This is a genomic window from Peribacillus loiseleuriae, from assembly GCF_001183985.1.
Taxonomy (GTDB): domain Bacteria; phylum Bacillota; class Bacilli; order Bacillales; family DSM-1321; genus Peribacillus; species Peribacillus loiseleuriae.
The window spans coordinates 683620-798962 of the sequence record NZ_LFZW01000001.1 but is presented as its reverse complement, the minus strand read 5'-3'; the positions used below and the strand labels follow the sequence as shown (position 1 = coordinate 798962).

Below are 115343 nucleotides of genomic sequence, written 5' to 3'. Positions count from 1 at the left end.
TTTTGATTTGCCACGACATTTGTTTTGCCCCTTTCTAATCTATCATGCAAGAACCGTGCCAAAAAAATAAAAACTCTGAAATCAGAGGCAATAAGGATAGTTAAATTCAAGTTTTTTAATTATGAGAATAATTCCGATAATTAAAAGTGTAAAAACCACTAAAAAACAATACTTTCCATTCATTTTCTCAATTTTTCTCAAAATTTCTCTACTTTTCTCATTTTCCAAATATTCCTTACTTGATTTTGAACTTACTAATTCTCCGATATAAGGTGGGCAAGCTAATATTCAAATGGCTTGCTACTCTCTTTTTCCCAATCGTATCTCTGCCATATTGATCTAATAGATCAATAATTATCTCTTTCTCATTTATTCGATTGCTCGACTTCATTGAATATTTTTCATTTATGGCAGCTTCCTTTTCTACTCTTCGTTCCGTTTCATTCACATGTTTTAAATAATTGGGCAAGCTTTCAATTGTCACTAAATCACCAATTTCTAATTGAACAAAATGATTGACAACATTCTGCAGCTCTCTTATATTTCCAGGCCAAAGATTGCTGAGCAACAATTCAAAAGCATCTTCTGATATTCTTTTAGGTGAGCGGAAAAACTCCTCCGAAAATTTTTTCATATAGTAATCAATGAGTATAGGGATATCTTCTCTTCTTTCTCTTAAAGGCGGAATCGTAATCGGAATTACATTAAGTCGATAGTATAAATCTTCTCTAAACTGGCCATTTGCTACAAGTTTTTCCAGATTACGGTGAGTAGCTGTAATAATACGAACATTTACAGGGGTACTTTTGGTATCCCCTACTCGTTCAATTTTTCTTTCTTGAACAACTCTTAATAGTTTAGACTGCAATGGAAGTGGGAGATCACCAATTTCGTCCAAGAAAATCGTTCCCTCATTGGCTAATTCAAATCTTCCAGGTTTATCTGCTGATGAACCGGTAAAGGCCCCTTTTACATGTCCAAAAAGTTCACTTTCTAGTAAAGATTCAGGAATAGCCGCACAATTCAATGCAATAAACGGACCGTCTTTCCGATGGCTTTCCCGATGAATAGCTTGTGCAAATATTTCTTTACCCGTCCCACTCTCACCTCTTAGTAAGACAGTGGTATTACTTGGCGCAATCCTCTTGGCAATATCTACAACATTTTGAATCGAATCACTTATCCCTTTTACATCATTAAAGGTATAAAGGACTCTTTGTTCGTGCACTTTCTTTTTTGAATCCATAATAGGCGTTACATTGATTAAAAAAGATGCTATTTCTCCGTTTGAAACGAGTGGTTTCACCATGGCTAGATATTCCTTTTGATCCCCAGTTTCTAATTTAACCGAGACTTTCAAATCCTGCTGTTTCTTCATATTTTTCACTCTTACCCAATCAGAGTCTGATATGATTTCGGTAATAGGTCCACCTATTAAGACATTCCTAATTTTATTAAAAAACCGACTAACACGATGGCTCATATTATGGATCTTTCCATCTACGTCAACGAGTAAAACAGGGTCTTGGATAAAAGAAAAGATACTATTTACCTCTTCTATTATCGAGCTATTTTCGGTTCGAAGATCTTCATTCTCTAGTTTATTGCTTATCCATTCTGTGCAGAAATCAAGCTGAACTTCCATTACATTGTAATTCTCAAATAACCAGTCCGTTTTGCCCTCTAGAGCAGTAACCAATAGAACACCCACTACCTTTTTGGCTTTGGTAATAGCTTTTAAAATGAACGGTTCTGAAGGACAGCAATCTTTCACTGCACATGTTTCATATGCATTCTTATTTCTGACGAAGACATCCATGCCTGTCTTTTGGACTTTGTTTAGAACCGGACAATTCTGCTGTAATTCTTTATAATCACTATCTTCTAAACACACTTCAACCTTAATCGGAAATAAACGAAACAACTTAGATATCATTGCACTTACTTCTTTTTTCATTTCTAATTCAGTTGACATAAGGACCACCCAATATATAAAAATTTCATTATAAATGATTAAGTGTTATTTTTTATCTTATAGGTTAATCCCTTCATTCTAAACAATTTGTCGGTATATTTCAAAATCTAATGAAACAGGGAATAAGTGTAAGGAACCTTAATCGAAGAGTAGTAGTTGCTACATGAAGCTGAATTTAGTTAAAGAAGAACTAAAAGAACCTTATTTAATTCAGGTAGGGTTCACTTTTCCATCTCATAACCTATCCTTTTAAAGAAAAATAATGCTACCTTAGAAGTAGGCAGCATTATTTTGTACTTATAGTAAACGATACAAAGCGTAAAACTAGAACATATATCAAGTACCACAAAAGGTTTGATAGGGAGATTTTGACACGGGCAGCGTAGAGTAATCAGCCAGTTCAGCGGAGTGTTCATAAGGGTTTGAAAGAACATCCAAAAGTCGTTCCATCACGCTGTAGTCACCTTGTTCCACTGCAGCTTCTAATGCTTCTTCTACCCGATGATTCCGTGGGATAATAGCAGGATTGCTGTTTTGCATCAACTGACTTACGGAGTCTTTCGATTCCTGTTGTCTACTTAATCTTGCCTGCCAGATTTCATGCCATTGAGCGAATTCCGAAGTGCCAAATAGGACTGTATCTTTCTGTTTATCAAATGTTAATGCCAAAAAGGTATTCGTATAATCTGCATGATACTTCTGCATCAAAATGAAGAGGCTATCGATCAAGGCTTCATCTTCTGTCTCCTCGTTAATAATCCCTAATTTCGCTCTCATTCCCGCAAGCCATTTTTCCCGATAAAACTCCATAAACCTAGAAATCTCATCCTGGGCTAGTTTGACAGCCTGTTCCTGATCATCATGCAATAGTGGCAATAAAGTTTCAGCAAATCGGGCAAGATTCCACCCGGCCATATACGGCTGATTGCCATAGGCATAGCGGCCTTGAATGTCAATCGAACTGAATACCGTTTCTGGGTCATAGCTATCCATGAAGGCACAAGGTCCATAATCGATAGTTTCTCCGCTAATGGTCATATTGTCTGTGTTCATCACGCCATGAATAAAGCCAACCAGTTGCCATTTGGCAATAAGCTCAGCCTGCCGCTTGATCACTTCTTGAAGTAACGACAAATAGCGGTTCTCATCAACTTCAACGTCTGGATAATGACGCTTTAGTGTATAGTCAGCCAGGTCTCGGAGTTCCTCAACCGTGCCCCATTGTGCAACGTATTGAAAGGTACCAACACGCAGATGACTGGCAGCCACACGGGTCATAATTGCACCAGGTAGCTCGGTCTCGCGGATTATTGACTCACCAGTTGTCACCACTGCTAGACTACGAGTGGTAGGAATACCAAGCGCATGCATTGCTTCGCTGATGATATATTCACGTAACATCGGTCCAAGTGCCGCGCGACCATCCCCCCCGCGAGAGTATGGCGTTCTCCCTGCACCCTTAAGCTGAATATCCATCCTTTCACCTTGAGGCAGAATCTGCTCGCCTAGCAGTACCGCTCGACCGTCCCCCAACATGTTAAAATGCCCGAATTGATGCCCCGCGTAAGCTTGAGCGAGAGGCATGGCACCTTCAGGAATCTGATTCCCAGCAAGCACCGCTACACCGTCTTCGCTTTTTAGCGCTTGAATGTCCAACCCCAAAGATGTTGCCACTTGATTATTAAGAATAATCAACTTTGGTAAACGCACAGGAGTTGGGTTGATGCTGGAAACAAATGATTTCGGCAAACGGGCATAACTGTTATCTAAGTTCCATCCTGTTTCATTACTGTTTGTCATAGTTTCTCCTTTTCTTCTTTTGACTTTGTATATGTAAATCAAACATCATAAGCAGTCCCTTTTTAATGTCTACTTCTACCAGTTTATTATACCGTTTCCAGACTAAGATAGCGCCCTTTACGTCATGTTGTCACTGTTCTAGATTTGACTAAACGCGCAAACTCCCCAATGGTGTCAGTCATCTATATTCTTACGAAATTTCCCTTCTTGTTTTTAGTATCATAATTTCGCAAGGTAGATAAGGTGTAAATCAACAGTGTTGAAATATATATAGATTGTAAAGAAATGTACTTAAAGTAAGGCAAACAAGAAAGTGGAATTAAGAGATAGCGAAACATGCAGGTTAAAAAAAGAGATTTCTGGTAGAGGGTTGAATTTCCATAAGAAACATCCATGAGCACCTGCCTCCAACTAAAACGATGGAGAAGTTCAGATTCTCAAATTACATCACCTAATGAAGATGGTGGTGCGGAGCTGATTTTACGAAGCCCTGCCCATCCCCCAAAAAAAGGAGACATTTAAAAATGACAACATCAGAAAAAAATGTAAGGACTTGTGACAAAGGACATACATATTATACAAGTAGCGATTGTCCCGCCTGTCCGACTTGTGAGCAAGAACGCAAACCTGTTAATGGATTTCTATCATTGCTCTCGGCACCAGCAAGACGAGCTTTAGAAAACAATGGGATAATTTCTTTGCAGGATCTATCAAAATATAGTGAAAAAGAGATTTTACAATTTCACGGTGTGGGACCAGCTTCTTTACCTAAACTTAGATCTGCTTTGAAGGAAAATGGGTTATCATTCAGAAACTAATCACCAAGAAATATTAGGCTTTCAGCAATGTACTTTATGACTACTGGAGTATGATTCGATTTGATTTTTTCTTCAAACACGAATGAGCTTTAACTTAATAAATGCAACAAAAATTCAAACGCTCAGATCGATCATTCTCTGAGCGTTTGAATTTTTGTTAATCGATAGGCGACTTTCACTGTGAATGAACGTGTTATTCGAAATGTTTTTTTAGTTTTTCTCCATATTATCGGAACGACTCACCCTAGTGGTTTAAGTACCTTTGTTTTTTTGTAAAAGAAAGAAACCCCAAACGATTCCTTCATCATAAAAGCTGGTTTAAAAACCTTTGTGTTCGCTCATGTTTAGGTTTTGTAAAAATTTCATCAGGTTGTCCTTCTTCTATAATAATTCCGTCTGCAAACATAACAACACGATCAGCAACTTCTCTTGCAAATCCCATCTCATGTGTCACAATGACCATGGTCATTCCCTCACGAGCTAACGCCTTCATCACTTGAAGAACTTCTCCAACAAGTTCAGGATCCAATGCTGAGGTTGGCTCATCAAAAAGCATTACTTTAGGTTCCATTGCTAATTGCCCTCGCTATTGCCACACGCTGCTTTTGCCCTCCAGATAATTGATCAGGATAAAAATGGGCTTTATCTTGCAATCCCACTATTTCCAGGAGACTCGTCGCTTTTGCCTTCGCCTCATCCTTACTCTCCCTTCTTACAAAGATAGGGGCTTCGATAATATTTTCTAAAACAGTTTTATGAGGAAATAAATTGAAATGTTGACACACCATTCCGACTTTTTCTCTTACTTGATTCAAGAAGACTTTTAATTCCCCCATATAATATCCAACCAAATCTTCACTGCAGTTACCAATATCAAGATAGCCAAAATAATTTGCAGGAATTTAGTATTTGCCTTTTTCCCAGCAACAGCTCCAAGAGGCGAAGCTATTAAACTGGCAATAACCGTAATAAGCGATGGTAAGAATTCCACTTGGCCTGTTGATATTTTCCCGCTAATAGCACCAATGGTTGATATAAGTGTAATTGCAAGGGAAGAAGCGATCGTCATTCTTGTTGGTATCTTTAAAACGACTAGCATGATGGGCACTAGCAAAAACGCCCCTCCCGCACCTACAATACCGGCCCCGATTCCAACGATAAATGCGAGTAACGCAGCAAGCCACTTATTGAATTTCACCTCATGTAAGAGAATATCATCAATGCCTTTTTTAGGTACAAACATCATGACAACAGCAATGAATGCTAGAATCCCATAAACTACATTTATTCTACTTTCTGGCATATGAGTTGAGCCGAAACTACCAATAAAACTTCCGATCAAAATACTAATTCCCATGTATGCAATTAATGATTTATTTAAATAGCCACCTTTACGGTATGCCCAAACACCACCAATAGTCGCAAAGAAAACTTGTATTGCTGTAATTCCTGAAACTTCATGTGCTGTAAAATGTGCAACTCCAAGAACAGCAGGAATATACAAGAGCATCGGGAAATTTACAATTGATCCACCTATTCCTAACATCCCTGAAATAAATGAACCTATAAAACCAATTAAGAAAATGATAATAATAAAATTGATATCCAATTTTTCCTCCCTTCCAAAAGGAATTGGGTTCCCTTTTTTACGCATGAACGGTCAGTATAATCGAGAAATATAAATGTCAGTTAACTGCCTATAAAGCCCTGTAAGTTCAACTAACTACCAGTCTGGGAAAACACTCCACTGGTAGACGTTTCATTTTATCTGACCGCACAACGATTTGGTCCAATTTCCATTTCGCGCTGTTTCTCTTCATCAGGGCTGAATTTCCCCATATTTGTTTGACGAATCTCTTGATATGAATTTGGCTGTGGTGGTAAGTTTTCAGTCACTAGTTTTCTAAATTCATTTTCATCTTCAAAGTTTAACCCGTGATTTTTTTCATATAATTTACCCAATTTTTCAGATACACTACCATCCGCATTTAATTCATCGATAATCATAAAGTGTGCGGGGAGGACGATTAGTTCCTCAGATAATTTTCTGTAACGTGTATAAAGACTTTCTCTTAGATCTCCTACCCAATCTTCTGCCATTCCAGCTAGGTCTGGTCTTCCAATGGAATCAATAAATAAGATATCCCCCGATAGTAAGAACTTTTCGTCAACAACAATGGATGTTGATCCAATTGTGTGACCTGGAGAATATACTGCATGAATATTAATAGCAGTTTTACCAATTGTCACTTCATTTCCATCTTCTAACGGTTGGTAATCAAACGTTACTTCCGTTGCATCTTTTGGCGGTAACCAATATGTTGCATTTGTTTTTTCAGCAATCCTTCGTCCACCAGAAATATGATCGGCATGTAGATGTGTATCAAATACATGGGTAATTTTAGCTCCAATACTTTCGGAAAAATCTAGATAGATGTCAATCATTCTTGATGAGTCTATAATGGCGGCCTCACCGTTTGAAACAACTAAGTAAGATAAGCATCCCTTGCCAATCCGTACAAACTGATAGATTTCTCCTCCATCTTTTAAATCCCCAATTTTAATGGGTTCTAAATGTTCACTCCAAACTTTCATTCCACCTTCTAAGTAAGAAACCTTAACGCCTGCCTCAGAAAGCATCTCTGCAACCATGATAGATGAGCCCTCTTTTGCACAAACAACTAATACCTCTTTATCAGAAGGAATCCTTTCCATAATTCCTTTCACACCATCAAGCAATTCAAAATAAGGAACATTTAAATATTCAAAGTTTTCTCCTTCGATTTTCCAATCATAAAAATCACTTTCATTACGAACGTCTAAAATAAATAATTCTTCTTTATTAAAAACTTTTTTCGTTACCTCTTTTGAAGTTACTGCATGTACAGTCATCAACTTACCCCCTATGGTATATTTTATTTTAAAAAAATATATATTTAATTGATGTACAAACAGCATCTTTAGCTATTAATACTAGTAGTTTCCCCAGACCACTGACTCATGCCTGGTACGACATTGATAACATTCGTAAATCCGTTTTCTGATAACTTTTGTGCAGCAAGATCACTACGGTTACCTGTTCGGCATATAACAAAAATTTCATCCTCTTTTTTTAATTCATTTAAACGATTTTCTAATTCCCCCAATGGAATAGAGATTGCATTCGGGATATGGTTAAAAGCAAATTCTGCAGCTTCCCTTACATCAAGAACAACAATGTTATCAGCTTCTTTTAATTTCTTTTTTAGTTCTTCATTTTTTGCTACATTTGGATGCTTTTCTTCAATCGTTTCATCACTAGATGACTTTCTTAAATAATGCTTTAATACATCTCCTTCCTCAAGCGTACCTAAATATTGATGTCCTGTACTTTCAGCCCATGCTTTCAAGTCAGCTTTTGAACCAATATCTGTTGCTTGAACTTCTAAAACCAAACCAGCCGCTAATTCATTCATAGCCTTCTTCGTTTTTACAATTGGCATGGGACACGCTAATCCTTTTGCATCTAACATTGCATTTGCTTTAATGTTCTCCATCTTGAAACCTCCATCTTTTATACCTATAAGGGTATTTAAATCAGTAAAAAAATTTATCGTAATTTAACCGGTAGTAAAAGTGCCACGTTTGTGGAAACGTCTTCCTGTAAGCCGCAACTAACCCTCTGAGAGAGTTGAACAAAGCCCCCCTTTTCACTTTATTTGACTTTCCCTTCCCAAGAAAGCATACCGCCTGCCATATTAATGACGTCAAAGCCCTGTCCTTCGAGGAATTGTGCGGCACGGCCACTTCTACCACCTGAACGACAAACCATGATGTACTCTTTTGACTTATCTAACTCATGCATACGAAATTCAACTAACCCTAATGGGATGTTTACAGCTGCCGGAATTTTTCCAGCTGCAACTTCATCCACTTCGCGCACATCGATGATATCTAATACCTTTCCTTCATTTACCAGTAACTCAACTTCTTTTGCAGTCATTTCTTTCATTATAAAGTCCTCCTTATATTTTTCATTAGCACCAAGCACTCATGCCACCTTTTACGTTTGTTACTTGCTTAAAGCCTTGTTTCTTTAATATTTTACTAGCCTTATTACTTCTCATTCCACTTTGGCAAATGACGACTATCTCCTTTTCTTTTGATAGCTCACTCACCGCCTGTTGTGCTAATTGATGAAGCGGAATATTTTTAAACCCTCGAATGTTTCTTGCTTTGAACTCTCCAGATGTTCGAACATCGATATATTGTTTATTTTTATCATTTAATTCATTTTTTAAATCAGTAGTAGTAATTTGTCTTACACCTCTTGTTGGCAAAACACGCTGTATTATAAAGACTAAGAACAGTGCAATAACAATATAATTCACGTATTCCATATCTTGTACCTCCTTTAAGTAGGTGGAAACTCCCCTATTAGTAATTAGATAAACAGATTGACATTCCCATCTTCAGCGTCTGCTAAATAGGCTGCAACACCAGCATATTCAATATTATCCAACAATTCTTCTTGTTGTAGACCTAACAGATCCATTGTCATCGTACATGCTACTAATTTAACATCTTGTTCGTTTGCCATTTCGATTAATTGAGGTAGAGGCATCGCATTATGCTTTTTCATGACATCTTTGATCATCTTAGGACCAAAACCAGCAAAGTTCATTTTAGAAAGCCCCATTTTATCTGCCCCTCTTGGCATCATTTTATCGAACATTCTTTCCATAGTTCCCTTTTTAACCGAAATAATTTCTTCTTTACGTAATGCATTTAATCCCCAAAAAGTGTGGAAAATGGTTACTTCATGATCATAGGCAGCTGCTCCATTTGCAATAATATAGGCTGCCATTGCTTTATCATAATCTCCACTAAATAATACAATCGTTGTCTTTTTCTTATCTGTCATGCTTTTCCCTCCTGTATGCCACTTCATTTACCATTACCCCTATGGGTATTTAATAAATTAAAAAAATTATCCTTTTTTAATCCAAAACTTTAATACATCATTTTCTACCTCATGTTTCAAAAGCTCATGTCCACCTGATTTAGCCCATGCAGAAAGATCGTTTTTAGCACCTTTATCTGTTGTATGAATCTCTAATACTTGACCTGATTCAAGTGCATTTATGGCTTTCTTTGTTTTTACGATTGGCATTGGACATGCTAACCCTTTTGCATCTAATACTTGATCTATATTTATTTTCATTCCTCCATCAAAATATTTTTACCATTACCCCTACGGGTATATTACAAAACAAAAAAAAGAATGTCAACAGATAAATTTTTATCTGCTTTTTACAAGCAAGTTGACAGCTTCTTTAATTAATTCATCCGTATTTTCTCCTCTTTCTTCAGCCTCTAGAACACATTCAACTAAGTTTGAACTTACAATCACGCCTACTGTTCGATCTACTGCTGAGCGAACAGCTGATAACTGCGTAATGACCTCTTTACAATCTTTATTTTCTTCCATCATTTTCAAAATTCCTCTAAGCTGACCTTCCATGCGCTTCACTCTGTTTTTAATTTGATCATTATATTCCATAGGAATGCTCCTTTCCATTATGATGTTTTTGTGTTTATCTTGTTTATATTTACATTCAGTTAAAGTATACACCATTACCCCGAGACCCTTTTTCTGAGGTAATGGAATGTTGACAACCTTCGAAATCAGATCTTCATATCCAATTATAATCTCTTACATCTACAATTCTTATTGAATCAACATCAAAAACAAAACCGCATATAATCATCTAAATATTATGTACTACCTCGTTTTAATAACAAATAAGTAAATCACTGACAATGATTATAATATACCCTTGCAGGTATGTCGTCAACAGCCACTATATTTATTCTCTACTAATAAATGTAATAATATTCGGAATTACGTTGATTTAGATTGTTTCATTAAAAGTGAGTCATGCAATAAGTCGTATACTGACAATGCGCAATAGAAAGACAAAAATTAAAAGACATGAACTCAAGCATCATACCGAGCTCATGTCTTGCAAACTACCTATCAATAAAGTATTTAATCATTATTTTATCGTTTACGAGTCTATCAGACTTGGAGGTAGCTTTTTAAATCCTTTTGTTGTAATAAGCGCATAGACAACCCCGATTGCCAGCCATATAAAACCTACTTTTAACGTCAATGGTGATAAATTAATAAATAGGTAGAAACAGATTAAGAAACCTAGGCCCGGAATTACTAAATAACGGACAAACTTCTTCTCTTTTTTACGGAAATAATAATACACGATGACAGATAAGTTAACAAACATAAAGCCAGTTAAGCCGCCAAAGCTCATTAATTCTGCAACAAAATCAATTGATAAGAAAAGTGCTCCAGCAATACTAATGCTACCCATTAATAAAATGTTGTAGATGGGTGTTTTATATTTAGGATGTAGATGTGTAAAGAATTTTTTCGGAAGAACTTCATCACGTCCCATGCTAAACATTAAACGTGAAGCACTTGCCTGACCTGTTAAACCAGCTGTAAAAGTTGAAACGATAATCGCCACTGTGTAAAGTGTTACAAGCACTGCACCACCTGCTACATTTGCAATATCAAATAAAGCCGTATCTGCAGAACTAAAGTTATTCACATCTGGCCATACTAGCTGAGCAACATAAGCTTGCACGATAAAAATAATCCCGCCGATTAAACAAGATAGAATAGCTGCCTTCCAAATATCATTTTGGGGATTCACCGATTCTTCCGATAAGGTTGTAATCGAGTCAAATCCTAAAAATGAGAAACATGCCATTGCTGCACCTGAAATGATGGCCGTCATCACAAACTTTTCGCTATTAAAAAACGGGGTAATCGATACTACAGCCGATGCACCCCCCTCTCCCATAATCGCCTTCATACAAAAAATAACGAAGATGACAACAACAATTCCCATAAATAACACTAAAATTTGGTTCGTTTTTGCTGCCACTGCAATTCCAAGAATATTTACAACAGTAATAACCCCAGCAATAATGAATACCCATACCCAATATGGAATGGATGGAATTAATGCATTGGCATAGGAAGCACCAACCATAAAGACGATTAAAGGCACTAATACATAGTCCATAAACATGGCCCAGCCGGCAAAAAATCCTAAATGCGGATGAATCGCCCGTTGTGTATACGTATACGTTGAACCGGAAACTGGAAATGCTGCAGCCATCCTACCATAGCTATATGCCGAAAACATCATCGCAACCATCGCGATTAAATATGCTAACGGCAACATACCGCCTGTCGACTGTGCTGCAAAACCATATATATAAGCAGGCGCAATGGGCGTCATAAAGGCGATGCCATAAATCACCAAGTCCTTCAGTGTTAGGACACGCTTAAAATGAGGAGCTGCACTGTCTTGATTTGCATTACTTTGTCCATGACTCATTTAAAAAGCTTCCTCTCTATTTTTGAACGACAGAACGTTGTTCAATTTCCTCTGAAATGAATTGAATGGTTTCATCTGTGCTCATGACTTGGCAATAAATTTGATTCATGATCATGATTTCTGCATCATGTAACTCCTTCGTTGCCGCTGCGCAAGCATCTTCTACTAAAATTACTTCAAAACCAGCGTCTGCTAAGCTACGTACAGTTGAGGCAACACATTGGTCTGTTACAACACCTGTACATACAACTGTTTCAATGCCCATATTACGAAGTAAAAATTCATAGTTTGTCCCACTTAAAACACTGTCTGTCGTTTTATTTACCACGATTTCATCTTCTAATGGTTTTAATTCATCTACCATTTCTGCACCTGGATCACCGATTGGTAATAAGATATTATTCCAACCTGGACGACGTTGTACAGGGGAACGGTCACGTCCATCCTTATGATGGCAAGCAATCCGTCCGAAAGTGACTTCTAATTGATTGGCACGGAAAAAGTCTAGTAGTTTTTTATTGTTTGGAATCGCTACGTTATCAATACGATCATAGAAAGATTCCCACTTATCGAACATGCCTTTTTCTCGTGCAACTTGAGCATCCAACCCATCACGGCTAATAAATTGATTTTGCATATCAACGACTAAAAGTGCTGTTTTTGCTGGGTCTATTTTCATTTTAGCTTCGCCAGTCGGAATAAATTCGTAATAAAGTGTTTGTAGTTTGTCCATCATCATTTCCTCCATAGTAGCCTATACAAGCTATATTCATTTTTTTCAATGCAAAACATTCGTGAGCACCTGATCCTAACTTAAACGATGAAAAAGGTTCTAAAAATTGTATTACCTTATGAAGGTGGTGGTGCGGAGCTGATTTTTTAAAGCCCCGCCCCTTTTCCACAAAAAAAAGAGATCCCCCTATATGCTAAAGGAATCTCTTAAAGGCAATAAAAAAAGACTATATACCTTCTCCGAGAAAGAACCCGGAAATCGATGTAGCCATTCCAAATTCCTCACCCTTTTATCTCTTCTGAGAGATAGCACATCTTAATAAATCGGGAAACTTATTAAGACAGTCCTGTAATTATTCATTACAGACCCAGCACATAATGACGAGAACTCATTACATACTTCGGCGACATTTCCTTCTGCATAGCTTCTTCGTCTTCTCGGACTCCACTAAGCACTAATAAATATCGCGCCTCTACCTCACAATTATAAAAAGCGAGGTGTATTTATTCATTACAATTATTATATAATTATAAATATTGCGATGTCAATTTAAAATTTATCCATTACTAACCCTAGAAATCAGCAAATTCAAGAAAAACGCTTACGAATAGAATGATATATAAATATAACGTTAAAAACACCCGTACAAGATATTCTTTTACACCAACAAGATCCGCCTCAGAATAGCATAAAAACTCATTTGCAATTTATTATTGCAAATGAGTAATAATCACTAGCTGACATCTAGCTTTGTTTTAAAATATGGCTGGTATGAATCTTTCTACTTTAATTGTTTTGCTCAACGCATTGATAAATCGCCATCATATCCCGTTTATTCAACTCACGAATACGCTTGAAAATTGGAATATCTACAACAGTCTCAAGATTAAAGCTCTCAGCAACAACATCACGTACTTTGCCAGTTAGCCATGTTTGCACATCTATACCATCGATGATTTCCTTACGCCCTTCATCATTGATGCCACTTGCATCACAACTCACACATGGTACCGATAATTTATACACGCCGTCATGGAGACCATCTTCTGAAATGACTTTCTTCCCTTTACAGAATGGGCATGGATGACTTTTTTTAATCTTATTTATTTGGGTGACAATTTTTTTGTAACCAAGCGCTTCATAAACATACGTTAGTTTTTTGTATTTTCCATTGGTGAAATACTTATCAATGATGGTTTCTCTTGTTTCGGTGATATTGGCAAAATCACAGATAGTGATCCGATTATTCATGCTGATCGCTTCGATATTGCCGCTAATACTGCCCCAGAATGGTAGGACATTTTGTAAAACCATTTCATAGTGGGCAAAGCTTGCCTGTTCCAGTTCAAGCATTTTCAGAGCGACTTGTGTTTCTCTAGGCAACAGGGAGACATCTTCCGCCAAAGCCATATCGCCGCCGACAACGGCTTTCAATTTTTCCAATTCCGGTAACTTCCCAACTGTTTTCATCACTTGATCAAGTGGCTGATGAATAATCTCTCGAATATCCGTATCACCAAATTTTAATCTTTTATGATGGTTTAGCACGGATCCTTGACAAATCGGACAGGTAATCATCTCTTTTGATGCTTTCATATGCTCTTTAATCATTGATTTCGAAATGGACATATAACGCCCAAGGATGAGAATAAAGCCCTCCCATGTCCTCCGTGTCTTGGCCTCCTTATCATAGAATGACTTTTCCCAATACCCGTATAAAAAGGTATGCTTCTCTGCTTCTGTCATCTCATGATAGCTTTTACCAATATCTTGACCGAGTTCATTCTTTATCTCATCAAAAAGGAATTGCAATCTCTGATATTGATAATGTTTTAATACCTCCATCACGTCTGGATGTAATAGGCCATTCCAGAATGGTACGGTTTTGTCCTGAATCACAACATCTATATCAAATTTTTCAATCACCCGGCGACCCGAACAGTATGGACAATGATTTTCTTGATTATAGAAATCGAAGCTTCTTGTATCTTTATTGGTTGGATGAGCCGCAACAATATGGTTGATCAATCCACCTATTTCATAGAGAAAACTATATTGACTATACAAATGTCTTTCTAAATCAATGGCGATGATGGGAGCAATTGTGTCAGATTCGTATTCACCATAAATCAAACGGGCCATGGATGATAAGCTTTTTAAGATACCGCCCTTATAGACGTTTTCTGCATTTTTAAAATAGGCAATCTGATTTTCTTTTAAATAGTTAATTCCATTTTGTTGATTGATCGTCGAAGAAATTTGCAATGGAGCAACTCTATCCGTACTGTTCTGTTGACGATAAAAATCATCATGACTGACCACATCAAGATGTTCTACAGGCGCAAGCTGTCTTTTGCCAAAATCAACAATAAAATCAGAGCTTTCTAGCATATAAGCATTATGTTCAATCATTATCATTGAGACAGATTCATCTTGCAAAACGTCCCTAATACTATCAATGAATTGGTTTAAAATATTTTGTGATAAACCTTTTGATGGCTCGTCAAAAATAAAAAGCGTATGCGGGTTTCTTGAGTTAACAAACAGCTCCGAAACCAAATGGACACATTGAAATTCACCCGTTGATAAGGACTGTGTTTTTCTTTCCAGCGTCAAATAACCCAGTCCAAGTTTGATCAATAAGCTCAAGCGTTTATGGGTGATGTCTTGATTTGGTAGTTCTTCAATAATATCTTCAATTGAGCGCTGAAAAATATCATCAATCTCTTCACTATATTTTGTGAGTTTCTTTTTAATATCAAGAAAAGTCGCAACGGTTGACCGACTGGTAATCGATTGGTTTCGATCTTGACCTACCATAACTAGTTTATCTTTTGAATATCGCTTCAGAAAATCTTTGGCTATACATTCATTGACAAGTGTAGATTTACCACATCCAGACTCACCCGTAACGGTCACAAGTCTATTTTGGGGAATCTGAATTTCAGCCATTTGAATATTACGGCAATATAGATCATGAAATTGATAGTATTCTGTTGGCATTGCCTGATTTCGTTCCCAAGTGATTGGTTTTGGACGTGGTGATTCTTCAACAATTTTTCCGCCATATTTTCCACTGCCAGGTCCAAAGAACAATTGCTCATCCGTTGTATCGAGCACTGTGTCTGAATGATCAATGAGCCAAATTTGATTCTTATACCCCAATTGTTTAATCTGTTCTAAAATTTGCAATAGTGTTTGGTGATCAAGACCCACGGAGATTTCATCAATAATAATAACGGTATTTTCACTTGCTGCCATGAATTCTGCCAAGTAAAGTCGTGTTAATTCTCCACCTGACAATGTACCCATAATGCGATTTAATGTTAAGTAACCAATATTCATATTGATTATATTTTTAAGTATATGTTGTTTCGCTTCACTAATATGTAATTCTTCTGCAAGGGAAAGAATCGATTCAATGTTTAAGTTGTTGATATCGGAAATACTATGTGGTTGATCCAATAATTCTATCTGATATTGCTCAACTTCTGGATTATAGCGCTTGCCCTCACACTTTTTACATTCGACATTTTGGGTAGTACCGCGTCCTTTACACTTAGGACACCAGCCTAATTCATTATTAAATGAAAACACTTCTGGAGAAAGATTAAATGTTTCAGCAAGCCGCACGCGGAGCTCTTTAAAAACGCCCGTATGGGTGCCAATCGTTGAACGTGGATTGGAAGAAATGGCTAATTTTCCGAGAAACAGGACTAAAGGCATTCCTTCCATCTTGATGGCACTGAAATTGGTTTCCATAATATTAGGAAATAAATACTGATATTCAGCCTTTGGCAATAAGGAAACGAGACGCTTCTTGGATTCTTCACCAATGGTTTGACAAAAAGTTGTTTTACCAGATCCAGACAAACCAGCAATTCCTAACGATTTATCTACTGGTAGTACTGCATCTAATTTGTTAATATTGTTCGCAATTAATTGATTTACTTTCATCGTGATATCCTCTCCATTCTCTAAATTTAGTCTTTCTATGTTAGCACAACCAAGGGGACATAAGGACAGGTAACTTGTCCCACCATCACCATAAAAAAATAGGAGTTGTATGACAACTCCCCTGTTCAATCAGTTTTTCTAATTGTTCAAAGTCTTCTTTAGTTCTCTAGATAAATAAACCGCACCAACTTGTTGTAAAATCCCTCCATTACATAACAAAAAACTTGAATTAACAAACTCCCTCAGTCTTCCACTATCCATCCATTGATGGCATCTTTGTTCCAACATACAACTCCTTAAAAATACGCCGATTTTTTACCTAATTTTACCAAAATCGATATTAAACTTAATATAAATATCAATATTAGTTGGGATCATAGGTGTTCGATGTCCATGAAGAAAGGACTGATTTATGTTGCAATTGGAATTTCAAAATATAACCATACAATTTCCACCTTTGATTATCTCGGGCATTTCTTTAGTAATCATTTTTTTGCTATATAGATGGAGCAAAGAATTAGAAGTTCGACGTTTTACTGTTTTTCTTTATTTTTTAATTAGCACATACATTACACCCCTTTATACACATTTCAAAGAAAATGACAGCTTATTCCAATTGTTGTTCCCTTTAGGGTTTGTCATTGTATTGATTTACCTGTTTGCAAATAAGAAAAACCACCCGGCCAAATTGAAAGCAAGTTTATTAGGTTTTGCTGTAGCAGTGTATCAGTTAATTCAGCAATATTCTGGATTTACACCTTGATTTTATTTATATATTGTAAGAATGAAGCGAAGGATATAGCACATCAGATACTAACCTGGGTACTCTTAGATGATTGTTGAAGTATAAATAATAGTTGAAGAAGTACCTTCTCTACTAAACCAGATCATCTTCGTACGGTGTTAAAATACAGTGTTTACTATCTCTTCCCACTTACTCAATAAGTTGATGATCACCCGAAAGTGTAATGATCAATCACATCAAAGCTAACTATATTGCCAAAATAAGCATCATTCAACAATTGGTCTGGAGGGATTTGAAACTTCTCTATTTAAATGAACGATCATTCCACTGAAAAATTTCAAGTTGGTTTCCTGCTGAAGCACCAATTGTCCAACCGAATAAATATTCATTTATTCCATCACCAGTAATATCTGCGAAACCTGAAAAGTGCAACCCTACTGCTTCTCTTTTTGTCTCCCAAACTTTTATCCAACTTTTCTTCTCCTTTTTTAATAAAATGACCCCGTACTGAGAAGGAGAAGACTGTTCTTTTGCTTTTATTTCATAAGTAATGATGATTTCTGGCCATCTTGGTTAAAGTCATATTGTTGAATTGGTTGTGTTGACAAAGGGATTTCAGGACTTACTAGTAATGAATTTGACGGTATAAACTCCTTAACAATTTGTATGAACTCTTTATTTTGTTCACCGTCAGCGTATACAAATATCTGGGAAAGATTTAAAATCCTGAATACCGGTAAAATCAATAGTATTATTTTCTTCATCAACTTGTCCCCTTTAAGCCGGCATTACTGATTATATTTCCCTGATATTACTTTTTATATTATGGACTATTTAGAAACCTACTATTAATCTAAACTGATTAGATTGTTAGAAATACATGAATTGATGGACAAAAAGAATGATTTAAACGCATTGAATTTTTACTTAAAAGGGACATAGGGACAGAACAAAAAATTTCACTCTTATACAAATTATGACAATCTTCACCCCATACAATCTAGTAGAATGGTAGTAATAATTTAAGAGTAAGGTAAACTAATCAAAAGCCTTTAATAAAAATCCACAAGTTTAAAGTTAGAGGACGTTGATAGCTGGGTAACCAATTAGCGGAGGGAATGTCTATGAGTACGGTAAACGCAACTGTTGAAGAAATTGATAAAGAACGGGGTAACCGATTCAACCGGCTTGCAAGCCGGAATTTTATTGTAATTGGAATTATCAGTATTATTGCACTCCTATTTGCGGGAATTAGCTATTATCAGACAATCCGGTTCAATTCGCAAATTACAATTAATAACACAAAAGTCGGTGGACTGTCTGCTGATCAGGCAATAAAGAAATTAAAAACATCTACATTAAAAAACAGAGTCTATGTCGGAAAACAACAAATTTTGGATGAAAAAGATACACAGACGGGATTTACGGATAAAGATCTGCCTGAAGTTAAGAAATTATTAAAAAGCCAGTGGACATTTTTTCCTTCCTCAAAGGTAAAAAATTATTCATTATTACCCAAAAAGACGGATCAATTTCGAAGCTATACGATGAAAAAACAAGTAGATGAGAGGCTCCTATTAATGAATAAGAGCTTAAATGCACCCCAAGATGCAGAGGCGTATTTGGAACAGGGTAAAATTGTCATCTCCAAAAGTATGAATGGAAAACAATATGATATCGCCAGTCTATTAAAGGATTATGACAAACAGGGATATACTAGTGATATCCATCTGAAACCCATGTATATAAAACCAATCAAAGCGGACAGTCCCATTATAAAAGACAAGGAGAAAATGCTGCAGGATCTCCTTCAACGAACAGTTGATTATAAGGTACAGGACAAAGTGTATACTTTAAAAGCCAGTGAATTAATTAAAAATGCCTCTGTGTCAAAAGATATGAAGGTTACAATCACAGTAAGTGACATTAAGAACAAGATTGATGAAATGAATAGTTCTCAATCAACATTAAATAAAGATTTCACATTTAAGACCCATTCAGGCTCGGTCATTTCGGTACAAGGGCAAGGCTATGGCTGGGCATTAAATGTTGAAAAAGAAACAGCACGGATTCAGAAAGCTTTTGAAAATGGAGAGAAGTCGATTCCTGCTTCTAATATTTACGGAAAAGGCTGGAGCAATGAAGGCATCGGCTATGAAACTACAACGAATAATGGCATTGGCGACACGTATGCTGAAGTGTCAATTGCGGAACAGCGTATTTGGATTTATAAAAATGGACAATTAGTAGTCACAACCAATGTGGTTACAGGTAAACACAGCACCAATGAAGATACATCACCTGGAGTGTGGTATATCCTCTATAAACGATCACCGTACACACTCACGGGCAGTGCAGTAGGTAAACCCGATTATTCAGTTAAGGTAAATTACTGGGCTCCGTTTACAAACAGCGGACAAGGGTTCCACGATGCCAGCTGGCGGAATAACTGGGCAAGTAATGCCTATCTTACGGCAGGTTCGGGCGGATGTGTCAACACACCCCCTAGTATTATGAAAACCGTGTACGATAATCTCAGTACATACGACCCAGTTGTTATTTATTGAGAAGAACGGTTCTTATTTGGACCTAAAAAAGGCGCCATCGCTGATGCCGTTGGGATGGGGGTATTTGACTTAATCTCTGGTTGGACATTTTGGGCACCGTTCACTATTTTAACTCGCGGCTTGCAAGGATATATAGTTGGGACAATCGCCTGGTCGAAAGACAGAAACGGAAGAAGTATTGGTTTCATATTCGCTACTATCATTTCGGTTCCTTTTATGTCAGCTGGTTATTACATTTGTGAGGGTGTTCTATTTAGTAGTTGGATTGTACCAGTGGCCTCTTTCCCTACAACATCCTTCAAAAGGTTGTAGGGAAAGAGGCCATTCCAGTTTGTGCTGTACTGAAAAAGACTCCGGTTTTTAAATAGTTATAAGAGACACAGGGACAGGCCCCATGTCCCTGCTTAACATTTCCTAGATGAACAAGTTTAAGGATAACAAAAGGTGCATCAACCCCATACTATCCCACAAGTCAAAAGGTCGTAGTCAAATCGTTTGTTAGAGAGTTCTATAACAAGAAAAAATTAGCCATATCTGTTCTAGAAAATACAGGAGGGACAAGATACCTGTCTTCTTGTCCCCTCCCTATCATGCATTTGGCTCCCTTGCTTTGTATCGCTTGTACACCATACTCTTCAAATTGAAAAGACCTGATAGGGCCTCCCGAGTTCCCGCAATATATCAATGTCTAACGTGCCATGGTCACCGACTTTGGAAAGGTTTCTAGTATCTCGCCAAAATGATACAGAAATGTCGCTTTCTGCATTGTCCAAAACATTAACCCCCTCATCCGAGTCTTTCGAAGTTCAATCCCTTCAACCTAAGCTTCTGGCCCATTATCTCACTGTCTACGCTTAAAGGTATCTGTCCCCTTCTCCCTTTTTAATTGAGAAAGGTTAACGATAATTGAAAATTTAAATTATTCTACCAAATCATTTTATATCCCTTTAGGACTAGGCTAATCATTCCATATGTACTACCAGTATCGATTCGCAATGGCTATAATAATAAAGGCATGATAAAGTTGAGTCTTATTGTTGACAACAAGTAAATATTATATAATAATTAATATGTAATTAGAATTATTATATTTAAATAATAATACTCAACATGAATTAGATTTATTATTGGTTATTAAAGTTTGACTAATTGTCTAAACTAACTACTAATACATTCTAAAGAACATACTAGGAGGAAGTTTCATTATGTCTTTAATTGGAAAAGAAATACTACCATTCAGCGCATCAGCTTACAATAGCGGTAACGGCGAGTTTATTGATGTTACAGAGCAAAACTTAAAAGGACAATGGAGTATTGTTTGCTTCTACCCAGCAGACTTTACATTTGTATGCCCTACTGAGCTTGAGGACCTTCAAAACCAATATGCTACTCTAAAAGATCTTGGTGTTGAAGTGTACTCTGTTTCAACAGATACTCATTTTACACATAAAGCATGGCACGACTCATCAGAAACAATTAACAAAATCGAATACATTATGATCGGCGACCCTTCACACCAAATTTCTCGCAACTTCGATGTATTAATTGAAGAAGACGGTCTTGCAGATCGCGGTACTTTCATCATCGATCCAGACGGTGTGGTTCAAGCACTTGAAATCAATGCAGGTGGTATCGGCCGTGATGCAAGCACACTTGTTAACAAGATTAAGGCGGCTCAATATGTTCGCAACAACCCAGGTGAAGTTTGTCCTGCAAAATGGCAAGAGGGTTCTGAAACACTAAAACCAAGCCTTGATCTTGTAGGAAAGATTTAAGGAGTATTATCCATGATACTTGATGCAGAAATCAAAGCACAATTAGCCCAATATCTTCAAATGATGGAGGGCGAGGTGCTACTCAAAGTAAGTGCGGGTTCCGATAAAATCTCCCAAGACATGCTCGCTTTAGTTGATGAATTAGCTACCATGTCTTCCAACATTAAAGTTGAGAACACACAGTTAGAGAGAACACCAAGTTTTAGCGTAAATCGTAGCAGTGAAGATACGGGCGTAACTTTTGCTGGTATCCCCCTAGGACACGAATTTACTTCATTAGTGTTGGCTTTATTACAAGTAAGTGGTAGAGCACCAAAAGTTGATCAGAAAGTAATTGATCAAGTAAAAAGCATTAAAGGCGAACATCACTTTGATTCTTACATTAGCCTGACTTGCCAAAACTGCCCAGATGTTGTCCAAGCATTGAACTTGATGAGCATTATTAATCCTAATATTACTCATACAATGATCGATGGTGCAGCATTCAAAGAGGAAGTAGAAAGCAAAAACATCATGGCCGTACCAACCGTGTTCCTAAATGGGGAATCATTCGGAAGCGGTCGAATGGCCATAGAAGAAATTCTAGCCAAGATGGGGAACGCCCCAGATGCATCAGAGTTTGCTGATAAAGATCCTTATGATGTACTCGTTGTCGGGGGCGGACCTGCGGGTGCAAGTGCGGCAATCTATGCTGCACGTAAAGGCATTCGTACAGGGATTGTTGCTGAACGTTTCGGTGGTCAGATTTTGGACACTGCTTCTATTGAGAACTTTATTAGTGTTAAACACACTGAGGGTCCGAAGCTCGCTGCAAGTCTTGAGGAGCATGTGAAAGAATACAACGTTGATGTAATGAATTTACAGCGTGCCAAACGTTTAGAAAAGAAAGACTTCATCGAAATTGAACTGGAAAACGGAGCTGTTCTAAAAAGCAAAACCGTCATCCTTTCAACAGGTGCTCGTTGGCGCAATGTTGGTGTTCCTGGCGAGAATGAATTTAAGAATAAAGGTGTAGCTTACTGTCCGCATTGCGATGGTCCATTGTTTGCTGGAAAACACGTAGCCGTTATTGGTGGCGGTAATTCCGGTATTGAGGCAGCGATTGATCTCGCTGGGATTGTAAAACATGTAACAGTTCTTGAATTTAATCCTGAGCTAAAAGCTGATTCTGTACTGCAAGATCGACTTAACAGTCTGCCAAATGTAACGGTCCTAAAGAACGTTCAAACAACAGAAATTACTGGAACCGATAAGGTAAACGGTATTTCCTACGTTGAGCGCGATACTGGAGCAGCACAGCATATTGAATTGGCGGGAGTATTTGTTCAGATCGGCCTTGTGCCAAATACAGACTGGTTAGCTGAAACGGTTGAACGTAATAGAATCGGCGAAATCATCGTAGATAATCATGGCTCAACAAACATACCTGGAGTGTTCGCTGCAGGAGACTGCACAAATAATCCATATAAACAGATTATTATTTCGATGGGATCAGGTGCGAATGCAGCCTTAGGTTCATTCGATTACCTAATCCGAAATTAAACCACCATTTTATTATAATTGGCCTGTTGAAAAGTATGAAAATTACTTTTCAACAGGCCTTTTTCTTTATAATTTTTGCACCCTATAAGCTACAAATAAAAAATCTCATTTACCTATGATACGGTTCTCCGTGACACATCTAAATAAGGTTTTTATGTCCAGATTGTGGTCCGTTTACTGCAATTTGAAATTAAAGGCTTACGTAAGCATCCTAATCGCTAGTCATTTAGTTTCAAAAGAGATGCATCGCCAACTAAGGTGGATGTGTTAAATAAAAACAAAACGTCTTTTATTTCATTCTTGGACAGATATTCAGCAATGCTGCCATTATAATACCGAATGTCAATGACGTGAATTTCCGGGACATGTCTTGTAAGAAAAGGGATTACACTATGTGCATAGGAATCTTTAATGACTAGTAGCTTATCTTGTTCAATCTGTTGCGAGCCAAGCTCGGTTGTAAGCTTCATTAATGCATGAACACCACCTAGGAAATAGGAATATTGATCCTTCTTAGCAAGAAAGCTCGGATCATACATACTCGTCATCGTTTGATTCGTATCCACGATATACATCTCTGTAGGTATGGGATCTCGAGGGGAATAGACTTGGATGGTATCTGGCAATAAACCATTAAACTGACTCCTTGTATGATAGCTTCCTAGAAACGAATGGCTCACTGTTTGTATCAGGAAATCTTTTTGTGAAAGAGAATGCCACCCCTTCTGCTCCGCATAAGCAACATAGGCCAAATAAGCTCCGTATGTCGTCCAATGATGATCGGTCCGATAATAAATCGGATCAGAAGCATGCGAGTCAAGAAAATCAAAACCGTCAATAAAGGTTAACTCGTTCCGCATATGATCTTCGATAAATCGATTTACCTTCTTTTGAGAATACGACGGCGCTAACCATGGTAACCGTTCAGGATAAAGGCCAATCGATGTGGGCGCAAGCATGAATGTCATGTTCACTTCCGGATGGTTGCTGGCAAATTGGTTTACCGACTCTGTATATTGCTGAATCTTCGTATAATCAGGCTCTAAGAACGTTTCAAATAAATAGCCGTCTTTCCCTTTATAGATTCCGTTATTCTCTTTCTGCAGCCGATATTGTTCCGCAGCTGATTTTATCCACACCCACTTGTCCCGAAAAGGAAAATGGTCCGTTACAAAACTCTCAGCCTCTTCGGCATATTTCTTGGACAATAAGTTATCCCAAGCTAGATGTGGAGCACCTTGTAAATACCTGTTTTCCAGATCGGAGAAACGTTGATGAGGCAAAATGAAGAAGAACAGAGCGTTTAGAAACAACGTTCCGACAAACCCCAAGACCAATAATCGCTCTGCTTTCTGCTTCATGATTTTCTCCTCTCTAAAACCGGAAATATAAGAATGGATTAAAAGTTTCATCTACCAAATAGGCTACGGAAAGAAAGAAGAGAAAGCCATACCAAACAAGATGAAAAAGCGACAATTCATTGATTCTTAACCATTGCTTCTTAGGTAAAGAGGCAATAATCAATACTAAGAACAAAATCGCGTTCGTATAAACAAAGTACACTGTACCGCTATCCCAAAGCGATTGGTGATTGAATCCCGCCATGGCACGCAAATAGCTAACAATCAAGGAAGGCTGATCAAAGGCGAACAATACCCAACCGATTAGAATGAGCATGAGTGCGTAGAGGTGCCTTACCCAACGTGGTAGGCAAAGCAACAGCTTTAACCCCCACCATTTTTCAATAATGAGAATGACACCGAAGTACAACCCCCACAATATGAAATTCCAGCTTGCTCCATGCCAGAATCCCGTAAGCAGCCAAACGATGAGTATATTACGCATTTGAATGGTTAACCCCAGACGGTTACCACCAAGCGGGATGTAGACGTATTCTCGAAACCAACTGCTAAGCGATATATGCCATCTTCTCCAGAAGTCGGTAATGCTTTGAGCGATATACGGCTTGTTGAAATTCTCGTTAAATCGAAAGCCAAACATGAGGCCGAGACCAATGGCCATGTCGGAATAACCGCTAAAATCAAAATAGATTTGGAAGGCAAATGCAATAATGCCAAGCCAAGCCGTTAATGCAGGCATCGAATCTGGATTTGAGACCGAGATAGCCTGCCAAAGCAAACCGATATTATTGGCAAGTAGTACCTTCTTAGCCAAGCCGATAACGAACCGTCGAACACCTTCTGCGAACATCTTGATATTTTCCGATCGCTTGTGGAGCTGTTCTGCAAGCGTGTTATATTTCACGATTGGACCTGCTACTAATTGAGGGAACAAGGCAACGAAAGTTCCGAAATCAATCCAATTCCGTTGTGCTTTAGCTGTTCCTCTATACACGTCTATGATATAAGACATGGATTGAAACGTGTAAAATGATATTCCGATGGGCAGTGAAAGTTCAGTTAAAGGGATTTCCGTACCGAGCAATGAATTTACATTCTGAATGAAAAAATCAGCGTATTTAAAATAAGATAACAGCGCCAGATTAACGATAATAGAAAATACGACAATCCACTTACGTTTCATGGGAGTCATCTTTGGTCTATCAAGTAGCAAACCGAAGCTGTAATCCGTAAGCGTGGACACCAACATAATTATGATATAAACAGGTTCGCCCCAGGCATAGAAGATAAGACTAGTTAAAAATAAAATTAGATTCCTAATCCGCCTTGGTGAACAATAGTAAAAAGCTAGAGCGGCCGGCAGGAACAAGAATAGGAAAAGTAGGCTGCTGAATACCATGGCCGCTTATTTTTGGTCAAAAAAGCTATCGTATACTTTTACAAGTTCGTCTGCTTTTTCAGAGATGACCAATAACACATAGTTGCCTTTCGTAACTAGTTTATAGTTTTTCGCATTCTCATATTGATCCGGAAGATAATGTTCGAATTGCTTTTTCACATTTTCCACTCTTTGTTTTACTGCTGATTCGACGTCAGGGACATCTTTGGCATCTTTCACTTTCAAAATTGCGATTTCATTTGTCTTCACGCTCATCAACGGTATTCTAATCGAATATTCATCAAGCTTCTCAGGGTCCAGATTGTATATTTCCTTCACTTCATCTGGTTGTAATTCAATTAGAGCAGGTTCTTCCACTTCCTTCACCATTTTCTCTGCCATTTCTTTCGCAGGCATCTTCGCCTCGATTGCATCCGACTTATCTTTAGAACAACCTGTAATCACCATACCTAATACTAGGGTAAACATAAAAACCATCATTCTTTTTTTCATTGTTCTGTACTCTCCTTTTTCTAGATGTTAGACTTCAAAATAGTTAGACGTAAGTATTTCATTAATGTTACATCAAATATTCCCCCAAAATAAAGGTTTACCCATAATTGAAATAAAATCTTTTTTCCCTTTCAACACTTAGTTATATTTACAAATACTATATTAGATTTTCTAACACATCTGATGATAGGAATTTCAAAATGTCGTAAGCTGAAGTAACAAATACAGGAAAAGGGCAAAAAAGTGAAACGATGTTGGGTTCTTCAGCTTTTAATCAGAGACACAGGCAAAGGCACAGGAACGGGTCCCTGCTTAACATTTCCTAGATGAACAAGTTTAAGATAACAAAAGGTGCATCAACCCCCATACCATCCCACAAGTCAAAAGGTCGTAGTCAAATCGTTTGATAGAGGGTTCTATGAAAAGAAAAAATTAGTCGCCATATCTGTTCTAGAAAATACAAGAGGGACAAGGTACCTATCCCCTTGTCCCTCTGCACAAAAAATCACCTCATAAATGGGGACTTCTCAGCAGACGCCAAATCCCCCTAAATTAAGGGTAGAAAAACCACACCTCAATTTTGAAGTGTGGTTAAGGAGAGCAAATAGATTCGTAATCTTGAATACTAACAAAATCTTAAACAAATAAATTTAGAAGTAATACAAAGACGAGGCCACAGACAGAAATAAGAGTTTCAAGCACTGTCCATGTTGCGAATGTCTCTTTCAGAGTTAATCCAAAAGATTCTTTCACAATCCAGAAACCGGTATCATTTACGTGTGAAGCAATAATACTACCTGCACCTGTGGCTAACACGATTAATTCCAAGTTAACATCCGTGCCTGACAACATCGGAATTACCAATCCAGCTGTTGTTAACGCTGCCACTGTTGCAGACCCTTGTGCAAGTCTAATGACAGCAGCGATAAGCCAAGCTAATATTAGCGGTGAGATTGTACTACCTTCAAAAATGGTAGCAACATACCCACCAACACCACCATCAATTAATACTTGCTTAAGGGAACCACCAGCTCCTAGAATGAGTAACATCATACCGATGGATGCTATAGAAGTTTCGGCAGATTGCATCAGTTGTTTCATTGGTATTTTTCGTGCGATACCCATTGTATAGATTGCAAGTAATACAGAAAGCAACATAACTGTAGTTGGTGCACCAACCATTTTGACGATGTCAATCAATAAGACTGGTAAGTTCAGCGCATCTTGAAATACAGTAACAATCGTTGATAATGCCATTAAAATAACGGGGAATAATGCTGTGAATGCGCTAACACCAAATCCCGGAGTATCTTCTAATTTATATTGTTTTGCGTTACCTATGGAAGCCATACTACCTGAAACTTCTCGTTCAAAAGCCGATGGAGCAAATTTTCTTGCGAATTTTGTAAATAACGGACCTGCTATAATCACTGTCGGAATAGCAATAATTAAGCCATAAACTAATACCAGACCTACGTTTGCTCCAAATTCTTGAGCAATAACTGTTGGACCTGGATGTGGCGGTAAGAATGCGTGCGTAACTGATAGTGCAGTCGCCATTGGCAAACCTAACCACAAAAATGATATTTTCAAATGTTTGGAAATTTGATAAACAATTGGAATTAATAATACGAGACCTACTTCAAAGAACAATGCAATACCAAGTATGAATCCAGCCGTTACAACAGCCCATTGAATTCTTTTCTCACCAAACTTATCAATTAATGTCATTGCAATACGTTGGGCTCCCCCAGCATCTGCAATCAATTTACCAAGGATAGCTCCTAGTCCAAATACTAAAGCAATCCCACCTAAAGTATTTCCCATCCCATGTTGAACGGACGCAACAACTTCACTTATCGGCATTCCTAAAGCTAAAGCAATTAAGAACGAAACAACAACTAACGAAATAAATGTATTCATATTAAATTTCATGATTAATACGAGTAAAGCAACAATTCCTAAAGCGACAATAACTAATGGCATAACATTTCTCCTTACTAATAATCTATTATTTTTTGATACTTTTCAAGTTGCTCATACTCTTTTTCAAAAGCACGAGCAACACTGATCATACAAGGGATTAGCAGTTGCTAATGTTCCACTTTCTATCACTATTTATTATTTAAAAGTTTCTTCATTACTCAAAAACGATAACAGCTTTTCGAACTAATTGAGGGTTTTTTTCTACAAACGCAAAAGCTTCTTTTACCTGACTTAATGGAAATTTGTGCGTAATTAAACCATTATGCGTTAATTTCTTTTCATTTATTAGCTCTACAACTTTACCAAATTGATTGGTTTGCAACCTTGATCCTGTAATTGTTAATTCTTTTTTCGTAATTAACATTTGAGCGATTGATGATGGTGTTGCATTGAAACCTAGTAAAACAACATTCCCTGCAGCAGAAGCTACTTTTACACTTAATTCAAATGTTTGCGGCATACCTACCGCATCAATTACAACATTTGCGCCTTCATCTTTTGTGATTTCATTTATTTTACTTTCGACATCCACTTCAGTTGGATTAATCGTGTAGTCCGCCCCATTTTCTTTTGCAAACGCCAATCTTTCGTTTGTAAAATCAGAGATAATAACGGTTGCCCCGCGTAGCTTAGCCATTTTCAAAACAGTAATACCGATTGGTCCAGCTCCTTGGATAAAGACAGTTTGTCCCTCTTGCACGTTCCCTCTCCATGTAGCTTGTGCTCCGATTGTATACGGTTCAGCCATGACTGCTTCGTCCCATTCAATCTCAGAATCTACTTTATGCACTTGTCTTTCTGACAGAATGGCAAATTCTTTCATTCCACCATCTTCATGTACACCAAATACAGATACTTCTTTACAAACATTTGGTCTTCCTTTTTTACATGCATAACATTCGCCACAATAGCTAATTGGTTCAATCACCACATGGTCACCCACAGCTACCTTAGTTACATTTGAGCCAATCTCTATGATTTCCCCCGCTACTTCATGTCCAACTATTCTTGGATAGGTCGCAAGTGGATTCGTTCCGTGATAAATATGCATATCTGAACCACAGATACCTACTCGTTTTATTTTTACTTTGACTTCATTGGCTTGTTCGATGTTTGGTTCTTGTATATCCACAATTTCTATTTTATTTGCTTCAGGAATTCTTACTGCTTTCATCATCTTCACTCCTCATAAAATTATTAATTGTAGCCGTTTTCTTTTTACAATCCACTTAACAACTGACAGTAACGAAGGATCAGCGTTAATTGTAATTCTTTTCAAATAGTCGCGCTTTAATTGGATGGCCAAACAATATTTAATAGTTAACGCTTACTCTTTGACCAGTATTGATATTTCGAAAGACAACTAGAAAGACCATCGGTTTTCTAACAGCAGATTCCACCAAATTCTCCCCATAGTTACGCTTTCATTTTGTGATATGTGAAATGTTACATATCAACAGGATACATGCTTTTGTTTTAATCGTCAATACCTTTTTGTATAAAGGACATGGGGACGGGTCTTCGCTACTTATTCATATAGCCCATTTACTCAGCAGGTATACTCATATTATTGAGAAAGCATCCGAAATTCTGGCTCCGCACCGCCATCAGTGTGATTAGGCGAGTGTAGTGTGCCAAATGATACATCCTTTATAGTAACTGGTGGCGTTTTAACGCCATTTTAGGTTTTGTATATTTCCAATTTTGTTTACGACTCAAGACAATAGTTTTCTTTTTAACAAAAAAATATATAATTGAAATAAATACTGACAAACCCATCTGTAACATGTTAAATGTTACAGATATTTAGGACTCTATCGGATCTGATTTGATGAGTAAAGATATCTTTGTGTAGGACATGAGAACGGGTCTTCGCAACTTACTCATATAGCCAATCTACTTAGCTGATATACTTATATAATCGAGAAAGCATCCGAAATTCCGGCTTCGCACCGCCACCAGTGTGATTAGGCGAGTGTAGTGTGCCAAACGATACATCCTTTATAGTAGCTGGTGGCGTTTTAATGCCATTCAGGTTTTGTAAGAAAAAATCAAAGGAGATATACCAACATGCCTAAAATTGAAACTTCACTTTTAACTCAGCAGGTGTACGATATTCTGCGTGAGAAAATTATCGGTCGAAAATATACACCTGGCAATAAATTAGATATTCATAAATTAGCGGATGAATTCGGAGTAAGTCGTTCTCCGGTAAAAGATGCTATTAATCAACTTGTACATGAAGGGCTAATCGAAATCATTCCTCGCAAAGGAACATATGTAACCCAATTAAATTTTACTGAGTTTATAGAAGTACTCGATGCGCGATTAATGATAGAAATGTGGGCTGCTCAGCAAGCCATACAATCGATATCCGATGATAAAATAGAGGAATGGGGCCAAATTGTTCACGAAATGGATTCAATGCTTGAAGTTACTCCATTTCCTTTTGAATTGTATAGTAAGTTAGATATGACATTCCATAAAACGTTAATTGATTGGACAACAAATTCAAAAATAAAAGACATATATTCTTCGTTAAATACACACGTATCCTTGTCCCGGATTGTCCACTCCACTTCACTAGGGAGCACAATAAAAAGACATAAGCATCACTGGATTTTATTCACAGCAATGAAGGAGCGAGATTTGCCTACTTTTTTAGGTACATTAACACTGCATATTGAAAGTTTAAAAAAAGAAGCGGAATTGCGATGGGATGAAGTGATGAAGTAATTGAAAATAACAGATAAAGCGGAAATATAGGATAAAGTCAAGGCTGTCGAAAAACTGCGACAGCCTACATTAAGTTGGGTGCCTATCACTCCCCGAAGGTTTGTAGATTTTGTCGACAGATTCTAGATAGCAGAATCCTTGATGACTTTATGGTTTCTTTTAAACTAACAAAAAGGCCAGTAATTAAACTGAGTCTCATAAAATAATTGTTTACTTTCATATAAGTTGTGATCCCCCTCGAAATCAACAAAAGTCGAGGTCGCACCAGAATAGATTTTTTGCGATATTTTAGAGACATAGAGAAATATTCGCAGCGCAAAATTAATAACCAAATTACTTAGTTTCTTATTCTACTTACGGTGCGGTTTGAACAAAGGCTTAAATGTTAAATAAAACATGTTATACTATATTATAGGAGATTTCGAACAGAAGTGCCTAAAATAATGTTGGATATGTTTACTATTTTAAAAAGGAGTTGTTAAATAATGAAAAAAATTCTCTCAGGAATTTTCCTTGCATTAATCCTAATACTTACTTCGTTTCCTGTTTATGCAGCAAACATTCAAATCAAGATGGACGGTGTTGTTATTGCATCCGATGTGAATCCCGAGATTAGGATCAATCGAACAATGGTGCCTTTGCGTGTTATCAGTGAAAATTTGGGGGCAAAGGTCAATTGGTCGGATTCCGAAGTCACTCTCACTAAAAACGATATGCAGGTAATATTAAAAATAAATAGCCATTCAGTAGTAAAAAACGGTAAAACGGTGCTGCTTGATGTAAAACCATATATAAAGAATAATCGTACATTCGTTCCGATGCGTTTTCTTGCAGAAACATTTGGCTGTAATGTCAATTACAAAAACTCCACAGTAACAGTTGATACGCAGCCTTTAGTCATAGATAACGTGAAAATAAAGGCACTCCAAGAGGAATACCATATGACCATGGGTGGTGTAGTACAGCAAATCAAAGGGAATGCATACAATAAAGCAATTTATAATATTTTTATAGAAAATAAAGGCAGTAAGGTAGAGGCTCCTGCTAATTATTCGTGGCGTTATAATATTGACACTCCTGGAGCCTATTATAAAAATGCACAATATGATTTTCTAGATCTAGAAGGTAATAGCATTAAACGGTTTGATATTTATACATTAATTAAATCTTTTCCAGCTGAAACTTTGGCGGGATATCCAGAGGTTTTAATTTACGACGCTACTGAAAACCAATGGTATTTATTTACCGATACCGCATTTCAATCTATTAATCAGTTAATAGATACCGCCTATAAGAACGGTTTCCTAAAAATTATTAGTAATACAGTCGCATAGAGTGTAGAAAAGATATTCTAAAAAATATACAAGGCTTTATTTACCAATCCCACAGCTAAAGCAGTAGGATTCTTTTTCGCAAACATTTCACTTACAAACTCCCAAAGGAAGTCGCAGAGGCAAATCTTGGGCGAACAACTCTCGATAGAAAAACAGTCCATCGAAAGGGCAAGGTCTGTGCCTACTTACACCGTCCGTTCGGCGATACTTTTCTCTTTTTTCAGTTGATCTTTTGGATGTTTTTCTTTTTGTCTTTCTTCCATGGACAAAAAACGCTTATACCAAACCAGTTGCTTATATAAAACCGAAAGAAGTGGTTTCATTTCCATGGGATATTTCTTGCGCACAATATTTTGCGCTCCATTCACATCACGATAGATTTCTGTTTGGTGAACAGAACATATGGAGTGTCTTCCGTTTGCTTGGTGTCGACCCCCACAAAACGGACAATCTTGGGAGGTATAGCTTTCTTCTGTTTCTTCCATGCGGATGAGCTTTGTATTTTAGCTTTTGTTTGATTTCCCCCTGATTCCATAGCGATAATTGTTGTCGTCTTTTTTTATCGTTTTTCCGTTTCTTCTTCCTATTTTTCTTTGTATATTTTTCCATACCAGATACGTTTCCGATGACAAAGGTCGTTACTTTTTCTTCTTCTAAAAAAGAAACGACTTCTTTTGTTGTCTTATGTCCCAACTCTTCAAGCTGATTTTTTGTCTTTTGTCGAATTCATACTCTTGCCTGTCTATATTTTTTCCATTGACGAGAGCCCTTTTTACAACGCGACATTTTCTTACTCAAATCGGCTAATACCTTGGCACGGAAGTGAGAAATACTACGCATCGCTCGACCCGAAATTAATAATGCTTGATCCTCGGTCGCTACAGTTGCGGAGTGAATTTCATCCAACTCTCCACCCGCCGCTTTAAAAGCATACGATGAAGTGTCTTTTTCTGGTACAGATACGGAATAACAAAACCAGTAGACCCCGTTTCTCCAAACGATCTCTGCGTAGTTACAGTTTTTCCAATCTTCTTTTGAAAGATTAGGAATGGTGGCAAATTTGTTTTTCTTAGGAACTTTTTCATTCCAATTTTTCTTTTTAGTTAAAAGGGTAGAGAGTCTTAATTCGTATTCTACTTTTTTAATTTTGATCGCTTCGTTTGAAATCTCCATGGACGCTTGTTTTAACGGAATACAATACTAGGATTTTTTCGCCACGGATATTTTGCTTTTTTGTCCGTTACTCGTAGCTGACAAATGGTTTCACGATTGGCAACATATTTATCTGCAATAGCTTGAACTGTTTGAGAATGAAGATGATACGTTTGTTTCCGAATCGCTTGGATTTCCGTTTTACTTAACCACTTTTTTAAAGGAAGAATAATAAGAAGCTGCTTCTCCCTGCATGAGCCTTAACTCCGAATACAATTTTTTTCATAACGTATTTTAAATGAATGAGTCACAAACACGGTGTTTTCCTCCTTTCTTATTATTTAAATGACTCCACACTCCAATTGAAAGATCATTCGTTCTATTTATAAATAATACGTTCACTTAACGCACAAAAAAGTCGAACCATTTACGTGTCTTGAGACACGCCTGGTTCGACTTCACTATCATCCCATCTCTGAAGAATCGGGCTTTCTCGTTCGGAAAGGTCTGTAACAGAATGAGATTCAGGTACATTCATTGGAATATCTTCTAATCTACCTAAAACTATACAAGCACCAATCGTCACATCATGGAATGCATCCATCAGATTGAAATTGGCTGCCTTCACTGCTTTTAATATATCGATATACAGGGCAGGCGCACTTTTGTTTCATCAAAGAAATCACGAACCATACCACTTACTGTCAAATAAACTGGACCATGACTGGTAATATAAATGTGTCTTCTAAAGCCTTGTTCTAGTAATAACTTTACAATCTTATCTAAATAAGCTATTCCGTCTTTTACGCTAGAAAAAGTGCAGGCACCGCGCGAATTTTGTCGGAATTTATTGAGTACTTAACTCGAAAATTAAGAGACTACTCAGCTTTCCCACCTATTCTTAGATGATTGTAGTTTTGTATTGTAAAGAATCTTCTAAGTCAAAACACTATTTATGGGTTTGGTTCTATTCACACCGTCTTTATTATATCGGTTTACTGTTCATCATCATTCTTTTTCATCATTGAGTCGGGAGTTAAGACTTATGTTGGTTTTATAGATAAAATAATTTTAGTCTAAACATAAATGACAATGATTGTAAATGGGATACTTTTGTTCACAAATTCAGTGAAAGTAATTCTCAATTAAACATTGACTTATTACTATTTAATATTTTACAATAACAATTCAGTTGATAATAATTATCATTATTAATTAAATTTTAGTAGATTACAAACAAAGGAAAATCTTAATTTCTAAAATCCACGAATAGATGGTGGAGTTTTAATCTAATTTGATTTAATTCTATATACTTAAATTGAAGGATGAGATTTATGTTAAACTGCTTTTCTTCTAGAATCCTGAAAATGAATGCTCGAAATTATCTAATGATCGCTCTTTTTAGCTCGATAATTTTAGGAGTATTGTTATGTATGGTTTTAGCTGTAACTTTTGGAGCAAAGCAATTGACTTTCCATACTGTTTGGTCTGCTATATTTGATTATAATCCAACGGTTACACAACAACAGATTATTCATGAGTTGCGTTTTCCACGTGTGATTGGAGCTGCTGTTATTGGAGCTGCTTTTGCAGTATCAGGAGCGTTGATGCAAGGAATAACCCGAAATCCATTAGCTGATGCCGGAATTCTTGGAATTAACGGAGGTGCAATGTTGGTGGTTGCACTTTGTTTCGCCTTTTTTCCAAGTATCCCCTACTCTCTTCTGATGGTTTTTTCATTTGTTGGTGCACTAATAAGCACATTGTTGATTTTCCTGATTAGCTCTGCTGCTCCCGGAGGGTTAACACCAATTAAACTTACCATTTCTGGTGCAGTAGTTGCAGCATTTTTGCATTCACTAAGTACCGGAGTAGCCATTTACTTCAATCTAAGTCAAGATTTAGCTTTTTGGTATGCAGGAGGAGTAGCGGGAATTAAATGGGCGCATTTAAAAGTATTACTTCCTATTATTCTCGCTACTATTATTTTGGGGATATTTTTAGGTCGATCCGTCTCGCTTCTTTCTCTCGGAGAGGACACCGCAGCGAATTTGGGAGTAAAAACGAATCGTGTCAGGTTAGTTGGAATAATAGCCGCTGTCATTTTAGCAGGGGTTTCTGTTTCTGCTGTTGGTTCAATAGGATTTGTCGGTCTTGTTATTCCTCATATTTCAAGAAAGTTAGTTGGCGGGAATTATCAGCTAATTATTCCGATGTCAGCATTGTTAGGCGCTATATTATTAATTTTAGCTGACTTGGGGGCTCGGATAGTAGACCCACCTCGTGAGCTAGCTATTGGGATTATGACAGCTCTTGTTGGCGTTCCTTTCTTCTTATATATTGCTCGTAAGGTTGGGAGGGGCCTATAAGTGAACTACCTACTGAACAAAGATAACAAGAGGGCTTTTATTGTCACCACTGTATTTATTTTTATTAGTGTAATAGTCGTTCTACTTAGTTTAAATACAGGAACACTCAAGATTTCACCACTAAAGATCATTCAAACTTTTTTAGGACAAGGGGATTTTGAAAGTTCTACAGTATTATTTGATTATCGTATGCCTCGAATATTAATTACAATGTTAGCTGGAATAGGTTTAGGGATTTCCGGTGCAATATTACAAGGATTATCTCGTAATCACTTAGCAGATCCAGGCATACTAGGATTACATGCAGGGGCAGCTTTTGGTCTTATTATCTTTGTTACATACTTTCATTCAATGGATAAAAATATAGCTCTTTTCATTCCATTATTTACATTTGGAGGAGGAGCTTTAACAGCATTATTAATTGTCTTATTGGCCTATGACCGATATAAAGGATTATTACCAATCCGACTTATTCTCGTAGGAATTGCCATTTCTGCTGGATTTAGTGCCATTACACTTTTTTTCTCTCTTCGTCTTAATGAAGAAACATATTCATTTGCATCTAGATGGTTAGTTGGCAACATTTGGGGAAGAGATTGGATAAATGTAATGGCTCTTCTTCCTTGGATTTTAATTTTAGCGCCTTTCACTTGGATTAAATCCAAAACGCTTAATGCATTATCTTTGGGTGATGATATTGCATCCGGTTTAGGTGTTTCCGTTGAAAAAAATCGAATACTTCTATTGGCAGCTGCTGTTGGTTTATCTTGTGCTAGTGTAGCAATGGCAGGTGGGATCGGCTTTATTGGTCTTGTTGCACCTCATCTTGCTCGTCGATTAGTGGGGACTATGTACCAACATTTTCTTCCTCTGTCAGGATTGATTGGGTTAATAATACTAGTGCTTTCTGACACCATTGGACGTTCTATCTTTCAGCCAAATGCAATTCCGGCAGGTATAGTCGTTGCGGCAATAGGTACACCCTATTTTCTTTATTTACTTGCTAAAACAAAATAATTATTGAACAGGAGTGGAAATTATGAAAAAGAAATTTATCATTTTTATCAGTTTTATTCTAATGCTTATGTTATCGGCGTGTGGACAAAATAATTCAAACACTAAAACAGCAACAGGTACGGAAAAAGAAAATAGTGAAGAACCAAGAATTGCTTCACTTTCTATACATTTAACGAATGATTTGCTTGCTTTAGGTATTACGCCGGTAGGTTCAGTTATCGGAGGAGATTTAAAAGATTTTCTACCACATGTAAAAGAACAGTTAAAAAATACAAAAAAACTTGGAATTGTTAAAGATCCAGATATGGAAGCAATATTAGAATTAAAACCATCTGTTATTTATCTTGATAAAGAATTTTCTGGACAAGATATCTCAAAATATGAAAAAATTGCACCTACCCATGTATTTGATCTAGACGAAGGAACTTGGAGAGATCATTTATTATCAATAGGGAAACTGGTTAATCAAGAAAAACAAGCACAACAATTTATTGCAGATTATGAAAAGGAAAGTAAAGAAGTTCAAGCTTTAATTAAGAAAAAGTTTGGAGAAGATAATAAGGTAATGGCAATTCGTATTACAGCCAAAGAACTACGAGTGTTTGGCACAAAAAGGCCTATGGGACCCATTCTATTTCAAGATTTAGGATTGAAACCTGCGAATGGTATTGAAAATATCGACAAAAACCAACCTTTTGAAGTGATCTCTCAAGAAGTCCTTCCAGATTTTGATGCAGATGCAATTTTTGTCATCGTCAACAGAGATGATGAAGCGAAAACAGCTTTTAATGAATTAGAAAAAACAGCAATCTGGAAAGGTTTGAAAGCTGTTAAAGAAAACCAAGTTTATCTAATTCCTGATCAGCCATGGCTTGATTATTCTGCATTAGGAAATAAAATGGCAATGGATCATGCAAAAGAAATATTTTCTAAATAGAATCTGAATATATTTTCAGTTTAAACTTTCTGATGAATATTTCCATAAAAAATAATAGCAACAAAAAGGCAACAGGTTACAAGAACTTGTTGCCTTTTTGCTTCTAAGAACAAGCAATTTAATAGAATTTTAGATAACGAATACATTCGATATTTATGTTTATGTACAAACTATCAATGAAATGAACTGAGCCATTTGTTATTTTTATTTTCAAGAACTTATTCAAAACGGACTTGTTAGTGATACATGAAGCGCAAAAACTAGGGCTTCACAATATAGTTTTTAGTTTTGCGACAGGGAGTTAATCCGTTATTTACCAAATTATTTTTAGATTTTTTTAAAGGATTATCGTTTCAGTATCCCAAAACTACAAAAACCTCATTTACTTATGGTGCGGTTCTCCATAGTTTGTCTTACATGACAGAAAGTATCTTGAAATAAGTACGTTTTGCTATTTAGTTAATGCCTTTTAAAGTAATGAACCAGGTTTGAGTTTTATTTAATGATGTTTCTATAAAACGGACTTCTTATCGTTAATCAATTTTTATAGAAATAATCAGCGATAACTAAGCAAGGGTTTTCCTCGTAAAAATGTTTTATGGTATGATAATTAGATTGTTTATCTACCCTGTGACACATTTACATTCATCTAAGAAAAGAGGTATTTATGCACGACACAAAATTATCCAAGCGACATTGGTTACTCATCTTAACACTTACTTTATTAACATTTGTTCTCGGGACAAGCGAATTTGTTATCATCGGGATCTTAACCGATATTTCCTCGAGTCTCCATATAACAAATGCAAAAGCAGGGACACTCGTTTCTGCGTTTGCAATTACGTTTGCCATTGCCACACCACTCGTGATGTCGGCAACAAGCCATTTTCCAAAGCGTAAATGGATGTTGTTTTTGATAGGTTCGTTCATCATCCTGAATGCTTTGTGCGTGATTTCGACGAGCTACATCATACTCCTTGCACTTCGGATGATGACTGCGATTGTAACAGGAGTCTTAATTTCACTTGCCATGATTGTTGCAAGTGAAACCATGCCAATCGCAAAACGTGGACTTGCTATATCATTCGTTTTCGGTGGTTTTACTCTTGCAAACGTGATTGGAGTACCAATAGGCACTGTCATCGCTGAATGGTACAACTGGAATGCAACCTTCCTGTTAACAACTTTTCTCGGCGGAATTGCGTTTTTGGCATCTTTCTTCATTTTGCCTACTATGCACAGTCCAATTCGCAGTTCGATGCGTGATCAATTTTCTTTGTTAACACACCCACGAATCTTAATGGCTTTTTTCATTCCATCTCTTGGATTTGGAGCGACGTATGCTGTTTATACGTATCTTGTTCCGATCCTGAAAGGAATGGAAGCACCAAGTAGTTCAATCAGTCTGATCTTGTTTGGCTACGGATTTATTTCTATTTTCAGCAACATACTCGCTGGTAAAATTGCTAGCTACAATGCTATCGGACGCCTTCGGTTTGTTTTCCTGATTCAAGCCATTGTTCTGATCAGTTTATATTGGACGACAAATAATTTTATCTTTGGATTGGTTAACATTAGCTTGATGTCATTAATGGCCATCCTTTTAACAACATCTACCCAGCTTTATTTGATAGATCTTGCCGATATTTATCAACCAAAAGCTACAGGATTAGCAGCTTCACTGATGCCAGTAGCAAGCAATGTCGGTATCGCCTTTGGTTCCGCATTAGGCGGAATGGTTTACCATCAGGGAAATTTGATGAATGTGACTTTGGTCGGTGGGCTACTTGCTATCTTTGCAAGTCTTCTAACTTTCTTAAGTCATCGCTTAGACCAAAAACAAAAAAAAGCAGCATAAGAGAGAAGCTACAAACGCCTTGGTATGCTTCCTATGGTACCTCCAATAGAACAAAAATCATGGCATAATAAAATTGAAGAAAGAAGTATCAAGAACATTGAGTTGTTCTTTGATACTTCTTTTAAAAATAGGACTAGGTGCTTCCCTCTAAAAATCAAGCGGACAATTGCGAAAGAATTGGTTAATGAAGAATATCCTGCACCTGGTCAGAAAAATGCTACGGATAAGTGGCATGGTTCAACAGTAAGACTAACATCTTGGAAACTGCTTAGATAACGCACCAATGGAATCGTTTTTTGGTCATTTAAAGGATGAAGTTGAATATAAACAAGCACTTAATAATCTGGAAGAGTTAAAACGAATGATTGAGACGTATATCAACTATGACAATACAACACGAAAGCAGTGGAATTTACAAAAGATGACTCCGGCACAATACGAGGTCATCTCATCACAGCATAGAATGCAAAATCTCTTTTTATTAAACTGTTTACTTTATAGGGTTCAATTCATTTTTCGAGTTTTATATTCTTTTACTTTAAATAATTAATAGCGAGGGAAATATAAAACCGAATGGAGTCTAGATATTTTTGTATGTCAACCCATTCATCGGGCTGATGAGCCACCGTAGGCTCTCCTGGTCCACAGATTAATATCGGAACATTTTGAAGATGATTCCTATAGATAGACCCATCTGTATAATAATTAACTCCCCCTAGATAAGGATCTTTTTGCAAATATGCTTGTGCATTATCCAAAGCTGTCTGAATAAATGGTTGATCGGGCGAAGTATATACAGATCCTAAGTTGTTTATGACATCAATTTTATAAGAAACGTTCATTTCCTCAGATACTTTTTGTAAGAGTTCATTTATTTTTTCGATAATCTCCTGATGGTTTTGCCCTGGCACAGTTCGAATATCAATTGTAATTTTGCACTGATCAGGCACTATATTTGGACCTACTCCGCCTTTAATCATTCCTATATTTAATGTAGAATCTCCTAAAATATCATGTCGTTCATAACGAATATTATAATTGTTTAGTTCATTAATAAATTGATTTATAGCCAATATTGCATTAATCCCATGAGATGGCATTGAACCGTGAGCTGTTTTACCATACATAGAGATCTCAAGCCAAAGTGCCCCTTTGTGTGCAACAACCACCTGGTTTGAGGTAGGTTCACTAATTACAATAGCTGTAGCTCGGTCGATTTGACCTTTTTTAAGTACTTCTTTAGCACCAATACAATTTACTTCTTCCCCAACTGTTCCAATGAATTGTAGATTTCCATTCAATTTTACTCCTGCTTTTTGTATACACTCAATTGCTAAAACCATTGCAGCTACTCCACTTTTCATATCAGAGGAGCCCCGTCCATATATTCGATTTCCTACTTGTTTGCCCTCAAAGACCGGAAGAATCCATTCTACATTTCCAACGGGAACAGTGTCAAAATGACCGCTGTAAACCAATGTTTTTGAGTTTTTAGTTAATGGCTCTTCACTTGAATATGAAACAATTAAATTTTCTCTATTTTCTTCAACAACATCAGAATGGATCAATAGGCCAGATTCACGTAAACGAAGGCTTATTAAATCAGCTAGTGCTTTTTCCATCCCGGGTGGATTTATTGTATTCACTTGAATTAATGATTGTAAAAATAATATTGCATTATCATCATCAATATGTTTAAATACATTTTCTATTTCCAATCTAACTCCCCTCCTATTCAAGCGTCAAAGGCAGCCCTTTTCTAGAACCAATCTGAGATACTACCCTGCCTCCTAAATTAATTCCTGTCTGTAAAATCAACTCCTGTGGCCATTCTCGTATGATTCCATATAGTGCACCTACTGCAAAAGCATCTCCTGAACCAGTTGAATCTATTGCTTCTACCTGTAGAGCGGGTAGCTGTATTCGTTTGTAAGTTCCTCCTGAGAAAACGCTTGAAAGAGCTCCCTCTTTTCCTAATTTAATAAAAACTTGCTTGATACCTAATTCATGTAGCTTCCTAATGGAAGAATCAATATTTTGTTCTGGGAACAAATCATTTAGTTCAGAACGATTGACAAACAGAATATCTGTTTTCAACAGTATGGGCAATAAATAAGACAAGCCCTTCTTCGTTAATAAAGTACTAGGATCTAAAGAAATCTTGAGATTTATATTCTCTTCTTTCCATTGAAAGAATGATTCAGCGACTTCTGAATCTGGACTACTTAAATGTAAAAGTGTAATTTCCTCATAAAATTCCTGTGGTACAATTTCAAGATTATAGTTTTCATTTGCGCCTGGATAGGTATACATTGTTCTTAAACCAGAACCATCTACTAATGCCATTGCCGTTCCTGAAGGCTTCCCCTTAATTATTTGGACATAATCTAGTTTAGTATTCTCCAAATTTCCCAAAAGATAGGACGTATAGATATCATCACCAATCGCACCTAAAAAATAAACCTCCTCCCCCAAACGGGAGAGACCAACAGCGACATTCGCTGCTGACCCGCCCGGGGTTATTTGAAGGTTCTTAAGTTTGGTCTCCTGATCGATTTCTGTAAATTTATCTACAAGGCCAATTATATCTATATTAATAAAACCATGTATAGCAACCTTTACCATGTTAAGACCTCTAATCTATCGGAGTGAATGAACTTCGTCCATGAACTTCTTAACTCTTTCTACCTCTACTCTCTCCCACCAATTTCCGTTTTCTTTTAATGAACTCCCGACAATTGCTCCATCAGCTATGGAGAGGATTTTCTTTGCATTTTGATCAGTCATTCCACTGCCAATTATTACAGGTAAACTAGCATTCTCTTTTATTCCCACAAGTTCATCTAACGACGTTTCGTCACCTGTTCTATTTCCTGTCGCAATTAATATATCTGCATCAAAAAACTCATTATCCCTTGTTTGTTCTGCTAGGCTGCGGTCTGCCACGATGGAATGACTTCCATGTTTCACATGAACATCAGCCATGATTTTAATATCGTCACCGTAAAGATTTGCTTTATATCTCATTGCGCTTGCTGAGGCACCTTCTACAATTCCCTCATTAGCAACGTACGCATTTACCCATTGATTCGATCTTACCCACTTGGCTTTACACGCTTTTGCAATTGCAATGGCTGGAATGACCGCATTTGCTAAACAATTGACTCCAAGAGGTAGCTTTGTAGCTTTTGCAATCTCTACTCCGACAGCAGTCATAGCTGCAACTGTTTCAAAGCTAAAATCTCCTGGCTTCGGGAAAGGGATATCCCATGCATTTTCTATTTGCAATCCATCTATCCCTCCTTCTTCCAAGCGACGAACATCCTCCAAGGCAAATTCAATCATCTCATCAACGCTTTCACCTTTATAATGAGGTGCGCCGGGGAGTGGTTTTAAATGAACCATTCCAATAATCGGCTTACTCACATGAAAAATATTTTCTAATACAAATTTCTTTTCAGGAAATATACCACCACTCATCATTATCACCTATACGCTAGCCTTTCTTCTTGCTTTAATTGAATTTAACCAAACCGCTAAAAGTATAACTACACCTTTAATCATTAGCTGATTATAAGAGGACACATTTAATAAATTTAATCCATTGTTCAGAATGGAAATAATCGCCACACCCATTAAGGTTCCAGAAATTTTTCCTTCTCCTCCAAATAGATTTGTCCCACCTAAAACAACAGCAGCTATTGCATCTAATTCTGAACCTGTACCTGCATTTGGAGAACCTGATGACAAACGGGAAGCAAGTACAATACCCGCAATCGCCATAATAGCCCCACCAAAAGCATAAACACCAGTTTTGACTAGTTTTACATTTATTCCACATAATCTAGCAGCTTCTTCATTGTCTCCAATTGTATAAACATATCTTCCAAAGCGTGTATGCGATAATAATAAATGGCCAATAATCGCAACAATAATCATAATCACAATAGCAGTTGGAATAGGCCCAATAAATCCTCTTCCTATCTCACGAAATAAAGCATTAGAAACAACGATTGGCGTTCCTTCGGTGTACACAAATGCGATTCCACTAAGAATAGTCAACATGGCTAAAGTCACAATAAATGGCGGAATATTCTGTGTTGAAATAACAGTGCCCATGAATAACCCAATTAGCCCACCAATGATAATCGTTATGAGAATTGCCAATGGTATTGGTACTCCTGCAGCAATCAATCCACTTACAGCTACTCCACTTACAGCCAGCTGTGATCCTGCACTTAAATCAATTCCACCTGTAATAATAATGAAGGTCATGGCTACAGCCATAATACACAGAACTGCCGATTGGCGCATTACATTGACTAAGTTGTCAACTGATAAAAAATCAGTTGTTATAATGGACATTATTATAAAGAGAAGAGCCAGTCCTATTGTCGTACTACCTTTGTCAAAAATGACGAAAAGAGTATTTTTCCAATATATATTTTTATTATTCCGACTAATTTCGATGCTAGTTGAATTATTCTTAAGCACTTATTCCACCCCCAAAAGCTAATTTCAAAATATTATCAGAGGTAATCATATCTTTTTCCAGTTCACCAGCAATAGTACCTTCCCTCATTACGATTGTCCGGTCACTCATTCCAACGATCTCAGCTAATTCTGAAGATATCATGATAATCCCAACTCCTTGCTCAGCAAGTTTACTAATTTGGGCAAAAATTTCTGCTTTTGCTCCAACATCTACCCCTCGACATGGCTCATCTAAAATTAGAATACGTGGTTCTTGGATCATCCACCTTGATATGATTGCTTTTTGTTGATTTCCTCCGCTTAAAGTAGATATCGTCTGTTCTATCGATCTAGCTTTAATATTTAGTTTCTTCTTATAGTCTTCCGATTCTTTCTTTTCTACCGTCTTATTAATAAATAGTTTATTGGTATATTTTCTCAGATTCGGAAGGGAAATGTTATCTCTAACAGTTTGTTTGAGAACTAGCCCTGTTTCTTTACGGTTTTCTGTCACAAAACCGAGACCTAGCTTTATTGCATCACTTGGCCCTTTAATTTCTACCTTTTTATCATCAATAAGAATTTCTCCCGTGTCCTTTTTAAGCATGCCGAATAATGCCTGGGCAATTTCTGTTCGTCCTGAACCTACAAGTCCGGCAATACCGAGAATTTCGCCAGTACGCAGATCAAAGTTAATATCATTAAGAACTCCTGTTTTTGAAAGGTTTTGTACTTTTAGAATTGGTTCACCGATTGGAACATCTACTTTATTGAAGTAACTCTCCATTTTACGATTAACCATTAATTCTACTAAGGTATCAACATTCTTGACTTCACTCATAGGTAAAGATTTTATATACTTACCGTCTCTTAAAATGGTTACAGTATCACATACTTTAAATATCTCATCCATCCTGTGAGAAATATACAAGATACTAACACCTTTATTTTTTAATTCTGTAACTAACGAAAGTAATATCTCTGTTTCTCTTTCTGATAAAGAAGATGTTGGTTCATCCATGATTAGTATTTTTGCATCTTGTGAAATGGCACGTGCAATCTCGATCATTTGCTTTTGAGCAATACTAACATCTTTAGCCATTTGTTTTGGATCTAAATTTATTTGAAGCGATGCAAAAATTTCTTTTGCGGCTTGATTCATTTGTTTCCAATCAATGAATCCCATCTTGTTTACAGGTTGACTACCTAGAAACACATTTTCTGCTACAGTTAGGTGGTTCGCCACATTTAATTCTTGATAAATACAATGAATCCCTAATTTCTTTGAATTTTTAGGATCCATATTCTCAACTTTTTCACCTTTATAATAAATTTCACCACTAGATTTTGAATAAGCACCCGTTAAAATTTTCATTAAAGTGGACTTCCCTGCACCATTTTCACCTACAAGAGCATGAACACTACCTGGATGAACAGTTAGTGAAACATCAGTTAAGGCTTTTACACCAGAAAATGATTTTGTAATATGCTTCAACTCAATTATTGGTGAGTTCATTTAATAACTCCCCCTCTCTTTTGGAGTTAACATCAAGGAGATAAATCTCCCTGATTATTTTTGAAAATGTTCATCGACATTTTCTTTATCAATAAGAATGACAGGAACACTAATATTTTTATCTAGTTTCTTGCCATTGATTGCTTCAAGAGCCGCTTTAATAGCTTCTTCACCAATTTTAGAAGGCTGCTGCTGAATCATTGCTAGTATATAATCTTCACGGACTCCTTCTGCTGCCTCATCCGTCACATCAAAACCAATAATTTTTGTATGCTTGTTGTTAGCTGATTCAAGAGCTGCTAATGCACCTAAAACGCTGTTCTCTGCAGTAGCATAAATATAGTCGACATGCGGATTCGCTTGAAGGATATTTTCAACTGTAGCCATTGATTTTTGACGATCGTACCCAGGTTGACTGTTTAGAATTTTAACCTTATCAAACCCTTTTAGTGCTGCTTTTAATCCCTCTAATCTTTGTTTTTGTACGAAAGATTGTTCCTGAGTGACAACTGCGACTTCTACTTCTTTCCCACCTGTCTCAACTTTCTTTTTGAAATACTCACCTAATTGTTTACCCGCTTCATAATTTTCAGTTCCGATAAAAGTATCTACACTTTCACTTTCCACAACAGCATCAGCAGTAATAATAGGAATTCCTTTATCTTTCGCTTCTTCAATTACAGGAATAACTCCAGCATTATCAACCGCTAAAACGACTAATGCATCTACATCTTTTTGCATATAATCTTCAATTGAGGATACTTGCTTCGCTAAATCCAAGTTAGGGTCATTTACTAATAATTCTACTCCAGCTTCTTTAGCCGCTTTTTTCATCCCATTGTCAATATCAATAAAAAACTGATGACGTAGTGTAGCTGTCGTAACTCCAATTGTTAATTTTCCGTCTTTCTTTTTGTCGGATCCTGCCTTTTCTACATTAGACGAACTACAAGCTGCCAAAATCATGACCATAGCTGCAACGATAAGTAAAAATCCTTTTTTCATAAATGTCCCTCCATATTTTTAATTATTTAAAATCATTGACTAAAATATCACACCAAGAAATAATGAAATTCACATAGATCTCGATTAATGATAAAAACTGGGATACAGACACTGATTCATCGACACAGTGGCATTGCCTTGGATCTCCACACCCTACAATAACCGTAGGAATGTTACCGAATCCAGAAAGTATACGAGCATCGCATCCCGCAGGCATCCCCTCAATTACAGCTTCTTTGTGCAACACACCCTCTATTACACTCTTCATTTCTTGTACGAGTGAATGAGTTATTGGCGTTTCAAAGGGATATCCTTCCTGATAGACATGTACTTGAGGAGGATGTGCCTTCAACCACTTATCACCATTGATAACGCTCTCAATCACTCCTAACACTTGGCTGTTCACACGCTCTCTTGTTTGTTCATAAGCTTCATTTTGTTTTGGCTGATAATGAAGACAAGTTTTTAACGTACAAGATCCTGGAACTACTGAACCAGCTATACCTCCTTCTATCTCCCCTAGATTAATAGTAGGGCCTGGTAAAAGGGGATGTTTCTCTGTCATAAGCCATCGATGCTCCAAATCTTTCAGAGATTGATAGATTTTTATCGCCTTGTCAATAGCATTGACTCCCTCCCAAAGCTGGCTGGAATGAAGACTATGCCCTTCAACAACAATTTCATGAAATAAAAAACCCATATGCGCTGGCTGGATGTGTAATTGAGTGGGTTCCCCCACAATCGCTGCATCAGCTGTATAACCTCTTTCTACACAAGCAAGAGTTCCATTCCCGCCACCTTCCTCATCAACTACGGATTGGATAATTAAATCACCTTTTAATCGTATTCCTGACGTCTTAATGACTTGTGCTGCTAGAATCATGGCAGCTAAAGATGCCTTCATATCGGTAGACCCAAGTCCATATAGAACATCTCCTTGAACTTGTCCTAGGAAAGGATCATTAGACCACTTATCTCGGTCCCCGAATGGCATAGTATCTATATGCCCGTTTAGTATTAAAGATTTTCCTCCACCCGTTCCTTTTAGAATTCCTACAATATTGGGACGATCGCGATTATCATGACCTAAATTAGCACCTGGAAACTTTTTAATCTTTTCATCTTCCACCAAAAACTCGTCAATCTCAAAGCCAAGATCCATAAGTTTCTGTTTAATGATTTCTTGCCCTGCTTTTTCTTTTCCACCAAGAACTCCATGCCCAATCACTTGAGTATCAGTTTGTACTAATTGTGACAAGAAATTTATATACTCTTCCTTATTTGAATATACGATTTCATTTACAGTCATTCTTATCACCAGCCTACGATTATTATTTCTTAATGTGTTCTAAAATTCGTTGCCACAATGGTTGATAATATTCCCAGTCCATGAATTCTAATGGTCCCCAATGTGGTGCACAATCGCTAGCAAAAGCAGCTGTTTTCCCTTTTCCATATCCTCCAATAACTAATAATGGATCTCCTTCGATTTGTACCAAAGTTGTTGCATCTTCCTTTGCAGAAAAACGATTATAGCCTAAAAACGGAGGCCATTTTTCGAGATCTTTTGTAATCGAGTGCTCAGAAATTGTTTCAGGATAAACCCCTTCTGGTTTTTCCACCCTATCATCTCTGTCTAACATTTCTACTGGAAGAACGTCAGCAAGAATCGTATTTTTATAGTTAGCCTTTCCTTCTATCCCCATAAAAGATAGATAGCCTCCTATCATCAATAGCCCTCCGCCATTTTCTACATATTGACGTATAAGCTCTAAGGAATTCGGAATTCTCTCCATATAATAAAAGGTTTTATTTTGAAGTAAGAAAGTATTACTTCCTATATCACTAATCACAATCGAATCATACTGCTCCAAGGCTTCAAGATTATCTGGAAATCTCACTTGAACTTCATGTGAAGGCATATAATCAATTTCTATACCTCTATTTCTTAAACTATCAATTAAAAAAGTTGCGCCTTCTTCATATTTAGTTGATTCAAACGTGTCATACCCTTTTGCATGAATCATATGAACAGTCCATGATTCCCCTATAAATAATATTTTCATTTCATTTCCCCCTCATTATATGTAAGCGATTACAAAGCTAACAAAAATCAACTTAATTTCTGATAAGATAGTCAATCTTAGCTATTTCACTAGATTTCCTCTGACCTATTGCAACTATCTTCATTCAAAAATCATTTACCATATCAACTTTTTCCATCACCCCTTTCAAATAATATTTTGATCCTTTTTACTCCCACTGTCGCTATTGCTAGTTTAAGTCTGATACCTTGATAAAACACTGTTCGCTATTAAACTATTAAATTAATAGCTACTAACCTTAGAATAACTTTTCAGTGTTTCATACTAAATGTTCTATCAAGAAGACATTCAGATTGTAGTAAATTCACTGTACTTCTTTTTCTCAATGAAAGTATTTACTTGATTTGAATACGGTATTGAATTTTGAGCACCTTCTAGTGTAACTGCTATTGCGGCTGCGGCTGCAGCATATCTTAAACTGGTCACGACATCATCATTAGATAAATAACTAGTCACAAATGCTCCTATAAAGGTGTCCCCTGCAGCTGTAGTATCAACTGCTTGTACATCAAAGGCACTAGATTTATAGTATGTGCCAGTTTTATTCATATAAATTGCACCTTTTTTACCTAATGTTATGATGACCTCTGATACTCCTCTCTTGATAAGGATTTGAGCAGCTCTGAGGGCGTCTTCTTCTGCTTCCACCGCCATTTCAGTAATTTCTGCTACTTCAAGTTCATTAAGGATTAGTAAATCTATCATTTGAAGATATTGATTGTTAATAGGTAGTGCTGGTGCTGGATTAAAGATAGTCTTTATTTTGAATTCATTCATCTTTTCTAAAATATAGGCATTTGTTTCCCAAGGAATCTCGTTCTGCATAAGAATTGCATCATACTGCAACCAGTCAATTTCAGCTAGGTCTTCCTCTGTTAACAATCCATTAGTACCTTTATTTAAAATAATGTTGTTTTCTCCTAATACATCAATTGTAATTAACGCCATTCCTGTCGTCTGATTTTTATTTTTTACATACTTTAGATCAATACTGTCTTTTAATAGTATCTCCCGAATTTCTTTTCCAAAGAAATCCTCTCCTAAAGCACCAGCCATGGTCACTGTTGCCCCTGATCTTGCAGCTGCGACAGCTTGGTTTGCACCCTTTCCTCCTGAGAAAAAGGAAGTTTCTAGCCCGTGTATCGTCTCACCTGGCAATGGGTGTCTGTTAACTCGAGTAACAATATCCATATTCATACTACCAATCACTAGAATTTTAGACATTCCTCCACCTCCTTAACCCAAATATTTCACCGACCCAAATTTCAAAAGTTCAACACCTAAGGTAACTTTCTTAGGGAATGAGTCGTGTTTATCAACTTGCTTTAACTTTTCAATGAGCATTTCTGCTGCATGAGTCCCCATTTCATATGTTGGACGTTTTACAACACTCACTCTTGGCTTAACAAATTCGGCAAGATCATTTGCATCAAAGCCTACGAGGGATACATCCAATCCTATTGTTAGCTCCAAATCTCTTAATGCCTTTATAGTTCCTTGACATATCAGATTGTTTGCAGCAAATATTGCTGTTGGGGGTTTGGTTAATTTCATCAGTTCTTTGGTTGATTGGTAACCGTTGTTTTCGAACCAATCTCCATGCTTTTGGTAATCATTTACTAATTCAATGCCATTATCTTTTAGTGCTTGTTGATATCCCCAGTGCCTTTCGGTTCCATCATTAAATGTTTGAGGTCCAGTAATAATAGCAATATCTCGATGTCCATATTCAATTAAATATTTAGTGGCTTCATATGCTCCTCCAAAATTGTCAATGATCACTCCGTCAAGACCGCAACCATCAATATAACGATCCACGAGGATGACTGGTTTATTCATTTTCTGATAAAATTCCGGATCCTTGTGTGCGCCAATTAGTACAATTCCATCAACATTTCTCCGAAGGGAACTTTCAAAGAATGCATCTTCTTCACTCTCACTATCATTTGTTGAAAATACAAAGGTATGGTAACCCTTTTCTTTTGCCACATTAACTGTTCCTTTGATAACTGATGTATAAAACGGATTTTCTATTTCAGGAACCACCACTGCCAACATCTGCGTTTGTTTAGTAATCATGGATGCTGCCATCGTATTTGGTACATAATTTAGTTCCTTAACTACTTTTAATACCTTTTTACGTGTTTGGTCACTAACCCTGTCCAGTCCATTTAGGACTCTTGAAACTGTCGCTACTGAAACATTTGCTTCTTTAGCGACATCTTTAATTGTTATGTCACAGGTCATTACGATCCTCCATACAACTTAGTAAATATGTAAACGTTTTTACAAGATAGATATTGTATTTACAACTATTTGATTATGGAAATTAAACAGTTTGTAAAAACGTTTACATCTGGATTATAAATTAAATTTTTAGATTTTTCAATATTTATTTTAAGAGTTATTAATTTTTTTTATGTTGGGATTCGTCATCACCGATATAATCGGAAATCTTAGCAAAATTATTGATGCTTAAGTCAATTTCATAATTCATTATTTTAAAGAAATACAGACCTTAAAATTTAGTTCTATTAAAAATTTTAACTTTAAGCAGCCTGCTTTTGAATGTTTAAAGCTACATTCATACGGTCGGCAGCTAATTTTGAAGCATTATAAACCAAGGTTACTAGATCAAAATAAACTTTGTCACGGGTCCAGCACGATAACGAACATTGTTGAGCTTAAAGTATAGTTTGAGATAAGTATTAACAAATTCCACAGCCGTATGGCATTTACAAATCAGTTTCCAAGCTTTTGAGCCGCGGACTGGTGCAGCATTTTTTCTAAGGCCAGAGGTATTTCTCGCCTTATATACATTTTTGCAAGGACCTTCATTGGCTAAAGGACAGTCATGACATTCTTTGGGCCGCATGTACTCGAGTGTTTCGTATTTCAGATCAAAACTATCATAGCGATACGAGTGTTCACGAAAACAAATTGGTGCGAAATGCATATCAAAACCTTCTGGCTCAGGCTTATTCTAAGCAATCACTGATTGTTGACCCATTCGGTGAGTCTGTATATAAATCAGCTCGAAATCATATCTTGCACCCAGCGTTTTGTGACGTATTGCCTAAAGTTGAACACACTCATGGACCTCTTTTAATAAAGTGAAACTTCTATAACGCCCTTGACCCAAGTCACGATTGGCCTCAATCGCTTGCCATCGCCTTCCAAACTGTAATTTGCAGCATCAATGATTGGCTCTTCCATCAAAGAAACATGATCGGTTTTAGAAATATGTAAGATGTTGTTGATCTGATTGCGTACGCTTTGTATCGTATCTAAAAATTCTTCCTGCTCTTTCCGCTCATTTTTCAGGATGGTAATCATATGGTCCCGAAGCAATTTATCAAAGAGATCCACATCATCTGCTTTTTGAACCGTTTTTTTGATTACACGATTGAAGTTTGGATTTTTAGGAGCAAATAACGCCATAACCTCGTTGTATTTCTTTATGCCCATTCGTTCTTTAAATCGTTTCAGGCCATTTATCGCACGATCCAAAATCACTTCACAGGTCTTAGTATCTGAATGATACATATTATGGATCAAATGGGAGATGACCGTCCAGTATAATTCAAAGAGATTGATAAGATCAGGACGTTTATCATGATATTTCATCTAATAAGTATAGGGCGTTACCACACTGTCCTTCATATCATCAAACATATCTGCAAAATCATCAGCCAGCTGGTTGTAAATTCCATAAAAGAATGTTCGGTTGTCAAAACCCTCGTCCAAAGAGGCACTGATTACTGAACGGACAATCAAACGTGAAGAAGAGGATTTTAAAATAATCGGGATATAAAGCTCTTCATTGGTGTAATTTGCATTGGATAGATCTTTTACACGGTCCACTTCTTGGGAATGAAAAAACACATAGGACTGCTCGAAGAAATTTTTTCTTGTCTCTGGTCGCTGATAGGCCTTCATATACTCAAAGGCATCTCGGAGTCCCGTATAAATATAGCGGATTAGTTCTGAATTTTTTCCAATCCACTCTCCCAATTCCGGAACAGATCCTGTGATAAGTGTAGTACGTATTAAATCGGAATATTGCCTTTTCTCTTTTTCAGATAAGACTTTGGCATCGAGAAGATCGTCAATGAATGGTCAACGGAAATAAGCCCAGCACTTGGTCCTACATCAGCCGAATGGCGCAAACTTTTCCATTCATTCGCTGCAGCTGTGACAAGTTACAAAAGGAGTGTAGAAACGGTGCATTTGCGCGCTGTATCTGCATAGTCTAACTCCTTTAAAATCGCTTGTAGCTCGTTTTTTGAAAGAAAATTTTGAATCATATTTTGGAACGTGGTATGCTTGTTCATGAGAGATTCCTCGTTTCGTAAATGTTTGTTCGCACTTACATTTTACTAGAGGAGTCTCTCTTTTTGTTTATATTTTATTGGAATAAACTAGATAATCAACACGCGTGATCAAATGGTTAAGTAGTTTAACTTATCTCTAATCCACCTACTAAAAAAAGCATACCTATTGTTTTTTACTGATTTTTATATTTTTATATTTTTTCACTAATCTGTTTATTACTAATGTAAAATAAAAAACATGAGATATGACCTAAACTTAGTATGAAGAATTTAATAGATCGTTCATTCGACGCTAATGAAGCAAATATTTAACAAGGGTTCATACAACACGATAATAAAATCGATAATGATAAAAGATTGGGGTTCGTTTAAATGTTTAGGGAACAAACGAGGTATTCTCGGCTTGCCAATATAACGAAAATGATAAATATGAAGCTAGATTTACGTGAAGTGTTGGAGCAGGTAACATTAGCAATATCTGAAGAAATCGTCCAATGTGATTCTGTGGGCATTTATTTGCCGCAAAAGGATGGAACATTCAGAGGTTATGTAGGAAAACCAGAAGTTATTAATGGCTGGACGTTGGATATGCATGTAATTGAAACTGAAATAGATTTACTGGCAAAAGAAGTGATTGAAACAAAGAAAACCATCTATATTCCTGATACCTCAAAGGATAATCGACCTGATCCCAGAGCTGTTGAGGGGTTTCATATTAAATCTTTATTAGCTCTTCCTATCTCTTTTGAACAAGAGTTATTTGGTCTTGTCTTTTTATTTGATTATGGAATTCCAATGAACTTAACAGACGAGGAAATTCAAACGGTTGAGGCCTATGTAAATATGGCTGCTGTTGCTCTTCAAAACGCAAACAACTTAGCTCATAAAGAACACCTCATTAAAGAAAAGCAGTTGTTGCTTGATGTTACACGTGACTTATCAATGTGCTCCTCACTACAAGAGAGCCTTGATACATGCTTTTTCTCCTTAGCAAAGGTTTTAGATAATTACAATATAGGTGTTCACTTATTAGACCCTTTAGCCGAAAAAAGAATTAAGCCGGCTAAGTTGAGTAAAGATAGTGATTGGACAGAAGAAAATTGGATAAAAACACATAACAAAATAAAAATTGACCAAAGCAATGATGCTCTGATGCAGGAGGTTTTCGAAACAAAAAAAGCCATTCTTATTCCAGATGTATTTGAGGATGAAAGACCTAATCATGATGTTTGTCGCAATTTTGGCATAAAGGGTCTAGTTATGTTTCCTTTGATTTCAATGGGTGAAATTTTAGGGCAAATCTCTATTGTTAATCTTGAAGAAAAAGCACTTTTCTATTCAGAACCTCAATTACAGCTAGCCCAATCAATTATTGACACCACAGCCTCTACATTATCAAACCTGTTATATATGGAAAAGCAAGAGATTATTATCGAGGAGAGAACCTCGGAAATTATCGTAAAAAATAAAGAACTTGAAAGAGTTGTAGCAGAGTTACAGCAGCTTAGCCGTGAAAAAGAGTTAATTCTCAATTCTGCAGGTGAAGGAATCTTTGGATTAGATCTTGATCGAAACATTACATTCTGCAATCCAGCAGGTGCACACATGTTGGGTTATGAAACAGAAGGAGAATTAATTGAAAAATCAGTCGATATTATTATGAATGGAAGTGATACAGGGGAAGAAAAGATTATTTCATCTTTTTTAAATACAAATTATGATAGCTTCTTTAAAAGTAGGTTATTTTTTAGAAAGGACAACTCCAACTTTCCAGTCGAATATGTCATCTCCTTAATAAAAGAAGGCGACGAGGTTATAGGAGAAGTTGTCACATTTAAAGATATAACTCAAAGAAAGCAACTGGAAGAAAAGATTAAATACCATGCTTATTTTGATAGTTTAACAGGTTTACCTAACAGGATTCTTTTACTAGACAGGCTAACTCAAGGACTGAATTATGCAAGAGCGAATGGAGAAAAATTAGCAGTTCTATATTTGGATTTAGACCGTTTTAAGTTAGTAAACGATTCTCTAGGTCATAGCTTTGGGGATCTATTGCTCCAAGATGTTGCCAAACGTTTAAGTGCTTGCGTTCCGAAATGTGCAACCTTATCACGGCAAGGAGGGGATGAATTTACTATCTACCTACCTAATATTAAAAGTAAAAATGAAATTTTAAAGGTTATTAATTGTATAAATGCTTCTTTTTCTAAACCCTTTAACCTAATAGACAATGAAATATATATTAAAACAAGTATTGGTATAAGCCTGTTTCCTGATAACGGCGATACTACAGAAACATTAATCAAAAATGCAGATACAGCTATGTACAAATCGAAAGAAACACCGGGTAATATATACCATTTTTTTAGCGAAGGGATGGATACAAGAACTTTTGAAAGTATCAAGCTTGAAAATGCTTTATATAAGGCTTTAGAGGAAGATGAACTTATTATCTTCTATCAGCCACAAATAAACTATAAAACAAATAGGATTAAGGGCGTAGAAGCTTTACTGAGATGGAATCATCGAAAACAAGGCATGATATCCCCAGAGAAGTTTATTCCAATTGCTGAAGAAACAGGTTTGATCGTCCCTATAGGTGAGTGGGTTCTTAAAGAAGCTTGCAAACAATTAAAGGAATGGCATAATCAAGGATACCCTTTAATTAATATGTCCGTAAATTTATCCGTCCATCAGTTCGAACAGAATAACTTATTTTCCATTGTAAAAAATATCCTAAAAGAAACAGATCTGTCACCTGAGTATTTACAACTAGAACTTACAGAAAATTTGATTGTTAAAAATACAGAGTTAACTTTAAAAACGATGACGCAATTAAATGGACTGGGGATAAACTTAGCTATTGATGATTTTGGTACCGGATATTCATCTTTAGGTTATTTGAAAAATTTGCCGATTTCCACATTAAAAATTGATAAATCCTTTGTACAAGAAATGCTCAGTGATGATGCAGCAGCCATTACAAAAACCATCATCACTCTCGCTCAAAATTTAAACCTTGAAGTAATTGCTGAAGGGGTTGAAACAAAAGAACAGGCAGAATTTTTATCGGCACAAAATTGCCATTTCATGCAAGGGTATTTTTTTAGTAAGCCAATGAAGGCTGAAGATATTATGAAGGAATATTTCCAATAGAGTTCTATTTTATTAGAAAAGCGTAAGCGCCTTGTTCAACCTAAGGCAGGCATAAGAACGCAGATGAATAGAAGGAGTTCTTTGCCTTCAATTCATGTGTGGCTTATGATCCCGAGGGGCTAAGCTGCTTACGCCAGACATCAAAACTAAGTACAAAAACTTATACTTTCTTATCTTATAAATAAGGCTGTGTTAAATAACATTGTTATTAAAAAGAGTTTTGGCTCATTCGTGTGAAACGAGAGAGAAAGCTCGCTTTCTCCCATCGTTTCATGGAGGTAGAGCTAAAATGAGCCAAAAATCAACAGCATCATATAACACAGCCATAAATAAAAGGAGAATCATTATGAAAGCAGCTCGTATGGTCTTAGAATATTTAAAAGGTAACGGCGTTCAACATATTTTTGGTATTCCAGCAGGTTCTGTCAATGCATTTTTTGATGAGCTTAATGATATGAGTGAATTAACACCGATTGTAACAAAACATGAAGGAGCAGCATCATACATGGCTGCAGCTTACGCAAAATACACAGACCAGATGAGTGTATGTATTGGCTGTAGTGGACCTGGTGGAACAAACCTAGTAACAGGTGCTGCAAATGCCATGCGGGAGCATTTACCGGTTTTATTTTTAACCGGTGCTGTTCCGGTTAATACAATCGGTTTAAATGCTTCTCAAGAATTGGATGCCGAACCGATCTTTCGACCAGTTACCAAATATAGTGTAACGGTTAAAGAATCTAAGGATTTACTCAAAGAAGTAGTAAAAGCCGCAGAAATCGCTATATCTGGAGTACCTGGTCCAGTGCATATTGCTATACCAATTGATGTTCAACATGAAATGGTTCAAAACATTGAAATACCAGCTCCATCTAAAAGAAAAAAAATGGTTCCTAATCTCGACACCATAAAAAATGTAGCCAATGAGCTAGTAAAAAGAGAAAAGGGATACATCTTTGTAGGACAAGGAGTAAGGAATTCAGTTGAACAATTAATAGAGTTAGCAGAAATGCTGAATTGGCCGATTATCACAACACCGCAAGCAAAGGGGTACATCCCAGAGGATCATCCGCTTCTAGTAGGCGTTTTCGGTTTTGCTGGCCACGAGGCTGCCTCAGCATTGATAGCTGAAGGAGATGGACAAGTATTATTAATCGTGGGTTCAAGCTTGGGAGAAACAGCAACAAATAACTACAACTTAAGTCTTACGAAAAATCGTTTTTCTATACAAATGGACTTTGATCAATCGGTGTTCAACCGGAAATATGAGGTTGATGTGCCTGTGCTAGGTGATATAAATTTAAGTTTATTATTTCTTATAGAAGAATTAAGAACTAAAGGGATAACAAGAAAAAGGGATAAACTTGAGGTTAAAGTAAAGAAAGAGTTTATTGAGGATATAGGGGAGTATAACACGAAAAACGTCCTATTAAATATTCAAAGGTATTTACCTTCCTCCACTAGGTATGCCATTGATATTGGTGAATTTATGGCCTATGTCATTCATCACATGAAGGTTTTAGATTATGATACCTATAATATTAATGTCCATTTCGGCGCAATGGGAAGTGGGATTGGGTCTGCCATAGGCTCAAAGTTAGCTGAACCTGAACGCCCTGTTGTCTGTATCACAGGTGATGGTTGCTTCTTCATGCATGGAATGGAAATATTAACAGCAAAGGAATATAATTTACCAATTTTGTTTATTGTTATGAATAATGCTCGTTTAGGTATGGTATACCATGGGCATGCATTACAATTCCACCGTACTCACCCATCTTTTGAGCAAAATTCAATTAATATTAGTGCGTTGGCTGCAGCTATGGATATACCAAGTTTTCGAGTAACTGAACTGCTAGATATTAACCAAGACATGATTAATAACTTACTGAATTTAAATGGGCCAGCAGTCCTAGAAGTAGCTTTAACTGATCATAATACTCCTCCTATGGGAGACCGGGTTAAATTCTTATCTTCTTTTGGAAAATAAGAACCTTGAGTTTTCATAAGTAAAGATGATAAGTCATATAAAGCGGGAATCATCCTCGCCTTATATGACTCTTTTATCTAATATGGAAATGGAAATTTCCTTTGACACTGTAAACTTCCCTGTTCATTACAGCTCGATCCCCAACTACTAACGTACCTATCTACCAGCCTCTTTATTAATTTGAGAATGAATATTGAATGACTTTAAGGATTGCTCCTATTGTTTTTCCTTTGAAGGCATCTGGGACAGCTTCACCCGTGGGGTTTGAGAAATAGTAACTACCAATTTTCTCATCATAGGAATACCCTATGCTCGTTAGTGAATGTTGTAAGTCAGTTGGTAATTTTACTAACCCAGTTTGTTCAGTGAAATAGTTTGTAGGATAGACCTTCACATCGACGTCTCCAGCTCCAGTATCTACCACAAATAAGTCCTTTTCATGTTGAACAACCCACTGACCTTTTGAATATAAAGAAATTCTGGCTCCTTCTAATGAAGATATCGCATCTAAATTAACACCAAGAATTTCATTTATCACCTTGCGAATTTCTGCTCCTGTTATTTCCTTGTCATATTGATTTAAACGTACATCCATTGCCTCTCTAGATGCAAGTACATTTCCTGTTGAGAAAGAAACCCCAACTGCCCCCTCCATCTCTTTAGATAAAATAGGTATCTCGTCTAAATTAATTTTGAAGATTGAATCTACAGCTTTACAAATCTCAGCACTACTAATTCTTTTTCCATAAGAATCAAAATATTTATCCATCATTTCTGCCTTTGTCATCATTTAACCCTCCCATAAAAAATATAGTCCCGCAAACTATCACCGATCATTTTACTCCAATTGCCTTTGATAATTTAGATTTGAGCCATTTTTCAATGATTTAATCACATAAAAAATGAGCCACACGATTTCCAATTTCATATCCCTCTCTTATGATAGATAGTGACAAAACAATCTACATGAGAAGAGGACAAAAGGAGGATCAAAATGGCTCAATATCATAATACCAAATTTTTAAAAGTGGTAGAAGGATTATCACAGAGGCAAATTACAAAAAAAACTTGGGATTTCAAGAAATACTGTAAGTAACTGATTGACCTGTGAACAAGATCTGTCTTCAACATTTCCTCATTTCGATCAATTAAAGACGACAAATACCTGTCACTAGCCAACTAAGATGAGTCCACTGTCACTCCCCGAAGTTTAGTAGATTTTGTCGACAGATTCAGATAGTAGAATCCTAGATGATTGTAAATTTATGGTTTTATTTAAACGCACAAAAAGGCTCAGTAGTTAAACGGAACCTTATAAAATAATTGTTTATTTTTGTTTGTTGAGTAAAAATATAGTAATAGAACAAAAAATGATCAAACCCGCATTCTCGAGTTAACCAATTTACTCCATTTAAAATATTATTCTGTAAGCCCGAACTATAAAAAGTGGGAAAAATAGGTATGGTTATTTAAGTATTGCTACTGCTTTATTTGGTTTCTTTGTCGCGTTTCAAGGACTTTTTTTGGATTAGTTGCTTGCTTCTTTTATAAGAAAATTTTATCGGATGACAAAATAAGAGCGGACCTGCCCAATGGAGACAGATCCGCTTTTGGGTCCTTGTTTTTTTAATACTGTATTTGTATCCCTTTTTTATACACTTCATGTGCTAAGCGGACAGCCGAGATGGATAAATCTGCATATGCCACTTCTTGTTTAGGGTTAAATTTATTATTACTCGTCGTTAATAAACCTAATGAGTGTGCCAGTGCGACATAACCAATATTTTCAGCCTTTACATCTTTGGCATCTGCAAATTTAAGCTGATAAATTCCTTGACTTTTTGCTGCTTGCTCGAGTCCTAATGTACGTACATACCAAACCGCTAGTTCTTCTCTTGTTAGGCGCTCATCCAAATTTAAGGTAGCTGCTTCTTTTCCTAGAACACCTTGTGAAACCGCTCGTTCAACCACTTGATATAATGGGTGATCAGGTTTAATATTTTCAAACGATTGACTTTTATTTCTTTGATCATAGTAGTAATCGGCATCGATATATGAGATTGACTTCATGATCACTTCAAGGGCTGCACTTTTTGTCACCTTTGCATTCGCATCAAATGTCTTTACATCCTTTACATTTAAAATTCCAGCTTGGATAAGATAATTAAGCTCCTTCTCTGCCCAAGGGTGTGAAATCACTTTACGATTATTCTCAATCCTACTAGTCCATTCACCTGTGTTCGCATCTAGGTAGTTAAACGGATTCTCGTTGAATATTGGTGTATACACAAGATGGTACTGATCACTCTTTTTGCCGAACCCTTCTTTTACATATTGAAGATCTAAGTTTAGTTGATTCAAATATATAGCTTTCGCTTTTTCCTTTGAAATCACCTTTTCAATTGACGGCCAGTTTTCAATATCTATATTATTCACATTCAGACCAAGTAAAGAGCCATCAGCCGATACACTAACAGAAATTTGGTCTCCACTTACGAGAATATTATTTACGACTCTTGGAAAGCTGAAAAGATAGACACCTCTTTCTTCATCATAATATGTTTCTCCAGTTGGCATCACATAGTTGTGAAGATAAGAAGGGGAATACTGTTTCAAATACTTCACCGCTTGATTAAGAGCTTCTTCACTAGAAATCGTATGAGCCGTTTTTTTACTTTCACCGATATCGATTCGTAAATCATTTTTAATATCGTTATACTGAATGATTTCCCCGGTATGTTTGTCTAGCTCCAAGTTTGTCCCAGTTCCGCCATTGCGGTATTCATACATGTATTGAATACTTATCACATCTTGTCCGTTGTAATTTTTCCGCTCATCAACGGATTCAATTCTTAGCTTTATGTCTTTTGAATCAATCGCGAGTAATTTTTCGGCAAAAGTCTTCGCATCTGCTAAAGAAAAATTGGTTTGCTTCGGCTCGATTGGCTGAGCTGAAACTTTCACCATTTCATTTTGTTCTGGATACTTAGCAGTAAACCCATTCATCGTTTGCCACTCACCAGAAAGGGCATGTACACCATTTACATTGCTAGTTGGTTGATAAACGAGCTTCACATTTTTATCACCAGTGCGATAATCAAAGTCTATTATGTAATGTAAATCAACTGATAGATTCTCTTTAACCTTTGAAATCATCTCGTTTTTAGGTAAAACCTTCGTCACATCATCATATGATAGAGACCCGCTGCCGCTTAAATCACGATTAAAATCACTTACTTCTCCATTTCCAAGCACAGTGATTTGAATCCGTTGGTCTTGAATAGGGATGCTATTTTTTGTACGAATAAAAGAAAATGGATAGCGGATAGGTTCTGTAAGCAATTGATTACTTGAATAGTAGTCGTAGAAATCCGTATCTAACTTGTATTCGCTGCTTTCCGGAAATTTTTTCAGAAATGCAAGAGCTGCCTCCTTCGCTTTTTCTTTCGTTAATTTTGCTGGAAATAATGCATCCACTGCGTTAGCTGGTTGATAATAAAAATTCCCAATTTCTAATTTATCCCCTACAAAGCTAACACTCCCATAGACTTGCTTACCATTTACGTTTTTATGAAAGCTTAGGTCAAAACGAATCGTATCATCATCTGGAAAGTGATGTCCGCTGCCCATATTGAAATCACTGTCATTTAAGAAATTAAACTGATTTGGGAAAAATTCCTTAAATTTCTTAATAAGCTGGCTTTTTGTTACAACACTATCAACCTGAGAGATTTGAATTTTTACGTTATTCTGCTGTTCATTTCCTAATGATGCTGCACTAACATTTGGTGCCAGTACTCCAATTGCTAGACCAGTAGACAAGGTTAAGATTCCTAGTTTCCTTAAGTTCTTCAAAATACCCCTCCTAATATTTACAATCATGCTAATTATATACCATTTATGTATAATTGTAGTATAAAAATTAGAATTTCCTACCATAATTACTAATAATATAGAAATTAATGTAATAGAACTATATCAATTATGTTTTTAAATGGATAAATAGAAGTATGTATTGAAATTATTCTCCATACTTGTTTAAAGGAGAATAAAATGATGATTAGATTAGCTGAATCAAAAGATATTGCTCAATTAGTCAGAATGAGATGGGATTTTACAATAAAACATCATACTTCCAAAAGGTTTAACGAAAGCGATCGCAAAAAACTTTCGATTGAAGTTCCAAAGCTTTTTAGAAAATGCAATCAAAAGTGAGCATTGGTTTATTTGGGTTGTAGAGGAAGAACGAAGAATTGTTTCTCACATCTATATTGAAATAATACAAAAAGTGCCCCGTCCTGGAAGAATGACAAGTCCGTTTGCATTTATAACTAATGTTTATACTGTTAGAGGTTTTAGAAACAAGGAGATTGGCATTCAGTTACTAACTACTATAAATGAATGGACCAAAAAAGAGCAGTATGAATTTATCATTGTGTGACCGAGTGATGAAAGTGTTAATTAATATAAGAAAAATGGATATAGCCATTGCACAGAGCCTATGGAGTACTTTCCGTCTTAAAGTTAAAACTTTTTATAAAAATCAGGAGGATGAGGCGGAACAAATGTTAAATAAAGAACTTTTATCGCAAATCTTTACGAGATTTGCTGCGGATAAGAGTATAAATTCTAGTAAATGATATGAATATTTCTCACTGAAAATTAAAATAAGTGCCTGTCACTCCCCGAAGTTTAGTAGATTTCTTCGATAGATCCAGATAGTAGAATCCTTTGTAGTTGTAAATTTATGGTTTTATTTAAACGACCAAAAAGGCCAGTAGTTAAACTGGGCCTTATAAAATAATTATTTACTTCAATCGTTGTGATACACACTCCACATGTGTGGAGTGCGGGAAGCTACCGTTTTGCCGCGGCATCTGTTACAGTCGCTTAATATCGCATCGAATCAACGTTCTTACAGCCAATTATCTTTGTAATCTGTTTCTTTGGCATACTTTATCTCGAGCGCGAACTTAAAGTTTTCTTTAAGTTTCATTAATGGGCTAATCTACCATGATAATATACAAGGAGGAAGAACGCTATGAAAAGGTGAAGGGTTAGCTTGTTATTAGCGTTGCTACTGAGCTGGACCCTCTCTGCGGAGAAACAGCTGTTGGATGGATCTGCAAAGGGTTCAATTCTCGTAAAAGATGTTCAAATCACATAAAGATCCTTCACAGTAAAGGAGTGAGTCTGATGCTAGTCGTTGGAAGAAAACCCGGACAATACATAGTGATCAACGATAAAATTATCATAAAGGTAATTAAAAGTGAAGAGGGGCACTTACGTTTGGCTATTGAAGCGCCAAAAGATATCTCTATCGTTCGCGGAGAATTGCTTAATCAAGAATAAGCACATGTATCTCGGTTTTTAATGCAAGCTTTCGTTTCGGAACACCTTGGATTCCTGTATTTTTTGAATGAGCCGAGTATAAGATGCTCCACTTGGAATTCGATTAGAACCAGTAAAGCCACAATCCAAGCTGGATTCTACACTTCTCTTCAATCGATTCCAGAGACCCTTAATCGTTGAAATGCGCTCCACAATTCGAATGAATAGCGATTGTAGCATAACTGCGTAATTGAGTTGTATCGGTGCCCTAGAAATGCCTTCCTCGATACAATTCGTAAGAATGGAGTACTCCCTAATATTTCGAACAGGTAACCTTGGGCCTCCCTAAGCGGCATCTCTAATAAATTTTCCAAGGAAAACAGGCTTTCCTGTTGAATACTACTATATCTGGAGTCCTTCCTATCTTTTCTCAGGTGTGTATTAGGTGTACTTAACACTTCGAGATTTGGAGAAGTACTCCTTTTTTCATGCGTAAAAAACTCAAACCTAGTAAGGCTCTCGAATTATGAAACTCCCTCAACTTCAAAAAAAAGATTTCTCCAAAAGGCTAAACACTTCAAGTAAATTGTCGATACATAAATTAATCACATATCTGATTACTCATGGACGAGTAAATACGCATGTAGTTTCAAGGAGGAATACTTGAAACTGATGTCTATTTATTCGTCTTTTTTACTGTTTAATTGTATTTTTTTAACAATTGGATAATTTATAAAATAATTATGAGACTTAGGATGAGCAAATAAGTCGCCGTCATTCTTCAGGAGGAAGAAGGGCAGCGACCTGTTTGCTCATTTTTTTATGTACATTTAATAAACCGGATAAGGGGATGAGCCAATGCTCGTGTTAGGGAGAAGACCTGGGGAATATATAATGATTGACAACAACATTATCGTAAAGGTCATTAGAAGCGATGAAGGCCATTTACGCTTAGCGATTGAAGCACCGAAGCATATTTCTATTGTTCGTGGAGAGTTATGGGAAGAAAACAATATGGCCTTAGAAATGACAAAAAAGGTCTAGGTCCAGGTCTAGGCCCCCGCCACTTAAGGACGAGTGGTGAAGTCAAGGAAGATAACAATTTGACTTACAAATCCTTGTTTTGGATTAGCGCGCAATCCATCAATGATTTGTGAGTACAGGGTATGCGCTACAAAGGATGCAAACGGATAGGCATCCTAAAACACACCACATGGAGGTAATGAGAAATGAGAATTAACCACAACATTGCAGCACTTAACACACACCGTCAGTTGAACAGTGCAACTACGAATCAATCAAAATCAATGGAGAAATTGGCTTCAGGTCTTCGTATTAACAAAGCTGGGGACGATGCAGCTGGTCTTGCAATTTCTGAGAAAATGCGTGGACAGATTCGCGGGTTGGGTCAAGCTAGTAAAAATGCTCAAGATGGTATCTCTCTGATTCAAACAGCAGAAGGAGCATTAAGTGAAACACACAGCATCCTTCAACGTATGCGTGAATTAGCTACTCAATCAGCGAACGATACGAATACAACGGGTGACCGTGATGAAATTCAAAAAGAAATGAACCAGTTAACTTCTGAAATTAACCGTATTGGTAATACAACGGAGTTTAACACGCAAAAACTACTTGATGGTGGATCAAAAACAACAAGTACTGGTAACTTAGCAGTTACTACAACTCCTTTTGCATCAACAGGTAAAACTGGAACAGATACGTTGGATATTAGTGCTGGAGCTGGAACAGGTGCACTCAGTAATGTATCAGAAACTAAAACAAGCGTAAAAGCAGGTTCATTGAGCTTAGGAACGGTAAATACAACAACTGATAGTAAATTAGCAGCAACTGCTGGAGCAATCGGATCAGATTTAACTGAAGTGAAAGTAAGTAATGCAGGTGGTACAGGGGCTATTAATGCTGCTCATGAAGCAACTGCAGGTACTGGTACAGAAAAAGCAGTATACACTTTTGAAGTGAAAAGTCAGTTTACTGATGGAGATACAATTACAATAGGTGGTCAGACGTTTACAGCAAAAACTTCAGGTGCTGCTAGTGGTACTGAGTTTAATATCGGTGCAGATATCGAAGGAACTGTAAATAACTTAATGTCAGCACTTAACGCTAATGCAACTGTAAGTGCTGATTATACTGCAACTGTAGGTAGTCCAGCATGGGGGGCAGATACAAATAGTATCACAATTACACAAAATGTAGCTTCAATTGATGTTAATAAAGCTGATTACACTACAGGTGTCGTTGTAGATAAAGCTCTACCTCAGGTAGGTCAATATAAATTTGAGATTGCAAATAATTTTGAAGTAGGGCAAAAGATAACAATTGCAGGACAAGATTTTGAAGTAAGAGCTGCAGGTGGAACGACTGATGGTACTGGATTTGTAGTGGGTGCAGATATCAATGAGACAGCTGACAACTTATTAGCAGCTATTAATGCTAATACTGATTTGAGTGGTAAATTTGATGCAGTAAACCAAAATGTTGGTGGAGCCGGTATTGCAGGAACTGGTTTAGCAACAGATTTAGATACGATTGTACTTCAAGAAAAAACAGCTAGTGGAGATACAATGGCAGATGTAGTTGGTATTGATGTAGCTAATCAAGCTGCAGTTAAGGGTGAATATAACTTTGATGTCAATAAAAACTTCTCTGTAGGCGACTCTGTAGATATTGGTGGAACAAAGTACACAGCAATCGAAACAGGTAAAGGTTCTGGTGCTCTCGGCGCAGCAGGGGCTAATGAATTTGTAATTGGTGCGGATACATCCGCTTCAATCGACGCTTTAAATGCTGCAATTAATGCAGATGTGAATAGTAAATATACTGCAACTAAAGCAGATTCACAATTCTTTAGTGACAATCGTGTTGTATTGACAGAAAAAGCGGCTAGTGGATCAACTACTGCTCCAACAGTTACTGCTGCTAATGTTGGTGATGTTAAAGGCGTAAGTGAATTTAAAATTACAGATAACCTTGCTAATGGTGATGTGTTAAAAATTGGTGACACGTTATTGTTGGCAGGCGGTGCAAATGCATCAGCTGGATTAACTGGTGATTTTGTAGTAGGAGCAACGGAAAGTGCTACTGCTCAAAATATCGCAGATGCCATCACTAATGCAACTAGTACTAGCTCACAAAATTTACGGGACTTACAAGCAAAATACGCTGTTGAAGTAACTGGCGACACGCTGCAATTTACAGAAAGAACAGCAAGTGGAACGAACCTTACAACTGCTGATATTAAAATTGGTAAAAATGCAGATAATCGATTAAATGGTGCTGCAGTCCCACAATCTTATGAAATTAAAGCAGAAGCACTTGATGTAGGGTCAAAAGTGAAAATTGGTAATGCTGAAATTACATTAGCTGGTCAAAATGGTACAGCAAAACAGGTTGCTGAAGAATTGAAAAATCAAATTATAAATGCAGATTCTAACAGTTCAGCAGCATTACAAGCTTTAAAAGCAAATTATAATGTAACAGTTACTGGTGATACATTAAAATTAGAACAAAAAGTAGCTGCAAATGGTGAAGCACCTCTTACTGCAGATTTTAGTACTATTGAGTCAACAGGCTTTACTGCTAATTTACAAATTGGAGCCAACACAAATCAAAAAATGAGTTTAGGTATCAACGATATGCGCTCATCGGCATTAGATATTGTTGGTGGTGTTAATGGTTCAATTACGGTAAACGATAATGGGACTGATTATACAGCGAAATTTACGTCTACAAGTGATGTAACAGATGGAACAGTCGGAGAAGCTGCATTAGATATAAGTACAAATGAAAATGCTACTGCAGCAATCAAGGTAATTAATAATGCAATTGAAAAAGTATCTACTGAGCGTTCTAAATTAGGTGCATTCCAAAACCGTTTAGATCATACGATCAACAATCTAAATGCATCTTCTGAAAACCTAACTGCTGCGGAATCTCGTATCCGTGACGTAGATTATGCTGAAGCTGCTTAATTGCAGGAATAAGCACAGTCGTCCTGGCTGGTAACGGCTTGGATTATAATCGGGTGAATTGCTGGAAACCTCTAAAACTCACTTCCCTACAACGTAGCTGGAAACGGCAAGCGTGAATGGTTGAAAAGAAGCGAGATTGGGCAATCAGCAGCCAAGCTCCTGTCTCGAAAGAGTGGAGAAGGTTCAACGACTAGGATAGACCATCTAAGGCGAATGCTATGGTGATGAAATCCGTAGGTGAAGCAATGTACATCAGCATTGTGAATCCGAAGTTCCCGACCCCTACTAAGAAATTAGAGGGTGAAGATATAGTCTAGTCATTTATGAAAGTAAATGTTTCGCACGATGGCGAAAGAAATGATGGAACAAACTAAGAACTCAATCCTTTCACAAGCAGCACAAGCAATGTTGGCTCAAGCAAACCAGCAGCCTCAGGGAGTTCTACAACTTCTTCGTTAATATTAGATTATTTGGAAGAGACCCTAGTTTTGAACTGACCCGCAAATGTTAGACACCAACTAACATTTGCGGGGTGTTTTTATGTCTAAATATACAGTAGAAGTTAAATTACAAGCGGTGGAACGCTATTTATCTGGAAAAGAAAGCTATAAAACCATTGCAGAAAGTATTGGCGCAGCTAAATCTCTGGTCATTACTTGGGTGAAATTATTTGAAGCACAAGGAGAAAAAGGTTTTAAGAAAGGCTATACAAGCTACTCATCTGAGTTTAAACTAGACGTACTCAATTTTATGAACGAAACAGGTGCGTCTCCTCGAGAAACGGCAAGCACATTTAATATTACTTCCCCTAGTACCGTTTATCAGTGGGAGCAGTTGCTTAAGACAGGAGGATTGGACGCACTAGAACCGAAGAAAAAGGGGCGTCCATCCATGAAAAAAGAAACGAAGAACATTGAATCACAAAAACCAATCCAAGCTGAAGTCTCGGTAGAAGCCTTACAAGCGAAAATCAAGCATCTGGAAATGGAAAATGCTTATTTAAAAAAGTTAAACACTTTAGTTCAGTTACAAGAAAAATTACAAATAAAATCAAAGCGCAAGTAATTTTTGAACTAAAGGAACAATACGAGATCGTGGATTTAGTTAAAGTCGCGGGCATTCCACGCAGCACATATTACTACTGGGAAAACCGATTGGATCCAATCGATAAATATGAATCGGTTAAAGAAGCGATCAAGCAGATTTTTCACGAACATAAGGGTCGATATGGTTACCGTCGCATCACAAAAGAACTAAAGAAATGCGGTTTTACGCATGATCCAAAGACCATTAATCGCTTGATGAATGAAATCGGCTTAAAATGTATGGTCCGTATGAAGAAGTATCGTTCTTATAAAGGAAACATCGGAAATATCGCTCCTAATGTATTACAACGTGATTTTAAGGCAGATAAAATGAATCAAAAATGGGTAACAGACGTAACTGAATTCCATCTCTTTGGAGAAAAACGTTATTTGTCACCTGTTCTTGATTTGTGTAATAGTGAAATCCTCGCATATAAAGTCATGAATCGCCCGGTCTATCAACTTGTAGGTGATATGTTAGACGAAGCTGTGCAGCGCCTTCAACCAGGAGATGAAGTCATTCTTCATTCTGATCAAGGCTGGCATTATCAGATGAGAAAATATCAAAAAACATTACAAGAGCACCAGATAACGCAAAGTATGTCCCGTAAGGGCAACTGCTTGGATAATGCAGTCATCGAAAATTTCTTTGGCTTATTAAAGTCTGAACTGCTTTATTTACAAGAGTTTGAAAGCATGGCGCACTTTGAAAAGGAATTAGAAGAATATATCGAGTATTACCACCATAAGCGCATGAAGGCAAAACTAGAAGACCTGAGCCCGGTAGAATACCGAACTCAGATCTTAGAGGCTGCTTAAAATATTTGTCTAACTTTATTGGGTCAGTTCATGCGATACGCTCGATAAACCTGTTCAAATAGTATCGTTGCTTTTAGACCAAAGTCCATTTCCATTTGACTTAAGGTCAGAGTCTCATCATATCGTAGATTAAATGAACCCACAATAATGGTGTAGTGTGTTAGCGGCAGTCGTTGTCACATTACCAACCTTAACGCTATGTTCGCGCTTTAAACGAACTTCTGGCAACCAGCATATATCCGGCCCCCCGAATCGTAATGATTCTCTCAGGATTGGCAGGGTCAGCCTCGATTTTTTTGCGTAAATTACTGATGTGTACAGCAACCGTTCTCGTATCCTCCAGACTCTCCATTCCCCAGATGAGCTGAAACAACGTATCGACACTTACGACACGATTAACGTTTTGTGCCATATAGGACAGTAGACTGAACTCTTTTTTCGATAAAAAGATGGTTTCACTACCCATGTTGACGGACTGTGCGTAGAAATCTAGCGTCAAACCCGGTAACTCCAGCAGTTGTTCCCTTCTGCCCGTCGACACTCTGCGAAGGTGAGCCTTGATCTTGGCCATGAGTACTCCAGGACTGAACGGCTTGGTCACATAATCGTCGCCGCCATAGGATAATGCGCTGATTTTCACCTCGTCTTCCTCACAGCTGCTCAGAAACACAATCGGCGCATTCGTGTAGCTACGTGCGTTCATGCACCAATCAATGCCATTTTCATTAGCCAGCAGTACATCCAGTACAATCAAATCCGGCTCGAAAGACGCAAGCAGCTCCATGGCTTCTGTCCCGCTATGACTGTAGGAGGATATGAAACCCTCCCTCTCGCAATACACCTGAACAATTTCGCATATATGGGGATCATCATCGACAATCATAATTTTGTGCGTTTCCATTACACCTTCACCTTCCTTCTACAATACAAGGAAGCGATACATGGAATATCGACCCCGTCTTGCCGTCGCTCTCCGCTCGAACCGTCCCTCCATGCGCTTGTACGATTTCCCTGCAAATCGCCAGCCCGAGCCCGCTGCCCTCTACTCCCTTCTCCACGCCCGGTCGATCATACTTGTAATTGCGATCGAAGATTTGCTTGAGCTGATCTGGAGGAATACCCGTGCCAGAATCTTGTACGCTAATGATTGCATAGCGGGTATGATTCACCTCGTCCACAGCTAGCGCAATACGCACCAGCCCACCCCTAGAGGTGAACTTCATCGCGTTCGACACTAAATTAAACAAAGCCTGCTCTAATCTTTGCGCATCCATCTCGACAACAGGCAAGTTAGGTCGTTGATCTTCCGCATCTCCGATATCCAGCATGAAATCTAACCCTGCGTCACGCACAACCAGCTCATATTGTTCAAAAAAACCACGCAAGAAGTGAATCACATGAACCGGCTCCATTCGGTACGAGACTTGTCCTGTCTCCAAATGCGACAAGAAGGACAACTCCTCGATCATGCGGTTAATCCTTATCGTGTTATCCCGGATATACTTCAGATACTGTTCATTACGTTCCGGCTTGACCCTGTCCTGCACAGCTTCTACATAACCAAGCATGCTGGACAGCGGCATACGCAGATCATGCGTAATATAGGCAAGAAGCTTTTTTCTCCCTTGCTCGGAGTGAAGCAATCGGTCATACGAAGTGCGGAGATCATCATGAGCTGCGGATAAGGCCTGTGTGCGTTCCTGCACGGTCCGTTCCAAACTCATATTCATTTCAGTCAGCTTGTTGTTAGCGTCCTGCAGCTCAAGTGCAATTCTCTCTTCGTTCGATGCCGCCCTCGTAAATCTTGAAGAAAGCAGAATCATCTGTGCGATCGTAAACACCAACAGACCAAGCGGAGATGTATTTTCGATTCGTGACCATCCATTGTAATATAAAAAATCGTTGACGACAGTAACTAAACCAACCACCGACACCAACAGGAAGATTAGCGCTCCCTCCATACGCCACAGAGCCGCTTTGACCAGCCCAACCATCAGATAAACCATATGCAGAACAACCATCACACCGATCATCAGTAACATTTTGGTATATAGAAGTGCAGGGGTCACCACAACAACGATACAGAATGCGCCGGTAACGATCCGCGTGCCAAGATGAAACCAACGCGACACATAATTCGGAAAAATGCTATCAAAGTACATCGTGATGATATAACCAATGCTGCAAAGAATCAGGTACTCGATCTTGAACTGCAATCCCCATGGAAATGCTGGCCACAATTGTGTGAGCAAGAGCTCGCCGACCAGCAAGGATCGGATACCGGACAACGCGGTGAACAGACCAAAATACAATGGAGCCCTGTCTTTGCGTCGCAGCACAAACAACAGCAGGTGATACATACCAATCACCAGCAGGCTTGCGGTGATGAACATTTCAGCAGCGATTTTCAAATTTGTCCTGACCGTTAACACATCACTGCCGCCCAGCTCTATATACTTGGTGATGCCACCTCGCTTATGATGGAAGTTAGCTACTTGCATAACCAGCTCCACCCTGTCATTCTCGGGCTGGAAGAACACCAGCTTCGTTGCCAGATGCGGGGTCACGCTGCCCTTGTCCTGACCAACCACACCGACTTCTGCTAGCAGCTCGCCATTAACCCATAATTTATACGCATGAAAAATGGTAGGCAGCCGCAGAGCAAGCCGCTCATTCCTATCCTTCTCGCTAAGTTGGATGACCACCCGAAAGGTTGCAAAGCCTGTACCGTTCAGCTGCTGACCATCTAACCGATAGCCTAGCCAGGAGCCCGGGATGCTGATCCAACGGTCATTATTTCCGTCCCTTGTAGAACGAATCTGTATGTCCTCAGGCGACAGCAGCTCTTGCCAGTAGAACGCCCACTCCCCTTTTAACTTTATCGGATTCTCACTGACATGAACCTGCGTTAAATCCAGAATGCCTTCTTCACTTTGGAACTCAGAGGGTGCCGGTGCAGAGATGACGGCATAGCTTGCAACCAAACCAATAACAACGGCAGCAGCTATTTGAAGCAAGATCGTACGCGAACCGATTCGGTGAATACCCCTCATTATGAACCCAACCCCAATCTACAAGAGCGCAATAAGTACGCTAATTATCTAAATAATATCATTATTAAAGGAATATGTACCCTGCAAATATCTGCGAGGCGTTGAACAACACATGCATCACGATGAGGTCCTTTTTTGAACGTAAGAAAAACCGTCCACCCCCGGACGGTTCATTAACGTGCAAACCCAAGTTCTAAACAAGAAGAAGGGAACGGGTAATGAAGCAGATTCGCCGTTGCAGATTCAGCGGTAGATTCAGACGCCGTTTTCTTACACCACAATGTGGCGTCTTGCTTCGAAGATATTTCCCAAGATTTTGCGGGGGGCCCCCTAGCCTCCACTTCTTTCGTTCTACCCGTTTGGCCACCACAAACACAGAAGCCCGAATACTAAATATATTCGGGCTTCAATCTACAGGTAAATGTGGATCTTAACTACTAATCCCTTACGAGCGACACACAGCACTCCACATGTGTAGTGTGCTGACAATAGTCATTATAGATAAATGAGTGAGATGTAGTGGTGTATGTTATTTAAATTTTATATGTTACGGTTCACCGTAACTACTTGAACTAATAGGAAGTGGCAATCAAGATAGCCTGAATCACGAAGACAAGATACGAAAGATCTATTTAAAGGGGATTATTTTATCGTATTAAAACTGATTCCAAATTATAAAATGAACCAAATCATTTATAAATTACTTTTGCAATACTCCATACACGTAACATATGCTTTCAAACTACACAATAACATAAGATCTAATAACCTTAATTGTTTTGAATAGTTGACTGAAGTAGGGAAACTATTAAATCCATTACCCCTTTACCATTGTCGAATGCTCGTTTAAACCCATATGTTTGAAATCAAACTTCTGATACTGCTCTAAGATCTTAAAGAAAAATTCTATTTATCCTATCTCTTTTTCCTAATTCCGGGGTGTTGTCCCTAACGTTTCTTTATCAGGTACTTTCGTCAATTTTTTTGACTCTTTTACGTTCCCTGAAACAAGGATAGAACCTAAAAGTACGATTACCGCTCCTATAACAAATTGTAAGCTAATAGGGGTACCTATAAATATTATTTCAGTTACTATTGCCCAAAAAACATAAGTATTATTAAGTGATTGACCCCTAGCAGCACCGATTAAATTCATTGACATGTAGTATAAAGAATAGTTGGCAAATCCTAATAAACCTGCTATGATAATCAGCCATACTATATTAGATGACACCGCTTGGAATGCTAAAGGAAATCCATGCATAAATGGTACAATTAATATTCCATAACAAAGTGCAGAGGTCAACTGTCTTATATTAATTGCATATAAAGGAACGACTTCTTTTCCTCTCATTCCCCAAGCACCAATCACACCTTCAAGTCCCCAAAATATGGCTGCACCTAATGAGAACAATATTCCGATGAAAAAATGACTATTGACGTCAAAATTGGATGGCATATAGGCTAATATAGTCACTCCTGTGATACTTAAAACAACGCCGAACCAAGTTTTTCCGTTCATTTTTTCCTTCAAAAAAGTGAAAGCAAGCACAGCACCGATCCCAGGGAATATGGAAGCAATACTTGCAGCATAAGTTGCTCCTACATATTGAATACCAAGAAAATAAAAGGTCATGGCCAATGGTCCACCCGACACTGCTCCTAAAACTAAAATCACACCGCTCTTAGTTTTCAACAGCTTTAATACATTTATAAATTCACCTTTTACAATCATAAATAAAGATACCCATAGGGCAGAGAAAAAGTCATGCAAGAAAGCGGCTATAATTGGAGCAAGCACAACAGCCTCTTTAAAAGGTGTACTTGCTATTATAATGCCAATGATTACTGTATCTACTCCCCAAGCAATAGCTGAAGTAGCCCCTAGGCCTATACCCATTCTAGCTTTATTAATATTTTTTATATTCATTAACCCAACCTCTTTTCCAAAAATCATTTCACCATACTATTCATTGAATGGTGAAGCTAGGAAAAGCAATGAGAATGTCCCTTTGCCACGCACCTGCTAGAAAAAATAAAATGGCGCGTTCACACGTTCCATTGCTTATTCCTTTTCCATGCCGGCTGGCAATATATTTAATTGGTCTATCAAGAATAGAGTTTATTCTGCTCAAATTCTTTTTTCCTGACATTGAATCGTCGCGTCTTACCAACATTAATCTAAGACGGAGAAAAAGATTTTTTAAATAATCCAAATGAAGAAAGGGTAGAAAATTGAAGGTCAAACACCTTAAATTAACGATTACGGATATCCCTAGCTTCTCAAATTTTTAGAAACTTATATTGGTAGGATGTATAAAAACAACCGAGGAAATGTTTTTGCGGTAATGCTTACCGACGATGGTTTTGTGTAACTTAAATGGATGGTAAAGGAGTCCATTATCTAAAAATTATCCATATTGGATTCATCTAGGAAATAAAGAATAAGTGAATAAGAGCAATCAACGATTGAAAGAGGATGGATTTAAAGTAGAATCCCAAAAGCAACTACAATACTTTACATGTTTCGACTTTTTTTGTCAAGTTCTGTGAAGGTGAGATCCAACAATAGCTTCCACATAAACTACTGAGCGGGCATCCTCATAACGGAACAATTATATGATATTTACAAGAAATTGAAAGTGGTACGAAGAATATTAGAAAAGGGCTTAATCAGTTAATTCAAGATGCCAAAGATCAAAAATTTGATTTAATCTTAGCAAAAGAACTTTCTCGGTTAGCAAGGAATGTACCATTCGCTTATAAACTAAAAGAGATTTTAACTAAGTGCAGAATCCACCTGAAAACTTTAGATGGTGTGGTGGATACCCTTAATAACGACCAAGATAAGTTCGGTCTATATGCTTGGCTTTATGAACAGGAATCTAATAAAACTAGTAAACGGATCCCGGCGTTTGTTAAGCCTACGACCGTTTGATTAATGTCATATTGATAATAGCCACACACTTTTTTTCTCGTAAAGAACGTCGGTTGAAACCATACATCATGAGTTGCATCATACTGAAAAGGGTAACTGTCATATTGAGCCCGTGTAAATAAACATGTTCACTTTCTTGTAGAGGTGAATCAAAGCGAATTGCAATCTGACGCATACTATCATTTTTTGATTCTCAGTAATGAGTTTGTACAATCCATTCTTTTTTCCTATCTTTGATTTATTTCTTGTCCAACATTTATAGAGTTAATAGGTAAATTCCCATGTGATGTCGGTAGTTGACTATGGTCATATTTGACAGATATTATATATAATTTCGCATGCATTTTTCATCATTGATGACCGCATCCTTAGCCAATTCTTGAAAACCTCTTCTTATTTTGATTCATTAACCAGGGACAATTGTCCCCTTGACTCATTTTCACTCGAAGCCCACCGCTTCCTTCTTTAGTGATACAGGTGGAGTTTAAATCTTTGTTTTACTTCCAGAACAGCATTGATAAATCAAGTTAATACTGAAGATGCAGGAAAAAAGATATATGAAAATTGTCTATTTTTGTTGAATACATTGTTATTTTGTCGAAACTTGTTATAATATCCCTATTACAATAGTTTCTCGATAAAGGCAAACAAAATTGGTGAAAAATTAGGTCGCTAAGCTACGAATCTAACGCATTTCTGCTATGATAGCTAGCCCACGAATAACTCTAGCCAAAAGTGAACCTAGTTTCTTTAGGTTCCCTTTTTTTATGTAAAAAATTATTAAATACTGAAGATGGAGGTTAGAAATTTTTGTCCATAAAATGTTTAATTAGAGTAGAAAGCATTTCCATTTTTTCAGCTGATTTATTGTATAAAAGGTAAGGTAAAACTTTAAAGGGAGAAATAAATTAAAACTGGTAAATCAGTCAATTTTGAGCAACTTTAGAATGTAAATTATAAGAAATTGGGTGTAAGAAGTGAAGAAACAATTTAATTTTAGAAGTATAAAAACGAAAATGTTATTTGGGTTTTCATTAGTAATTTTTCTTATCGTTTTATTTGGGATTTATAATTATTCGGTAATCAATAAGAGTAATGAGGAAGCTAAAAATATTGTAGAGAAAGAGCTTCCACTTTTAATTGCTAATGAGCAAATGGCTAAAACAATGGCTAATCGAATCTCAACAGCCCGTGGTTATGTGTTATATGGCGGCGACTATAAAGACCTATTTAACGAGTATACTGAAGAGGGTAAACGTAATGAAGCCATTGTTAGAGAGATAGGAGCTTCCGAGGAATTTGACAATCTTATCAACAAAACTGTAGAGTGGCGAACGTTTGTTGCAAAAGAAGTATTCGAAGAGTATGACAAAGGAAATAAAGAATTGGCCCGACACAATCTAGCTGAAAAAGACCAGGTTGTACGTGAATTAATGGCCGGATATGAAGAGCTGGCTAGTAAAAGTCAAGATTCGATTAATGAAACAGAAAGAAAAATTATTGAAAATGGAAAAAAAACACTATTTATAGCCACGATAGTAACTATTTTGGCTATTGTAGTTAGTATAGCTGCCGCACTGATTACTTCCAATATTATTGCAAAACCAATAATAAAAGTGATGGAGCGCATGAAGTTAATTGCAAATGGTGATCTAAGCAATAAACCATTAGCAACAAAATCACAAGACGAGGTAGGTCAGCTTGTTGTTGCAACAAACGAAATGAATCATACTATTCGTGAATTACTAAGTGAAATAAACGTCGTCTCTGGATCCATTGCAGGCCAAAGTGAAGAGTTAACTCAATCAACAAATGAAGTGAACGCTGGTTCTCAACAAATTGCAACTACTATGCAAGATTTGGTCGCTGGTACAGAATCAGAAGCCAGAACTGCCAGTGAACTGGCCTCCCTTATGGGATTATTTTCAACTTCCGTTCAAGAAGCTAATGCAATTGGAGAGAGCATCCAAAAGGCCTCAAATGAAGTTTTCCAAATGACTAGTGAAGGCAGTCGTTTAATGGAATCATCTAATAAGCAAATGGTGAAGATTGACCAAATCGTGCAAGAGTCCGTTCAAAAAGTGCAAGGTTTAGACGTTAAGTCACATGAAATATCGAAATTGGTCTCTGTTATTCAGGAAATCGCTGACCAGACGAATCTCCTAGCTCTAAATGCTGCAATTGAAGCTGCAAGAGCAGGCGAACATGGCAGAGGTTTTGCCGTAGTTGCAGATGAAGTCAGAAAGCTCGCTGAACAAGTGTCTACATCTGTAACAGATATTACTGACATTGTCGCTAGTATACAAGATGAATCCAGTTTAGTAACAGAATCATTACAAGATGGATATAAGGAAGTTAAACAAGGAACAATCCAAATAGAGACAACTCGAGAAACCTTTGCTGGAATAAACTCAGCAGTAACAGAAATGGCGAACAGTATTAAAACAGTATCTGAGAACCTATCAAGCATTGCATCAAACAGTGAAAAAATGAATGGATCTATCTCAGAAATTGCAGCTATTTCTGAAGAGTCAGCTGCAGGCGTAGAACAAACCTCTGCCTCGTCTCAACAAATAAGCAGCTCAATGGAAGAAGTAGCCAATAGTTCTAATGACCTTGCGAAATTAGCTGAAAAACTTAATGGATTAGTTCATCAATTTAAGCTTTAAATGCATGATAAAGACATTGATAGAGAGTAGTTCGCCAAAAAGCGAGAATAAAAATCTAAGATAGTCAATGTATGGGGGAAATTCTACCTTTTTTATGAAAACAGAACTAGACCATTTGCGTATAAATCCGCAAATGGTTTTTTATTAGAATCGCTTCAAAACTTTTTATCATGATTTTGATCAGGCTTATAGAATTTTCATCCAATATTTAATTTATGATTCCTTCAAAGGCCGTTTTAAATACTGCTGTCGTATTTATCATATTATTCTTGATTACATCCATTCACGGTTACAGGCTTATCTATCGATTTAAGCTTATCGAGCTTTTTAAAGCAGAAAGACAAGGTGAACGAGCACCCAAAGACTTCCGTAATTCTTTCAATCGTCTCTGTTTTATTGATTGGCGGAGGCTACTGGATCTATCCAAAGAGTATATCAAGCTTTACCTTCTTTGCCGTAATTATAACGTTGGCTCTCACGGTAATCGGAACCTTTATGCTTTTTTCTTCATTAATCCTTTTAATCATTAAACTTTCGAGGAAAAATAAGAGAAGATATTATAAAGGCATAAATATGATAGGAACTTCCCAGTTGTTATACAGAATAAAAGCAAGTGCCTATACCTTGGCAACCATTTCCATACTAAGTGGCTGCCACTTGTTTTTGAGATCATGCACAGCCTGATGCTTCAACGCTTCTATCAAGACTCCTTAGAGCTAACTTAACATTACCTATTATCCTAACCGTAGGCGCATATACCGTTATATATGATTTATTATTTTATAACAGTAAGCTCTTACTACAAGATTATTAATTCAAATAGTAAATAAAACATTCTTTCAGAATCTGAGCCCTGGAATGACCCGAAGATTGATAGATTGCGTTGAAAAAAATCAATTCATGAAATATTGGATGTTTTATTGCAGTTTGTTTATTTATAACACAGAATGGGGTTGTCCCAAAAGGGTCTGACCTCGCACTCTATGCACAGTATATAGTAGTAAAATACTAACTATAATCTGTATACAGTCGTTGCGGGGCCTGACCCTTCCGTTATGGGACATCCCCTTTATACTATCTGTCATTATTAAAACTCTTCATATACAGCAGGATCCTGATTTTTAATTCTGCCATCAAGCCGAGTTAATTTGGAAATCATGCTCATTTCTGTATCATCTAATGAAAAATCAAAAATTGATATATTTTCAAGCTGACGCACAGGAGATGCTGACTTCGGAATAGAAATGGCTCCTAGCTGATAATGCCAACGCAAAACAATTTGTGGGATCGTTTTGTTATGACTTTCGGCAATCGTTAGAAGCGTATCAATTTGCAGGTCTTTAAATCCTCGAGTAAATGGACTCCATGACTCTGTCGCAATATTATTCTCTTCATGATATTTTCTTTGATCTGCTTGATTGAAGAAAGGATGTAATTCAATTTGGTTAATGCTTGGCTTTACACCCGTTTCTTTTTCTAAACGTTCAAGATGTTTAGGCAAAAAATTACAAACCCCAATAGAACGGATAAGGCCCCATTTTTTAGCGTCAATTAATGCCTGCCAAGCTTCCACATATTTATCCTGACTAGGATTAGGCCAGTGAATTAGGTATAAATCATAATAGTCTAAATTGGCGCGATATAAAGATTCTTGAATGGTTGCTACCGCTTTATTATACTCTTGATAACGGCCTGGTAATTTAGAAGTAATTCTTAATTCGGATCTTGGAACAGAGCTGCGTCTAACGGCTTCACCTACAGTTCCTTCGTTTTCATAATTATAAGCAGAATCAATTAGTCGATAACCTACATCAATTGCACTTTGTATAGCATTAACACCATCATTCCCCTTAAGTGGATATGTACCGAAACCTATGACTGGTAAAGTAACCCCATCATTAAGTGTGATCTCTGGAATTGATTTATTCATAACTAACCACTCCCTTCCTAAATATTTTAAGATTATCACATATATGAATTAATTTCATAATTGCGATTTAAAAAACTTACAGAATTTTAAAATTACATTTTTAAAATCAATGTTATCTAGCTGTTCAGTTTTATAACATGAATCTCCAATTATCTTTAAAGTTGATATTCCATAAAATGATCCTTAAATAGAGTAATTAAATAACGCTAACGGTTCGTTAATTTACCCTATTTTGATATGATTCTACTTCATTTTGCTTAGCATATGCCCCCTCCTATTTCCATGTGTATTAAAATTCACTTGCCTCAGTCTTTGCCGTTGACCTGCCAAGATGGCTAACAAACTACCTGTGATCCATTCTCATCGTCCAAACCAAAAGTATATAAACATCCTGTAACCGTGGATATTCTTCACATTTTTTCCAACATGTTGATAATGAAAATGCCAGCTACTACATATAGCTGGCCCATTTCTCTCATTATTGATACATGATTTTAAGCTCTTTGTTTACGAGTGAACACGTCAAAAATAACTGCTAGAGCCAACACACCACCACGGATGATATATTGAGGTGCAATTCCTACTCCCATCAAGTTCATCCCATTTGTTAACGTTGCCATAACGAGTGCACCAATCACAGCTCCTGTTACTTTACCAACTCCACCTGCAGCGGAAACACCACCAACGAATGCTGCTGCAATGGCATCAAGTTCAAATAAAGTACCTGCAGTGGTTGTTGCAGATTGTAAACGGGAGGTAAACAAAATACCAGATAATGCGGATAGCATCCCCATAGAGCCAAATACGAGAAAAGTAATTTTACTCACATTAATCCCACTAAGATGTGCTGCCTCCGGGTTACTACCTACCGCATAAATATGTCGTCCTACCACTGTCTTCGTTGTAATAAAATGATAAACCATTACAACAAAAAGCATAATGATAACTGTCCAAGATAATCCGTTGTAACTAGCTAAAATCCATGAAATATACCCAATAATGGCCGATACAAAAATTAACTGCAGAATAAAAATTTCTTTAGATACAACTTCAAAATTGTATTTCACTTTATTTCTTGTGTAGAGTGTATTTGACAATACATGAGGTGCTGGTGAACATTATCGCCCGTTACATTAAAGTCGTGGGGGGCTTTCTACAATGTTCGTTTAGATGTGATATTGTCTTTTAAATTCAAAAATCTCATCAACAGCCTGCCGATATCCAGCTGATTTTTGCAAGGATTCTTTCATTTATAGTCCCCCTAGTTTACATTCTTTTTTTGTGAATATATTCTATTTTATCATTTGTTTTATGCTTATCATAAAAAAAGAGATACCAACGTATCTCCCTAATTCGATATCTTATAAATTTCACCTTATCACACACTATTCGTTACTTTATAAACATCGGATGAAATCGAAGGATTTGGGCTGATAGGCAAGTTACCAAAACCAGCTTCAGGTAATAAGTTATCTGTATAAGCCAAAGGAGTGAGAAAATGGGTAGACGAATAAAACATACTTCACGTGACGTAGAGGAGTTAGCGAGGCTCATGCTGGCGGAAGCGAGTGGTGAAGGCGTTCAAGGGATGAACATGGTGGGAACGGTTGTGGCCAATCGAGTCGAAGCTGACTGTTCTCCTGACTTCAAAGGGTTGCGCAATATCAAAGATGCGATCTACCAAACCATACCTGGAACTGGCATTCCTCACTTCGAGCCTGTCTTAAATGGATCATTATATACACAACGTCCCAATGAAGCTGACCTCCAAAGGGCTAGGAATCTGTTACAGGGTGATAGGGAGCCTCGTTCAAGAACGAATTTGTGGTTTTTTAACCCCAGTCCGGGGAAAAAGTACCGAGCTCCTTGTACCGAAACGATGCCAAGATCCCCCATGACGAAGTTCGATTTTTCGCACAAGAATCATTGCTTCTATGTTGCGGTACCGGGCTATTGCCCAGAGTTTTATAGATAAATTAAAAAGGAGCTGATCTTCTCATGACTTGTGGAGACTCTAGTTATAATCCAATGAATTATTATTCTGGTTTTGATCCAGCTTCCATGATGCGAGTTAATGGCGCACAACAACCTGCCGGATTCCCAGCGAATATGCCATCTGGACCCTCGTACGGTGTCCCAGTGGTTCCTATCGGGACTGGGAAGCAATTTGCGGGAGGCACGATGGAAGAATCATTTATCGAAAATATCCTACGCTTCAACAAAGGTAAAATAGGTACATTCTACTTTACTTATCAAGGTAACAATAAATGGAATGCAATGGTTTACCACGGGCGCATAGAAACGGCTGGTCGTGACCACCTCATCATCAGCGACCCTTCCACCGGTAAACGCTATCTGTTGATGATGGCAAATCTCGACTGGGTAGAATTCGGAGAACAAATTAACTATCCTCAATCGGCAATTAGTCCGGATGTCCAGGCGTCCCTGACAACAACGGAGTGAGTTTGTAGAACGCTTAAAACCCGCTTACTTCTTTTTTGGAAAAAGAGCGGGTTTTTCTTATTCACTATTTCCCCATTGAAAATTTTCTAATAGTTCATTCGCTTCTAATGATATAGAAATAGCTAAATCCTTTTCATTGTGATAAGGGACCCATCTCTGAACTCAATAATTTTTTGCATAATATCTTTCATTTATAGCCCACCTAGTTTGAGTTCTTTTTTGTTGTAAGTATATTCCGTTTTATTCTTCTGCTTATCATAAAAAAAAGAGATACCAAAGTATCTTCCTAATTCTGTATCTAATAAATTTCACCTTATCACACACTATTAGTCACTTTTATTTAGACCTTTCCCCATGAAACCTTTAAAATACTCAGCTTTAAATTATTTATCATTATTGTATGCTCTACTTCCTTGTTTACCATTACTTATAGTACCGTTCACCGCGTTATATCTAAATGAGGGAATGAGTTGGATTGACTCTACCTAACTTGCTAAATCTTAGCCATTTACCTATCTATTTTCCAAACCTTTTACGATATCCGCATTTTCTACATAGTTCCTCCACTGCCACTCTTCGTGAAAAACCATCTACCAGGTCTTTTGCTCGATCCATCTCGATAATATCAGAAAATGAATGATCATTAATATTTCCAAGGTTGATAACTCCCTCACCATCTAGGCAGCAAGGAATAACAGTTCCGTTTGCTAAAATACCTGCTTGATTTCGCATGCCATAGCAGAAGCCCTTCCCATCATCTTCTTCTTCATGTAACGCAGGCCACTGAAACTCGTAATCTTGATTAATGAAGATGCGGTCCGCAATTTTCACGCCGCTTCCTGGTACGACCTTCTCTTCAATTTTGTAGTCTAAATCAAATTCTTTCTCAATCATTTCTAGTAATTCTCTGTTTCGTTCTCTTTCAATATTCGTCGTATTGTCTTGTGTAAGGTTCCATAATCTCAGGGAAACAATCATTTCTGATTGACTCGTTGCTTCTTTAATAAAAGAAAGGATACTTCTCACATACCCTTCCTTATCTTTAGAACCAACATGGCCATCAAAGCTATGGAGTGAGAAATTCATTTGTCTTAGCGCAGGCTTATTTAATAATTTTTCCCTCTTTTTATTAATTAATGTTCCATTGGTTGTGATATTAACTTTAAACCCTTTTTCATGACTTACGTCTAACAATTGGCCTATTTTAGGATGGAGCAGCGGCTCACCTTTTACATGTAAATAAATGTAGTCTGTGTGCGGTTTAATTTGATCTAATCTCTTAGAAAAATCCTCCACAGAAATGAATTGCTTCTGCCGTTCTGTTGGCGGACAAAAGCTGCATGCAAGATTACATACACTTGTAATCTCTAAGTAAAACTTCTTAAATTTTTTCACGATCAATTCCTCACTTCTTTGACTACTTAGAACAGGTTGAACGATTGTTCTATCACTATTACAGCATATTTGTTCATCATTGGATACATGCTTATTCAAGGAAACTACCATTACCATTTTTCGGTTAACGGAATACACTTGTGTTTTACCTATTATTTATCCTACTACTATCTACACAGGAATTCATTCACTTGTACTGTTTACATAATAGTAGAAAACCATCAGAGAATTTTCTCCAATGGTCTTCACATGTTAGCGAACGATTAGGCAACTAACATATTGTCAAAATTTTAACCAAAAGTGTTCCACTATATAATGTATTCCATTTTATGTAGTCTAGGAGACACCCTTACTTAAAAACCTCATTTACTTATGATACGGTTCTCCATGATGTATCTAAATAATATTTTTACATAAATTTCAAAATCCTAACACTCAGATCTTAGGTGCTAGTCTTGGGTATTAGGGCAAACTCCGATGCTAAACAAACAGCAATCCTAACGACTATTCCCAACAAGAAATCATCTAGTCTACGATTATTATATTCCATAGAAATATTAATCCTCCCCCTTGCATTATATTTGAATATAATTTACAATCAATTGAATAAAAATTCATTAACTTTCACACTACGAAATATTAAAAGGGAGTTTACTAGATGCAGAAGAACATCATACAAAATCAATCTCAAAATAAAAGCACAGGCAAGAAGGCACTCAACATTAATGCATTTGTCTTACTTTTCTTTGTGATCGTCATTTCCGCTATTTTGACATACATTGTGCCAGCTGGTGAATTTGACCGAGTAGAAAAAGATGGTCGTACGCTTGTAGTTCCTGATTCTTTTACTCTGACAGAGTCGTCTCCAGTCGGATTCTTTAATATCTTTACTAGTATTCATTCAGGCATGATCGATGGTGCTGGAATTATCTTCTTCGTTTTGATCATTGGCGGTGCTTTTGGCATTTTAAAGGCAACAGGCGCCCTTGATGCATTAATTGTGAATATAACAAGAAAACTAGCAAATAGGGAATTATTGCTCATCCCCGTTCTCATGCTGTTTTTTTCAGTTGGTGGCACATTGATGGGAATGGCTGAAGAAACCATTGTATATATTGCTATTATCACTCCAGTAGCTATTGCCTTAAAGTTAGATGCGATGGTCGGTTTTGCAATTGTTTCACTGGGGGCCAATATCGGATTCATGAGTGCTGTCCTGAATCCATTTAATATCGGAGTAGCACAAAGTATAGCAGAATTGCCTACATTCTCAGGTATTGGTCTCAGACTAGTATTATTCGCTACATTATACATTGCTGGAGTCCTTTACGTTTACCGCTACGCGAAAAAAGTCAAGTCCAATCCTGAACTAAGGTATTTAGGAAAATATCAAGAAGGAAATCAAATGGAAGTCAATACAAATTTAAGACTAACCATTCGTCACAAATGGATTCTAACCATTTTTTTACTCAACTTTGTAGTATTGATTTTCGGAGTTATAAAATTTGGTTGGTATATAACTGAAATTGCTGGTTTGTTCTTACTATTTGGAGTCCTAATCGGGATTGTTGGAAAATTAAATCCGAACAATATTGCGGACAGCTTCATCGATGGAGCAAAAGACCTAATTGGTGGTGCTTTAATCATTGGTTTCGCACAGGCCATTCTCGTTGTGATCCAGGATGGAAAATTAATAGACTCTGTTTTGTATTTTGCCTCTACCTTTCTAAGTCAACTATCGCCGATTCTGAACGCTATAGGAATGTTTTTTTTACAGCTTTCACTCAACTTTCTTGTACCTTCAGGGAGTGGTCAAGCAGCTCTCACAATGCCAATCCTGGCACCTTTATCTGACCTTGTTGGAGTGACAAGGCAGACTGCGGTACTAGCATTTCAGCTTGGGGACGGCATTTCCAACTCCCTTTTCCCTACATCAGGTGTGTTGCTTGCTGGACTTGCAGTTGCAGGGATTCCTTTTACAAAATGGATAAAATGGATTCTACCTTTTATATTCATTCAAATAGTCATCAGTATTATTTTCCTAATCATTGCACAAGTGATTCAGTACGGACCATTTTAAGAAGAATTAACGGAGGTTTATTATGTTACAAACAAAACTTGTAGATACAGAATTAATAGCTTGGACAATTGAACAGCGCAGACATTTCCATATGCATCCTGAGCTATCCGGACAAGAATATGAAACAGCTGCTTATGTGAAAGAGAAATTAACTGAATTCGGCATCGCTATCAAAAATAATTATTCTGCACCAAATGTTGTCGCCTATTTTAAAGGAACAGAAGGGAAAAAAACCGTTGCGCTCAGAGCCGATATGGATGCTCTCCCGCTTCATGAAGAAGGAGACAAGCCTTACATTTCAACAGTTCCTGGCGTCATGCATGGTTGTGGTCACGATGGTCATACCGCGACTTTACTCGCGGTAGCTAATTGGATGAGCACTCACCCACATTTAGTAAAAAATAATATTGTATTTATCTTTCAAAGCTCTGAAGAAGCATCACCAAGCGGGGCTAAACAACTTGTAGAAGAAGGTATATTAGATGAAGTCGATGTAATATATGGAATCCATTATATGTCTAATATGCCTTTAGGTAAAATTGGTTTTGCAACAGGCCCTGCTATGGCATCCTGCGATGACTTTGACATTATAATTGAAGGGAAAGGTGGACACGCGGGCAATCCACACGAAACAGTGGACCCAATTTACATCGCAACCCATCTTATACAAGCGTTCCAATCGATTGTCAGCAGAAATTTAAATCCCTTACATTCAGGAGTGATTTCATTTGGAGGTATTCAGGGAGGAAATTCATACAACGTCATTCCTGATAAAGTAAACCTTCAAGGTACTATTAGAGCATTAACGTATGAAGGAGCTGAATTAATGCACAAACAAACAGCTCAGCTAACTGAATCAATTTGCACAAGCTTTGGGGCAAAAGGACATTTTCATTTGATAGAAGGAACCCCTCCATTATACAATCATCCAGAAGCGTGCGAATTTGCGAAAGAAATCATCCAAAAGACCTTCGGTGATGATGTGTTCTTACCATTTGAGCCTGTACTAGGGGCTGAAGATTATTCCTACTATTTAAAAGAAAAAGTAGGTGTATTCATTAACGTTGGGATGCAAAGCGAAAAAAGCCAGTATCCTCACCATCATCCGAAATTTGACATTGATGAGGAAGCCATTCCCTCTGCCATTGAACTAATGATTCAATTGGCTTTGAATGCGTGAATTAACTAAGGGCGATTCATCCCATACCATCAGGTAGTGTGGGATGAATTGCCTTTTTTCATACACTGCTTTCTAAAGGAATGTTGCTTTTGACATGTTGCATGCGTGCTTAAATCCCCTAATTTTTGTATTTCAGAACGACCAGCAAAAAACCTCATTTACTTATGATACGGTTATCCATAGCATTTCTAAATGAGGTTTCTCAAAAAAGCGGGGACTGGCAAATACTTTTGAAATGAAAGAGGCTCCCCCCATGAAGGGATACTCCTACATCGTGTTTATTTATTTTTAATTGTCTACATATGCGTTAACAGGCGATCCTTTTGGTCAAGGAAATATGCCATCAGTTTCTTACATTGAGGAATAGAAAATCCTAAAATTGGACCTAATCCAAACGCAATAAACACTGTTCCAATTCCAATAGGCCCCCCTAACATCCAACCAAGAAGAAAAACGAGTACTTCAATTCCACTTCTAACCAACGGGATACTCCAACCCGTTCTTTCAACAATTAATAACATAAAGCTGTCTCTAGGACCTGCTCCAAAATCAGCAGAAACATATAATCCAATACCATACCCAATTAAAACGACACCTATGATAAAGGAAATTGTTGCTCCTGCTAAACTATCAATGCTAGGTAACATCCAATTAAAAAGATCAATAAATAATCCTAGAAACAACATATTCAGAAAAGCCCCTATTTTTGGCCATGCCTTATTGAAAATTGAACTGATCAACAAGAGTAAAAATCCAATTATTATCGACCAAGTTCCAATAGTAAAGCCAAATTTAGTAAATAGACCATAATGAAGAACATCCCATGGTCCAATCCCTAAATGCTTTCCTTCAATTGTTAACGATATGCCAAATGCTAACACCATTAATCCAAAAATAAAGAAAGACCAGCGTAAAATCCATTCATTTTTCATAATCTCTCCTCTATCTTATATCCTATTTTTTTATTAATATAACATTAAATTTGGACAGAATTTATAATCTATATTTTCTGAAATATAACAAAATAAGCGTATCTTCAATTTTCTTATTAAAGGAGAATTATGGGTTCTTATTCGTTTTAACAATGGAAAAGCTGACGAAGGCAATATCATATAGCCACGTCAGCTTTTTTTTGAAGATAAAAAAATTCCTCCATTTGTTATGGTTATCTAAAAAATCATCAATAAGAAGAATATATCTAAGTTTGGCTCTTGAATAGATTTTACCCAATCGAAGGGGGAAAACATTAAATCAACTTATTTAGTTTTAAGAAAAGGAACTCATTTACTTATGATGCGGTTCACCACCATTAATCCTAAAAAAACCTGCCATACGGCAAGGTTTCAGTACTATTATTACGACTTAAGCTCCGTAACGACCTCCACATGGCTTAATTCATATATTATAATTCACCGTTTTTCCAGAAAGGGATTCAGTGTTAGCACTATCTAAAAAAAGGCTCTCACCATATTATGAGAGCCTGACTTAGTATCTTGTTTACTAATCTTGAGGATTGCTAACTGCTTTCCCTTCCAAGCCTTCATATTTGCGGCCCCATCCCGTTATAACCGAGAACAATAGAACCAAGAACAGTACCATGCAATAAATCATACCGCTGCTGATTTGTGTTAGTAAAAGCGGTGCAACAAAATCATAACCTTGTGTCAGCAAAGCGCCGAGGAATACAAAAACACTTAAAAAAGGGATTACTAGTACGATAGAATTAGCAAAACCATCAAGTAGATTAGCACGACGGTATGGATGCAAACCAACACGTTTGCCAATCTCATTCTGTACTTTTCCAAATGTCGTCATCGATGCACTAGTTACACCACCGAAGATCAAAGTTGTAAACGAAATACCTAACATCATAGCGATTTCAGCACCGCGAGCCGTCTTGCCCATTTTGCTGTTAAGTATGCCATTTGTCACTTTTTCAAGCACTCCCGCACCGTTAAGCACACCCATTATACCGTAGACTGAAATAACGAGCGTAACGATTGCCATCATGCTGTTAATGCCGTCCGTTAGGAATCCTACCGGAGTACCATCCTTAACTGAAATAATATTATCGAAAGTTAAGAGATTAAACGCTAGACCTGTTATTATCCCTAAAACAATACCTATCGTAATAGCTTTATAAATATTGCGAGTTTTGATTGCGACGATTAACATGACGACTACCGGAACTAGCATGACTAGGGTGATTGGATTCATGTTCTTAGCAAGAATATCTGAAGCGCCCACACCTACCGTGCCACCACCGCCAAAGATCCAGAACAGAAAAAAGGAGATCGTCCCTGCGACCAAGGAATACTTCAGTCGAGTGGCAACACAGCCGCTCACTTCAGCAAAACCATCTTTTTTTGTGTATTCTTGAGTTCCTGCCGAGATAATCGTAGTATCTGATATTGGTGCTAAGTTATCTCCAAAAATAGAAGCACTGACGATTGCCCCCGCAAGAACAGCAGGATCGCATCCCAACAATACTCCTGCCGGGTAGAAAATAGGGAAGCAGGTAAACATTGTTCCGATGGATGATCCAGTAGCCGTAGATATGATACAAATTGCTATAAATGTGAACGCAGTGAATAATCCTCCATCCACACCTAACGAATCGGCAAGCCATACGAAACCTGCCGAAATATTAGTAGCTTTGATCAATTCCGAGAACATCCCGATGGCGAACAGAAGGATTGTAATTGGGACAGCTTCCTTTACGCCATCATAGACAGAATCCCAAAAACGATCGTAGTTACCCTTTTTCACAAAAATTGCACCCACCATCAGTGCGACGAAAGCACCCATTGCGAGTGCATACATTTCAAACGCTTTAAAAACGATAAAATACAATATGCAGAAAAACAGAAAAATAACGACTGGAATAAACGCGACTCCCCAGCCACCTCTAAATTCAAGTTTTTTATCCATATAGAAACTCCCTCTTATGTATTAAACGTGTACTCTTGTTTAATCGTCGCAACACCCAAAAACTGCGTTAAGATCGTTTAGTATAATTATTCTTCATTCAAATTCATCTTCATAATATTTCGGAATTTTGAATCAGCCGTACGCTCTAACTCAAAAGGTTCACCATCTAGTATTGGATAATTATCTAAGAATTGATTTAGTTCTTTAATATCAGAACGATCGAGTTCGAAAGTAAATATGTGTGCATTTGACTCAACATGGCTGCTATTTCTAACTCCAATAATTGTGGCCCCAACACCTTGTTGACTTAAGATATATTTTGTAGCAACATGAGCGACGCTAACAGAATGCTTTTTAGCGATTCTTTGTAGCAATAACAACAATTCCTGATAGCTATCCCAACCCAAAGTCTCTTCAATCACCTGAAGATATTTAACATGTGAGCGTGTTTCGGGCTGTATAGATGGTTTGCCGATCCATTTTTCTGCTAATAAACCACCTGATAATGTACCATAGCACAGCAGGGAAATCCCTTTACTTTTACAATAATCTAATAATTCTTTTTCTGGACGCCTATCAAAAACCGAGTATTGGTTCTGGCAAGACACAATAGGTATCCCAGCATCAACGATTTCGCTCAAATGCTTCATATCAAAGTTTGTAACGGCGATATTACGTATTTTCCCTTTTTCTTTTAGTCTATACAGATCCCCTGCTGTCTCGATATAGCCGGGCACATTGTAATCCCACCAATGAAACTGCACTAGATCTAATACATCTCGATTTTGCCGTTTAAGGCTTCTGTCAATTATTTGTTCAGTGTATGTAAAATCGACATCACTGAGTAGATTGATATCAGGTACATACTTGGTATGAATTTGGATATCATTGGGTGAAATGGTGCTTCCGTGCTGAAGTTGCTTTGAGAATTCACCGAGGAGCTCTTCAGTACCTGTATATATATCAGCACAATCAAATGTCGTAAATCCTTTTTCGACAAGCATATGGAAGGCCTTCAGTATATCTTGCTTGTCTAAATTAGTTTCTAAGCTATGACCTTCCGATAGTTGCCAACACCCGTTGATAACTCTACTGATCGTATAATCTTTTGCTAGTTCGAATCGTTCTACCATTATTTTTTATCTCCTTTATATATAGGTTCTGTCGTACATTCAGCATGACTAAATTCTTGAGTCCCGATACGAGTTATTTTAAATCTAGCACCACAGTTTGGATCTGGGCAGGCAATTACACTATCAGACAACATCCAGTCATTAGTGTGTAAAACTCGTTGTTTTGCAGGCAGTAATGGCAAAATAGCGCTTAAGGCATACATTGAAAACGAGTTATTTTCTGGGAAAATAAGGTCTTCCCCTATAACTAAGAAGTAGTCACCTTCCTGATGCTTGCAAACCATTGGTTTATCTGTACCTACTACTTCTACTTTTAAGTTATATAGCGTAAATTGATCATCCATGACACCTACTCCTCTCAACACTTGCAATGAATAATAGAGCTGCTGCAACAACTATATCCTGCTTACTTACAGTTGTTTGAGCCCATAAAATAATAAAAAACACTTGTCCTTAAATAATAATTCAAGGACAAGTGTTAACTTGCGGTACCACCTTGTTTGATATGTATCATACATACCCACTCTACAGAGTGCTCACATACACACACCCTTAGCCCTATAACGCTGGCTATGCGTCTAAGCTACTAAAAAAATTCTTTCACTTCGCCCTCTGAGGCCCCACTTGCTGTTACGGCATCTGTCCGGCTTACACCATCCCGGATTCGCTGAAAGATCGTTTAACAGTTTAACTCCCTCGTCTACGGTTTATAAAAATGTTAGCACCATAGTTTTCTATTGTCAATAATATTCTTTATATTTAGATAACATAAACTATTTTGTCTATACTTCTGTTTGAATACGTACTTTAATTTCTACTATTCTATCATCCTTCTCAGCTATTCTTTTATCATGAGTTATTACTACAAAAGTCGTACTGAACTTTCAATTTATATCTCTCAATAATTTATATATCATTTCAGTAGATTCGGAATCACGATTTCCTGTATATAGTGCAATTACAGGCGAACTATTTATTCCAAGTATTGTAGTAGTGAATTAAATGTTTCTTCATTAAGGTTATATATATGTCCACGTTGGATCATGAGATATCTTTTTTTGAATAGAAAGAAGCTGAAAATATGAAAGAAATGATAAACACTTACATATTTTCAGCTTTTTTATGATTTTGGACACTAAAGAAAAGTGTCCGATATTTAGAAAATAAAATTAAAGCCTTTCCCTAGGTGATTCGTTCTCTTTTCCAATGTGGCTGTTTGTACAAAATTTAGACCCTTAACGAACCACGGAACCCTCTGGCGCCATAGTAGGAGTCCGCACCGTTATGATACAAGAAGACGTGCCCATAGCGAAAATCGCAAAAAAGGGCACCGCCAAGTTCTCTAATATCAGAAGGTGCTTGCACCCAACTCGACGTTTTCATATCGAAATTTTCAAGTTTCTGCAACGCTCGATATTGTTCTTCCGTTAAAAGTTCAATGCCCATGGCAGTTGCCATATCAATAGCGTTATTTTCTGGTTTATGTTTTTTCCTTGACTCCAACGCTTCACGGTCGTAACAAACACTTCTGCGACCTTTAGGACTTTCCGCTGAACAATCATAAAAAATGTATTCGCCCTTCTTTTTATCATGACCAACAACATCCGGTTCACCGCCAGTTCTTTCCATTTCATTGAGTGACCACAGTTTTTCAGGATTAGCATCCAGCTTTGCTTGGACCTTAACCCATTCAACACCTTTATGGCGGTGCATGTTTTTCTCAAAACGGGCTTTCAATGCTCTAAGTAATTCTTCACGTTGTTCTAGTAACAAATCCTTTTTATTGCTGATTGTATCACTCTTTGTCATGTCAGTTTTCCCCCTATTGTTTTTACTCATAATAGTTTAAGTATATGTAAATATTTGTTTTATAATAGTCGGTTAAATAGCTGTGTGAATTTAGTTTATATTATTCCACATTTTAAGTGAAATGTTTTCTAACTCCATCCTTTAACCATTTCGCTGTCAATGTCTCTGCATGTAACATTTCTTCTGGTGGACCTTCTAATATAATTTGTCCACCTTGTTTGCCTCCTCCTGGACCCAATTCTATTACCCAGTCGCTCGCCGCTATAAAGTTTAGATTGTGTTCGATTATGATGACAGAATTACCTCTGTTTACGAAATTTTGAAATACGTCTAAGAGTTTTTCATTATCTTCTGTGTGTAGTCCTAAGGACGGCTCGTCTAATAGGTAGATTTGTCCTTCTTTTTGTAAATGGCTTGCGAGTTTTAGACGTTGGATTTCTCCTCCGCTTAGAGAACTTGTCGTCTGTCCTAAGGTCAGATACCCTAATCCTACGTCTTTTAGCGTATGCACTCTTTTTATGATCTTAGGTATTTTAAAATAATGAATAGCCTCGTCTATTGTTAATTCTAAAATCTCTACTATATTTTTATCTTGATATCGATAGACAAGCGCTTCGTCTGAATATCTCATACCACCACATGCTTCACAAGGGATTGTCACCGGATCTGCAAATGCTACTTCTGGCGTTAGGATTCCTTTTCCTTTGCAGATAGGACATGCTCCTGAGGAGTTAAAGCTGAATAAACCTGCTGGTTGTCCTGTTTCTTTTGCAAATATTGCGCGAATATCGTCCATTATTCCCATATATGTAGCTAGAGTCGAACGGTTGGAGATTCCGATGCCGCCTTGTCCTACCATGATGGTTTCTGGATATCTTTCTGTGAACGCTTCCAATATTAAGGAGCTTTTACCTGAACCTGATACTCCACATATAGAGACTAAGACATTTTTAGGAATATTTACGCTTATATTTTTTAAATTATTGTTACTTGCTCTGTTTATTGTAAAATAATTTTTTATATCCCTTGGATTTTTATTTATTTTTAGCTTGTGGTTTAGGGCTGTGGCGGTGGGAGAGTTTTTTAGTCCTTCTAATTTTCCTTGATAGACAACTTTTCCTCCATTTACACCTGCTCCTGGTCCCATTTCTATGATTTCATCCGCTACTTTTATTACTGATAGATTGTGTTCGATTACGATGACAGTATTATGTTGGTCTTTTATCCTTTTTAGCATTTGTATTAACATATCCACTTCTTCTGGATGGAGTCCTGCACTTGGTTCGTCAAAAATGTATGTGATATTGTTTAGACTGCTCCCTAAATGACGAGCGATTTTTACCCTTTGAGCTTCGCCACTGGACAGGGTCCCCATTTTTCTTGATAGACTCAAATATCCTAGTCCCATGTCGACTAGTTGTTTTACATGTGGGATTGCTTGTTGTGCTATAGATTCTCCCATAGGATCTTTTATGTTCTTTAGTTCTTCTAGTATTTCTGGAAGCTCTAATTGATCGTATTCTGCGATATTCAGGCCATTTATTCTACATTCTAATACCTTTGGGTTTAGGCCTAAACCTTGGCAGGTTGGGCATAAGAATCGAGTTGACACTGCTAAGACGTCATCTTGGGATACTTGTTGTAGTTTTGTGATGTCTCTATTTATATAAAGGCGCGTAAATCGAGGCAATAACCCATCCCACTCTGCGTTTTGAGGTCCATGTTTTGTGTGAAACGGTGCATAGGCTCTTTCACCTTCCAGGGGACCATATACTAGTAGGTGGAATTTTTCTTCTGAATAGTCCTTTATGGGTTTATCTGGATCGAATAATCCGCAGGTCATCATCCAATTACCTTGCCAACCTGAAGGCGATAATGGCTTAAATTTCACTGCATAATCTCGAAGTGACTTATCGTAATCGATCATCTTATTTAGGTCTGGCGCAATAACCTCCCCATATCCACCACATTCTGGACATCTACCAAAGGAACTTTGACTCGAAAAATCGTTGGCAGAACCTATTGATGGATTTCCTATTCTCGAGAACAAAAGTCTAATTAATGGATTTATATCCATATAGGTGCCTACTGTTGAGCGGGGATTGCCTCCTATCGGTCTTTGCTCTACTACTATAACCGGGCTTAAGTTTTGCATAAAATCGGCGTGGGGTCTTTCGTACCTTGGCATTTGATTTCTAACATAGAGAGGATAGTTCAAAGTCATTTGTCTTCTACTTTCTGTTGCTAATGTATCAAATACAACTGAGCTCTTTCCTGAGCCTGAAAGACCAGTAAATACGATGATTTTTTCTTTTGGTATGTTTAGATCTATATTTTTTAAATTATGTTCTTTAAGCCCTCTTAAAATGATTTCATCTTTTATTTCTGGCATTTTGTCATCCTTTCTGATTTTATCTACTATTCTTCTTTCAGTTCGCTACAAGTCTAGCCAACTATGACAGGGGGAATACCTTTCACAAATTCACATTCGTTTTGTGAGGATTCTTTTGTTTTTAACACTTTTTTATTCACCACGCATTATTAGTTTAATTACTCATATTATAGTAAATTAAAGCAGTTAATTGTTTAAATATTCATAAAATAATAAAATCTATCAAGACTTTCTCGACAGACCGATTCAATCAATATATTTGATTGTCTTGTTTCACACTTGCACCTATTAATTTATATACCTTTGTTAATCCGTTGCAAGAAAACTAAAAGGCAACAACCCAATAGGTTAGTTGCCTTTCTTTAAAATGAGTTGTGAGATTCACTTCACATGTCGCGAGTGTAAGTGGCAACACATGGGATGTTGGTGAGTCTTTTGTGAGCTATAATTAATGCTGTCATAATAAGTGGGTATATTTTAGCTTTTTATAGTTAACAACGGTCATTTTTGTTAAAAATATAAAATAAATCTTTATTTTATATTTTAATCTAGAATATACGATTGCATGAATTTATATCATTATGATATTAAATTGTCCATAAGAATTGCCAGAGAAGCGGAAATGCCTGAGCTTGAGGAATACATACAAAACTTGACAACGGCAAGGTATAAAGGATTACCAAAGTAGTCTCTTGAATTAGAATAAACCGACTGTGTTATTTAAAACAGTCGGTTTTGTTTCGGTGATTGATTATTTCAATAGCTTCTTTCGCCAATCAAGGCTTTGTTGCTCGATTCTTCTACCATGTTTCTTAAATCAGCCCCTGATGGATTCTGGAATACTCTAAGTCCAAACTCTGGTGCAACTGCAAATAGATGGTCAAAGATATCAGATTGCACAGATTCATACACTGCCCACTTTACGTCATTGGTAAATGCATAAATTTCTATAGGCAACCCATGTTCACTATGTCCCAGCTGTCTAACCATTAAGGACATATTCTGATTGATTCCATGGTGATTCTTGAGGTAATTGCTGATATACACCCTAAAAACACCGATATTGGTAAGGGCCCTACCATTCACACGATTGTTCCGATCTATTTCATTTTTGGCATTGTACTCAGTAATTTCCTTTTCCTTTTGAATAATGAAGTCTGAAAGGTAATGAACTTTTATAAATTTCTCAATCATTTCCTCGGTGCAAAACGTGATACTGCTGGTATCTATATACAAAGGGCGCTTGATTCGTCGGCCGCCTGAGCTTTGCATCCCTCTCCAGTTTATAAAAGAATCGGAAATAAGGGCATAACTTGGTATCATCGTAATCGTTTTGTCAAAATTTTGAACCTGTACGGTATTTAAAGAAATATCAATAATGTCACCATCTGCTCCATACTTTGGCACTTCAATCCAGTCACCAACCCGAACCATATCATTGGTCGTTAACTGAATTCCTGCCACTAGACCTAATAACGAATCTTTAAATACTAACATCAAAACTGCCGAGAGAGCACCAATACCACTTAATAGGATAAGAGGACTCTCCCCTATTAGGTTCGAGATGACTAAGATGAACCCAAGAGTCATGATAATAATGTTAACCACCTGAATATATCCTTTAATAGGCTTAACCTTGGATATTTCAAAGGTTTGATAAATATCATTAAGTGCATTAAGTAAGCTTTGAATAAACACTAACCCTACAATAATGATATAGGTAATGGCCAATTTTCCGATAATTGATTGATAGGTTGGAAAGATTGAAGAAAACGAATAAATAATGATCGCAGGAACAATGTGGGATAACTTTCGAAAAACTTGTCTTTCCAAAATGATTTTACCCCACTTGACTTTGGAGTTTGTAACGATACGAGTAATAATCCTGATCACTATTTTCTTTGAAATAAAATTCGCTACGATACAGATAAGCCCTATTAGCAAAATCTTGATTATAATCGAAAGATATTCTACTAATCTAGGATCTAGTTCCATATCCAGAAGTAGATTATTAATGAATTGCATCTGTTCTCCTCCGTTTCAATCTGCATAATAAGCAACTTTACGGGTAAAGTATCTAAACTGTCAATTTTACTTTATCAATAACGAAAAAATGGTGCCTTAGCCCCTGAGTTGTAACGCTACAGTTTATACTCGGGTCAGTCAAATGGAAGTGTTCATACGTTGCAGGAAACGTTAATAGGCAACACCCACAAGGGTTAGTTGCCTTCTTTTAAAATGAGCTGCGAGATACACAAGGATGCTGGTGGGTTTATTACATTCTTAAGACCTTTTTCTTTCAGAAAACAGACTTTATCAAAACAAAAGTTGCCGGTCGCAAAGGAACTTGAAACTGAATAAAATAAGTACACATAAGTTGATATGATTCATTTTTTCTCTAACTTTTTGAGAGTTACATCATTTCACTGTCCGCTTTCCCTAAATTAATTAAAATTACCCAAAGTTATTCAACCTTAGATAAGATTTAGGAGGAACTCTTCTTGTGGCGAAGAATTCTCTTTGTTTTGACCTGGTGACTTATTTACACCAGCCAGTTGACGAAACTTTCCACGTACAATTTTTTGACGTTTCCAATCCCACCATACTGTATATGTAGGGTGTTCCACCCCTACATAGCCCAAGCAAGGCAATAACTTTCTTTCTTTTTTCGCCATATTCACCGCACTGTTTAAGTCGCGATACATCGTTGTGTTGCATTTTTCACACATAAAAATGCGAACATCAGGCTCCTTCTTTTTCATGTGACCACAAATACAACATTCCTTTGTTGTGTTTGTTTCATCTACCTTTGTATAGTACTTGTGATTCTTTTCTTGGACCCATTCAAGAATTTTTCTGAACTGACCAACCGGTGTTTGATTCAACATCGCACGTCTCATTGAACCGTATTCTGCCAAATCCGGAGTCGGTACATAATCACCAATTAAAATATGGTCATATTTATGGCTTAGATAATGAGCAAAGCTGTACAACTCTTGCTTCATTTGTTCTCGTCGAGTGAGTTCAGCTTTTTCTAATGCTCGATTCAAATCATTCCAACGTTTACTGGGTTTCCAATATTCTGTGTTCGGTGTAACGATTAATCGAGAAAGTTTTTGACATTTATCCCGTTTTGACTTGATCTGATCAATGCGTTTATCCCAATATTTTAACTTTGATGATAAGGATTTGAGTTCATAAGAACGACCCACGTGGTCGATTCCAACAGCCAAATTCTTATGATTTGGGTCCAAAACAATAAAACTTTGTTCATCTACTTTCCTTTCTTCTTTACGATTTTCAACGGTAAATACAGCGTAATAACCGCCAATATCCTTTGTAATTTGTAGAGTTTTTATGACTTCGTTTTCTCTAGGTACGAACGGTTCTGATAAAGAAACAACAATAGAAATTTGTTTTTTCGTCTTCTTGTCTTTTTTCTTCATTTCTGTATATTCTGCGTCTGACAGTTTCCCAAAAGAAATAGATAGTTTCCTATCTTCAAGTAATTTGAAACCTTTATTTGGCTCATCATAATACAAAGAAAACCATTTCTTTTTCCATGACCGATAATGAGGTTTTTGGTTGTCTAATTTTTTATCAAAAAACCGATCATATGCATCTTTCAAGCGAATAGCTGCATTCTTCAAAGGGGATGAGTGAACTTTGTACAAAAAGGGCGATTCTTGCTTTATTTTAGGAACTTCATTCCTTAAATTTCTTCCATTTAGTAATTTTCTAGAGTTTCCATTTATATAATCTTCTTCAACGAATTCAAATAGTTGATTATACAACCAATTACACATTTTGGATTGACCATCTAATTGTAATTCTTGTTCTTTTTTTGTCATAAGTTTAATTTTTCGACTGTAAATCATTCTTTCACCTCCTTTCTACCAACACCATACCAAACATTCGTTCCCATTTTCAACAAAAAGCACTTAACTTAAATGGATTAAAAAAACCTAACCAAATAAGATTATTTTGATTAGGTTTAAGCAATTTTAATTGAACTGTTTAATGCCCCGTCCCATCAACATTCTTTTCCAAAGTTATCAAGCAATGCACGCACTTCATCTGTTGATTTCGTGTTCATCAATTGATTTCTTAATTCACCAGCTCCACGGAATCCTTTGACATAAATTTTGAAAAAGCGATGAAGCCCTGTGATTGAACGTGGCAGTACTTCCGCATATTGATCTTGAAGATCAAGCTGCAGTCTTAAAAGATCAAGATATTCTTTACTGCTATGCTCTTTTGGCTCTTTTTCAAAAGCAAAAGGATTTTTAAAAATACCTCGCCCGATCATAACGCCATCAATACCATATTGTTCAGCAAGCTGCAGCCCAGTTTGACGGTCAGGAATGTCTCCATTGATTGTTAGTAGCGTATTTGGTGCGATACGGTCACGTAATTTTTTGATTTCCGGAATTAGCTCCCAATGCGCATCTACTTGGCTCATTTCCTTTCTTGTACGTAAATGAATAGAAAGGTTCGCAATATCTTGTTTTAAAATATGCGTTAGCCACTCCTCCCACTCATTTACATCCTTATCGCCAAGTCGTGTTTTCACGCTGACAGGCAGTCCTCCCGCTTTTGCTGCTTGAATAAGTTCTGCCGCAACGTCTGGACGCAGAATAAGGCCACTACCTTTCCCTCTCGATGTCACATTCGGTACAGGACAGCCCATATTAATATCGATGCCTTTAAATCCTAGCTCTGCCATGCCAATACTCATTTGACGGAAATATTCGGGATTATCCCCCCAAATATGCGCCACCATTGGCTGTTCATCTTCTGTAAAAGTCAAACGGCCACGCACACTTTTCATGCCCTCTGGATGACAATAGCTATCCGAGTTTGTAAACTCTGTGAAAAATACATCCGGTCGACCGGCTTTACTTACTACGTGACGAAAAACAACATCTGTCACATCTTCCATTGGTGCAAGTACAAAAAATGGTCGTGGTAAATCACGCCAAAAATTATCTATCATTTCAAACTCAAATCCTCTCACTATGGATACAACTTCAAACTCTCGGTCAAAAAATAGAAAGCCAAATGTTCCACTTCTTTTACACTTATATCATGCTTAATAACTTATTATCAAACACAAGTACATTTGGACATTTATTATTTGTGAAAAACTATTGTGAAATTCGACAATATTTATTTTAACGAAAATCGGTCCTAAATGGTATTTTTATAAACAAAAAAACAGATGGTATAGATTTTTTCTATATCATCTGCTTTTCTATTATACCAACTTCAACCACGCGACCGCTTTACAATAGCCAGGCACTGTTCGCCATTAGTGTTGGGTGGGGAAAATGTGTCAGTCCCCTGTCATTCTTATTATCTTTGGGCTAACGTCTAAATACGCATTAATGTGCCATTAGGCTTTGGTAACTCTTGATCTGTTATCTGATTCATTTTACAAAAATGTTCAAAAAATTGTTGTGCCAGCTCTCGTTCCTTTGGGTCACTTTTCAACGAAACTATATCAAGCAAAATTTGAGCCATCCATGAATTATCAAAATAACGGTATTTACCTGTATTCCATGTCATTTTTTGGGGGGATTTTTCATTTACATAATATTCCCAGAAAAGCATCTGATCCGATTCCTGTTCTGTAAGTTGGAGTCTGTATTTTGAATGAGCAGGAATGTATCCATCTTCACAAAGCTTACCGATAAAATCTTCATTCACCATATAGACACCTAAGATACGTCTGTCCTTTTCAGGCATGCTGGAATCTATTGCTGTTAACAGGACAGCGCTATTTTGGTGCAAGCGGATGGGTTTGTTTGGCTTTCCCTTGTTATTACCACTTTTTATTACGCCTGAAAAAACCTTCCACTCTGAAAAAGAACTATTCTGTTCTTCTGTGTCACACCAAAAAACCATTTGTGATTCGGTATGAAGTTTATGATCTTTCATAAGTTTTTCATGTTCCAAGCGAAGTTCCTGGTTTTTTCTTTGTAGTTTTTTTTCCTCTTCCTTCTTCCATTCTTCCTCCTGTCGTTCCATTTCCTTTTTTTGTATAATTTTTTCGAGTGAATTAGCAACATTTTTATCATGCAGTTTTAGGTGCTTTCCAAATACATCGGGGAAAACAAACTTTTTATTTTCCGATGCGAAATGTATTTCAATACTAGAATCATTATGGTTAACTATACTACCCATGCCAAAGCGCTCGTGTGTAACTTTCTCATTGATTAGATTCATTATTCTAGTCCTCCTTGTAGAATAAAAACTCGGTTACTATTAGATAGTAAATTGATAATTTTATTCAACTAACTTCCTTTAAAGCTCACACAACTATTTGTATTTTTCTTCGGTTTAAAAAAGGAGATTAAAAAAACGTATCCATAATTCTATCTGCAAAAAAATACAGCGGAATTCGGAATACGATTGAAAAAACAATTGTAAGACTATTATAACATTTTTTGAAAATATTACAAATTTCTTATTGACAACACATTTTATTTCGAGGTAAAATGAAGTTTTATTCTCTGCGATTCCTTGAAATAAAGGCCTCCAAAAAGTCGCGAAACTTCTGAAAATCCCCTATAAATAACTACTTGATTGCCGGTGTTAAGTGGAATGATTCCACGATTAAACTAATCTTACCTAACCCTCATTACGTTGGAGACTTAGTTCAGGGGCGTAGTACTACTACAGTTACAGGTGCGGAGTGTATGTGGAAACACATGGATGTTGGTGGGTGTTCTAATAATAGAAAGTAACAACAGCCAAAAAAATAACTCTTTGTTAAATTATTACCCAATAGATTCACCTTGTGCCTTTGTATCACACAAGCATTACATTGCCCCAATGGAATCATTCTTCGGCTCTTTTTCCCCACCTTTTTTCACGCTTTTTCTTGAATTCGAATAAGGTTTTCCGAGTCTACAAAAAACAAAAAGGCATCCCCCGTAGGTTGCCCTGTCTTTTTTACGAAATCTTTTTTCTCACTCGAAAGATAAATCAGAAATGTTTATTGTGACTGCATAGTGAGTTTATTGGTTAATTACAAATTCGATGTAAGCAACACACAACACTCCACATGTGTTGAGTGTATGTGGACTAGGGATGCTGGTGAGTTATTCCTATCCACATGATTAACTTGTTCATTTGCATTTTGTAACTAGCTAAATGGACTACTAGATGGTCATTTTCCATCCTGATAAAGTCAGCCAGCTTTCCTTTTCCTTATAATCAGGCATCATTTTTCCAACAAGGCGCCAGAAGGATCGGTCGTGATTCATATGAACCATATGGCACATTTCATGAACGACTACATAGTCGATTACCTCCCGTGGTGCCATTGCCAGTCTCCAATTAAACGTTAACTGCCGTTTTGAATCACAGGTGCCCCAGGTAGTTTTACTATCCGTAATACGAACAGGACCTGGTTTTGTTTTGAAATTCCGCTGATAGGAAGATATGCTCTTCTCCACTAGATCCTTACACTGCTGGTAATAAAATCGTTTTAAAGCTTGTCTTATTTTTTCAGTGTCAGACCGCTTTACATAAATATGTAACTTTTCTTCTTTAAACACTACATGGTCTTGCGTTATATTTATATCTTGAAAGATCTCTATTGGATAGGTCTTTCCCATATAAAGAAAACTCTCACCATACTCATAGACCTTTTTCTGTGGTCCTTGCAGCCTATCCCTCATTTCTTTTAATTTTTGCTGAATAAGATCCCACTTATCCTCTAATAACTGAAGTACTCTGCCATTAGGTGTCCCTTTCGGAGCTTGAACTTCAATATTTCCATAACTGTCTATTATAATCCCTATAGATGTACGATTTTTGTATTTGATTTCAAAACGTATTGTTTCACCTAAGTAGGTATGTATCATGTCATCACCTGTATCCTTATCTAATGCATGATCGCATCTGATAGCCAACTCTTTTAAAACTGTGATTTCTGCTTTTTCGAATAACTCTTCAGTAGTTCATGCTATTGCTATTTAGAGACGGTTCCCTCGTTTCATTTTGATTCAAGAAAGATACATAAATGCCTTCCAAATAATCTATTAAATTTCATTCAAAAATGATTGAATAAATGGGATAGCGGCACCAATGGGTACTCCATTTGCCAGTGAACGGCTGATATAAATAAATGGGTCATTGCTAGGAAATGCCGTTTTTTCGTTTACTTTTTCATGAAGTGTTTCGATATCATCTTCCGTTAAATAAGGAGATAGATAACCGCCTAGAATAAATTCACTGTTCAGAACAAGATGGATATTGTTGATTGAAATGGCTAAATGATCTAAAAAGGAATTCCACCTCTTCACATAAGCAGGAATTCTGGAACGGACTTGTAGAAAAAAGAAATCTAATGTTTCATCATCATCTAGAAGTGCATGAACAGAGCTAATCGTTTCCATGCATCCTTTTTTTCCGCAGTAGCAAGTAGGACCATCAGGAATAATCGTCATATGTTCGACCGTTCCACTATTCCCTTCTTTCCCCATATAAATTTGACCATTTATGATAATCGCACCCCCAAGGTGCGGACCAATCGATAGATAGACTGCATCGCCAATATCATTTCTTACCCACAACTCTGTTGTTGCCGCACACTTAGCATCATGTAAAAACATACATGGATAAGGGAGATACTTTGAAAACACTTCAATATCTAATCCTGTAGCGATTAATATTTTTCCATATGTGATTTTTTTCCCGTCATTTGACGTTAATCCTTGTACGGCAAAACCAATACCTAGAACCTGCTCATCTATCACATCGAGTGACGAGATGAAAGATTGTACAGCTTGACTTAACTCTTTATAATAACGATCTTCATTGGAATAATCCATCGCTAGTCTCTCTTGCAAAAAAGCATGACCGCGCAAATCAATGGCCAGAATTTGTACGGTCCTCTTCTGAATCTCTACCCCAATGCTAATCCGAGCCTGAGGGCAAATGGCATAAGCTGTTGCACGCCTTCCCACAGAAGATTCAAACTGCCCGCACTTCTCAATCAATTTTTCCTTTTCCAAACGAACGAGATTCTGGGTGACCGTTGGTAAACTCAAATGAAGTTGATTAGCAATTTCTTGTTTCGAAAGCTTCTCATTTTGAAAAATGAGGTGGTAAATCGATGAATAATTGCTTTTTTTTATATCTTTAAACGTGATGCTATTGTCCATGAAAAAAACACCCCATTATATAAACTAATTTTATAAAAACATTTACTTTAACTCTTCAAATATATCACAAGAACGGATACAATCACAGTTTTGTCATAAAGTATCTGCCAATTTTAAATTATCTATATATTGACTAGCAGAGAAAATCGTTTTATTATGTAAATACATTTTATAAAATGATTTTACAAAATAAATTAACAAAAGGGAATTGAGAAAAATGGGGATTATTGAAAAAATGAGATTGGATGGAAAGAAGATTTTTGTAACAGGCGGAGCAAGAGGTATTGGGAAAAGTGTAGCAACAGCTTTTGCTGAAGCAGGAGCAGATATAGCGATTGTGGACCTGGATATTGAGGAAGCCACAAAGACAGCTCAAGAACTTGAAAAAAATAATGGGATCAAGTCAATTGCCATCAAGACAGATGTCACCAACCCAGCAGATGTAGATGCCATGATCGAAACCATCCTAAAAGCATTTGGTCGTTTAGATGTTGCTTTTTGTAATGCTGGAATCTGCATGAATGTCCCAGCAGAGGAAATGACCTATGAACAGTGGAAAAAAGTCATTGATATTAATCTTACCGGTGTATTTTTAACAGCACAAGCAGCGGGAAAAGTCATGTTAAAACAAGGTGGCGGTTCGATTATTAATACGGCTTCGATGTCAGGACATATTGTAAATGTGCCGCAACCACAGTGCTCGTACAACGCATCTAAAGCAGGTGTCATCCAGTTAACCAAATCGCTGGCAGTAGAATGGGCAACAAGAAATGTACGGGTAAATTGTATCAGTCCAGGATATATCGGAACAGAACTTACCTTAAATTCTCCAAACTTACAGCCATTGATCGAACAGTGGAATGAAATGGCACCGCTTCACCGAATGGGTAGACCAGAAGAGCTTCAGTCCATTTGTGTTTATCTGGCAGGAGACACGAGCAGCTTTACTACAGGATCTGACTTTATCATCGATGGAGCTTTCACTTGCATTTAATAGATTAATAATTCGGGAGGAAGCATCTATGAATTACTTACTTGGTACAGATATCGGAACATCCGGTACCAAAACAATCCTAATGGACACGGAAGGAAATTTAATCGCTCAAGATTTACAAGAATACGATGTGCTAACCCCAAAACCATTATGGGCAGAGCAGTGGCCGGATGTATGGCTGGATGCAACGAAAACATCGATTAAAAACACGGTACAAAAGTCAGGAATACCTGCGAAAAAAATCCGTGGAATCGCCATTAGCGGGCTTTATGGAGGTTCAGGAATTCCATTGGACGAAAACATGGAACCAGTTAGGCCGTGCATGATTTGGATGGACCGAAGAGCCGAAGCGGAAACAAAGTGGGTCTTAGATCATATTGGAGAAGAAAAACTCCGCGAAGTTACCCATAATGGAGCTGACCCCTATTACGGCTATACCAAAATGTTATGGATGAAAAATCACGAACCGGAAAATTGGCAGAAAACCAGGCTCTTTCTCCCGCCGAACGATTATGTAATCTATAAACTGACCGGACAAATCGCCATTGATTATTCCTCTGCAGGAAATATCGGCGGGATTTTTGATATGAATAACCGAACCTGGTCTAAAGAAATGATGGATGCGATGGGAATTCCGCTGTCGATGATGCCGGAGAAAATCGTGGAATCAACTGATACTGTCGGTGGATTGACAAAAGAAGCCGCGGCGGAGCTGGGCCTTTCAGAAGGAATGCCTGTGGTCGCCAGTGGGATTGACAGCGGTGCTGCCAATATCGGCCTAGGCGTATTTGAATCTGGTATTTATGCAGCGGCCATTGGAACTTCGATGTGCGCAGCCTTAATATCTGATCAACCAGTGAAAGGGAAAGATTTGATTGTTTGGCCGTATTTATTTGATGCGAAAAGACTTTCCTATTATTTTGCCGGAGGAGCTACAGCTGGAGCGATTGTAAAATGGTTCCGTCAGACGATGTGTCAATATGAATTGGAAGCAGAAAAAGCGGGCGGAAAAAATGCCTATGATGTGTTAAATGAACAGGCCGCAGACATTCCTGCTGGAAGCGAAGGGTTGGTTGTCCTTCCTTACTTTATGGGAGAACGAAGTCCTATTTGGGATTCTGATGCAAAAGGTACCATCGTGGGACTTTCATTGGCACATACAAAGGCTCATATTTATCGTGCCTTTTTGGAAGCGGTCGCCTTCTCTCTGCGAGATGCTATTGAAGCGACCGGAGAAAATATAGGCGAATATATCTTACTTGCCGGTGGTGTAACAAAATCAAAATTGTGGAGACAAATCTTTGCTGATGTCACAGGCTATCCAGTGGTCTGCCCGATTCATGATGTAGAAGCAAATATGGGCGATGTCATGCTTGCTGGTATTGGTACAGGTCTTCTCTCTTATGAAGATGTGAAGAAATGGCAGGTTCTCGATCAGAAAATCATGCCTAATAAAGAGAATCATAAGAAATATAATGACTACTACCAAGTTTATAAATCAATCTATCAAAATTTAAAGTCTAATATGAAAACGTTGACAAGACTTTCTGCAACATAATTTGAGCATATGCTTTACCAATTTTAAAATAAGGATATGTGATAACAATGAATAAATGGAAAAAAAGAATTGGATACGGGGCGGGCGACTTCGCCTGCAACCTCGTATTTAGTACAATGGCGTCTTACCTGTTGTTTTTTTATACAGATGTCTTTGGAATCTCCGCAACCGTTGCTGGTACCTTAATGTTAGTAACCAAAATCATTGATGCTTTTGCCGATACCGGAATGGGATTATTGGTTGACCGAACTCGGACTAGATGGGGACAAGGAAGACCCTACTTCATAATTGGAGCCATTCCGTTTGCTGTCTTTACTATCATGACATTTATGGTTCCGGATTTTAGTATGTCAGGAAAAATTCTCTGGGCGTATATCACATATTGCTTGTTGAATATTGCTTATACGGTGGTTAATATCCCATTAAATACGATTGTACCGAGGTTAACTTCCGATAACCACGAGCGAAACTGGTTAGTATCGACTCGTATGATTTGCGCGTTAATTGGAACCGCTTTAGTTATGTCGATTACGACGCCAATGGTGAATTTCTTCGGTCAAGGAGATAACCAAAAAGGTTATTTCATTACGATGACCATTTATGGCATTGTCGCAGTGCTCGTATTTGTGTTTACCTTCATGAATACGAAAGAGGTGGTTCCGCCAACCGTTCAACCAGGGAAATCTTCTTTTAAGCAGGATTTTAAAGGATTGACTGGCCCTGCCGTTATTTTCTTTATCTTGAATTTTCTCTATTTTGGTCTTTTTGTCATTAGAAATACAACCGTTATCTACTATTTCACATACAATTTGGGCCGTACGGATTGGCTGATGTTTGTAGGACTTTTCGGTATTCTCTCTGGTCTGCCAATACTGCTAATATTACCCTGGCTGCAGAAGAAAATGCCGAAGAAAAATGTATTGCTTTTAAGTACAGTTATTTATATTGTTGGAGATTTTGTCATTTATTTTGGAAAGTCATCACCTGGCTTGCTGATTGCCGGTTTAGCAATTACCGGGCTTGGAATCTATGGCATCTTCGGCACCACTTTTGCGATTCAGCCAGATGTTATTGATTATTCAGAGTACAAAAATAATCGAAGTATTGCGGGGATGATTGCCGCTTTCCAAGGATTTTTTGTAAAAGTAAGCCTAGGCCTTGGAAGTGCAATTGTAGGCGTTATTTTGAAAATGGGCGGTTATATTCCGAATGGTAAACAAACTGAAACCGCTTTAAATTATATTGAAATGAGCTTTATCTGGATACCACTTGTCATCTGTGTACTAATCGCAATTACCATGATTCCCTACAAACTCGATGATAAACGGGCAGAAATGGACGTAGAACTTGAACGCCGTCGATCAGGCGCAGTGCCAATTCAAAACATTAGGTGATCCATATTTAGGGTTCTTTTGCAAAACTATCATAATTTAAGAAGAATAATATAAATCGAATGTCCCCGACTAATCGGTATAGTGTGAAAGTGGAGAGCAATGTCTCTCTGCTTCTTCTTACTGTTATCCCCTTTTATAGATTTTCCCCTGCATAAAACGTCATACATATGAAATCAATTACTACTAAAGTAGTTATAAGGATAAAGCTTTGAAACCGTAAAATTCTGGCTAATGTGTCTTAAAACACATTAGCCAGAATACCCACTTACACGCTCTTCTTATTTTGCTATTGCTTAACAGTTTCATATAAAATTCAGGATTTTTTTGATCTCAAGTGAGGAAATCATAGCTGCATAGTTCAGTTCAACAGGTCTACCAAAATGCGATTTCTTCGTTACCACAGCGAAGATCGAATCAATGTCGATGTTAGAAAAAATAGCTTCAAAACGGTGGGTAGGTTCTAAATCAAATAATCCTTGTAGTCCAAATAGGCTTCCTTGCCGTATAATATTCATAGGAGTCTTCCTCCAGTCTTATAAGTTTGTTGTGGTGACTACTTATTTCTACATTCTGGGGAGGTACTCCTTTTTTTGTTCCTTAGAGTCCTTGAGGCTCTAAGGGTGAAATTTATGAAATATTAATTTTTTTAATAGCAGTATTTTGGTAAAATTAAGAAAGGCGTTATTCCGTATGTATTACACATTAATTGTACAGTTCTTTATAGAATCAAGGGCCGTCAATGATCATGTGCGTTAAATATTCTCAATAATCAAACAATTTATATTATTAAAATAATGACCTTTTAGGAAAACCCCTAAAGATGAAAGGAGATGAAACTCATTGGAGAAATTCAAGAAACCTTCAATATTAATTACATTGGTCTATACATTCGTTTATTATTTGTTGATTATACTATGGCCAACAAACCTATTAGGAATTGGATTAATTGCAATTTTAGGTTCATTGATTGCAATTACATTTATAGGTATAGCGAGTTATCATATAAAGGAAAAAGAAGAGAAAAGATTTTGGTTCATCCTCTGCCTCGCATTATTTAGTCAATTTATTGGGGAATTAATATGGAGATACCACCAGTTTGTTTTAAACGAGTACACCCCATTCCCAGGTTGGGATAATTTATTTTATGCCATGTTTAGCATTATATACAGTATTGCTGTAATTTATAAAATATTTACGAAAAAAGTGCAATATCGAACAATTCAACTTTTTTTTAATTCCTTTATATTTATGACTGTGTTAACAACAATATCGTGGGTTTATTTCTTAAAACCCTTTTTACATAATTCTGAAATATCCACTTTTAAACTCATTATCTCGGTAACTTATCCGGTAGCTATTTTAGGGGTTATGTTTAGTATTGCGTTGCTTTTCTTTTTTAATAAAGGGATTTTTTCTCCTAAAGTCATATTTTTAAATGGTATAGCAATGATTATTTACACCATTGTAGATTGTTTTTGGTTATTCTATTCAATTACTTCTACATTTAATCTTTTGTCACCTTTAAACCCAGTATGGAATTTCTGTCTATTATTAATAGGTATATCAAGTTTTTATTCTGTCAAAATGAAGGATAATCTATCACAAGAAAAAAAAGAGCATGAAAAACCGTTCTACAGACTGTTTAATATATTACCGTATTTTAGTTTGCTGATTTTCATCATTCTTGGTATGACCAAAAAAGAAGATTACTCAAGTTTTGTAATAGGTGGAGCATTTATTCTTTTATTTATTGTCATTCGACAAGTCATTACAATTTTTGAAAATGAGTCTTTAGTTCGTCAACTTAAAATTAGAACAGAAGAACTCGAAATGACCCAACTCGAACTGATTGAACTAAAAAATATTGCAGAGAAACAAAGCTGGATAAAAACAAAAATTGCTGAAATTGCTACGATGCATTCAGGGATAGCTGATTTAAACTCTTTAGCCAATCTGTTCATATCAAAAGTCACGCCTATGGTTGATGGATCTTATGGGGTTTTCTATATAAAAAATGAAGAAGGAACTGAAAGGCATTTCCAAAAAGTAGCTGCTTATGCTTATAATCAACAGAACATTGGTGCAGAGAGCTTTCGTTTAGGAGAGGGACTTGTAGGACAGTGCGCATTAGAGAATCGTATGATTCTGCTAGACCGAGTGCCTGAGAATTATATTAACATTACTTCTGGTGTTGGTAAAGCATCACCATCAGCCATTTTGATTATACCAGTAAAATTTGAAGGAGAAGTTTTAGCTGTTATTGAATTAGCTTCATTTAAATCTTTTAATACTGAAGAACAAATGCTGCTAAAAGAATTAATGGACAATCTCGGTGTCAATATAAACAGTATACTAAGAAATATGCAGTTTAAAAAGCTGCTCCAAGAGTCACAGGCTTTAACAGAAGAACTGCAAAGCCACTCTGAAGAGCTTCAATTGCAGCAAGAAGAGTTAAAAACAGTTAATGAGCAACTTGAAGAACAAATTGAACAGTCTGAACAGAAGACAAGAGAGGTAGAGAAAGTACAAAGCATTCTTGAAGAAAAGGCACAACAGTTAGCCATTAGTTCTCAATATAAATCAGAATTTCTTGCTAATATGTCCCACGAGCTGCGCACACCGCTCAACAGCTTGCTGATTCTAGCCCAAATGCTAGCTGAAAATGCCAATGGAAACCTGACTTCAAAACAAGTCAATTATGCGGAAACTATTTTTTCTTCAGGAAATGATCTGTTACATTTAATAAATGACATTTTAGATATAGCAAAAGTGGAAGCTGGGAAAATGGAAATTAATATTAATGAAGTATTACTTAGCGACGTTAAGGATTTTGTGGAAGCACAATTTACCCCTGTTGCACGTAAGAAAAATATAGAGTTCAACATTCTTCTTGATTCTAATTTGCCCAAATCGATTCATACCGATAAGCAGCGTTTACAGCAAATTTTGAAGAATTTATTATCGAATGCCTTTAAATTTACCGACCATGGTTCTGTTTCATTCATCATTGAAAAAGTAAAAAAAGAGTCACTTACAAACTTGCAGACGTTAACTCATTTAGATATTGAACTTGCATTTTCAGTTAAGGATACGGGAATTGGCATACCGGCAGAAAAACAGGGCAATATTTTTGACGCTTTTAAACAAGCTGATGGAACCATTAGCCGCAAATATGGCGGAACAGGATTAGGACTTTCCATTAGCCGGGAAATCTCTCACTTATTAGGTGGCTTTATTGAGGTTGAAAGTACAGTGGGCCAAGGAAGTATTTTTTCTTTATTTTTACCGAATCAAAAAAATATAAACACAAATAGATTATCTCTAGCTGAAGCAGAGATAGCTACGGGGCTTTTTGAAGATTCCAGTTCCGCAACATCGGCCCCATCTGTGACTCGATTACAAGATGGTGAACCATGGATACGTTTGCTTGAAAGAAGGGAATTGTTAGAGGGAAGAAAAATACTTTTAGTTGATGATGATATCCGAAATATATTTGCATTATCATCAGCACTTGAAAGTTATCAAGTTGAAGTATTGTTTGCGGAAAATGGAGAGGAAGGTATCGCAATTTTACAAAGTAATCCAGACATCGAACTAATTCTCATGGATATTATGATGCCTAAGATGGATGGATTCCAGACAATTCAATTTATACGACAAATTCCTAAATTCAATAATCTTCCTATTATTGCACTTACAGCTAAGGCAATGAAATATGATCGAGATCAATGTATTGATGCAGGTGCTTCAGATTATATTAGTAAGCCAGTAATCATGGAACAATTATTATCTATTATGCACGTATGGCTATACAAATAGGTCAATGAATACATGGAAAATAATAAAATTAAGACCTTTTATGTTTAATTGATAGAAACATAAAAGGTCTTTTTATATACCTCATTTACTTATGGTACGGTTCACCGTAACGTATTTAAATGAAGTTTTACTCTTCAAAGAAGTCCAAATCAATCTTCTTAATAGTATAAGCTTCTTCATCAGATACCCCTACATTATACTTAAACATCAAATTAGTTAGTTCTTGCGCATCAATTAGAATTACTCTTTTATCAATTGTCTCAGTATAGACTCTAGCTTCTTTGGAAAATTTAGCTGTCGTAATGAAGATTCCTTTCGAAGCTTTCTTACCAACTAAACTACCTACAAATCCTTGAATGTCAGGTCTTGATACAGTTGAATCAACTTTCCATCCTTTTGCTTGTAAATAAATCATATCTAAACCTAATACGTCTTCTTTAATGATGCCATCTATTCCTTCATCGCCTGTTTTACCAATTGCTCTTCCAGCATCCTTTACTTGACCCACCATAGCCCATAGCTACAATCAAATCGACAATTAAATGTTCAAAAAAGGATGGGGAACATTCTAGAATTTTTTCTAATATCAATTCTTGAAGCTCATTTTTCAGTACATTATAGTTGTAATCAATTAATTCAAGTGGAGTTTGTTCCCCATCAACTGGTACTTCAGGTATTTTCTTTTCATCTGAAGTATTATTTATAAATTCGTTAAAGCTCTTGTACTTAGTCAAAAACTTTCTATCAATTCTAGTCAATGCAGGATTTTTAATTACTTTTAATCCTTCTTCGGTAATTTTAAATACCGCTCTTCTTACCACTTGGGAGTTTCTCTGCAATTTCTTCATCTGTTAAATTAAAATGTTTTGCTAGTAACACATACAGATCCTGTAATCTGTATTCTTTACCATCTTCTAATTGCTTAAGAAATGGATACATAAAATCTTGATAACCTGGAACAGCCATACTTTTTTCCCCCATTCTATCTTTTATAAACAATCTAAAAAAAATAGTTATTATATTGCTACCCCAGTCTTACCCATCGCTCACACATACACTTACTTAACGATGAATCTTACCGATTCCACCAAAGCATGAAGATAGATGCCTGTCACTCCCCGAAATAATCTGAAAGCAAGATAGATATTTTATATGATAATTTTCTTTGGTGCCCAAAAGTCAGTAAATCCATTATCAATCGAATATTTGTAAAGGTCAGTCAGTTTCCTCTCAGAATACACCTTCATATCAGACCTGTGAACAAGATCTGTCTCCAAAATTCCCATATTTCGATCAATTAAAGATGACAAATACCTGTCATCAGCCAACTTGTCGTTTTTTGAAAGATTACAAGATTTACAGGCGATAACCAGGTTCCAGATTTGATCCGCTTGAACAAAGCTCCAAGGAATAAAATGATCGACATGAGCCGATTCTTTCTTCTTGATCAACTTGCCACAATAGAAACAATTCCCCTTATATAACGAGGTTAAAAGATAATAAAACTGATCCAAAGACGCTCGTTTAGAGACATTCTCTACTTTTAAAAGTAGATTTGTCGTATCTCCTTGATCATTGAACTTCTCCAAAAATAGAGCAAGTTGATAGTTGGTTAAATAGTTCAATACCCTTTGAAACCGCTGCATAAATGAATAAAAAGCAGGATTAATTCGAATCATTTCAGTCTTATTATCAAAGTCATAAATCGTACTGCCAGTATCTCCATACAAAGCGCCCATCACATTGAGCTTACACTTTCGCTTCACTTTAGTGATTACATCTATTTGAACCTCATGTGAAAGCTTATCGAAAACCAGTGTCTGGGGTAGTTGATATTTTGCTTGAATATCATGCAGTATCTTTTGGACTTCTGCTTTTTTACCAGTCATATTAATCTGGTTCAAGTTATGATGGATGACTAAATTCCAATAGATTTTGGCAAAACTGCTAAATAGACTATCATATGTGAGTTCAAGTCTTTCATTTACATTATATAAATTCTCCAATAATGACTTTACCAACACAAACTTATAAGTCGTAGAATTCTTTGACTTACTCGAAAAAATATAATTAAAATGTCCCCATATATCTTTGTCTATTAAATAGACTTCCTTCATTTCTCCAACTTGTAGCTTATGGCTCATATATTGCTCACCTGTTTTTAAATTAAGGATACCTTAATTACACGTCCCCTGCCTTTAATTAATCTTCAACCTCGATTAAAAATACTTTTTCCTTAAATCTGCCGCGTTCCTCGGCTTTTATCTGACGTAACTGCTCTAACTCTTCTATACTTGATCAATGATATTCAGATAGCGCATAAATAATTTCCAAAAGGTCCGCTAGTTCTTCAAAAGCATCCTCCTTGGATTTTGCCTCTATATATTCTTCCAACTCTTCAAAGCATTTCTTTTTTAGTTCGGTTATGTATTCTTCATTATTTAAAATCCTAGTCGAAAACTTCTTACCGGTACCTACAATGAACTGTGGTATTTTGTCACGGACTAGCTTATTGTAGTTTGGCATTCTACTCTCCTTTTAATATCTATATTAATCTACTATTTATCGTTTCTGCGAAATAAATTTACAAATAGCCCCCGTTACTTTATGTACAACATGCTAATACTTTGTTCATATCTTTTTCTCCAAATTTCT

87 protein-coding genes, 12 pseudogenes and 1 riboswitch (1 of these 100 running past the window's edge) are annotated in these 115343 nt (G+C 37.0%); of the genes and pseudogenes, 35 read left to right on the top strand and 64 right to left on the bottom strand.

Annotation, left to right across the window (positions count from 1 at the left end; all coding sequences use genetic code 11):
• From AC625_RS03570 to AC625_RS03560, 3 genes are all read right to left on the bottom strand, one after another.
• Positions 1 to 19 carry the 5' portion of a DUF917 domain-containing protein gene (locus tag AC625_RS03570; protein ID WP_049680025.1) on the bottom strand. It extends 1088 nt beyond the left edge of the window, so only the first 19 of its 1107 coding nucleotides appear in the window; the start codon lies at positions 17 to 19; its stop codon lies beyond the left edge, outside the window.
• A gap of 216 nt (positions 20 to 235) precedes the next feature.
• Positions 236 to 1975, bottom strand: a complete 1740-nt coding sequence (locus AC625_RS03565; RefSeq protein ID WP_053178002.1) for a sigma-54 interaction domain-containing protein — start codon at positions 1973 to 1975, stop codon at positions 236 to 238.
• A 336-nt stretch (positions 1976 to 2311) separates the two neighbouring features.
• Positions 2312 to 3775, bottom strand: a complete 1464-nt coding sequence (locus tag AC625_RS03560) for a protein adenylyltransferase SelO (protein ID WP_049680024.1) — start codon at positions 3773 to 3775, stop codon at positions 2312 to 2314.
• Positions 3776 to 4299: 524 nt separating this feature from the next.
• Between AC625_RS03560 and AC625_RS03555 the strand changes: the two genes are divergently transcribed.
• Positions 4300 to 4593, top strand: coding sequence for an RNA polymerase alpha subunit C-terminal domain-containing protein (locus AC625_RS03555; RefSeq protein WP_049680023.1), 294 nt, complete (start codon positions 4300 to 4302; stop codon positions 4591 to 4593).
• Between the two features lie 304 nt (positions 4594 to 4897).
• Here AC625_RS03555 and AC625_RS03550 read toward each other — a convergent pair.
• From AC625_RS03550 to AC625_RS03495, 12 genes and pseudogenes are all read right to left on the bottom strand, one after another.
• A pseudogene (locus tag AC625_RS03550) lies at positions 4898 to 5495 on the bottom strand (amino acid ABC transporter ATP-binding protein).
• Positions 5417 to 6202: a sulfite exporter TauE/SafE family protein gene (locus AC625_RS03545; protein WP_049680022.1), complete on the bottom strand. Its 786-nt coding sequence runs from the start codon at positions 6200 to 6202 to the stop codon at positions 5417 to 5419. Before AC625_RS03545 ends, AC625_RS03550 begins: the two are co-directional and overlap by 79 nt.
• A gap of 155 nt (positions 6203 to 6357) precedes the next feature.
• On the bottom strand, positions 6358 to 7485 hold the full coding sequence (locus AC625_RS03540; RefSeq protein WP_049680021.1) for an MBL fold metallo-hydrolase: 1128 nt from the start codon (positions 7483 to 7485) through the stop codon (positions 6358 to 6360).
• A 68-nt stretch (positions 7486 to 7553) separates the two neighbouring features.
• Entirely contained in the window at positions 7554 to 8129 is a 576-nt protein-coding gene (locus AC625_RS03535; RefSeq protein WP_049680020.1) for a sulfurtransferase TusA family protein, read from the bottom strand.
• A gap of 158 nt (positions 8130 to 8287) precedes the next feature.
• Positions 8288 to 8584 carry a rhodanese-like domain-containing protein gene (locus AC625_RS03530; RefSeq protein ID WP_049680019.1) on the bottom strand — a complete coding sequence of 99 codons (297 nt, stop codon included), beginning with the start codon at positions 8582 to 8584 and terminating at the stop codon, positions 8288 to 8290.
• A gap of 25 nt (positions 8585 to 8609) precedes the next feature.
• The gene (locus tag AC625_RS03525; protein WP_049680018.1) at positions 8610 to 8972 is read right to left on the bottom strand and encodes a rhodanese-like domain-containing protein; all 363 of its coding nucleotides are present in this window, start codon (positions 8970 to 8972) and stop codon (positions 8610 to 8612) included.
• A 44-nt stretch (positions 8973 to 9016) separates the two neighbouring features.
• The gene (locus AC625_RS03520; RefSeq protein WP_049680017.1) at positions 9017 to 9496 is read right to left on the bottom strand and encodes a DsrE/DsrF/DrsH-like family protein; all 480 of its coding nucleotides are present in this window, start codon (positions 9494 to 9496) and stop codon (positions 9017 to 9019) included.
• A gap of 66 nt (positions 9497 to 9562) precedes the next feature.
• Entirely contained in the window at positions 9563 to 9796 is a 234-nt protein-coding gene (locus tag AC625_RS03515) for a sulfurtransferase TusA family protein (protein ID WP_049680016.1), read from the bottom strand.
• Between the two features lie 78 nt (positions 9797 to 9874).
• A complete protein-coding gene (locus AC625_RS03510; RefSeq protein ID WP_049680015.1) occupies positions 9875 to 10135 on the bottom strand; it encodes a metal-sensitive transcriptional regulator in 261 nt (86 codons plus the stop codon).
• A 508-nt stretch (positions 10136 to 10643) separates the two neighbouring features.
• Entirely contained in the window at positions 10644 to 12002 is a 1359-nt protein-coding gene (locus AC625_RS03505) for an APC family permease (protein ID WP_049680014.1), read from the bottom strand.
• Between the two features lie 16 nt (positions 12003 to 12018).
• Positions 12019 to 12735: a cysteine hydrolase family protein gene (locus tag AC625_RS03500; protein WP_049680013.1), complete on the bottom strand. Its 717-nt coding sequence runs from the start codon at positions 12733 to 12735 to the stop codon at positions 12019 to 12021.
• 298 nt (positions 12736 to 13033) lie between these two features.
• A riboswitch (Lysine riboswitch) is annotated at positions 13034 to 13218 on the bottom strand.
• Between the two features lie 303 nt (positions 13219 to 13521).
• On the bottom strand, positions 13522 to 16692 hold the full coding sequence (locus tag AC625_RS03495) for an ATP-binding cassette domain-containing protein (RefSeq protein WP_049680012.1): 3171 nt from the start codon (positions 16690 to 16692) through the stop codon (positions 13522 to 13524).
• A 412-nt stretch (positions 16693 to 17104) separates the two neighbouring features.
• Between AC625_RS03495 and AC625_RS03490 the strand changes: the two genes are divergently transcribed.
• Positions 17105 to 17455, top strand: coding sequence for a hypothetical protein (locus AC625_RS03490; protein WP_342670980.1), 351 nt, complete (start codon positions 17105 to 17107; stop codon positions 17453 to 17455).
• 285 nt (positions 17456 to 17740) lie between these two features.
• On the opposite strand, the gene AC625_RS28090 is transcribed toward AC625_RS03490, so the two are convergent.
• A complete protein-coding gene (locus tag AC625_RS28090) occupies positions 17741 to 17869 on the bottom strand; it encodes a hypothetical protein (RefSeq protein ID WP_281177213.1) in 129 nt (42 codons plus the stop codon).
• A gap of 104 nt (positions 17870 to 17973) precedes the next feature.
• Complete coding sequence (locus AC625_RS25015; RefSeq protein ID WP_053177998.1) at positions 17974 to 18201, bottom strand: hypothetical protein; 228 nt, start codon at positions 18199 to 18201, stop codon at positions 17974 to 17976.
• Positions 18202 to 18555: 354 nt separating this feature from the next.
• On the opposite strand from AC625_RS25015, the gene AC625_RS03480 reads away from it, so the two are divergent.
• The 4 genes and pseudogenes from AC625_RS03480 to ahpF all read left to right on the top strand — a co-directional run bounded on the left by AC625_RS03480 (position 18556) and on the right by ahpF (position 23321).
• Positions 18556 to 20004, top strand: a complete 1449-nt coding sequence (locus tag AC625_RS03480) for a L,D-transpeptidase family protein (RefSeq protein WP_049680011.1) — start codon at positions 18556 to 18558, stop codon at positions 20002 to 20004.
• A gap of 12 nt (positions 20005 to 20016) precedes the next feature.
• A pseudogene (locus AC625_RS25375) lies at positions 20017 to 20372 on the top strand (ECF transporter S component); the annotation flags it as partial.
• 837 nt (positions 20373 to 21209) lie between these two features.
• On the top strand, positions 21210 to 21779 hold the full coding sequence (gene ahpC / locus AC625_RS03470; RefSeq protein WP_049680009.1) for an alkyl hydroperoxide reductase subunit C: 570 nt from the start codon (positions 21210 to 21212) through the stop codon (positions 21777 to 21779).
• A gap of 12 nt (positions 21780 to 21791) precedes the next feature.
• A complete protein-coding gene (gene ahpF, locus AC625_RS03465; protein WP_049680008.1) occupies positions 21792 to 23321 on the top strand; it encodes an alkyl hydroperoxide reductase subunit F in 1530 nt (509 codons plus the stop codon).
• A gap of 218 nt (positions 23322 to 23539) precedes the next feature.
• Here ahpF and AC625_RS03460 read toward each other — a convergent pair whose 3' ends face one another.
• From AC625_RS03460 to AC625_RS03440, 5 genes are all read right to left on the bottom strand, one after another.
• The gene (locus AC625_RS03460) at positions 23540 to 24682 is read right to left on the bottom strand and encodes a DHHW family protein (RefSeq protein ID WP_049680007.1); all 1143 of its coding nucleotides are present in this window, start codon (positions 24680 to 24682) and stop codon (positions 23540 to 23542) included.
• Between the two features lie 13 nt (positions 24683 to 24695).
• Positions 24696 to 26081: an MBOAT family O-acyltransferase gene (locus AC625_RS03455; RefSeq protein ID WP_049680006.1), complete on the bottom strand. Its 1386-nt coding sequence runs from the start codon at positions 26079 to 26081 to the stop codon at positions 24696 to 24698.
• A gap of 6 nt (positions 26082 to 26087) precedes the next feature.
• Positions 26088 to 26573, bottom strand: coding sequence for a DUF4358 domain-containing protein (locus AC625_RS03450; RefSeq protein WP_049680005.1), 486 nt, complete (start codon positions 26571 to 26573; stop codon positions 26088 to 26090).
• Positions 26574 to 27209: 636 nt separating this feature from the next.
• Positions 27210 to 28559: a gluconate:H+ symporter gene (locus tag AC625_RS03445; RefSeq protein WP_049680004.1), complete on the bottom strand. Its 1350-nt coding sequence runs from the start codon at positions 28557 to 28559 to the stop codon at positions 27210 to 27212.
• Between the two features lie 154 nt (positions 28560 to 28713).
• Positions 28714 to 29733 (bottom strand): zinc-binding alcohol dehydrogenase family protein, encoded by a 1020-nt coding sequence (locus AC625_RS03440; protein WP_049680003.1) that lies wholly within the window; start codon positions 29731 to 29733, stop codon positions 28714 to 28716.
• Positions 29734 to 30629: 896 nt separating this feature from the next.
• On the opposite strand from AC625_RS03440, the gene AC625_RS03435 reads away from it, so the two are divergent.
• Complete coding sequence (locus AC625_RS03435; RefSeq protein WP_049680002.1) at positions 30630 to 31295, top strand: GntR family transcriptional regulator; 666 nt, start codon at positions 30630 to 30632, stop codon at positions 31293 to 31295.
• A 485-nt stretch (positions 31296 to 31780) separates the two neighbouring features.
• The gene (locus AC625_RS03430; RefSeq protein ID WP_049680001.1) at positions 31781 to 32629 is read left to right on the top strand and encodes a copper amine oxidase N-terminal domain-containing protein; all 849 of its coding nucleotides are present in this window, start codon (positions 31781 to 31783) and stop codon (positions 32627 to 32629) included.
• Positions 32630 to 32814: 185 nt separating this feature from the next.
• Here AC625_RS03430 and AC625_RS27565 read toward each other — a convergent pair whose 3' ends face one another.
• The 3 genes from AC625_RS27565 to AC625_RS26375 all read right to left on the bottom strand — a co-directional run bounded on the left by AC625_RS27565 (position 32815) and on the right by AC625_RS26375 (position 34409).
• Positions 32815 to 33114, bottom strand: coding sequence for a transposase (locus AC625_RS27565; RefSeq protein ID WP_245644927.1), 300 nt, complete (start codon positions 33112 to 33114; stop codon positions 32815 to 32817).
• A 241-nt stretch (positions 33115 to 33355) separates the two neighbouring features.
• On the bottom strand, positions 33356 to 33802 hold the full coding sequence (locus AC625_RS27560) for a hypothetical protein (protein ID WP_245644926.1): 447 nt from the start codon (positions 33800 to 33802) through the stop codon (positions 33356 to 33358).
• A 406-nt stretch (positions 33803 to 34208) separates the two neighbouring features.
• Positions 34209 to 34409 (bottom strand): hypothetical protein, encoded by a 201-nt coding sequence (locus tag AC625_RS26375; protein WP_180320058.1) that lies wholly within the window; start codon positions 34407 to 34409, stop codon positions 34209 to 34211.
• A 760-nt stretch (positions 34410 to 35169) separates the two neighbouring features.
• Here AC625_RS26375 and AC625_RS03420 point away from each other — a divergent pair.
• The 5 genes and pseudogenes from AC625_RS03420 to AC625_RS27555 all read left to right on the top strand — a co-directional run.
• Positions 35170 to 36150: a FecCD family ABC transporter permease gene (locus tag AC625_RS03420; protein WP_425415473.1), complete on the top strand. Its 981-nt coding sequence runs from the start codon at positions 35170 to 35172 to the stop codon at positions 36148 to 36150.
• Positions 36151 to 37167, top strand: coding sequence for a FecCD family ABC transporter permease (locus AC625_RS03415; protein WP_049680000.1), 1017 nt, complete (start codon positions 36151 to 36153; stop codon positions 37165 to 37167).
• Positions 37168 to 37189: 22 nt separating this feature from the next.
• On the top strand, positions 37190 to 38104 hold the full coding sequence (locus AC625_RS03410; protein WP_049679999.1) for an iron-hydroxamate ABC transporter substrate-binding protein: 915 nt from the start codon (positions 37190 to 37192) through the stop codon (positions 38102 to 38104).
• A gap of 667 nt (positions 38105 to 38771) precedes the next feature.
• Entirely contained in the window at positions 38772 to 39962 is a 1191-nt protein-coding gene (locus tag AC625_RS03405) for an MFS transporter (RefSeq protein ID WP_049679998.1), read from the top strand.
• Positions 39963 to 40221: 259 nt separating this feature from the next.
• Positions 40222 to 40401 (top strand): annotated as a pseudogene (locus AC625_RS27555) (IS3 family transposase); the annotation flags it as partial.
• A gap of 94 nt (positions 40402 to 40495) precedes the next feature.
• Here AC625_RS27555 and AC625_RS03390 read toward each other — a convergent pair.
• The 12 genes and pseudogenes from AC625_RS03390 to AC625_RS03335 form a co-directional block, all read right to left on the bottom strand.
• Complete coding sequence (locus AC625_RS03390; protein WP_049679995.1) at positions 40496 to 41680, bottom strand: M20 family metallopeptidase; 1185 nt, start codon at positions 41678 to 41680, stop codon at positions 40496 to 40498.
• A 13-nt stretch (positions 41681 to 41693) separates the two neighbouring features.
• A complete protein-coding gene (locus tag AC625_RS03385; protein ID WP_049679994.1) occupies positions 41694 to 42587 on the bottom strand; it encodes a carbohydrate kinase family protein in 894 nt (297 codons plus the stop codon).
• A gap of 15 nt (positions 42588 to 42602) precedes the next feature.
• Positions 42603 to 43442 (bottom strand): BtpA/SgcQ family protein, encoded by an 840-nt coding sequence (locus tag AC625_RS03380; protein WP_082190932.1) that lies wholly within the window; start codon positions 43440 to 43442, stop codon positions 42603 to 42605.
• 9 nt (positions 43443 to 43451) lie between these two features.
• On the bottom strand, positions 43452 to 44456 hold the full coding sequence (locus AC625_RS03375) for an ABC transporter permease (protein ID WP_245644925.1): 1005 nt from the start codon (positions 44454 to 44456) through the stop codon (positions 43452 to 43454).
• Complete coding sequence (locus AC625_RS03370) at positions 44449 to 45951, bottom strand: sugar ABC transporter ATP-binding protein (protein ID WP_049679992.1); 1503 nt, start codon at positions 45949 to 45951, stop codon at positions 44449 to 44451. The genes AC625_RS03375 and AC625_RS03370 overlap by 8 nt, the downstream gene beginning before the upstream one ends.
• A 54-nt stretch (positions 45952 to 46005) precedes the next feature.
• Complete coding sequence (locus AC625_RS03365; protein ID WP_049679991.1) at positions 46006 to 46956, bottom strand: substrate-binding domain-containing protein; 951 nt, start codon at positions 46954 to 46956, stop codon at positions 46006 to 46008.
• A gap of 22 nt (positions 46957 to 46978) precedes the next feature.
• Positions 46979 to 48265 carry a M20 family metallopeptidase gene (locus AC625_RS03360; protein WP_049679990.1) on the bottom strand — a complete coding sequence of 429 codons (1287 nt, stop codon included), beginning with the start codon at positions 48263 to 48265 and terminating at the stop codon, positions 46979 to 46981.
• A gap of 22 nt (positions 48266 to 48287) precedes the next feature.
• Positions 48288 to 49022, bottom strand: a complete 735-nt coding sequence (locus tag AC625_RS03355) for a glutamine amidotransferase (protein ID WP_049679989.1) — start codon at positions 49020 to 49022, stop codon at positions 48288 to 48290.
• Between the two features lie 327 nt (positions 49023 to 49349).
• Positions 49350 to 50285, bottom strand: coding sequence for a ribokinase (gene rbsK, locus AC625_RS03350; RefSeq protein WP_049679988.1), 936 nt, complete (start codon positions 50283 to 50285; stop codon positions 49350 to 49352).
• A 12-nt stretch (positions 50286 to 50297) separates the two neighbouring features.
• Positions 50298 to 51308, bottom strand: a complete 1011-nt coding sequence (locus AC625_RS03345; RefSeq protein WP_049679987.1) for a LacI family DNA-binding transcriptional regulator — start codon at positions 51306 to 51308, stop codon at positions 50298 to 50300.
• A gap of 302 nt (positions 51309 to 51610) precedes the next feature.
• Positions 51611 to 52137 (bottom strand): annotated as a pseudogene (locus AC625_RS27550) (IS5/IS1182 family transposase); the annotation flags it as partial.
• Positions 52138 to 52172: 35 nt separating this feature from the next.
• Positions 52173 to 53180: pseudogene (locus tag AC625_RS03335) on the bottom strand (polyprenyl synthetase family protein); the annotation flags it as partial.
• A 587-nt stretch (positions 53181 to 53767) separates the two neighbouring features.
• On the opposite strand from AC625_RS03335, the gene AC625_RS03330 reads away from it, so the two are divergent.
• Complete coding sequence (locus AC625_RS03330; protein ID WP_049679986.1) at positions 53768 to 56554, top strand: bifunctional diguanylate cyclase/phosphodiesterase; 2787 nt, start codon at positions 53768 to 53770, stop codon at positions 56552 to 56554.
• Positions 56555 to 56900: 346 nt separating this feature from the next.
• Positions 56901 to 58544, top strand: a complete 1644-nt coding sequence (locus AC625_RS03325; RefSeq protein ID WP_049683575.1) for a thiamine pyrophosphate-binding protein — start codon at positions 56901 to 56903, stop codon at positions 58542 to 58544.
• Positions 58545 to 58719: 175 nt separating this feature from the next.
• Here the strand turns inward: AC625_RS03325 and AC625_RS03320 are convergent, their stop codons facing one another.
• Together AC625_RS03320 and AC625_RS03315 are read right to left on the bottom strand one after the other, a co-directional pair.
• On the bottom strand, positions 58720 to 59331 hold the full coding sequence (locus tag AC625_RS03320) for a hypothetical protein (protein WP_049679985.1): 612 nt from the start codon (positions 59329 to 59331) through the stop codon (positions 58720 to 58722).
• A gap of 839 nt (positions 59332 to 60170) precedes the next feature.
• The gene (locus AC625_RS03315) at positions 60171 to 62399 is read right to left on the bottom strand and encodes a YcdB/YcdC domain-containing protein (protein WP_049679984.1); all 2229 of its coding nucleotides are present in this window, start codon (positions 62397 to 62399) and stop codon (positions 60171 to 60173) included.
• Between the two features lie 201 nt (positions 62400 to 62600).
• Between AC625_RS03315 and AC625_RS27545 the strand changes: the two genes are divergently transcribed.
• The 9 genes and pseudogenes from AC625_RS27545 (at position 62601) to AC625_RS25350 (ending at position 69774) form a co-directional block, all read left to right on the top strand.
• Complete coding sequence (locus AC625_RS27545; protein ID WP_245645124.1) at positions 62601 to 62759, top strand: hypothetical protein; 159 nt, start codon at positions 62601 to 62603, stop codon at positions 62757 to 62759.
• Positions 62719 to 62985, top strand: coding sequence for a GNAT family N-acetyltransferase (locus tag AC625_RS25365; protein ID WP_245644924.1), 267 nt, complete (start codon positions 62719 to 62721; stop codon positions 62983 to 62985). The genes AC625_RS27545 and AC625_RS25365 overlap by 41 nt, the downstream gene beginning before the upstream one ends.
• Before the next feature lie 7 nt (positions 62986 to 62992).
• Positions 62993 to 63184, top strand: coding sequence for a hypothetical protein (locus AC625_RS03310; RefSeq protein WP_082190930.1), 192 nt, complete (start codon positions 62993 to 62995; stop codon positions 63182 to 63184).
• Between the two features lie 556 nt (positions 63185 to 63740).
• On the top strand, positions 63741 to 63896 hold the full coding sequence (locus AC625_RS03305) for a carbon storage regulator (RefSeq protein ID WP_049679982.1): 156 nt from the start codon (positions 63741 to 63743) through the stop codon (positions 63894 to 63896).
• An 837-nt stretch (positions 63897 to 64733) separates the two neighbouring features.
• Positions 64734 to 64919 (top strand): carbon storage regulator, encoded by a 186-nt coding sequence (locus AC625_RS03300; RefSeq protein WP_049679981.1) that lies wholly within the window; start codon positions 64734 to 64736, stop codon positions 64917 to 64919.
• 185 nt (positions 64920 to 65104) lie between these two features.
• Positions 65105 to 65518: pseudogene (locus tag AC625_RS28725) on the top strand (flagellin N-terminal helical domain-containing protein); the annotation flags it as partial.
• A 2172-nt stretch (positions 65519 to 67690) separates the two neighbouring features.
• Positions 67691 to 67870 (top strand): annotated as a pseudogene (locus AC625_RS28720) (flagellin); the annotation flags it as partial.
• Between the two features lie 345 nt (positions 67871 to 68215).
• Positions 68216 to 68329, top strand: a pseudogene (locus AC625_RS03285) (flagellin); the annotation flags it as partial.
• An 81-nt stretch (positions 68330 to 68410) separates the two neighbouring features.
• A protein-coding gene (locus AC625_RS25350; protein WP_156187401.1) for an IS3 family transposase occupies positions 68411 to 69774 on the top strand; the annotation gives its coding sequence in 2 pieces (ribosomal slippage) (positions 68411 to 68906 and positions 68906 to 69774; 1365 coding nt in all).
• Between the two features lie 196 nt (positions 69775 to 69970).
• On the opposite strand, the gene AC625_RS03270 is transcribed toward AC625_RS25350, so the two are convergent.
• The 3 genes from AC625_RS03270 to AC625_RS03260 all read right to left on the bottom strand — a co-directional run bounded on the left by AC625_RS03270 (position 69971) and on the right by AC625_RS03260 (position 74757).
• Positions 69971 to 70675 carry a response regulator transcription factor gene (locus AC625_RS03270; protein WP_049679977.1) on the bottom strand — a complete coding sequence of 235 codons (705 nt, stop codon included), beginning with the start codon at positions 70673 to 70675 and terminating at the stop codon, positions 69971 to 69973.
• 7 nt (positions 70676 to 70682) lie between these two features.
• On the bottom strand, positions 70683 to 72827 hold the full coding sequence (locus AC625_RS03265; protein WP_049679976.1) for a sensor histidine kinase: 2145 nt from the start codon (positions 72825 to 72827) through the stop codon (positions 70683 to 70685).
• Positions 72828 to 73755: 928 nt separating this feature from the next.
• On the bottom strand, positions 73756 to 74757 hold the full coding sequence (locus tag AC625_RS03260) for a DMT family transporter (RefSeq protein WP_049679975.1): 1002 nt from the start codon (positions 74755 to 74757) through the stop codon (positions 73756 to 73758).
• A gap of 705 nt (positions 74758 to 75462) precedes the next feature.
• On the opposite strand from AC625_RS03260, the gene AC625_RS25345 reads away from it, so the two are divergent.
• Both AC625_RS25345 and AC625_RS03255 read left to right on the top strand, forming a co-directional pair.
• Complete coding sequence (locus AC625_RS25345; RefSeq protein WP_082190928.1) at positions 75463 to 75765, top strand: recombinase family protein; 303 nt, start codon at positions 75463 to 75465, stop codon at positions 75763 to 75765.
• Positions 75766 to 76742: 977 nt separating this feature from the next.
• Positions 76743 to 78434, top strand: coding sequence for a methyl-accepting chemotaxis protein (locus AC625_RS03255; protein WP_049679974.1), 1692 nt, complete (start codon positions 76743 to 76745; stop codon positions 78432 to 78434).
• Positions 78435 to 79521: 1087 nt separating this feature from the next.
• Here AC625_RS03255 and AC625_RS03250 read toward each other — a convergent pair.
• Both AC625_RS03250 and AC625_RS03245 read right to left on the bottom strand, forming a co-directional pair.
• Positions 79522 to 80364: an aldo/keto reductase gene (locus AC625_RS03250; RefSeq protein WP_049679973.1), complete on the bottom strand. Its 843-nt coding sequence runs from the start codon at positions 80362 to 80364 to the stop codon at positions 79522 to 79524.
• Positions 80365 to 80858: 494 nt separating this feature from the next.
• Positions 80859 to 81440, bottom strand: a pseudogene (locus AC625_RS03245) (ABC transporter permease subunit); the annotation flags it as partial.
• A 422-nt stretch (positions 81441 to 81862) separates the two neighbouring features.
• Between AC625_RS03245 and AC625_RS03240 the strand changes: the two are divergent.
• Together AC625_RS03240 and gerQ are read left to right on the top strand one after the other, a co-directional pair.
• Positions 81863 to 82339 (top strand): cell wall hydrolase, encoded by a 477-nt coding sequence (locus AC625_RS03240; RefSeq protein ID WP_049679972.1) that lies wholly within the window; start codon positions 81863 to 81865, stop codon positions 82337 to 82339.
• Between the two features lie 206 nt (positions 82340 to 82545).
• Positions 82546 to 82827 (top strand): spore coat protein GerQ, encoded by a 282-nt coding sequence (gene gerQ, locus AC625_RS28440; RefSeq protein ID WP_425415433.1) that lies wholly within the window; start codon positions 82546 to 82548, stop codon positions 82825 to 82827.
• Between the two features lie 60 nt (positions 82828 to 82887).
• Here gerQ and AC625_RS27535 read toward each other — a convergent pair.
• Both AC625_RS27535 and AC625_RS03230 read right to left on the bottom strand, forming a co-directional pair.
• A pseudogene (locus tag AC625_RS27535) lies at positions 82888 to 83018 on the bottom strand (nucleoside triphosphate pyrophosphohydrolase family protein); the annotation flags it as partial.
• Positions 83019 to 83343: 325 nt separating this feature from the next.
• Positions 83344 to 84222, bottom strand: a complete 879-nt coding sequence (locus AC625_RS03230) for a radical SAM/SPASM domain-containing protein (RefSeq protein ID WP_049683571.1) — start codon at positions 84220 to 84222, stop codon at positions 83344 to 83346.
• Positions 84223 to 84892: 670 nt separating this feature from the next.
• On the opposite strand from AC625_RS03230, the gene AC625_RS03225 reads away from it, so the two are divergent.
• Positions 84893 to 86302 (top strand): YfcC family protein, encoded by a 1410-nt coding sequence (locus AC625_RS03225; RefSeq protein WP_049683570.1) that lies wholly within the window; start codon positions 84893 to 84895, stop codon positions 86300 to 86302.
• A 22-nt stretch (positions 86303 to 86324) separates the two neighbouring features.
• Positions 86325 to 87482, top strand: coding sequence for a M20 metallopeptidase family protein (locus AC625_RS03220; protein WP_049679970.1), 1158 nt, complete (start codon positions 86325 to 86327; stop codon positions 87480 to 87482).
• Positions 87483 to 87778: 296 nt separating this feature from the next.
• On the opposite strand, the gene AC625_RS03215 is transcribed toward AC625_RS03220, so the two are convergent.
• The 10 genes from AC625_RS03215 to AC625_RS03170 all read right to left on the bottom strand — a co-directional run bounded on the left by AC625_RS03215 (position 87779) and on the right by AC625_RS03170 (position 101975).
• Entirely contained in the window at positions 87779 to 88414 is a 636-nt protein-coding gene (locus AC625_RS03215) for a YczE/YyaS/YitT family protein (protein ID WP_049679969.1), read from the bottom strand.
• A gap of 568 nt (positions 88415 to 88982) precedes the next feature.
• A complete protein-coding gene (locus tag AC625_RS03210) occupies positions 88983 to 90413 on the bottom strand; it encodes a Na+/H+ antiporter NhaC family protein (protein WP_049679968.1) in 1431 nt (476 codons plus the stop codon).
• Between the two features lie 86 nt (positions 90414 to 90499).
• Positions 90500 to 91546, bottom strand: coding sequence for an aldo/keto reductase (locus AC625_RS03205; protein ID WP_049679967.1), 1047 nt, complete (start codon positions 91544 to 91546; stop codon positions 90500 to 90502).
• On the bottom strand, positions 91546 to 91890 hold the full coding sequence (locus AC625_RS03200; protein ID WP_049679966.1) for a TIGR04076 family protein: 345 nt from the start codon (positions 91888 to 91890) through the stop codon (positions 91546 to 91548). The genes AC625_RS03205 and AC625_RS03200 overlap by 1 nt, the downstream gene beginning before the upstream one ends.
• Before the next feature lie 883 nt (positions 91891 to 92773).
• The gene (locus AC625_RS03195; protein WP_049679965.1) at positions 92774 to 93355 is read right to left on the bottom strand and encodes a DUF4256 domain-containing protein; all 582 of its coding nucleotides are present in this window, start codon (positions 93353 to 93355) and stop codon (positions 92774 to 92776) included.
• A 112-nt stretch (positions 93356 to 93467) separates the two neighbouring features.
• Positions 93468 to 95747, bottom strand: coding sequence for an ATP-binding cassette domain-containing protein (locus tag AC625_RS03190; protein WP_049679964.1), 2280 nt, complete (start codon positions 95745 to 95747; stop codon positions 93468 to 93470).
• A gap of 756 nt (positions 95748 to 96503) precedes the next feature.
• Positions 96504 to 97772: a mechanosensitive ion channel family protein gene (locus AC625_RS03185; protein ID WP_049679963.1), complete on the bottom strand. Its 1269-nt coding sequence runs from the start codon at positions 97770 to 97772 to the stop codon at positions 96504 to 96506.
• A gap of 449 nt (positions 97773 to 98221) precedes the next feature.
• Entirely contained in the window at positions 98222 to 99625 is a 1404-nt protein-coding gene (locus AC625_RS03180) for an RNA-guided endonuclease InsQ/TnpB family protein (protein ID WP_218971211.1), read from the bottom strand.
• Positions 99626 to 99780: 155 nt separating this feature from the next.
• Complete coding sequence (locus AC625_RS03175) at positions 99781 to 100743, bottom strand: tRNA dihydrouridine synthase (RefSeq protein ID WP_049679962.1); 963 nt, start codon at positions 100741 to 100743, stop codon at positions 99781 to 99783.
• A gap of 377 nt (positions 100744 to 101120) precedes the next feature.
• Complete coding sequence (locus tag AC625_RS03170) at positions 101121 to 101975, bottom strand: hypothetical protein (RefSeq protein ID WP_049679961.1); 855 nt, start codon at positions 101973 to 101975, stop codon at positions 101121 to 101123.
• A gap of 356 nt (positions 101976 to 102331) precedes the next feature.
• Here AC625_RS03170 and AC625_RS28435 point away from each other — a divergent pair, with 356 nt between their 5' ends.
• Positions 102332 to 102496, top strand: a complete 165-nt coding sequence (locus tag AC625_RS28435) for a recombinase family protein (protein WP_425415432.1) — start codon at positions 102332 to 102334, stop codon at positions 102494 to 102496.
• Between the two features lie 417 nt (positions 102497 to 102913).
• Here AC625_RS28435 and AC625_RS03165 read toward each other — a convergent pair whose 3' ends face one another.
• Together AC625_RS03165 and AC625_RS03160 are read right to left on the bottom strand one after the other, a co-directional pair.
• Positions 102914 to 103621: a M48 family metallopeptidase gene (locus AC625_RS03165; RefSeq protein ID WP_049679960.1), complete on the bottom strand. Its 708-nt coding sequence runs from the start codon at positions 103619 to 103621 to the stop codon at positions 102914 to 102916.
• Between the two features lie 177 nt (positions 103622 to 103798).
• Positions 103799 to 104923, bottom strand: a complete 1125-nt coding sequence (locus AC625_RS03160; RefSeq protein ID WP_049679959.1) for an ROK family transcriptional regulator — start codon at positions 104921 to 104923, stop codon at positions 103799 to 103801.
• Positions 104924 to 105140: 217 nt separating this feature from the next.
• On the opposite strand from AC625_RS03160, the gene AC625_RS03155 reads away from it, so the two are divergent.
• The 3 genes from AC625_RS03155 to AC625_RS03145 are packed head-to-tail and all read left to right on the top strand — an operon-like array spanning position 105141 to position 108869.
• Positions 105141 to 105917, top strand: coding sequence for an SDR family oxidoreductase (locus tag AC625_RS03155; RefSeq protein ID WP_049679958.1), 777 nt, complete (start codon positions 105141 to 105143; stop codon positions 105915 to 105917).
• Between the two features lie 28 nt (positions 105918 to 105945).
• Complete coding sequence (locus AC625_RS03150; RefSeq protein ID WP_049679957.1) at positions 105946 to 107475, top strand: FGGY-family carbohydrate kinase; 1530 nt, start codon at positions 105946 to 105948, stop codon at positions 107473 to 107475.
• 47 nt (positions 107476 to 107522) lie between these two features.
• Positions 107523 to 108869, top strand: coding sequence for an MFS transporter (locus AC625_RS03145; RefSeq protein ID WP_049679956.1), 1347 nt, complete (start codon positions 107523 to 107525; stop codon positions 108867 to 108869).
• Positions 108870 to 109201: 332 nt separating this feature from the next.
• Here the strand turns inward: AC625_RS03145 and AC625_RS03140 are convergent.
• Positions 109202 to 109384: pseudogene (locus AC625_RS03140) on the bottom strand (IS5/IS1182 family transposase); the annotation flags it as partial.
• A gap of 325 nt (positions 109385 to 109709) precedes the next feature.
• On the opposite strand from AC625_RS03140, the gene AC625_RS03135 reads away from it, so the two are divergent.
• Positions 109710 to 112688: an ATP-binding protein gene (locus AC625_RS03135; protein WP_053177993.1), complete on the top strand. Its 2979-nt coding sequence runs from the start codon at positions 109710 to 109712 to the stop codon at positions 112686 to 112688.
• 127 nt (positions 112689 to 112815) lie between these two features.
• On the opposite strand, the gene AC625_RS27525 is transcribed toward AC625_RS03135, so the two are convergent.
• The 5 genes and pseudogenes from AC625_RS27525 to AC625_RS03120 form a co-directional block, all read right to left on the bottom strand.
• Complete coding sequence (locus AC625_RS27525) at positions 112816 to 113199, bottom strand: restriction endonuclease (protein ID WP_245644922.1); 384 nt, start codon at positions 113197 to 113199, stop codon at positions 112816 to 112818.
• Positions 113159 to 113509 carry a hypothetical protein gene (locus tag AC625_RS27520; protein ID WP_245644921.1) on the bottom strand — a complete coding sequence of 117 codons (351 nt, stop codon included), beginning with the start codon at positions 113507 to 113509 and terminating at the stop codon, positions 113159 to 113161. The genes AC625_RS27525 and AC625_RS27520 overlap by 41 nt, the downstream gene beginning before the upstream one ends.
• Entirely contained in the window at positions 113487 to 113654 is a 168-nt protein-coding gene (locus tag AC625_RS27515; RefSeq protein WP_245644920.1) for a winged helix-turn-helix domain-containing protein, read from the bottom strand. The genes AC625_RS27520 and AC625_RS27515 overlap by 23 nt, the downstream gene beginning before the upstream one ends.
• A 182-nt stretch (positions 113655 to 113836) precedes the next feature.
• Entirely contained in the window at positions 113837 to 114832 is a 996-nt protein-coding gene (locus tag AC625_RS03125) for an HNH endonuclease (protein ID WP_049679954.1), read from the bottom strand.
• Positions 114833 to 114890: 58 nt separating this feature from the next.
• Positions 114891 to 115214: pseudogene (locus AC625_RS03120) on the bottom strand (nucleoside triphosphate pyrophosphohydrolase).
• Positions 115215 to 115343 lie beyond the last annotated feature (129 nt).

Coding starts and splice junctions, on each gene's coding strand:
- AC625_RS03565 (WP_053178002.1), bottom strand. CDS start 1,975: ATGTCAACTGAATTAGAAATGAAAAAAGAAGTAAGTGCAATGATATCT.
- AC625_RS03560 (WP_049680024.1), bottom strand. CDS start 3,775: ATGACAAACAGTAATGAAACAGGATGGAACTTAGATAACAGTTATGCC.
- AC625_RS03555 (WP_049680023.1), top strand. CDS start 4,300: ATGACAACATCAGAAAAAAATGTAAGGACTTGTGACAAAGGACATACA.
- AC625_RS03540 (WP_049680021.1), bottom strand. CDS start 7,485: ATGACTGTACATGCAGTAACTTCAAAAGAGGTAACGAAAAAAGTTTTT.
- AC625_RS03535 (WP_049680020.1), bottom strand. CDS start 8,129: ATGGAGAACATTAAAGCAAATGCAATGTTAGATGCAAAAGGATTAGCG.
- AC625_RS03530 (WP_049680019.1), bottom strand. CDS start 8,584: ATGAAAGAAATGACTGCAAAAGAAGTTGAGTTACTGGTAAATGAAGGA.
- AC625_RS03525 (WP_049680018.1), bottom strand. CDS start 8,972: ATGGAATACGTGAATTATATTGTTATTGCACTGTTCTTAGTCTTTATA.
- AC625_RS03520 (WP_049680017.1), bottom strand. CDS start 9,496: ATGACAGATAAGAAAAAGACAACGATTGTATTATTTAGTGGAGATTAT.
- AC625_RS03515 (WP_049680016.1), bottom strand. CDS start 9,796: ATGAAAATAAATATAGATCAAGTATTAGATGCAAAAGGGTTAGCATGT.
- AC625_RS03510 (WP_049680015.1), bottom strand. CDS start 10,135: ATGGAATATAATGATCAAATTAAAAACAGAGTGAAGCGCATGGAAGGT.
- AC625_RS03505 (WP_049680014.1), bottom strand. CDS start 12,002: ATGAGTCATGGACAAAGTAATGCAAATCAAGACAGTGCAGCTCCTCAT.
- AC625_RS03500 (WP_049680013.1), bottom strand. CDS start 12,735: ATGGACAAACTACAAACACTTTATTACGAATTTATTCCGACTGGCGAA.
- AC625_RS03495 (WP_049680012.1), bottom strand. CDS start 16,692: ATGAAAGTAAATCAATTAATTGCGAACAATATTAACAAATTAGATGCA.
- AC625_RS03490 (WP_342670980.1), top strand. CDS start 17,105: ATGTTGCAATTGGAATTTCAAAATATAACCATACAATTTCCACCTTTG.
- AC625_RS25015 (WP_053177998.1), bottom strand. CDS start 18,201: ATGAAGAAAATAATACTATTGATTTTACCGGTATTCAGGATTTTAAAT.
- AC625_RS03480 (WP_049680011.1), top strand. CDS start 18,556: ATGTCTATGAGTACGGTAAACGCAACTGTTGAAGAAATTGATAAAGAA.
- ahpC (WP_049680009.1), top strand. CDS start 21,210: ATGTCTTTAATTGGAAAAGAAATACTACCATTCAGCGCATCAGCTTAC.
- ahpF (WP_049680008.1), top strand. CDS start 21,792: ATGATACTTGATGCAGAAATCAAAGCACAATTAGCCCAATATCTTCAA.
- AC625_RS03460 (WP_049680007.1), bottom strand. CDS start 24,682: ATGAAGCAGAAAGCAGAGCGATTATTGGTCTTGGGGTTTGTCGGAACG.
- AC625_RS03455 (WP_049680006.1), bottom strand. CDS start 26,081: ATGGTATTCAGCAGCCTACTTTTCCTATTCTTGTTCCTGCCGGCCGCT.
- AC625_RS03450 (WP_049680005.1), bottom strand. CDS start 26,573: ATGAAAAAAAGAATGATGGTTTTTATGTTTACCCTAGTATTAGGTATG.
- AC625_RS03445 (WP_049680004.1), bottom strand. CDS start 28,559: ATGCCATTAGTTATTGTCGCTTTAGGAATTGTTGCTTTACTCGTATTA.
- AC625_RS03440 (WP_049680003.1), bottom strand. CDS start 29,733: ATGAAAGCAGTAAGAATTCCTGAAGCAAATAAAATAGAAATTGTGGAT.
- AC625_RS03435 (WP_049680002.1), top strand. CDS start 30,630: ATGCCTAAAATTGAAACTTCACTTTTAACTCAGCAGGTGTACGATATT.
- AC625_RS03430 (WP_049680001.1), top strand. CDS start 31,781: ATGAAAAAAATTCTCTCAGGAATTTTCCTTGCATTAATCCTAATACTT.
- AC625_RS27565 (WP_245644927.1), bottom strand. CDS start 33,114: ATGGAAGAAACAGAAGAAAGCTATACCTCCCAAGATTGTCCGTTTTGT.
- AC625_RS27560 (WP_245644926.1), bottom strand. CDS start 33,802: ATGGAGATTTCAAACGAAGCGATCAAAATTAAAAAAGTAGAATACGAA.
- AC625_RS03420 (WP_425415473.1), top strand. CDS start 35,170: ATGATCGCTCTTTTTAGCTCGATAATTTTAGGAGTATTGTTATGTATG.
- AC625_RS03410 (WP_049679999.1), top strand. CDS start 37,190: ATGAAAAAGAAATTTATCATTTTTATCAGTTTTATTCTAATGCTTATG.
- AC625_RS03405 (WP_049679998.1), top strand. CDS start 38,772: ATGCACGACACAAAATTATCCAAGCGACATTGGTTACTCATCTTAACA.
- AC625_RS03385 (WP_049679994.1), bottom strand. CDS start 42,587: ATGGTAAAGGTTGCTATACATGGTTTTATTAATATAGATATAATTGGC.
- AC625_RS03380 (WP_082190932.1), bottom strand. CDS start 43,442: ATGAGTGGTGGTATATTTCCTGAAAAGAAATTTGTATTAGAAAATATT.
- AC625_RS03370 (WP_049679992.1), bottom strand. CDS start 45,951: ATGAACTCACCAATAATTGAGTTGAAGCATATTACAAAATCATTTTCT.
- AC625_RS03365 (WP_049679991.1), bottom strand. CDS start 46,956: ATGAAAAAAGGATTTTTACTTATCGTTGCAGCTATGGTCATGATTTTG.
- AC625_RS03360 (WP_049679990.1), bottom strand. CDS start 48,265: ATGACTGTAAATGAAATCGTATATTCAAATAAGGAAGAGTATATAAAT.
- AC625_RS03355 (WP_049679989.1), bottom strand. CDS start 49,022: ATGAAAATATTATTTATAGGGGAATCATGGACTGTTCATATGATTCAT.
- rbsK (WP_049679988.1), bottom strand. CDS start 50,285: ATGTCTAAAATTCTAGTGATTGGTAGTATGAATATGGATATTGTTACT.
- AC625_RS03345 (WP_049679987.1), bottom strand. CDS start 51,308: ATGACCTGTGACATAACAATTAAAGATGTCGCTAAAGAAGCAAATGTT.
- AC625_RS03330 (WP_049679986.1), top strand. CDS start 53,768: ATGTTTAGGGAACAAACGAGGTATTCTCGGCTTGCCAATATAACGAAA.
- AC625_RS03325 (WP_049683575.1), top strand. CDS start 56,901: ATGAAAGCAGCTCGTATGGTCTTAGAATATTTAAAAGGTAACGGCGTT.
- AC625_RS03320 (WP_049679985.1), bottom strand. CDS start 59,331: ATGACAAAGGCAGAAATGATGGATAAATATTTTGATTCTTATGGAAAA.
- AC625_RS27545 (WP_245645124.1), top strand. CDS start 62,601: ATGATTAGATTAGCTGAATCAAAAGATATTGCTCAATTAGTCAGAATG.
- AC625_RS03310 (WP_082190930.1), top strand. CDS start 62,993: ATGAAAGTGTTAATTAATATAAGAAAAATGGATATAGCCATTGCACAG.
- AC625_RS03305 (WP_049679982.1), top strand. CDS start 63,741: ATGCTAGTCGTTGGAAGAAAACCCGGACAATACATAGTGATCAACGAT.
- AC625_RS03300 (WP_049679981.1), top strand. CDS start 64,734: ATGCTCGTGTTAGGGAGAAGACCTGGGGAATATATAATGATTGACAAC.
- AC625_RS03270 (WP_049679977.1), bottom strand. CDS start 70,675: ATGGAAACGCACAAAATTATGATTGTCGATGATGATCCCCATATATGC.
- AC625_RS03265 (WP_049679976.1), bottom strand. CDS start 72,827: ATGAGGGGTATTCACCGAATCGGTTCGCGTACGATCTTGCTTCAAATA.
- AC625_RS03260 (WP_049679975.1), bottom strand. CDS start 74,757: ATGAATATAAAAAATATTAATAAAGCTAGAATGGGTATAGGCCTAGGG.
- AC625_RS03250 (WP_049679973.1), bottom strand. CDS start 80,364: ATGAATAAATCAATTCCAGAGATCACACTTAATGATGGGGTTACTTTA.
- AC625_RS03240 (WP_049679972.1), top strand. CDS start 81,863: ATGGGTAGACGAATAAAACATACTTCACGTGACGTAGAGGAGTTAGCG.
- gerQ (WP_425415433.1), top strand. CDS start 82,546: ATGGAAGAATCATTTATCGAAAATATCCTACGCTTCAACAAAGGTAAA.
- AC625_RS03220 (WP_049679970.1), top strand. CDS start 86,325: ATGTTACAAACAAAACTTGTAGATACAGAATTAATAGCTTGGACAATT.
- AC625_RS03215 (WP_049679969.1), bottom strand. CDS start 88,414: ATGAAAAATGAATGGATTTTACGCTGGTCTTTCTTTATTTTTGGATTA.
- AC625_RS03210 (WP_049679968.1), bottom strand. CDS start 90,413: ATGGATAAAAAACTTGAATTTAGAGGTGGCTGGGGAGTCGCGTTTATT.
- AC625_RS03205 (WP_049679967.1), bottom strand. CDS start 91,546: ATGGTAGAACGATTCGAACTAGCAAAAGATTATACGATCAGTAGAGTT.
- AC625_RS03200 (WP_049679966.1), bottom strand. CDS start 91,890: ATGGATGATCAATTTACGCTATATAACTTAAAAGTAGAAGTAGTAGGT.
- AC625_RS03195 (WP_049679965.1), bottom strand. CDS start 93,355: ATGACAAAGAGTGATACAATCAGCAATAAAAAGGATTTGTTACTAGAA.
- AC625_RS03190 (WP_049679964.1), bottom strand. CDS start 95,747: ATGCCAGAAATAAAAGATGAAATCATTTTAAGAGGGCTTAAAGAACAT.
- AC625_RS03185 (WP_049679963.1), bottom strand. CDS start 97,772: ATGCAATTCATTAATAATCTACTTCTGGATATGGAACTAGATCCTAGA.
- AC625_RS03180 (WP_218971211.1), bottom strand. CDS start 99,625: ATGATTTACAGTCGAAAAATTAAACTTATGACAAAAAAAGAACAAGAA.
- AC625_RS03175 (WP_049679962.1), bottom strand. CDS start 100,743: ATGATAGATAATTTTTGGCGTGATTTACCACGACCATTTTTTGTACTT.
- AC625_RS03170 (WP_049679961.1), bottom strand. CDS start 101,975: ATGAATCTAATCAATGAGAAAGTTACACACGAGCGCTTTGGCATGGGT.
- AC625_RS03165 (WP_049679960.1), bottom strand. CDS start 103,621: ATGATACATACCTACTTAGGTGAAACAATACGTTTTGAAATCAAATAC.
- AC625_RS03160 (WP_049679959.1), bottom strand. CDS start 104,923: ATGGACAATAGCATCACGTTTAAAGATATAAAAAAAAGCAATTATTCA.
- AC625_RS03155 (WP_049679958.1), top strand. CDS start 105,141: ATGGGGATTATTGAAAAAATGAGATTGGATGGAAAGAAGATTTTTGTA.
- AC625_RS03150 (WP_049679957.1), top strand. CDS start 105,946: ATGAATTACTTACTTGGTACAGATATCGGAACATCCGGTACCAAAACA.
- AC625_RS03145 (WP_049679956.1), top strand. CDS start 107,523: ATGAATAAATGGAAAAAAAGAATTGGATACGGGGCGGGCGACTTCGCC.
- AC625_RS27525 (WP_245644922.1), bottom strand. CDS start 113,199: ATGGTGGGTCAAGTAAAGGATGCTGGAAGAGCAATTGGTAAAACAGGC.
- AC625_RS27515 (WP_245644920.1), bottom strand. CDS start 113,654: ATGGCTGTTCCAGGTTATCAAGATTTTATGTATCCATTTCTTAAGCAA.
- AC625_RS03125 (WP_049679954.1), bottom strand. CDS start 114,832: ATGAGCCATAAGCTACAAGTTGGAGAAATGAAGGAAGTCTATTTAATA.